Origin of the sequence: Shewanella sp. SG44-2 (genome assembly GCF_014164215.1) — a bacterium.
Lineage (GTDB): Bacteria > Pseudomonadota > Gammaproteobacteria > Enterobacterales > Shewanellaceae > Shewanella > Shewanella frigidimarina.
The window spans coordinates 1-115,343 of the sequence record NZ_JACJEU010000005.1 but is presented as its reverse complement, the minus strand read 5'-3'; the positions used below and the strand labels follow the sequence as shown (position 1 = coordinate 115,343).

Annotated in this window: 92 protein-coding genes and 1 pseudogene (1 of these 93 running past the window's edge); 54 read left to right on the top strand and 39 right to left on the bottom strand. The window is 40.8% G+C overall.

Annotated features, from left to right (window positions below):
- Positions 1–1,023: the 3' portion of a transporter gene (locus H5181_RS05555; RefSeq protein ID WP_219622078.1), read on the top strand. The gene continues 318 nt to the left of window position 1, outside the view; the window shows 1,023 of its 1,341 coding nt (coding positions 319–1,341); its start codon lies beyond the left edge, outside the window; its stop codon occupies positions 1,021–1,023.
- A gap of 191 nt (positions 1,024–1,214) precedes the next feature.
- Here the strand turns inward: H5181_RS05555 and H5181_RS05550 are convergent, their stop codons facing one another.
- The gene (locus H5181_RS05550) at positions 1,215–2,126 is read right to left on the bottom strand and encodes a LysR family transcriptional regulator (RefSeq protein ID WP_011636035.1); all 912 of its coding nucleotides are present in this window, start codon (positions 2,124–2,126) and stop codon (positions 1,215–1,217) included.
- A 129-nt stretch (positions 2,127–2,255) separates the two neighbouring features.
- Between H5181_RS05550 and H5181_RS05545 the strand changes: the two genes are divergently transcribed.
- The 3 genes from H5181_RS05545 to fusA all read left to right on the top strand — a co-directional run bounded on the left by H5181_RS05545 (position 2,256) and on the right by fusA (position 10,915).
- Positions 2,256–6,809, top strand: a complete 4,554-nt coding sequence (locus H5181_RS05545; protein WP_011636036.1) for a biotin carboxylase N-terminal domain-containing protein — start codon at positions 2,256–2,258, stop codon at positions 6,807–6,809.
- A 153-nt stretch (positions 6,810–6,962) separates the two neighbouring features.
- Positions 6,963–8,429 carry a diguanylate cyclase gene (locus tag H5181_RS05540; RefSeq protein WP_102037298.1) on the top strand — a complete coding sequence of 489 codons (1,467 nt, stop codon included), beginning with the start codon at positions 6,963–6,965 and terminating at the stop codon, positions 8,427–8,429.
- A 392-nt stretch (positions 8,430–8,821) separates the two neighbouring features.
- Positions 8,822–10,915, top strand: a complete 2,094-nt coding sequence (gene fusA / locus H5181_RS05535) for an elongation factor G (protein ID WP_011636038.1) — start codon at positions 8,822–8,824, stop codon at positions 10,913–10,915.
- Positions 10,916–11,021: 106 nt separating this feature from the next.
- On the opposite strand, the gene H5181_RS05530 is transcribed toward fusA, so the two are convergent.
- Positions 11,022–11,906, bottom strand: coding sequence for a LysR family transcriptional regulator (locus tag H5181_RS05530; protein WP_123884134.1), 885 nt, complete (start codon positions 11,904–11,906; stop codon positions 11,022–11,024).
- 94 nt (positions 11,907–12,000) lie between these two features.
- Here H5181_RS05530 and H5181_RS05525 point away from each other — a divergent pair, with 94 nt between their 5' ends.
- Entirely contained in the window at positions 12,001–12,153 is a 153-nt protein-coding gene (locus tag H5181_RS05525; RefSeq protein WP_086019735.1) for a hypothetical protein, read from the top strand.
- 148 nt (positions 12,154–12,301) lie between these two features.
- On the opposite strand, the gene H5181_RS05520 is transcribed toward H5181_RS05525, so the two are convergent.
- From H5181_RS05520 to serA, 7 genes are all read right to left on the bottom strand, one after another.
- On the bottom strand, positions 12,302–12,733 hold the full coding sequence (locus tag H5181_RS05520) for a nitrate reductase cytochrome c-type subunit (protein WP_011636040.1): 432 nt from the start codon (positions 12,731–12,733) through the stop codon (positions 12,302–12,304).
- A gap of 101 nt (positions 12,734–12,834) precedes the next feature.
- Entirely contained in the window at positions 12,835–15,318 is a 2,484-nt protein-coding gene (gene napA / locus H5181_RS05515; RefSeq protein ID WP_182750458.1) for a nitrate reductase catalytic subunit NapA, read from the bottom strand.
- A 412-nt stretch (positions 15,319–15,730) separates the two neighbouring features.
- Positions 15,731–16,801: a lipocalin-like domain-containing protein gene (locus tag H5181_RS05510; RefSeq protein WP_374702270.1), complete on the bottom strand. Its 1,071-nt coding sequence runs from the start codon at positions 16,799–16,801 to the stop codon at positions 15,731–15,733.
- Between the two features lie 113 nt (positions 16,802–16,914).
- Positions 16,915–19,512 (bottom strand): FtsX-like permease family protein, encoded by a 2,598-nt coding sequence (locus H5181_RS05505; protein WP_182750456.1) that lies wholly within the window; start codon positions 19,510–19,512, stop codon positions 16,915–16,917.
- A gap of 4 nt (positions 19,513–19,516) precedes the next feature.
- Positions 19,517–20,221, bottom strand: coding sequence for an ABC transporter ATP-binding protein (locus H5181_RS05500; protein WP_059747623.1), 705 nt, complete (start codon positions 20,219–20,221; stop codon positions 19,517–19,519).
- Positions 20,222–20,366: 145 nt separating this feature from the next.
- Positions 20,367–21,329, bottom strand: a complete 963-nt coding sequence (gene ygfZ / locus H5181_RS05495; RefSeq protein ID WP_102036193.1) for a tRNA-modifying protein YgfZ — start codon at positions 21,327–21,329, stop codon at positions 20,367–20,369.
- A gap of 172 nt (positions 21,330–21,501) precedes the next feature.
- The gene (serA, locus tag H5181_RS05490; RefSeq protein WP_011636046.1) at positions 21,502–22,731 is read right to left on the bottom strand and encodes a phosphoglycerate dehydrogenase; all 1,230 of its coding nucleotides are present in this window, start codon (positions 22,729–22,731) and stop codon (positions 21,502–21,504) included.
- 192 nt (positions 22,732–22,923) lie between these two features.
- Here serA and H5181_RS05485 point away from each other — a divergent pair, with 192 nt between their 5' ends.
- The 5 genes from H5181_RS05485 (at position 22,924) to katB (ending at position 27,459) form a co-directional block, all read left to right on the top strand.
- A complete protein-coding gene (locus H5181_RS05485) occupies positions 22,924–23,547 on the top strand; it encodes a DUF2238 domain-containing protein (protein ID WP_123777997.1) in 624 nt (207 codons plus the stop codon).
- A 468-nt stretch (positions 23,548–24,015) separates the two neighbouring features.
- Positions 24,016–24,684: a response regulator transcription factor gene (locus H5181_RS05480; protein WP_011636048.1), complete on the top strand. Its 669-nt coding sequence runs from the start codon at positions 24,016–24,018 to the stop codon at positions 24,682–24,684.
- 145 nt (positions 24,685–24,829) lie between these two features.
- Positions 24,830–25,267, top strand: coding sequence for a PaaI family thioesterase (locus H5181_RS05475; protein WP_011636049.1), 438 nt, complete (start codon positions 24,830–24,832; stop codon positions 25,265–25,267).
- A 225-nt stretch (positions 25,268–25,492) separates the two neighbouring features.
- A complete protein-coding gene (locus H5181_RS05470; RefSeq protein ID WP_011636050.1) occupies positions 25,493–25,735 on the top strand; it encodes a YgjV family protein in 243 nt (80 codons plus the stop codon).
- A 263-nt stretch (positions 25,736–25,998) separates the two neighbouring features.
- Positions 25,999–27,459 (top strand): catalase KatB, encoded by a 1,461-nt coding sequence (katB, locus tag H5181_RS05465; protein ID WP_011636051.1) that lies wholly within the window; start codon positions 25,999–26,001, stop codon positions 27,457–27,459.
- Between the two features lie 154 nt (positions 27,460–27,613).
- Here katB and H5181_RS05460 read toward each other — a convergent pair whose 3' ends face one another.
- Positions 27,614–29,098, bottom strand: a complete 1,485-nt coding sequence (locus H5181_RS05460) for an inorganic triphosphatase (protein WP_011636052.1) — start codon at positions 29,096–29,098, stop codon at positions 27,614–27,616.
- A gap of 236 nt (positions 29,099–29,334) precedes the next feature.
- Here H5181_RS05460 and H5181_RS05455 point away from each other — a divergent pair, with 236 nt between their 5' ends.
- The 4 genes from H5181_RS05455 (at position 29,335) to putA (ending at position 35,628) form a co-directional block, all read left to right on the top strand.
- Positions 29,335–30,015 carry a TIGR00153 family protein gene (locus H5181_RS05455; protein ID WP_011636053.1) on the top strand — a complete coding sequence of 227 codons (681 nt, stop codon included), beginning with the start codon at positions 29,335–29,337 and terminating at the stop codon, positions 30,013–30,015.
- Positions 30,016–30,040: 25 nt separating this feature from the next.
- Positions 30,041–31,309, top strand: coding sequence for an inorganic phosphate transporter (locus H5181_RS05450; RefSeq protein ID WP_182750455.1), 1,269 nt, complete (start codon positions 30,041–30,043; stop codon positions 31,307–31,309).
- Positions 31,310–31,449: 140 nt separating this feature from the next.
- Positions 31,450–32,031 (top strand): TIGR04211 family SH3 domain-containing protein, encoded by a 582-nt coding sequence (locus H5181_RS05445; protein WP_011636055.1) that lies wholly within the window; start codon positions 31,450–31,452, stop codon positions 32,029–32,031.
- Positions 32,032–32,433: 402 nt separating this feature from the next.
- Positions 32,434–35,628 (top strand): bifunctional proline dehydrogenase/L-glutamate gamma-semialdehyde dehydrogenase PutA, encoded by a 3,195-nt coding sequence (putA, locus tag H5181_RS05440; RefSeq protein ID WP_182750454.1) that lies wholly within the window; start codon positions 32,434–32,436, stop codon positions 35,626–35,628.
- 64 nt (positions 35,629–35,692) lie between these two features.
- On the opposite strand, the gene H5181_RS05435 is transcribed toward putA, so the two are convergent.
- Complete coding sequence (locus tag H5181_RS05435; RefSeq protein WP_011636057.1) at positions 35,693–35,977, bottom strand: hypothetical protein; 285 nt, start codon at positions 35,975–35,977, stop codon at positions 35,693–35,695.
- 367 nt (positions 35,978–36,344) lie between these two features.
- Here H5181_RS05435 and H5181_RS05430 point away from each other — a divergent pair, with 367 nt between their 5' ends.
- From H5181_RS05430 to H5181_RS05420, 3 genes are all read left to right on the top strand, one after another.
- Positions 36,345–37,688 (top strand): Na+/H+ antiporter NhaC family protein, encoded by a 1,344-nt coding sequence (locus tag H5181_RS05430; RefSeq protein WP_011636058.1) that lies wholly within the window; start codon positions 36,345–36,347, stop codon positions 37,686–37,688.
- 240 nt (positions 37,689–37,928) lie between these two features.
- Complete coding sequence (locus tag H5181_RS05425) at positions 37,929–38,621, top strand: hypothetical protein (RefSeq protein ID WP_041412747.1); 693 nt, start codon at positions 37,929–37,931, stop codon at positions 38,619–38,621.
- Positions 38,622–38,660: 39 nt separating this feature from the next.
- On the top strand, positions 38,661–39,368 hold the full coding sequence (locus H5181_RS05420) for a 23S rRNA pseudouridine(2604) synthase RluF (protein WP_041412749.1): 708 nt from the start codon (positions 38,661–38,663) through the stop codon (positions 39,366–39,368).
- A gap of 3 nt (positions 39,369–39,371) precedes the next feature.
- Here the strand turns inward: H5181_RS05420 and H5181_RS05415 are convergent, their stop codons facing one another.
- A complete protein-coding gene (locus H5181_RS05415) occupies positions 39,372–41,528 on the bottom strand; it encodes a S46 family peptidase (RefSeq protein ID WP_011636061.1) in 2,157 nt (718 codons plus the stop codon).
- A gap of 215 nt (positions 41,529–41,743) precedes the next feature.
- Positions 41,744–42,946 (bottom strand): aromatic amino acid transport family protein, encoded by a 1,203-nt coding sequence (locus H5181_RS05410; RefSeq protein WP_011636062.1) that lies wholly within the window; start codon positions 42,944–42,946, stop codon positions 41,744–41,746.
- Positions 42,947–43,410: 464 nt separating this feature from the next.
- Here H5181_RS05410 and H5181_RS05405 point away from each other — a divergent pair, with 464 nt between their 5' ends.
- Together H5181_RS05405 and H5181_RS05400 are read left to right on the top strand one after the other, a co-directional pair.
- On the top strand, positions 43,411–43,965 hold the full coding sequence (locus H5181_RS05405) for a TMEM165/GDT1 family protein (protein WP_011636063.1): 555 nt from the start codon (positions 43,411–43,413) through the stop codon (positions 43,963–43,965).
- 204 nt (positions 43,966–44,169) lie between these two features.
- Positions 44,170–44,550 (top strand): STAS/SEC14 domain-containing protein, encoded by a 381-nt coding sequence (locus H5181_RS05400; RefSeq protein ID WP_011636064.1) that lies wholly within the window; start codon positions 44,170–44,172, stop codon positions 44,548–44,550.
- Positions 44,551–44,650: 100 nt separating this feature from the next.
- On the opposite strand, the gene H5181_RS05395 is transcribed toward H5181_RS05400, so the two are convergent.
- The gene (locus H5181_RS05395) at positions 44,651–44,845 is read right to left on the bottom strand and encodes a hypothetical protein (protein ID WP_011636065.1); all 195 of its coding nucleotides are present in this window, start codon (positions 44,843–44,845) and stop codon (positions 44,651–44,653) included.
- Between the two features lie 162 nt (positions 44,846–45,007).
- Between H5181_RS05395 and H5181_RS05390 the strand changes: the two genes are divergently transcribed.
- From H5181_RS05390 to lysS, 6 genes are all read left to right on the top strand, one after another.
- Positions 45,008–45,499 carry a MarR family winged helix-turn-helix transcriptional regulator gene (locus tag H5181_RS05390; RefSeq protein ID WP_011636066.1) on the top strand — a complete coding sequence of 164 codons (492 nt, stop codon included), beginning with the start codon at positions 45,008–45,010 and terminating at the stop codon, positions 45,497–45,499.
- Positions 45,489–46,622 (top strand): 23S rRNA (uracil(747)-C(5))-methyltransferase RlmC, encoded by a 1,134-nt coding sequence (gene rlmC, locus H5181_RS05385; RefSeq protein ID WP_011636067.1) that lies wholly within the window; start codon positions 45,489–45,491, stop codon positions 46,620–46,622. Before H5181_RS05390 ends, rlmC begins: the two co-directional genes overlap by 11 nt.
- Before the next feature lie 179 nt (positions 46,623–46,801).
- Positions 46,802–47,953 (top strand): chromate efflux transporter, encoded by a 1,152-nt coding sequence (gene chrA, locus H5181_RS05380; protein WP_011636068.1) that lies wholly within the window; start codon positions 46,802–46,804, stop codon positions 47,951–47,953.
- Positions 47,954–48,087: 134 nt separating this feature from the next.
- Positions 48,088–49,752, top strand: a complete 1,665-nt coding sequence (locus H5181_RS05375) for a methyl-accepting chemotaxis protein (RefSeq protein WP_011636069.1) — start codon at positions 48,088–48,090, stop codon at positions 49,750–49,752.
- Positions 49,753–50,242: 490 nt separating this feature from the next.
- A protein-coding gene (gene prfB / locus H5181_RS05370) for a peptide chain release factor 2 (protein WP_162022282.1) occupies positions 50,243–51,341 on the top strand; the annotation gives its coding sequence in 2 pieces (ribosomal slippage) (positions 50,243–50,317 and positions 50,319–51,341; 1,098 coding nt in all).
- A gap of 53 nt (positions 51,342–51,394) precedes the next feature.
- A complete protein-coding gene (lysS, locus tag H5181_RS05365; protein ID WP_011636071.1) occupies positions 51,395–52,897 on the top strand; it encodes a lysine--tRNA ligase in 1,503 nt (500 codons plus the stop codon).
- Positions 52,898–53,019: 122 nt separating this feature from the next.
- On the opposite strand, the gene H5181_RS20885 is transcribed toward lysS, so the two are convergent.
- From H5181_RS20885 to H5181_RS05340, 5 genes are all read right to left on the bottom strand, one after another.
- Entirely contained in the window at positions 53,020–53,448 is a 429-nt protein-coding gene (locus H5181_RS20885; protein ID WP_182750453.1) for a PaaI family thioesterase, read from the bottom strand.
- Between the two features lie 42 nt (positions 53,449–53,490).
- A complete protein-coding gene (locus H5181_RS05355; RefSeq protein ID WP_182750452.1) occupies positions 53,491–55,200 on the bottom strand; it encodes an FAD-dependent oxidoreductase in 1,710 nt (569 codons plus the stop codon).
- A 43-nt stretch (positions 55,201–55,243) separates the two neighbouring features.
- Positions 55,244–55,684 carry a transcriptional repressor gene (locus tag H5181_RS05350; RefSeq protein ID WP_123777983.1) on the bottom strand — a complete coding sequence of 147 codons (441 nt, stop codon included), beginning with the start codon at positions 55,682–55,684 and terminating at the stop codon, positions 55,244–55,246.
- Between the two features lie 45 nt (positions 55,685–55,729).
- A complete protein-coding gene (locus H5181_RS05345; protein WP_059747677.1) occupies positions 55,730–56,011 on the bottom strand; it encodes a DUF134 domain-containing protein in 282 nt (93 codons plus the stop codon).
- Positions 56,012–56,361: 350 nt separating this feature from the next.
- Positions 56,362–57,267, bottom strand: coding sequence for a WD40 repeat domain-containing protein (locus H5181_RS05340; RefSeq protein WP_259396949.1), 906 nt, complete (start codon positions 57,265–57,267; stop codon positions 56,362–56,364).
- A 318-nt stretch (positions 57,268–57,585) separates the two neighbouring features.
- On the opposite strand from H5181_RS05340, the gene pyrC reads away from it, so the two are divergent.
- Entirely contained in the window at positions 57,586–58,623 is a 1,038-nt protein-coding gene (gene pyrC, locus H5181_RS05335) for a dihydroorotase (protein ID WP_182750451.1), read from the top strand.
- A 163-nt stretch (positions 58,624–58,786) separates the two neighbouring features.
- Here the strand turns inward: pyrC and H5181_RS05330 are convergent, their stop codons facing one another.
- The gene (locus tag H5181_RS05330; protein ID WP_182750450.1) at positions 58,787–62,221 is read right to left on the bottom strand and encodes a PAS domain S-box protein; all 3,435 of its coding nucleotides are present in this window, start codon (positions 62,219–62,221) and stop codon (positions 58,787–58,789) included.
- 612 nt (positions 62,222–62,833) lie between these two features.
- Between H5181_RS05330 and H5181_RS05325 the strand changes: the two genes are divergently transcribed.
- From H5181_RS05325 to H5181_RS05315, 3 genes are all read left to right on the top strand, one after another.
- The gene (locus tag H5181_RS05325; protein WP_182750449.1) at positions 62,834–63,277 is read left to right on the top strand and encodes a DUF2057 family protein; all 444 of its coding nucleotides are present in this window, start codon (positions 62,834–62,836) and stop codon (positions 63,275–63,277) included.
- Between the two features lie 823 nt (positions 63,278–64,100).
- Positions 64,101–65,690: a S41 family peptidase gene (locus H5181_RS05320; RefSeq protein ID WP_182750448.1), complete on the top strand. Its 1,590-nt coding sequence runs from the start codon at positions 64,101–64,103 to the stop codon at positions 65,688–65,690.
- Positions 65,690–66,082 carry a hypothetical protein gene (locus H5181_RS05315; RefSeq protein ID WP_182750447.1) on the top strand — a complete coding sequence of 131 codons (393 nt, stop codon included), beginning with the start codon at positions 65,690–65,692 and terminating at the stop codon, positions 66,080–66,082. The genes H5181_RS05320 and H5181_RS05315 overlap by 1 nt, the downstream gene beginning before the upstream one ends.
- Before the next feature lie 341 nt (positions 66,083–66,423).
- Here H5181_RS05315 and H5181_RS05310 read toward each other — a convergent pair whose 3' ends face one another.
- Both H5181_RS05310 and H5181_RS20675 read right to left on the bottom strand, forming a co-directional pair.
- Positions 66,424–67,872: an OmpA family protein gene (locus H5181_RS05310; RefSeq protein ID WP_182750446.1), complete on the bottom strand. Its 1,449-nt coding sequence runs from the start codon at positions 67,870–67,872 to the stop codon at positions 66,424–66,426.
- Positions 67,873–68,321: 449 nt separating this feature from the next.
- A pseudogene (locus H5181_RS20675) lies at positions 68,322–68,548 on the bottom strand (IS110 family transposase); the annotation flags it as partial.
- A gap of 303 nt (positions 68,549–68,851) precedes the next feature.
- On the opposite strand from H5181_RS20675, the gene H5181_RS05305 reads away from it, so the two are divergent.
- From H5181_RS05305 to H5181_RS05285, 5 genes are all read left to right on the top strand, one after another.
- A complete protein-coding gene (locus H5181_RS05305) occupies positions 68,852–69,490 on the top strand; it encodes a trimeric intracellular cation channel family protein (RefSeq protein WP_182750445.1) in 639 nt (212 codons plus the stop codon).
- 170 nt (positions 69,491–69,660) lie between these two features.
- The gene (locus tag H5181_RS05300; protein WP_182750444.1) at positions 69,661–70,341 is read left to right on the top strand and encodes a hypothetical protein; all 681 of its coding nucleotides are present in this window, start codon (positions 69,661–69,663) and stop codon (positions 70,339–70,341) included.
- An 85-nt stretch (positions 70,342–70,426) separates the two neighbouring features.
- Positions 70,427–70,933, top strand: coding sequence for a hypothetical protein (locus H5181_RS05295; protein WP_011636085.1), 507 nt, complete (start codon positions 70,427–70,429; stop codon positions 70,931–70,933).
- A 156-nt stretch (positions 70,934–71,089) separates the two neighbouring features.
- Entirely contained in the window at positions 71,090–72,328 is a 1,239-nt protein-coding gene (locus H5181_RS05290; RefSeq protein WP_182750443.1) for a hypothetical protein, read from the top strand.
- A 62-nt stretch (positions 72,329–72,390) separates the two neighbouring features.
- Positions 72,391–72,999, top strand: coding sequence for a hypothetical protein (locus H5181_RS05285; protein ID WP_011636087.1), 609 nt, complete (start codon positions 72,391–72,393; stop codon positions 72,997–72,999).
- A 324-nt stretch (positions 73,000–73,323) separates the two neighbouring features.
- Here the strand turns inward: H5181_RS05285 and H5181_RS05280 are convergent, their stop codons facing one another.
- The 4 genes from H5181_RS05280 to H5181_RS05265 form a co-directional block, all read right to left on the bottom strand.
- Positions 73,324–75,141, bottom strand: a complete 1,818-nt coding sequence (locus H5181_RS05280; protein WP_182750442.1) for a hypothetical protein — start codon at positions 75,139–75,141, stop codon at positions 73,324–73,326.
- Between the two features lie 148 nt (positions 75,142–75,289).
- A complete protein-coding gene (locus H5181_RS05275) occupies positions 75,290–75,922 on the bottom strand; it encodes a response regulator transcription factor (RefSeq protein WP_182750441.1) in 633 nt (210 codons plus the stop codon).
- Between the two features lie 327 nt (positions 75,923–76,249).
- Positions 76,250–77,131: a 23S rRNA pseudouridine(2604) synthase RluF gene (rluF, locus tag H5181_RS05270; RefSeq protein ID WP_011636090.1), complete on the bottom strand. Its 882-nt coding sequence runs from the start codon at positions 77,129–77,131 to the stop codon at positions 76,250–76,252.
- Positions 77,132–77,271: 140 nt separating this feature from the next.
- Positions 77,272–78,177, bottom strand: coding sequence for a DUF72 domain-containing protein (locus H5181_RS05265; protein ID WP_374702277.1), 906 nt, complete (start codon positions 78,175–78,177; stop codon positions 77,272–77,274).
- A 220-nt stretch (positions 78,178–78,397) separates the two neighbouring features.
- Here H5181_RS05265 and H5181_RS05260 point away from each other — a divergent pair, with 220 nt between their 5' ends.
- Entirely contained in the window at positions 78,398–81,445 is a 3,048-nt protein-coding gene (locus H5181_RS05260) for a transglycosylase domain-containing protein (protein WP_182750440.1), read from the top strand.
- Between the two features lie 82 nt (positions 81,446–81,527).
- Here the strand turns inward: H5181_RS05260 and H5181_RS05255 are convergent, their stop codons facing one another.
- A complete protein-coding gene (locus H5181_RS05255; RefSeq protein ID WP_011636093.1) occupies positions 81,528–81,968 on the bottom strand; it encodes a DUF3429 domain-containing protein in 441 nt (146 codons plus the stop codon).
- Between the two features lie 312 nt (positions 81,969–82,280).
- Here H5181_RS05255 and H5181_RS05250 point away from each other — a divergent pair, with 312 nt between their 5' ends.
- Positions 82,281–82,766, top strand: a complete 486-nt coding sequence (locus H5181_RS05250) for a GNAT family N-acetyltransferase (protein WP_049763510.1) — start codon at positions 82,281–82,283, stop codon at positions 82,764–82,766.
- A gap of 12 nt (positions 82,767–82,778) precedes the next feature.
- Here the strand turns inward: H5181_RS05250 and H5181_RS05245 are convergent, their stop codons facing one another.
- A complete protein-coding gene (locus tag H5181_RS05245) occupies positions 82,779–82,979 on the bottom strand; it encodes a hypothetical protein (protein ID WP_182750439.1) in 201 nt (66 codons plus the stop codon).
- A gap of 276 nt (positions 82,980–83,255) precedes the next feature.
- On the opposite strand from H5181_RS05245, the gene H5181_RS05240 reads away from it, so the two are divergent.
- From H5181_RS05240 to H5181_RS05220, 5 genes are all read left to right on the top strand, one after another.
- On the top strand, positions 83,256–84,521 hold the full coding sequence (locus H5181_RS05240; RefSeq protein ID WP_182750438.1) for a DEAD/DEAH box helicase: 1,266 nt from the start codon (positions 83,256–83,258) through the stop codon (positions 84,519–84,521).
- A gap of 173 nt (positions 84,522–84,694) precedes the next feature.
- On the top strand, positions 84,695–86,764 hold the full coding sequence (locus H5181_RS05235) for a PhoX family phosphatase (RefSeq protein WP_182750437.1): 2,070 nt from the start codon (positions 84,695–84,697) through the stop codon (positions 86,762–86,764).
- Positions 86,765–86,944: 180 nt separating this feature from the next.
- Positions 86,945–87,331 (top strand): VOC family protein, encoded by a 387-nt coding sequence (locus tag H5181_RS05230; protein ID WP_059746152.1) that lies wholly within the window; start codon positions 86,945–86,947, stop codon positions 87,329–87,331.
- Between the two features lie 226 nt (positions 87,332–87,557).
- Positions 87,558–89,888, top strand: a complete 2,331-nt coding sequence (locus tag H5181_RS05225) for a TonB-dependent receptor (protein ID WP_404948491.1) — start codon at positions 87,558–87,560, stop codon at positions 89,886–89,888.
- Between the two features lie 14 nt (positions 89,889–89,902).
- Positions 89,903–90,583, top strand: coding sequence for a Fe2+-dependent dioxygenase (locus tag H5181_RS05220; RefSeq protein WP_059746150.1), 681 nt, complete (start codon positions 89,903–89,905; stop codon positions 90,581–90,583).
- Positions 90,584–90,743: 160 nt separating this feature from the next.
- Here H5181_RS05220 and nrfD read toward each other — a convergent pair whose 3' ends face one another.
- The 4 genes from nrfD to H5181_RS05200 all read right to left on the bottom strand — a co-directional run bounded on the left by nrfD (position 90,744) and on the right by H5181_RS05200 (position 93,379).
- Entirely contained in the window at positions 90,744–91,685 is a 942-nt protein-coding gene (gene nrfD, locus H5181_RS05215) for a cytochrome c nitrite reductase subunit NrfD (protein WP_182750435.1), read from the bottom strand.
- Positions 91,682–92,368 carry a 4Fe-4S dicluster domain-containing protein gene (locus H5181_RS05210; protein WP_011636101.1) on the bottom strand — a complete coding sequence of 229 codons (687 nt, stop codon included), beginning with the start codon at positions 92,366–92,368 and terminating at the stop codon, positions 91,682–91,684. The genes nrfD and H5181_RS05210 overlap by 4 nt, the downstream gene beginning before the upstream one ends.
- A gap of 6 nt (positions 92,369–92,374) precedes the next feature.
- Complete coding sequence (locus tag H5181_RS05205; protein WP_182750434.1) at positions 92,375–92,839, bottom strand: cytochrome c3 family protein; 465 nt, start codon at positions 92,837–92,839, stop codon at positions 92,375–92,377.
- Positions 92,840–92,914: 75 nt separating this feature from the next.
- Positions 92,915–93,379 (bottom strand): hypothetical protein, encoded by a 465-nt coding sequence (locus H5181_RS05200; RefSeq protein WP_182750433.1) that lies wholly within the window; start codon positions 93,377–93,379, stop codon positions 92,915–92,917.
- Positions 93,380–93,897: 518 nt separating this feature from the next.
- Here H5181_RS05200 and H5181_RS05195 point away from each other — a divergent pair.
- Positions 93,898–94,857 carry a LysR family transcriptional regulator gene (locus H5181_RS05195; protein WP_182750432.1) on the top strand — a complete coding sequence of 320 codons (960 nt, stop codon included), beginning with the start codon at positions 93,898–93,900 and terminating at the stop codon, positions 94,855–94,857.
- Positions 94,858–95,681: 824 nt separating this feature from the next.
- Here H5181_RS05195 and H5181_RS05190 read toward each other — a convergent pair.
- The gene (locus H5181_RS05190) at positions 95,682–96,647 is read right to left on the bottom strand and encodes a zinc transporter ZntB (protein ID WP_041412754.1); all 966 of its coding nucleotides are present in this window, start codon (positions 96,645–96,647) and stop codon (positions 95,682–95,684) included.
- Positions 96,648–96,847: 200 nt separating this feature from the next.
- On the opposite strand from H5181_RS05190, the gene H5181_RS05185 reads away from it, so the two are divergent.
- Positions 96,848–97,219, top strand: a complete 372-nt coding sequence (locus H5181_RS05185) for a YacL family protein (RefSeq protein ID WP_011636106.1) — start codon at positions 96,848–96,850, stop codon at positions 97,217–97,219.
- A 90-nt stretch (positions 97,220–97,309) separates the two neighbouring features.
- Here the strand turns inward: H5181_RS05185 and H5181_RS05180 are convergent, their stop codons facing one another.
- Together H5181_RS05180 and narQ are read right to left on the bottom strand one after the other, a co-directional pair.
- A complete protein-coding gene (locus H5181_RS05180; protein WP_182750431.1) occupies positions 97,310–97,939 on the bottom strand; it encodes a response regulator in 630 nt (209 codons plus the stop codon).
- Positions 97,932–99,647, bottom strand: coding sequence for a nitrate/nitrite two-component system sensor histidine kinase NarQ (narQ, locus tag H5181_RS05175; RefSeq protein WP_182750430.1), 1,716 nt, complete (start codon positions 99,645–99,647; stop codon positions 97,932–97,934). The genes H5181_RS05180 and narQ overlap by 8 nt, the downstream gene beginning before the upstream one ends.
- A 283-nt stretch (positions 99,648–99,930) precedes the next feature.
- On the opposite strand from narQ, the gene nrfA reads away from it, so the two are divergent.
- The 5 genes from nrfA to H5181_RS05150 all read left to right on the top strand — a co-directional run bounded on the left by nrfA (position 99,931) and on the right by H5181_RS05150 (position 105,056).
- Positions 99,931–101,322, top strand: a complete 1,392-nt coding sequence (nrfA, locus tag H5181_RS05170) for an ammonia-forming nitrite reductase cytochrome c552 subunit (protein WP_182750429.1) — start codon at positions 99,931–99,933, stop codon at positions 101,320–101,322.
- A 335-nt stretch (positions 101,323–101,657) separates the two neighbouring features.
- Positions 101,658–101,996: a P-II family nitrogen regulator gene (glnK, locus tag H5181_RS05165; RefSeq protein WP_011636110.1), complete on the top strand. Its 339-nt coding sequence runs from the start codon at positions 101,658–101,660 to the stop codon at positions 101,994–101,996.
- Between the two features lie 10 nt (positions 101,997–102,006).
- On the top strand, positions 102,007–103,257 hold the full coding sequence (locus H5181_RS05160; protein WP_011636111.1) for an ammonium transporter: 1,251 nt from the start codon (positions 102,007–102,009) through the stop codon (positions 103,255–103,257).
- 151 nt (positions 103,258–103,408) lie between these two features.
- Positions 103,409–103,738, top strand: a complete 330-nt coding sequence (locus H5181_RS05155) for a hypothetical protein (protein ID WP_182750428.1) — start codon at positions 103,409–103,411, stop codon at positions 103,736–103,738.
- A gap of 202 nt (positions 103,739–103,940) precedes the next feature.
- A complete protein-coding gene (locus H5181_RS05150) occupies positions 103,941–105,056 on the top strand; it encodes a tetratricopeptide repeat protein (protein WP_404948490.1) in 1,116 nt (371 codons plus the stop codon).
- A 5-nt stretch (positions 105,057–105,061) separates the two neighbouring features.
- Here H5181_RS05150 and H5181_RS05145 read toward each other — a convergent pair whose 3' ends face one another.
- Positions 105,062–105,904 carry an ABC transporter substrate-binding protein gene (locus tag H5181_RS05145; RefSeq protein WP_182750426.1) on the bottom strand — a complete coding sequence of 281 codons (843 nt, stop codon included), beginning with the start codon at positions 105,902–105,904 and terminating at the stop codon, positions 105,062–105,064.
- 430 nt (positions 105,905–106,334) lie between these two features.
- Here H5181_RS05145 and aroG point away from each other — a divergent pair, with 430 nt between their 5' ends.
- Entirely contained in the window at positions 106,335–107,390 is a 1,056-nt protein-coding gene (gene aroG / locus H5181_RS05140; RefSeq protein WP_182750425.1) for a 3-deoxy-7-phosphoheptulonate synthase AroG, read from the top strand.
- A gap of 44 nt (positions 107,391–107,434) precedes the next feature.
- Here aroG and H5181_RS05135 read toward each other — a convergent pair whose 3' ends face one another.
- The gene (locus tag H5181_RS05135) at positions 107,435–107,611 is read right to left on the bottom strand and encodes a hypothetical protein (protein WP_011636116.1); all 177 of its coding nucleotides are present in this window, start codon (positions 107,609–107,611) and stop codon (positions 107,435–107,437) included.
- Positions 107,612–107,962: 351 nt separating this feature from the next.
- Here H5181_RS05135 and H5181_RS05130 point away from each other — a divergent pair, with 351 nt between their 5' ends.
- Together H5181_RS05130 and H5181_RS05125 are read left to right on the top strand one after the other, a co-directional pair.
- Positions 107,963–109,756 (top strand): ABC transporter ATP-binding protein/permease, encoded by a 1,794-nt coding sequence (locus tag H5181_RS05130; protein ID WP_011636117.1) that lies wholly within the window; start codon positions 107,963–107,965, stop codon positions 109,754–109,756.
- 283 nt (positions 109,757–110,039) lie between these two features.
- Entirely contained in the window at positions 110,040–110,258 is a 219-nt protein-coding gene (locus tag H5181_RS05125) for a hypothetical protein (protein WP_011636118.1), read from the top strand.
- Between the two features lie 234 nt (positions 110,259–110,492).
- On the opposite strand, the gene H5181_RS05120 is transcribed toward H5181_RS05125, so the two are convergent.
- Positions 110,493–110,684: a hypothetical protein gene (locus H5181_RS05120; protein ID WP_011636119.1), complete on the bottom strand. Its 192-nt coding sequence runs from the start codon at positions 110,682–110,684 to the stop codon at positions 110,493–110,495.
- Positions 110,685–110,832: 148 nt separating this feature from the next.
- Positions 110,833–112,320 carry an FMN-binding glutamate synthase family protein gene (locus H5181_RS05115; protein ID WP_182750424.1) on the bottom strand — a complete coding sequence of 496 codons (1,488 nt, stop codon included), beginning with the start codon at positions 112,318–112,320 and terminating at the stop codon, positions 110,833–110,835.
- A gap of 206 nt (positions 112,321–112,526) precedes the next feature.
- Between H5181_RS05115 and H5181_RS05110 the strand changes: the two genes are divergently transcribed.
- The 3 genes from H5181_RS05110 (at position 112,527) to H5181_RS05100 (ending at position 115,260) form a co-directional block, all read left to right on the top strand.
- Positions 112,527–113,144 carry a DUF5610 domain-containing protein gene (locus H5181_RS05110; protein WP_182750423.1) on the top strand — a complete coding sequence of 206 codons (618 nt, stop codon included), beginning with the start codon at positions 112,527–112,529 and terminating at the stop codon, positions 113,142–113,144.
- 143 nt (positions 113,145–113,287) lie between these two features.
- On the top strand, positions 113,288–114,037 hold the full coding sequence (locus H5181_RS05105) for a ferredoxin--NADP reductase (RefSeq protein ID WP_011636122.1): 750 nt from the start codon (positions 113,288–113,290) through the stop codon (positions 114,035–114,037).
- A 215-nt stretch (positions 114,038–114,252) separates the two neighbouring features.
- Positions 114,253–115,260, top strand: a complete 1,008-nt coding sequence (locus tag H5181_RS05100; RefSeq protein ID WP_182750422.1) for a Fe(3+) ABC transporter substrate-binding protein — start codon at positions 114,253–114,255, stop codon at positions 115,258–115,260.
- The last annotated feature ends 83 nt before the right edge of the window (positions 115,261–115,343 follow it).

The window sequence follows — 115,343 nt, the reverse complement described above, 5'->3', positions numbered from 1 at the left end:
GCCGAGCGACAAAATACTCAATCAAGTCGACAAGCCGCAATCGTCAGTAACAAAACCGAGCGAAAAAAAGCGCCAGATAGAGCAAGAAGTACTGATGATGTATTGCAAGAAGCGCATAATGTCTTTTCTCGAAAATTTACCGTAGAACCCTCATTTACCTATAGTTACTACAGCCGAAAAGATCTTATTCTTAGAGGGTTCTTAGCGCTTGATGCTATTTTTTTAGGTAACTTAAACCTAGATCGTATTCGCACTAATACCACACGATTAGATCTCACCACTCGCTATACACTGAATGAAAACTGGCAATTTGAGCTCGGTTTACCGTACCTGTATCGTTGGACTCAGTATGACTCGGTGGGCGAAGGCAACTCTAGTCAGCGATATGAAACAGCCAAAATTAGTGGTGGTCAAATGGGTGATGTGAGTGGCGCGGTTTATTATCGAATAAATGCTGAATCAATTGATTGGCCTGATTGGGTGTGGAATGTCAGAGTTCGCGCGCCAACGGGAAAAGATCCTTTTGGGATCCCGCTAGAAACATCCGATACTGGCAATTTGACTTACCCAACTGAAATGGCAACGGGCTCTGGTGTTTGGGGGGTATCTACTGGGTTTAGCTTAGCAAAAACCTTTGACCCTGCGATTGTGTTTTTTAATTTAAATTATGGCGTTAGCTTTAAAGAGACATTTGATGACTTATCTGGCGCGCCTGGGTTAAGCCCTGGAGAAATTGATTTAGGCAATTATCTGGATTACAGCGTGGGATTGGCTTTTGCTGTTTCCGAGCGAATGAGTTTGAGTATGAGCTTTAATCAGCGATTTTACAGTAAAACTAAACAAAGACCGGAAGGTGGAGAGTGGGAGAAAATCCCTCGTACTGACACCAACACTGCAAGTTTAGGTATTGGTGCTACGTTAGCCCTATCACCTAATCTTTCTATGGTGACATCAATGGGTGCTGGACTGACAGAAGATTCACCAGACTACCAAATCAGTTTGCGATTCCCGTATCGATTTTAGCGCTGTTTAGAAAGCTTCGCGTTATATGTTTCTCAATCGAGATAACCTCAAACGGCTTATTTAGGCCATTTGAGGTTATTATTTGAGATTGCTATTTAAGATTGTTATTTGAGCTAATCACTCTGGTATTGATGCTAAATAATATAAGCAAAAATAAAGAGTCGATCACGAGATGTTTGCCGGTTTATCGCTTAACTCATCATCGAATGTAGTGATTCTTGGCTGGTATATCGTTTGGTAAAGAAGTCTAAAAAAGCACTAATATTACTGGCTAGCTGACGGCGACTTGAATACACCCCGTATACTTTAAAGGGTTCCATTGGCCATTCCTGTAAAATGGGCACCAGGCTTCCGGTTGCAAGTTCTTGCTTGCAACTAGTATTAGAAAGCATGGCAATACCATAATCATCCAACGCTAAGCGCTTCACCATACTGGCGCTATTAACTCGCACTTTACGTTTAAAGGTCGCCATTATTTTACGGTTACCTTTACCTAATGCCCAAATGGGTGCCGACAATGTAGTGCCGAGTAAAATGCCGTTATGCTGAGTTAATTCTTGTGGTGTTGCAGGACTACTGAATTTTTTAATGTAACCAGGGCTTGCGACCAAAATAGGTTGGCGTTCAAATAATAACCTGGCCACAAGATCAGATGACTGTAGAGGACCATATTTGATCGCGATATCGTAACCTTCACCCACAAGCCCGACATCGTTATCGGTAAATTGAATATCGAGTTCTATATTGGGATAAAGGCGCATAAAACTAGAACATAAATGGCCGATAACATCTTGTGAAAAAGACACCGGAATGGCGATGCGCAACGCACCAGAAATATCATTATGGGTGTTTTCTATGGTGGCTTTGGCCGCTTCAATTTCATGACTAATAGAATCACAGTGCTGAAAAAATAATGCGCCTACTTGAGTCAGACTTAAATTTCGGGTGTCTCGTTGCAGTAATCGTACTCCGAGTTGTTCTTCTAATTGAGCAACTTTACGACTAATGGTTGATTTAGGTTGTCCGATCTCTCGTGCTGCTTGAGAGAATCCTTTTGCTCTAACAACGGCTGCAAACAGCATCATACCGTTCAAATCGGGCATTCAAACCTCACTGTCTCAATTATGGAACAAAGCGTCCAAGCTAGTTTATATGGTAATTTACCCATTAACAAAGTTATATTTACGGGCTAAAAAAATTTTTCAGAGGCTATATAAGCAGAGGATCTAAGGATGACCAGCAAAAAGCAGCCCGCTAACAAGACTCAAGCACTATCGGCTGACCCACTTTTCTTACAAGCTGAACACTTGGCTAAAGACTTTTCATTATTTCCTGCTCATAACAAGCAGAGTTTATCTGAAGAAGTGAAAGGATTATTAACAGAAGATTCCATTCAATCAAACTTGAAAAGTTTGGCATCTTTAGACGTTGACGGTTATGTCAATAAAGTTATCCAACCGACCTTGGATAAAAACCGCCCAGGCGCGAAGCGAATGATCGCGGACTTAAAAGGCAAGATTATTGCCGAAAGTCATATCGGACCGTTTTATCGTGCTGAAGTGGAACTTAATTTTGGTACTCGTACTCGCCGTATCGGTTTTATTGCGCAAGAGCGCACGACCGCAAACGGTGCATGGATGCCTGAACACCATCTTGCAGCATGTAAGGCAATCCGTCATTTCGCTGAATTGTCTATGCCTATTGTATATTTAATCGATACTCCTGGTGCAGATGCAGGGGAAATTGCTAATAGCCAAAATCAAGCGCATACCATTTCTAAAGCGATTGCTGAAAGTGCTAATGTTGATGTACCGACAGTCGGTATTGTGATTGGTGCAGGCTATTCTGGTGGTGCAATTCCATTAGCTGCAGCGAACATTCTATTATCTGTACGAGATGGTATTTTTAACACCATTCAACCACAAGGTTTGCAGAGCATTGCGCGTAAGTACAACTTGTCATGGCAGGAATGTGCTAAATCGGTAGGCGTGTCACCAGAAGAGTTGTATACCGCTGGGTGTATTGACGGCATTATCGATTTTACTCCATCAGATAAAGATGAGCGTCAGCATAATTTCCGTCGTGCGATTATCAGTTCTATTGAAGCCGTTGAACGTGCTGCAATGAACTTTGTACGCGAATCTACAGATTTAAGAGAGCATTATGATCGCAGTTTACAGCGTTATTTAGCGCCGTCGGCTAATCTGCTCACGCTTGAAAATAATACCCGCTTATCTGTCGCCAATAACCCAACGATGTACCACAATATTTTTGGTAGTGCATATCGTTATTTACGTTATTTGACCTTGCGTAGCCGCATTCATTCAATCTCACAAGAACAGTACGGTCGCTTATCAAAAGTGAGCGTGCCAGAAGGTGATTTGTTAGCGCGCATTAAGCAAGAACAGGAACGCGTGTTCCAGGCGTGGTTAACCAACCCTGATAAGCTCGTTTACGATGAAGAACTGAATAAACTTTGGGGTACATTCAGCGCTAAACGTAAAGACATCTCTGCAGAACGTAACGTGATTACACGTTTTATTTTGGGTGAACCAAAAGAGAACTATAAAAAAGCACGTAAAGCATTGTTATTTAACATTGGTTGGTCGTTATACCATCGCTGGAAAAGTAACGCCGCTAACAATTTCAATGGCTTAATTAAGCATTTAGAGTCACTGCCTAAGTCTACAACGCAAGCTCCATGGCCTGAGCTAAGCCAGCTTACCGTGTTGGATATTGTGGTTAATGACGAATTACGCGCAGACTTTATTTGGCAGTGTCATAACGTGCTTATTTTCAATGCGCTATATGACAATGTGGTAGGCAGCTTGGCATCAATTTCGAAAGAAGCCATGATGTCAAAAAGTTTGTCTCGTGAATCAGTGGATAAATTACTCCACAAATCAATTGATAACGCATTATCGACAAGCGACAAAGCTAACGACAAGAGCAAGTTCTATAAGTGGCTTAAATACTTTATGGATCAATCGAATCGTGCTGAATTGCTTACTCGTGTAGAGCAATGGAAGAGTGTGGGTTTCCCACAGTTAAACGATTCGTTATTTGTAATCTTAACTTATTTCTTCGAGCGTTTATTACCAGAGTACTTTGATAGCGAAGATGAACACGATAAGTACACCGGTACAATTAACCCTGTACGTATTGGTCGTCGTAAAGATTTTTGGAACCGTTTAACAATGGGTTACCAAGACTTACTGATCCAAAAAATACTTCGCGAAGAGAAAAAGCAAGGCAAGATGGGCTGGGAAAATATTATCAAACAGTTCTTTACTAAGTTTGATGAAATTGATGCCGACAAAATGTCAGCTAACATGCTTAACTTCCCTGGTTTCCGCTTATCGATTGAAGATGCTATTGATAAAAAGATCCGTCCTTGTGGTTTAATTACTGGTCTGGCTGACTTTAATAATAACGGCAGTAAGTTACGTGTTGGTGTTGCTGTTTCAAATACGGCATTCCAAGCGGGTGCATTTGATATGGCCAGTGCTGAGAAATTCAGTTCGCTATTAATTGAATGTGCTAAACGTAAATTGCCGGTTATTTGTTTTATCAGCTCTGGTGGTATGCAAACCAAAGAAGGTGCTGCGGCATTGTTTTCAATGGCGGTCGTGAATGACCGTATTACGCGCTTTATTCGTGATAACGAATTACCTGTATTGATGTTTGGTTTTGGTGACTGTACTGGTGGTGCTCAAGCCAGTTTTGTAACCCATCCTTTAGTGCAGACTTACTATCTTTCTGGTACCAACATGCCGTTTGCTGGTCAAATGGTAGTGCCTGCGTACTTACCATCTACAGCAACATTGTCGAACTACTTATCTAAAGTGCCAGGGGCAATGACTGGGTTAGTTCATAATCCATTTAGCGACACCTTAGACACTCAGTTGTCGGGTATTGATCCACTAATGCCATTACCGACAATTAATATAGAAGAAGTGATCAGCAAAGCGTTGTCGACTCTAGTGCCTGAAGTGATTGAGCTAGAAGACGTTATTGTACAAGACGATCCTCGTGCATTGATGAAGCCAATTAATAAAGTGCTGGTGCATGCTCGTGGTTGTACGGCAGTTAAACTGATTCGTAAAGCACATGACAACAACATTAATGTAGTGTTGGTGGCGTCAGATCCAGACATGACATCTGTTCCTGCAGATATGCTGAAAGACACTGATAAACTTGTGTGTATTGGCGGTAATACTTCAGATGAAAGTTACCTCAATGCTTACTCAGTATTGAAAGTCGCTGAGTATGAAAATGTTGATGCGTTGCACCCAGGTATTGGTTTCTTATCAGAAAGCCCACAGTTTGCGGCATTATGTGTTAACAATGGGGTCAACTTCGTTGGTCCTAGCGTGCATTCAATGACGACCATGGGTAACAAATCTAATGCTATCCATACTTCTCAAAAGCAAAATGTGCCGGTTGTTCCTGGTAGTCATGGTATTTTGACTAACGCAGAACAAGCTGTGAACGTAGCGTCTGAAATTGGTTATCCTGTGCTGTTAAAAGCGGTGCAAGGTGGTGGCGGTAAAGGTATTCAGGTCGTTAAACGCCCTGAGGATATGATTGGTTTCTTCCAGAAAACAGCGACAGAAGCCGCCGCGGCATTTGGTAATGGTGATTTGTATTTAGAAAAATACGTTACATCATTGCGTCATATTGAAGTGCAGTTACTGCGTGATAAGTTTGGCAATACTAAAGTATTGGGTATTCGCGACTGTTCAGTACAACGTAATAACCAGAAAGTGATTGAAGAGTCTGGTTCAACGATGTTGCCTGAAGAGCTCAAACAGCGTGTGATGGAATACACTCGTGCATTAGGTGATGCGACCGATTACATGGGTGCAGGTACCGTTGAGTTTATTTATAACTTAGATGCTAACGAAGTGTACTTCATGGAGATGAACACACGTCTTCAAGTTGAACATCCGGTTACTGAAGCGACATCTGGTATTGATATTGTAAGCGCGCAGTTTGATATTGCTGCGGGTCGTTCAATTGAAAATCTAGAACCCGTAGACCAAGGTTACGCCATGGAAGTGCGTGTGACTGCGGAAAAAGCGGCGCTTGATAGCCACGGTATTCTTCAGCTTATTCCTAATCCTGGTAAAATCACTGAATGTGTATTGCCTCAGCGTGACGATGTCGAAATTATTTCGATTGCAGCAGCAGGTAAGGAAGTATCACCATACTATGACAGCTTGATCGCACAGATCATTATACGTGGTACTGACCGTGCCGACGTTGTGTCTAAAATGTATGCGTATCTCGATAGCGTAGTGATTAAAGGTATTGCGACTAACATTCCATTGTTGAAGCTTATCCTTAAAGACCCAACCTTCAACGAAGGGGTATATGACACTAACTACTTGCCACGCTTAATGGCTGAGTTAGATATACCTGCACTGATTGCTGAAATGGAAGCGGCAGCAGAAGCACTTGAGGTTGATACTGAATCATTACGTGTTGGCGAAAGCAACGAGTTGAAAGTATTGGCTCAAGGCGCAGGTATTTTCTATACCTCTCCAGCACCAGGTGAAGCAGACTTTGTTAAAGAAGGTGACATTGTCACGGTTGAACAAACATTGGCATTGATGGAAGCAATGAAGATGTTCTCTCAATTAACGTTAGCGGGCTTTAATCGTCAAACAGGTGTGTTATATCCTGAAGACCAAAAGTATCGTATTGAACGTATTCTTAATAGCAATGGACAGCAAGTTTCGCAAGGCGACTTACTGTTTGTGATATTACCCATCGAAGCGTAATACCTTCGATTGATTGTTGAATAAAATACCCGCTAAATAGCGGGTATTTTTTTGTCAGACTTTCGTATGTTGTAATACACTTAATAGCATATACACTTTTGGTTCAACTAATCTGTTGGACCATATTGTTGGAGCATACTATTTTGAAAAATAATGCGAACATTGAGTCGGCTTGAGTTCTCTAGCGTATTATTGATTACGCTGTTGATTTTCATTACTTTGATTAACGCTAAGCATGCCAGTGCTTCGGTGGTAGAGACTCAGTCTTTTATCAATTTAAAAAACCGTAATATCATCCGTTACTGTGTTGATCCCGATTGGTTACCTTATGAAGCTATTGTCGATGGCCGCCATACTGGGATTTCATCTGATTATTTAGCATTATTAGCAAATTATACCGATCTGACTTTTGTGTTAGTGCCCACCTCGTCTTGGCGACAGAGTTTAGAATTACTTAAACAAGGTGAGTGCGAGTTAACCCCCATTTTAAATCAAACCCCCAAACGCGACGCATATCTCTCTTTTAGTGATATCTTTTTTAAATCTCCAAATGTATTGGTGTCATTAAAATCTCAACCTTTTTTGCAAGGATTTGAAAATATAGGTGACCGCTTATTGGCAATACCCAAAGATTATCGTCTAGTGGAATATATCCAACAATTTTACCCTGCTATCAATACCGTATTGACTAAGAACGAGCGACAAGGATTGGAAAAGGTTGCTAATGGTGAAGCGGATGTCTTTGTAGGGTCGATGTTTTCTGTTAACGCCTATATTCAACAACATGGGTTAACCTCGTTAAAAATAGCGGGGTGGGGTGGTCCTGAAGATGAGCTACGCATTGGCGTTATTCATGCAAAACAAGATTTGCTGTCACAGATTAATGCTGGATTAGCAAAAATCACTCAGGCAGACCATATTTCAGTTTATAAGAAATGGCATAACATTACAGTTGTTGAGGACATCGATTATAGCTTAGTGGTTCAAGTGGTGACTGCACTGGGGATGTTTATCTTATTTCTGCTTTACCGAACAATGTGTGTTAGCAAATACAATGTTCATTTAGAAACCAGCAACAAGCAGTTGCAAAAATTACAGTTAGAACTGGAGAAGAAAAATTGCGATCTCGATTTTTTGGCTCAACATGATCCGCTGACAAAATTGTATAACCGCCAATATTTTAATCAAACCTTTTTAGATGATGCTAGGCAGCCTCAAAAAAAAATCCGTCAAAACAATATGAGTTTGATTATCATTGATATTGATTTCTTTAAAGCGATTAATGACAAGCATGGGCATACAATTGGTGACAAAATATTAGTTCAAGTCGCGCAAGTGCTACAAGCATCAGTAAGAGAACTTGATGTTGTTGCAAGGTGGGGCGGCGAGGAATTTGTGGTGGTTTGCCAACATGTAGCGTTACACGATGCCACTGAGCTATGCCAACGAATTACTGATGAACTTAGTCATTTTCATTTTTATCACAATATTAAAGTGACTTGTAGTTTCGGAATTGCCTTGCTGAGTGATAATGAACCGATCCAAGCTTGCTTTGAACGAGCCGATGCCGCGTTATACAAAGCTAAGCAGTCTGGGCGTAATCAATATTGTAGTGCGTAGATAAAAACGACAGTTTGCTGGATGTTTGTGCCATTAACAAAAATAGATCTTTATGTGAATAAATGCATATTTGTTGTGGTGTGATGTTGTTTCGCGACATTATGTGGCCCTAAAAATGCCTATTTGGCCATTTCATCTAAAATTTAACATTTTTCAGTGAAATCCACCCAAAGATTAAAAAATAATCTACTATATTTTAGTGCATTGTTTTATATGTAATTTACAGCATTAATTGAGTTTTTTTATGCTAAAAACAAATAAATATTGCAACAGCTATTTGCGCCCAGCAAGGTTCCAATTTACAATATGCGCCTTAATAACCTGATGTGCGGTGTGTCGGTTCTTTTTCGCATGCTCCGTCTACTTCTTAAACTAATCATTAAAGTTGAATCATGACCGAATTATCCAAATACAGAAACATTGGTATCTTCGCTCACGTTGACGCGGGTAAAACCACGACCACCGAGCGTATCCTTAAGCTAACCGGTAAGATCCATAAGATCGGTGAAGTACATGATGGTGAATCAACCACAGACTTCATGGAACAGGAAGCTGAGCGCGGTATTACCATTCAGTCTGCAGCTGTAAGCTGTTTCTGGAAAGATCACCGTTTTAACGTTATTGACACTCCAGGCCACGTTGACTTTACAGTTGAAGTTTATCGTTCGCTAAAAGTGCTTGACGGTGGTATCGGTGTATTCTGTGGTTCTGGCGGCGTAGAGCCTCAGTCAGAAACAAACTGGCGTTATGCTAACGATTCTGAAGTTGCGCGTATCATCTTCGTAAACAAGTTAGACCGTATGGGTGCTGACTTCTTGCGTGTTGTTAAGCAAACTAAAGACGTATTAGCGGCTAACCCATTGGTTATGGTTTTACCAATCGGTATCGAAGACGAATTCTGTGGTGTTGTTGACCTACTAACTCGTGAAGCTCACATTTGGGATGATTCTGGTTTACCAGAAAACTTCGAAATTAAGCCTGTGCCAGCTGACATGGTTGATATCGTTGAAGAATACCGTGAAATGCTAATCGAAACTGCTCTTGAGCAAGACGATGCCTTATTAGAAGCATACATGGAAGGTGTTCAGCCATCTATTGAAGACGTTAAGCGTTGTATCCGTGCGGGTACTCGTACAATGGCTGTGTTCCCAACATACTGTGGTTCAGCATTCAAAAACAAAGGTATGCAGTTATTGCTAGATGCCGTTGTTGATTATTTACCAGATCCAGTTGAAGTTGATCCACAACCTCTAACTGACGAAGAAGGTAACGAAAATGGCGAATTCGCAATCGTTGATGTTGATGCACCTTTTAAAGCATTAGCGTTCAAGATTATGGATGACCGTTTTGGTGCGTTAACTTTCGTACGTATCTATTCTGGCCGTTTGAAGAAGGGTGACACCATCCTTAACTCATTCACTGGTAAAACAGAACGTATTGGCCGTATGGTTGAGATGCAAGCTAACGAACGTAACGAACTTGAATCAGCACAAGCTGGTGACATTATCGCTATCGTTGGTATGAAGAACGTGCAAACTGGTCACACTTTATGTGATCCTAAGCATCCTTGTACACTAGAAGCCATGGTATTCCCTGAGCCAGTTATCTCTATCTCTGTAACGCCAAAAGATAAAGGCGGTTCTGAGAAAATGGGTATCGCTATCGGTAAAATGATTGCAGAAGATCCATCTTTCCGTGTAGAGACTGACATTGATTCTGGTGAAACCATCCTTAAAGGTATGGGTGAACTTCACTTAGATATTAAGGTTGATATTCTTAAGCGTACTTACGGCGTTGACCTAATTGTAGGCGAGCCTCAAGTTGCTTACCGTGAAACTATCACTAAAGAAATTGAAGATAGCTACACGCACAAGAAACAGTCTGGTGGTTCTGGTCAGTTTGGTAAAATTGACTACACTATTCGCCCTGGCGAGCAAAACACTGGCTTCACTTTCACTTCGAAAGTGGTTGGTGGTAACGTACCTAAAGAATTCTGGCCTGCTGTTGAGAAAGGTTTCAAGAGCATGATGAACACAGGTACTATCGCAGGTTTCCCTGTGTTAGACGTTGAACTTGTGCTTCAAGACGGTGCTTTCCACGCAGTTGACTCGTCAGCTATCGCGTTCGAAATTGCTGCTAAAGGTGCTTTCCGTCAATCTATGCCTAAAGCCGGTGCACAACTTCTTGAGCCTATCATGAACGTTGACGTATTCAGCCCAGATGACAACGTTGGTGACGTAATTGGTGACCTTAACCGTCGTCGCGGTATGATCAAAGATCAAAACGCTGGTGTTACAGGTGTTCGTATTAAAGCTGACGTACCGTTATCAGAAATGTTCGGTTATATCGGTTCACTACGTACAATGACTTCAGGCCGTGGTCAATTCTCTATGGAATTTGCTCATTACAGCCCTTGTCCAAACAGCGTTTCTGAGAAAGTTGTTGCTCAAGTTAAAGAACGTAAGGCTGCTGAAGCTAAGAAGTAATTCTAGTTTCGACCTGCCCATAAAAACCGTTGCCTAGGCAGCGGTTTTTTTATGCCTGTTTTATGTGATTTATACGATATCAAATGATTATGACACCGTATTGATATTACTCATGACTGTTTCTGCTGAGCGTTAATAGTGCTTGGGCTGGTGGGGTTAACGGTAGATTCTCTCGCCATATTAATGCCAGATCCCAGGTCATTGCCGGTTGCATCGGTTTAAATACCAGTTTGCTATTGGTTAACCGTTGGCAAATGGGTTCGGGCAAAATCGCGACACCCAAGTTAGCTTCAACCATTGCGGCTAAAAAGTCCCACTGACCTGTTCGAAAGGCGATGTTGAGATGTACGCCAACTTTACGACTTAAATAATTAATTAACTTTGCTAATGAAAAGTCTTCGTTGTAAAGAATGAAAGGATAAGATTCAAAGTCTTGCCAGCGTATGTCAGCATTGTCAGCAAGTGGATGGCCTTCTGGTAAGCAAGCCTGTAAAGGGTATTTAGTCAGAGGTTGGCTTGCTAACTCTGTTTTATGCGTTGTCGGAAGTGCAGTAAAGGCAATATCTAGACTGTTGCTCAATAGTGCTTGCTCACAACCAAATCCGCCATACTCGTACATCTGTAATTCGATTCCGGGATATTTCTGTCGATAATCGGTCAGCAAAGGAGTGATTAAACTACTCATCATAGGGCAAACTCCAAGTCGTAATCGTCCTGATTTTAAGCCACTGAGATTGTTAATACCTTCTTGTAGTCGGTGCCAATGACCTAAAATCTCCCGTGCGCTGTGCTCAAACAATTGTCCTGCTTGGGTTAATTCTACTGTTTGATTATTCCTTATTAACAATTGCTCACCCATATTGTCTTCTAAACGTTGAATGGTTTTTGTCAATGTCGGTTGGGTCATAAAACATTTTTGTGCCGCACGGGTAAAGTTTTTGGTTTCCACTATGGTGAGAAAGATCTGTAAGGTCTTGATTGGGATGTTCATGCTTAAATGGAATCCACTCTATGGTAATTATTCATTTTACCTATGAACCCTAAACGATTACTTTGAACCTGTTAACAAAAACGGAGTAATGGTTATGAAATCAACATCAAGTTTATGGGTCGGTGCGTTATGGCAAGCAGCGATGCCTGTTCAGCATGAGATACAATCATCTAATACATCACAAACAGCTGCAGAACCGAGTTCGCCGGTTACACCGCAGACATCTCAACCAACAAACCCAGCCTAGGCTGGGTTTTGTTTTTAGTTCTTTTGTTGTTCGAGCAAGTACCGTTTTAACACTGACACTAATAACTAATAACTAATAAAAAAATGCCACTTCGATAGAAGTGGCATTGCTCAAATTGAGGAGTGAGGGGGATTTATATCTTTATCAATTACTTTGTCGTAAATGTGTTTTCCACTAGTTCCTGTTTATTATCTGCTTGTGCAACATGACACTGTACACAGAAGTAGTTCATGCCATTCACTGTGCCCTTATCATCCACAACGTGTGACTTCGCCACTGGCGTTGCTTTCATTCTTTTTGCTTTATCCCAGCTATGGCATGTTAGACAGCCATTTTTGTCTGTAGTGATGCTATAGCTATCTTTATGAGGGATCAACGGCGGTTGTTCAGCAAAGCTGCGCGCGATAGCTTTACCTCTAGTCGGATAAGTGGCGATAGCATCAGCAGGTGAGTTGTCGGTTATGGCGACGTTACCTACACGAGATTCTACTTTTACAGGGGTATTATCTGCTACGGCTTGTTGTCCAGAATATGCGCTAAGGCTTAATAGTATGGCCGCGACGCTAAGTAGTTTTTTCATTTTCATCTCCGTTACATCCTAATGAATGTAGAAATCGAGTGTCGCAGCTGTCAAGGTGTAATAACCCCGCGACAGCTGCAGCAATTAATATTAAAGCGGTATTAGGCTTTAAATATTTTCACTGGACACTTTTTGAAATCAGTTTCTTTTGATAATGGGTCCGTGGCATCCAAAAGCAGCTTGTTCACTAATTGCTTAGCGTCGAAGAATGGCATAAATACCACACCTCTAGGCGGCTTGTTTCGGCCTTTAGTTTCCACTCGAGTATTGATTTCGCCGCGTGGTGATGCAACGGTAACCTCATCCCCTTGGACTAACCCACGAGCTTTAGCGTCAGCAGGGTGCATAAAGACTTGAGCACTTGGCATCGCTTTATGCAATTCTGGTACGCGAGCGGTCATTGACCCTGTGTGCCAATGTTCCAGCACTCGTCCTGTTGACATCCATAGATCGAACTCTTCATTAGGTTCTTCTGCTGCCGGTTCATAAGGCAGTGCAAATATGACGGCTTTGCCATCTGGCTTACCGTAAAAATTGAATCCTTCACCTGCTTTGACATAAGGGTCACTGCCTTCAACAAAGCGGCGGGTGGTTTCTTTGCCATTAACGACAGGCCAGCGTAATCCTCGCGTTTGATGGTAAGTGTCAAAGTCTGCTAAATCGTGTGCATGGCCGCGACCAAATTGTGCATATTCTTCGAAAATACCTTTTTGCAGGTAAAAGCCAAAGTGTTCGTTTTCATCGTTATAAGCACCTTTACAATCGCTGGTTGGGAACTTATTGATTACGCCGTTAGCAAATAACACTTCATATAATGTTTTATCGGCTAACTCTGGTTGTTTAGTGATTAGCTCAGCGGGCCAGACTTCACTGACTTTAAAGCGCTTAGAGAACTCAACCAGCTGCCATAAATCTGACTTAGACCCTTCAGGTGTTGGTACGAGCTGATGCCAGAAATGAGTACGTCGTTCTGCGTTACCATATGAGCCTTCTTTTTCAACCCACATTGCAGTTGGAAGAATTAAATCTGCGGCCATTGCCGTGATAGTTGGGTAAGGATCCGAGACCACAATAAAGTTTTCTGGATTACGGAATCCGGGATAAACTTCATCATTGATATTAGGACCAGCCTGCATATTGTTAGTACACATAGTCCAATAACAGTTTAATTTACCATCTTTAAGCATACGGCTTTGCAGCACGGCATGGTATCCAGGTTTAGCTGGAATAGTGCCGGCAGGGACTTGCCAAAGTTTTTCAGTAATCTCACGATGTTTATCATTGTTCACCACCATGTCAGCAGGTAAACGATGTGAGAATGTGCCTACTTCACGAGCAGTACCACAAGCTGAAGGTTGACCGGTTAATGAGAATGGGCTGTTGCCTGGAGTCGCTATTTTACCGGTGAGTAAGTGAATGTTGTAGAGCATGTTATTTGCCCACACACCACGAGTATGCTGGTTTATACCCATGGTCCATAAGCTCATCACTTTGATGTTAGGGTCGGCATAAGCTTTTGCCATAATCTCAAGTTTTTCAGCCGGTACGCCGCTCATTTTTGCCGCGTATTCAACTGTGTAAGTGCTAACAAATTTTGCATACTCGTCAAAGCTAATCGGTTTGGCATCACCGCTACCTGGATTTTTAGCTTTCTTTTCCAATGGATGTTCAGGGCGCAAGCCATAACCAATGTCAGTGGTACCCAGGGCAAATTTAGTGTGCTTGCTAACAAAGTCTTTGTTTACGGCTTTGTTTTGAATAATGTAGTTGGCAATATAATTTAAGATGACCAAGTCAGTTTGTGGCTTAAACACCATGGCATTATCTGCTAAGTCAAAGCTACGGTTCTCGTAAGTAGAGAGTACGTGTACGCGGGCATCTTTATGGCTTAAGCGACGGTCTGTTAAGCGGGCCCACAAGATGGGATGCATTTCTGCCATGTTGGCGCCCCACAATACAAAGTGGTCAGCGGCTTCTAAGTCATCATAACAACCCATGGGTTCATCAATCCCGAAGGTACGCATGAATCCACCAACAGCTGATGCCATACAATGGCGTGCATTCGGGTCGATATTGTTGGTGAGAAAACCAGCTTTATGAAGTTTAGATGCGGCGTAGCCTTCCCAAATAGTCCACTGGCCAGAACCAAACATTCCTACAGAGGTTGGGCCTTTTTTGGCTATGCTGGCTTTCCATTTTTCGGCCATGGTATCAAAGGCAACATCCCAGCTTACTGGCGTAAAATCACCTTCTTTATCATACTTACCATCTTTCATTCTGAGTAATGGCGAGGTTAATCGGTCCTTGCCATACATGATTTTAGATAAGAAATACCCTTTAATACAATTTAAGCCTTTGTTAACAGGGCTTTCTGGGTCGCCTTGAGTAGCAACAATTTTACCATTTTGAGTACCTACTAGGACGCTACAACCTACACCGCAAAAGCGACATGGGGCTTTATCCCATTTTATTTCACTTTTACCTTCTGCAGCTTGAACGATATTAATTGGAATAGCGATACCCACGGCCGACGCTGCTGCGGCAGCGGCGTTGGCTTTTAAAAACTCGCGACGACTGATGCTCATGGTGTTCCTCACTCTTAGAATGTTGTACTTGGTACGTGATAGTCATTGGAGGTGACGTGATAGAGTGAGTCTAGACCTTACTAATAACATGGGTATACCTCAGAATGGGTATAGTGGTTAATAGTTGTGCAAGGTCACATTTTTCAGCGTGATGTAAATCTCATTTTAACAATTAGGTAAATGCTGTTTTAGGGATTGCTTGTAAAGCTTGTAGTGCTTGAGGCACAGCTTTTATTGTCGATTAAAACCTTTCGGTACCCTGTTGCTAGCACGGCTCCCAGGAATGGGGAATTGAGATTGTGAGAGGTATGATCTTTATAGGTAGGCTACGGCTTGCTTCTCTTCGAGAAAGTCTTCGAGAAAACCTTTGAGCGAATCTTGGTGCAACATTCAACTTAAATGACCAGCAGACCTAGTAACCAGTAAGCTCCATGTAACCTTGACCTTGGTGACTGCCTTTAATCGTAATGGGGCCTTCCCAATATGACGTAGATACTGGCATGTCGCTGTTAGGGTTAACAGCTTGGGTCGTGACGTCGATGGCTTCACTATTAATCTTAATTCGCCATGCAATAGGATGATTGCCTAATGCGGTTTGTTGCCACTGAGTGGGTTGCATATCAATATCACCAGGGTTGTCTCGGCTATTAATATTGTGGCCACTACCATCAGTAAACATCCTTCTGGCACTGTAAAAGTGTGCTTGGTCATTTTCGCCGCGCAGTCTAAATGCCATTAGCGTTGAATTGTCGTCTAAACGCAGTGAAAACCAGTCCCAACCTTGCTGGGCTTTGGTTAAAAATTGTGAACTCCATTCGCGGTCAAGCCAAGCTTTACCGCTGACTAGTTCTGTTACGCCATGACGAGTTATTTGACCTGTTACGTCGATAAAAGGCTGGCTGTAATAGTAAGACGCTACGCTTTGGTCTGCACTTTTGCTGCTATAACCTTTATCACCTTGTAATTGCAGCGGTTGCTGACTATTTAGCTGTAATTGATAACTAAACTGATCACTAGCCACATTTAATGTTGCCGGAAAAAGACTGTCAGACTGACCTAACCATTGCCAGTTTTGCAGATGCACTTCAAACGGTTGCGATTTTACACCTGCAAGTTGCGGGTGCCCTCGTGACCATTTCTCAGCTAATAAATGTTCATTTGATGTGGTTACAGCGGCATGAGCCATGTAAAGCTGATTTGTTTCCCAGTCATTGGTGGCAACTGTCGATTTTTGAGGTGGTGTCATTCCAATGCGAAATTGAGTCCATTGCACGCCAACATCTTCACCTGCAGCCGTGGTCAGGTTTGCGGTTAAATACCACCACTCAATTTTAAAGTCATCGTGCGCTAAATGGTCTTGTGGAAAGTGTAAGGTTTTACCTTGAGTGACTTCGCTATAACCTTCAGCTGATGCAGATGACATGCTACTAATTGTTGACTCTTTTGTGACGCTATCTTGCGCAGGTGAGCAGGCTGTTAACATTGCACACAGAGGCAATGCTAAAAGGAGCATCCATTGTGTTTGCCGTATTGTAAACTTGGTATGTAATACAAACTTGAAAGCGATGGAGTATATGCCTTTAAAGGTAACAGAGATCATAGCGCTTCCTGTTGCAAACTTGATATCAAGGGTTTTCTGGTTTGCCAATACAAAGGTAAACACACTGCCAGTAAACAACTGACTACAGCAATGATCACCACTTGAGCATATGCAGCCCAATCCCAGACCATGGCGATGCTCCAGCCAAATGCTTGTAATGTGACTTTATGAATTAATAAATAACCCAGTAACGCGCCTGTCGGTAACGCGAGAAAGCAGGTCAAAAATACGATAAATAGCATTTGTACTAACACCATCATCCGTAATTGATTACGGCTAACACCTAGAGCATACAAGCGGGCTAATGGCGCTTGCCTCGCTTGCGTTAGCATTATACAGGCACTGAATAAGCCGATTGCCGCCACCAGTAAGGTCAAACTGTTGAGTACCACAGTGATCGAAAATGTTTTGTTAAACATATTAATCGCTTCTGTTTTAATCCGCTGTTGACTGTACATATAGGCTGAAGACAAGTTGAGCTGTTGGCTAATACTGTTTTGTAGCGGGGTAATATCGCCTTGATAAGACACTGCCAGGCTAATGGGTTTTGCTGGTAATTGAGATTGCTGCCATAAAGACGGAGTGATAATCGCTTCGCCTTGGGGATTACCATAATCGTAATAAATACCGCCAATCGTCATGATGTGTTGATCAAGTTGCGATAGTTGAACTTTATCGCCTATATCGAGTTGGTATTTTATCGATAATGGCTCACTGATCATCAGGCTTTCACCTGCTGTGAAGGTTGTCCAAAAATCATCGGCAGTGGTTTTAAACACGGTTGTTTCAGTTAACGACAAATGGTCACGACTGACTAAATGAATTGGCACTTGTGTTTGCGGTGTTTCAGCTCGATTAAGATGGCTATCGACAGTCCATTGCTCATAAATAGCCTCAACCTTGGGGTCTTGTTTTAATAATAGCGTTAATGTATCGATTTGGTTTGGGTTGGGTCTAATGTATAAGTCTGCATGCAAACGGGCATCGAGCCACTTTTTTAAGGTGATTTCAAAACTACCCACTAAGGTATTCATGGCAATGTTGGCACACAAAGCTAGCAGCATAGCCATCATCGCCAGAGCGAGTGGGGCAATAATCTCTTTGGTTTCGGCAATCACATAATGCCACAACCCTTTAGGCATAAAAGGACTGAGTAAGTTAACCGCCCAATGCAGACATTGTGGTAACAGTAATGGAATCGCGACCGAGAGTACGCCTAGTAATATTAAGCTATGGCGATATTGTTCAGTAAACGCAAACGCGATAGTGCAAACCAAAAGTAGCAATGCCGCAATAATGAATTGTCGCCAATGAATAATACTGAACTGTCGGCTTTGTGGCTGCTTTTGAGCCCCTTGTGCAAGTGGGGTGTTAATAAGGTTTATTAGCATTGGAATACAAGCAGCAAAGGCTGCAGACAGGGTTAATACGAGCGCTTGTGCAAACCATTGCCACTGCCAGTTTCCCGGTAACAATTTAGCGCCATATAGCTGCTCAAGAGTCATCGCGACCATAGGTTGTAACCATTGCGATAATTGCAGTCCCACTATAAAACCTAATACACAACCTATAAACACTAAACAGACTATTTCAATGCTTAGGGCTAGCATGATGGTGCGTCTATCGAGCCCTTGTTGCATGATTTGCACTAGCAATTTTTGACGCTTCATTAAGCTATAACGAACCCCGTTATAAGCGATAAATAAGCCGACCACAAAGGCCAACATGCTCATGGCATCAAGATTAAGATGAAAGCTGGCAGTGAGGGCGGTAAGTGATTCGCCTTCACTTGTTTGGGTGGTGAAGTTCAGCTTGGTGGGATCAATCCCCGCTTGGGTTAAGGTATGCGTTAATCGAGCGATTAGTTGCGCATCTGTTTCTGATTCGTTTGCGTGAGAGGTATTTGTATCTGCGGAGGGGGAATCAAATACGGCAATGTAGCTTAATTTACCCTGCATATTCAGCATAGGTTGAGCGAGTGATATATCGGCCAAAATAGCAGAACCAAGTCCCCATGAATCGTCAATGGCAACAAATTCAACAGGCATACCATTAAGTATTATGCGGTCAGTGTTGTTAGTCACTTTACTCATGCGTTCGCGCTGGCTTGTCGACATTAGCACTTTAGGTTTGCCTGCCAGTAGTTCTGCTAACGGAATATGCGTCGCTGTTATCGATGAGCTAGTACCCGATTGCTGTAGTTGCATACTGCTGCTCATCGCGGCGACTACATCACTACTATTAACTCGCCATAGCCTGCCTTGTTCATCGGTTGCAATTCCTTCAATGCTGGCGATGGTGTTGAATCCTGCATTGGCTAACGCAAAATAAACCGACTCATCAATGCTGTCCTCAGTGCGGTGACTAATCGATAGTCGAGCTTGTTGGCTCATGAGTTCGGATACATTGCCATAGCTTTGTTTAGCGTTTTCGTTAGTGGCGTATACGCCAATCAATAACGTTACCGCCAGCATGATACCCAATAAAATTGCGCTAGCTTGCAATGGGGCGTGACGATAATGGCTGGCAAACAGCTGCAAGCATAATCTTAAACGCTTAATTGAGGATAAGTATGATGAAGAGTGAGTCATCATGGGCTTAACCTTGCAATGTCATGTCAGCAGGGTTAATCACAATCTGCTGATTTTCGACGTGCCAGCGATGCTGCATAAAAGCGGCGCATTGTTCGCTATGGGTCACCATTAAGATACAGCAGTTGGCTTGTTGAGCGAGTTCGGTTAGCAGTTGCATGACTTGTAATCCGGCATGTTGATCAAGATTACCTGTCGGTTCGTCGGCTAATATGAGTTGTGGTTTATGAGCGAGTGCCCTCGCAATGGCCACCCGCTGTTGTTGCCCACCGGATAGGTTTTCGACGTTACGATCTAGCAGTGGTGTTAAGCCAAGCTGGTGGCAAAGTTCATCACACCAAGGGCTCCACGCTAACTGATTAAGCGCCAGTGAAAACTGAATGTTGTCACGCACATTTAATGGGGTGAGCAAGTTAAACTGTTGAAATATTACCCCGAGTGACTGACGTCGATATTGGCTCCATTGTTTATCTTGCCACTTTGTCACCGAATGCATGTTGCCTGTTTGGCGGATTAACATGTCGCCGCTGTCTATGGTTTCAAAGCCACCAATAATATTCAGTAAGGTACTTTTACCACTGCCACTAGGGCCTGTTAACGCAATCGTTTGGCCTTGTTGCAGTGTTAGGCTGACATTGTTAAGCACCGAATGGAATGACTCGCCATCGCGAAACCCTTTACTCATGTTTTCTAAGGTGACGATAGTGGTCATAGTCGCTCCATAACGTATAGGCTTAATAGAATTACTGCATCAACAGAGTAATATTATCAATAATATACGTGATATGAAGCGCAAATGTTCAAAAATAAAAAAAGCGAGCCAATGGCTCGCTTAGTCAATGTATCACTCAAATTAATTAAGCATCTGCTAAAGAATACGGTAACTCGATAATAGATAATTGTGAGCTTTCATCACCGGCAATACGAAGTTGCGCCGTGTTTTCGGTATCATTTGGCAATACAGCTGTCAGTAATACTTTATCGCCATATTGGACGCATTCAATGATATTGCCACCACGACGGAAACCGTCTTCAAGGGCAATTTCTAATTGAGTATCAGTGCTGATGGTTTGCTTGGTGGTGCCAGATATAATATACAATGCACGTTTATTGCCTCCGCGATATTTCATTCTGGCAATGGTTTCTTGGCCCATGTAACAGCCTTTGGTAAAGCTAATACCATTAATGGCTTGCAGGTTGCACATTTGCGCTACGTACTGGCCGGAATGAGCTGCATCTATGTTTGGATAGCCGGCTTTAATTTCTAATGCTTGCCATGCACTGGCATCAAACATTGTTTGTCCCGATTGGCTGATGATGGTTTCTGCTGCCGCATTATTAATAATGGCAATAAAACGTTCGCCATCACGAATAATTACACCTTGCTCTACAAGATTAAGTGCTTGCGATACATCGCCAAAGTTTTCAGCTGCAAAGGCTTGTGCTTGTGATCCGGCAATACCAATTATTTGATAATTATTACTGACATCTGCGAGTTCGGCTTTACTGAATACAGCGTATTTTTGTAACTGGGGTAAATCTAAGCTTAAAGTACTTTTCGGCAGTAACATAAATAAGCTATCGCCGATTGAAAACGTACGGAAACTGGCGAGCATTTTACCTTTAGGGTCGCAATGAGCACCCCATTTCCACTCGTTTGTGCCAAGGGAGGTAATATCTGTGGTGACTTGGCCATGAATGAAACTGCGCCCTTGCTCACCGGTGATTTCGATTAACCCCATATGCGTCAAACTTGATAACATTAATTCAGGAGACGTGGCGATAAAATCCCAATCTGGCTGGTTTACTGAAATGGTCATAACTATCCCTAACGTGTGAATAAGACGGTATGGTTTGGAGTGTAACGGATTAATAGAATGCTCAACAGGGGGCTATGGTTTTAAAGCTAATAAAAAAGCTACCTTGTGGACAAGGTAGCTTTTTTAGGAAGACAATTAACTCAAGTTAATTGCTTATAAAATATAAGTCAGTTTAAAACAATACCCGCGCACGGATAGTGCCTTCAATAGACTTTAATTCAACTAATGCTTCTTCAGCTTGATCTGAATCGACTTCCATTACCACGTAACCAATTTCAGCGGTAGTTTGTAAGTACTGAGCAGCAATGTTAATGCCTTTTTCAGAAAACGCTTGGTTAATTTTAATCAATACACCAGGACGGTTTTGGTGAATGTGCAATAAGCGTGAGGTGCCACTATGTTGTGCTAAAGACACTTCAGGGAAATTAACCGCAGACAGAGTCGAGCCGTTGTCTGAGTATTTGACCAGCTTACCTGCCACTTCTACGCCGATGTTTTCCTGTGCTTCAGCAGTACTGCCACCAATGTGCGGTGTGAGTAATACATTGTCTAAGCCACGTAGTGGAGAGATGAATTCATCATCATTCGACTTAGGTTCAACAGGGAATACGTCAATCGCTGCACCCGCAAGATGTTCTGACTTCAGTGCATTGGCTAAGTCTTCAATATCAACTACGGTTCCGCGAGAAGCATTGATAAAGAAACTGCCTTGACGCATTTGAGCAAATTCAGCTTTAGCGAACATATCTTTAGTTTGCGGTGTTTCTGGTACATGCAGACTGACAACGTCCGCTTGAGCCAATAACTTGTCCATAGAGTGAACTTGAGAGGCATTGCCTAACGGTAACTTATCTTCAATATCGAAGAAAATTACTCTCATGCCTAAGGTTTCAGCCAAAATACCCAATTGAGTACCAATATGACCATAACCAATCACACCTAAAGTTTTACCACGGACTTCAACACTGCCATTAGCACTCTTCAACCAACCGCCACGATGTGACATGGCATTGCGCTGTGGAATGCCACGCATCAGCATGATGATTTCACCAATCACCAATTCAGCAACACTGCGCGTGTTGGAGAAAGGAGCGTTGAAAACTGGAATGCCCAGTTTCTCAGCCGAGGCTAAATCGACTTGGTTGGTACCAATACAAAAACAACCAATCGCAACCAATTTTTCTGCATGATGCAGTACTTCCGCAGTAAGCTGGGTGCGGGAGCGTAATCCAACAAAGTGAGCATCTTTAATTGATGCAAGCAAAGCCTCTTCGCCTAACGAGGCTTTATGGTATTCAATGTTGGTATAACCTGCACGTTCTAGTACATCGACCGCAGTTTGGTGGACGCCCTCCAACAGCAGGATTTTGATCTTATCCTTGTCAAGCGAGTGTTTCGCCATGATATGGGTACCCTCTTATCATTAAATGGTGCTTAAGCTAATGGTTATACTAATGCTTATACTAATAGTTATGATATAAATGCGGACTTCCGGCGCATTATCAAAGTAGCACTTTTTTAAGCGCTTGTAGAGGGCTAGATGGCTAAAGTTTATATTCTAATTTGAGAACAATATCTCATGGAGAGAATTAAGATGAAGAGTAAGGTTATATGGATAGGGATTTATCTATTAGTACTGTTGTGGTCAGTTAGCGCACCTAAAGATATGTTCACTTGGTGGTTAGAAGCTATACCAGCGTTAATCGCATTACCTATTTTATTTTTTAGTCGTAAAAGCTTTCCGCTGACCACGTTAGCTTATGCACTTATTTTAGTGCATTGCTGTGTATTATTTGTGGGTGCGCGTTATACCTATGCCGAAGTGCCGTTATTTGACTGGTTAGCACAAGTGATGGGCAGCGAACGCAATAACTACGATAAAGTCGGCCATTTTGCTCAGGGATTTATTCCGGTAATATTAGCTCGCGAAATATTTATTCGTAAGCAGGTGATGCAAATTGGTGCCTGGTGTCAGTTTTTAGCAGTATGTTTTGTGTTGGCATTTTCAGCTTTTTATGAATTAGTTGAATGGTGGGTTGCCATTGCTACGGGTGAAAATGCCGAGGCATTTTTAGGTACTCAAGGATATGTTTGGGATACTCAATCTGACATGTTTTTAGCGTTAATTGGTGGGGTATGTGGCTTACTGTTGTTATCGTCTCTTCATAATAAACAAATAGCGACCAAAATGGCGCTTAACCAGCCGTCTGCATCATAGGGCTCACTTAGCTTATTCTTCCATAAAATGTGTAAATTTGGCTGCTAGCATTGATGATAAATTGATGATGTTGAGCGAATTGAAAGTATGAGCTTATCAGTCTTGAGTTAGTGATAAAGTCTACGCAAAGTCAGTCAAATTTACTATTCATACTTTAGACTTACATAATAGTCATAATAACTAGCAAATTTTTACTATGCTTGCTGTATAGGAAGGTTTTCATTATAAAAATCGTGATTGATAGTGACCGACTTACCATGATTATCCATTATTTTGGCGAGTCGATTTATCAAGTAACGCGGTTAACGAATAAATAAAGCACATGCTCTAATATAACGACAAAAAGTAAACTATCTGCTCAACCTAGTTCTGAAGGCTAGTAAACGTATTTCATTTACGTATAGTATATAGCCTCAGGATGTGCTCAAGGTATGTTGAGCAATAATGTACTTTTCAGGGAGAAGAGTGATGAGTTCAAATATTGATGAGTTGGTGTTTTTGCACCAAATCGCAGCACCTTGCCATTTAGCTATTTTGGCAGAATCTATCGGTTTAAAAACTCGAATTGTAAAGCACGCTGCTGAGCTTGAGTTAGAAAAAAAATCCAACAACTTTTATCTTGTTTCACAAAAAGGTGCGGCCTTAGACAGTAAGGGCATTCCGTTGTTGGTATCGCGTTTAGTTGAGCATGTCCCTGTAGCATTATACCAAGTTGAACGTGGATCACTTGATCAAGAGTCTGCATTGCTCCTGGGGGTGCGGGGTTTATTATACAGTGACCAACGCATGGATTTAATGCTGACTGGTTTGCGTAAAATGGTTTCTGACGAATTGTGGTATGACCGTCCATTGATCAGTAAAATTTTTAGACGTTTAGTCCAGCAGTTAGATACCAGTGCTGAAATCCCAGCCGATACTGTTGCCATCCTCCAAAGATTGACCAGCCGAGAGAGAACCATTATTCAGCTTGTCTCTAGCGGCGCGCGTAATAAAGAAATTGCTCAGCGCCTGTGTATTAGTGAACATACTGTTAAAGCACATATCTCATCAATTTTCCGTAAAACGGAGTCTCGTAACCGAGTTGAGTTATTGCGTTGGGCACAAACCTATCAAAGCCATTGTGAATTAGTGAGTTAACGTACATATAAATTTATTTAATAACAATAAAAGGAGCTTAGGCTCCTTTTTAATGGGCTACTGTTATTGATCGCGTTTCTCTTTCAAAAAGGTAAGGTAATCAGTACACTGAATTTTCTAATAATGATAATGATGGATATTAAGAATGAGTATTTGGTTTAACACTGTCACTTTAGAAGATTGTGCTCGCTTAGATGCTGGGATGCACGGAAAGGGCACCTTAATGCAAACATTAGGGATTAAGATTACCGAAATTGGTGATGATTATATGGTTGCCACTATGCCTGCTAATCCAGCTGTACATAATCCATTAGGGATAGTTCACGGCGGTGCAAACGTCGCTTTAGCGGAAACAGTAGCCAGTTATGCCGCCAACTTTGTAGTCGACTTTACCCGTTATTATTGTGTCGGCCAAGAAATCAACGCCAATCATTTAAAAGCGTCACGTAATGGTGAGTTAACGGCAACAGCTAAACCTGTGCATTTAGGTAAACGCAGTTCGGTTTGGGAAGTTCTTATTCGTAACAGTGCGGGTGAGCTTTGTTGTATTTCAAGAATGACGGCAGCAGTTGTAGAGCGATAAGCTATTATAGATACTAGAATTCTAGTAATAAATAGGCCTTATAATCAGCGATAGACCAACGTTTTAATTTTGTTGATTCGGTATTATGCATATAAGGCGTTTTGCTTGTTTGAATGTAAAAACAGATGCGTTAAGCAATAAGGTGATTTCATTCACTGACTCACGCTAGCTTAAGGTTGTTACTCGCTTGCATTAGATGTAGGCATATCAAAATAAGGAAAATCCATGGACAGTATCAACATCTGGGAATGGGTAGGGTATTTAGCCTCTGTCGTTGTGGCTATTTCGCTGATGATGTCAGACATTAAAAAACTACGCTGGTGGAATTTAATTGGTGCTGGGTTATTCGTGGCATATGGTCTCGCGATTGATGCTATTCCTGTGGCACTGGTTAACTTTTTTATTGTGCTCATTGATGCTTATTACTTGGTTAAGTTATATCGAGATCCGCCCCCACCAACAGAGTAATTAATCTGTTTATTGTTAAAGTCAAAATGAAGATTTTGGCTTTTTTATTGCCTGTATTTTAAGCGTAATCTGTTCTATCAATCATTGATAAATTCTCTAATCGCCTTTTACTTTTAACGTTATCTATTTTAATCGTTTTTAATAATTCTATTGTACTCCTATTATGTGTCCATCGAATGATGAGTTGAGTGAGGAAAATCATCATGGCAACAGTTTATGACTTAATAGAGCAGTGGTTAGTAGACCGCGCATAGGAGCAACAAATGAATCAAACTAACTATTTAACTAGCCAAAATGGCGCACCAGTAGCAGACGACCAAAACTCAATGTCAGCTGGTGAGCGTGGACCACTGCTTTTACAAGATTGGCATTTAATTGAGAAGCTTGCTCATTTTAACCGTGAACGTATTCCAGAGCGTGTTGTGCATGCTAAAGGAACCGGTGTATACGGTACATTTACACTAACTAAAGATTTAAGTGAATTTACCATAGCGGATCATTTTAATGGTGTAGGCAAGCAGACTGAAACATTCATGCGATTCTCTACGGTAGGCGGAGAGATGGGCTCAGCTGATGCAGAGCGTGATCCACGCGGTTTTGGGCTACGTTTTTATACTGCTCGTGGTAATCATGATATTGTCGGTAATAACACGCCAACATTCTTTATCCGTGATGGTATTAAGTTTCCTGACTTTATTCATACCCAAAAACGTCACCCACAAACTAATTTGAAAGATCCCCAAGCAATGTGGGACTTCTGGGCACTCAATCCAGAGTCGATGCATCAAGTGACTATTTTGATGTCAGACCGTGGTATTCCGGCTAACTACAGACAAATGCACGGTTACGGTTCGCATACGTTTTCGTTCTGGAATGCTCAGGGGGAACGTTTTTGGGTTAAGTTTCACTTTAAATCACAGCAAGGCGTGGTGAATTTAACCGGCGAACAAGCAGATATATTAAAAGGGATAGATCCTGATTCATCACAACGCGACATGGTGGCAGCAATTAATGATGCTAACTTTCCGCGCTGGACTGTAAATGTACAGATTATGCCAGAAGCTGATGCCAATACTTACGCCATTAATCCTTTTGATTTGACTAAAGTATGGCCGCACAGTGATTATCCGTTGATTGAAGTGGGTGAACTTGAGCTAAACCGCTTACCACAAAACTACTTTGCTGAAGTTGAACAAGTGGCATTAGCACCAAGTAACTTAGTGCCCGGTGTGGGTGCATCGCCAGACAAAATGCTGCAAGCACGTTTGTTTTCATATGCAGATGCTCAGCGTTACCGTATTGGTACTAACTACAATCAGTTACCGGTTAACTGTCCGCATGCCGCTAAAGCCAACCATCATCAACGTGCTGGTGCTATGGCAGGAGCTCAGTGTTCTTATCAAGGTAGCCAAACCGGTGGTGATGCCAGTGTTAATTATGGTCCTAACAGCGTTGCACCACTCACTGAAAATGCAAGTTTTGCAGAACCACCGTTACGTTTAGCAGGAGAGGTTGCACGTTTTAGTCGTTATAACCAAGATGACTTTACCCAAGCTGGTAACCTATATCGTATCTTTAGTGAAGCAGAGAAAAATCGTTTAGTGGAAACGATTGCGGGCACACTCAGTCAAACGACCTTAGATGTGCAACAAAAAATGGTGGATCATTTTACTAAAGCGGATGTTGATTACGGTCGACGTGTTAAGCAGGCTTTGGCAAAGTAACCTGTATTTTGCGAAAGAATAAGCGACTATTAATGCCTTAACGCTAACAGATTAGTTGCTTAGTAAAACAGGAAGATAATCATTATCTTCCTGTTTTACTATTCATCACTAATACATGTGGGCGTGTAACCATTTATATGGGTAATATGCACGCTTACCAGTAAATAGGGACTTTTAAGGCACTTTTTCGTGAGTGCTCCATGGCAAACAATAAACTGGTTTCTTTATTGTCTAACCAAGCTTCAATATTAAGCTGATGCTGTGCACTCAAATGCCTTAATATTTTATATGCAGATAACGTACTAATCCCTAACGCTAAGTCTTGCCATGGTGCCCGAAAAGCCTCGCGCTTTTTAGCCGGATACATTTCTCCATAAGCAAACCCAACTAAGATACTTTCATCCAAAGCATCTGCAACATGTTGGTAATCAATACTGTTCATTTCAGCGGTTATCGGCATTGATTTTCCAATACGCTTCCATGAGGCTTGCTGTAGTTGGTTGGCAAATAAACCTAATTCTGGATAATGACGACCCTGGTTTTTGCCGCTTTCAGCTGTTAATAGTAAATCGACTAATGCCAATTGTAATTGACCATACTCAGGTTGTTGCCATATTGAGGCCAATTGAGTTGAAACAGACATTAAGCTGATATGGTTTTCTAGTTGTTGGCAAACAAGGGTTTTATTGTTGATGTTGGCAAGTGGTTTTGCATCGTCTTGTAATAGTAAACAACAACTTTGCAGTGGGCTAACAAATGCCAGAGCCTGCTCAAGATGATCGAATAATGGACTGGTGCGCTGATCTAATAAACCAAATTGATTTAAGGTGAGCCTGAGTAAGCGCACACAGTGGCGTAATTCGCCCCACAAGGCTGATTGTTGATGAACATCACTCGTTGGCAGCGTTAATATATTTTCAATCAATTGCCAGCGCTCAAGACCTGTTTCTAATAATGTGCTCAAGACTTGCTGCATGTTATTGTTTTTAGGCAATGAGACATAATCAATATGTTCAATAGTGAACGGCTTTGATTTACCTGCAAGTTGATAGCCGCGCTGAGCTTTACTTGCTTTCCCTAAGCGAAATGGAACTGATTTAGCGACTTCGATAGCTAATGTTACTAAGGCAGAAGTATCACCAGCGAGTAATTCAAATTCGAGTTCGCATATAGGGTCAACTTTATCATTAGCGATAATTTCACCGACATCTAATGCGACCTCAACGAGACTATCATTGAGGTATATATGCCAAGTTTGACGCTCAAAATTGGTTTCAAAAATACATGTTAACGATGTTGATACCTTGTCGAGATCATTTCCTATTGGCCAAATTTCTTTGGGGAAACGTGACAAGATCGGTGTTTTTTGATCAATGTTGACATTATATTCGGGACGGGAATGGATCCCCCCTACGACACGTCCTGCCGTTTTTATGGTCTGTTCGAGTTGATTATCAAAACCTCTTACACGTAAGCCCATATCCCATCTACGCAGTTGTAAATCGTCGGTATCGAAATATCCGTTGGTGAGTTTTTTCTGCCCTTGTGGGGTCGAATTAGGGTATTCATTCAATATTTTTTTTAATAAATCATGATGTTGTGGTTGAATGAATAGTTTTAACTCTATTTCTGCGTCCATTGACTTTATGTCTGCCTTGTCATTAAATATTCACTAATGCGTCACATTATCTTCATAATGTCATATTGTTGTAATAAAAATCTCTTAGGATAGCGTTGCTCGCATCATATATACTGAGCAACGATAACAGAGAAACTGTCGTACGAAATTAAAAAACACAGTTTCATTATGCGGACGCTTGGGTTAACATGCGCCCGCTTTTTCCAAACTGGAATTTATTAAATAGGTAAACGGCAATGCCAGTAAACTCTATTTTAGGTGTGTTTGCAAAATCACCTCTTAAGCCTTTAGAACTACATATCGACAAAGTACATGAGTGTGCATCACTTCTTGTTCCTTTCTTTGACGCAACCAATTCAGGCGACTGGGATGAAGCGATAAAGATACGTAAACAAATTAGTTTGCTTGAAAAAGAAGCTGACTCACTCAAACGTGAAATTCGCCTGACTCTTCCTGGTGGATTATTCATGCCTGTTGAGCGAACTGACTTGCTTGAGTTATTAACTCAACAGGACAAAATCGCGAACAAGGCAAAAGATATCTCTGGCCGTATTATTGGCCGTCAGTTAGTCCTTCCTCAGCCTATGCAAGATGCCTTTGGTGCTTATCTCAAACGTTGTTTAGATGCGGTATCACTAGCCAAGCGGGCTATTAACGAACTCGATGATTTACTCGAAACCGGTTTCCGTGGTCGTGAAGTTGAGTTAGTTGCCAAAATGATCACTGAATTAGATCTTATTGAAGAAGATTCTGATGATTTACAGATTCAAGTGCGTCGTCAGTTGTATGCATTAGAATCTGAATTGAATCCGATTGATGTGATGTTCACGTACAAAATTATCGAATGGGTTGGAGGTTTAGCAGATATTGCTGAGCGTGTCGGTTCCCGCCTAGAGCTGATGCTAGCTCGTAACTAATCACAAAGGTTATCAAGGAAACAACATGGTTGATGTATTAGTCACCAACGGCCCTATGCTCATTATGATAGCGGCTGCATTTGGATTTTTGATGGCATGGGGCATTGGTGCAAACGACGTAGCCAATGCAATGGGAACCTCTGTAGGTTCTAATGCCATTACCATTAAACAAGCGATTATTATTGCAATGATCTTTGAATTCGCCGGCGCTTTTTTAGCTGGTGGTGAAGTCACGAGTACAATTCGTAAAGGTATTATCGACGCGAGTTATTTTACTGATGTCCCTGAGTTGTTGGTATACGGCATGATTGCCTCATTACTTGCTGCGGGTATTTGGTTAGTTGTAGCGTCAGCGTTAGGCTGGCCGGTTTCGACAACGCATTCAATTATTGGTGCTATTGTTGGCTTTGCCGCAGTGGGTGTTAGTGCTGACTCTGTTGAATGGGGTAAGGTTGGCGGTATTGTTGGTTCTTGGGTAGTGACACCTGCTATTTCAGGTTTTATTGCTTATATCATTTTCCAAAGTGTGCAAAAGCTGATTTTTAATACCGATGATCCGTTAACAAGTGCTAAGCGTTATGTGCCTTTCTACATGGCATTGGCCGGTTTTGTGATGTCACTTGTGACCATTACTAAAGGCTTATCACATGTAGGCATAAACTTTTCAACAGTTGAAGCATATGCTTTAGCAATTGTGGTTGCAGCCGTCGTCGGTCTAGCAGGTAAAATTGCTATTAGTCGTTTAAAAATGAGCGATAAAGCCGATCTAAAAACCCAATATGGTAATGTTGAAAAAGTATTTGCCATATTAATGGTTGTAACTGCGTGTTGTATGGCATTTGCCCATGGTTCAAACGACGTTGCTAATGCGATTGGTCCTTTGGCTGCTGTGGTTTCAGTGGTTGAAAGTGGTGGCGTTATTGGTGCTAAGGCTGTTTTAGCCTGGTGGATTTTACCACTTGGTGCTGTAGGTATTGTGTTAGGTCTGGCTATTTTTGGTCAGCGTGTAATGCAAACCATTGGTAAAAACATCACACATTTAACCCCAAGCCGTGGTTTTGCAGCTGAATTAGCTGCCGCATCGACCGTGGTTATTGCTTCTGGTACTGGTTTACCTATTTCGACAACGCAAACATTAGTGGGTGCTGTGTTGGGTGTGGGCATGGCGCGTGGTATTGCAGCAATCAATATTGGTGTAGTGCGTAACATTGTTGTGTCTTGGGTTATTACTCTACCAGCCGGTGCAGCATTGTCTATTTTGTTCTTCTTCATTATTAAGAACATCTTTAGTTAATTTGACTAAGACGCAATGAAGTATTAGCAGAAATGTGAACGCTGAATGTATTAAAGAAGGAAGTCATATGACTTCCTTCTTGCATTCAGAGCATTTAATAAATAGCATGACAATAAGTTTTCTGAGTTTGGATAAATACCGTGTTAAGAGTACTTTCAATTCTTATATTTTTACTTGCGCCAAGTGGCGTATTTGCAGCGCAAGCCCCAACGCGTTTTATTTCTGATGATGTGTTTACCTATATTCACGGTGGACCGGGTACAGAGTTTCGTATTATCGGTAGTGTTGAAGCAGGTCAGCCGGTCACTTTATTGGATAATACTGAAGGTGATTTTACTCAAATCATTGATCATAAAGGTCGTGAAGGATGGGTATTAACTAGTTTAGTTTCAGATCAGCCTAGTTTTCGTGAACGTTTTCCTGAGATGGAAGCACAACTAAAACAAGCTAATGAGCAATTAAATAATATTACTCAAAATACTGACAATACCGAAGAGTCTTTAACACTGTCTAATGAAAAAGTGGCAGAGTTAAGAGCTGCATTAACTAAAGCGATTAAAGAGCGAGATGATGCTAAGTCAAAGGTGCAACAAGCCGCTGATAATCAACGCTATGAAATGTGGCAGCAAGGTGGGTTAATTGCAGGTATTGGTGCATTGATTGGTATTGTATTGGTGTATTTACCTCGTCCGCAACGTCGTAAGAAAAGCCGTTGGATGTAACATCTCAATGTAGATGAGATTTTTCGGAATATAATGACACGACTTATGTCACTAATTTGATTGTATAAAGGCCAACTATTCAAACGTTGGCCTTTTTTTTTACCTTGCTAATGATGAGATGTAGTCATATTTATTCTTATTTTTTATTTAGTAATAGTTGTTATTTAACAGGTAGTTAACAGTGTTTTGTTGTTGCAGCGTTAATTGTCTAGCACATTGTTTTGACCTATTTCAGTGAACAAAATCAAACAATTATTAGCAAGTTTTCAACTTGAGTGTCCAAGTTCACATTTTGAATGTATAATCGCCGAAAAACCAGATCGTACATTGTATACAAAATAAAATATTCGTGAATACAATGTCCATTCAACAACGATAATAACCATCCTTAACCTGACCCAGATGGAAGCGAATACTATGTTCAAAGCGAGTGAAGTACTGGACGGCCGCTACGACAATGCCACTCTTGAGGAACTGTTTACTGCAGTGACCAACAATTACATTGTCGATGAAGAGCAATACCTGTCTGAATTAATTAAGCTTGTGCCTTCGTCTGAACAAGACATTGAGCAAGTGACTCGTCGCGCCCATGAGCTCGTGAGCAAAGTTCGTCAGTTTGAGAAAAAAGGCCTGATGGTTGGTATTGATGCATTTTTGCAGCAATACAGCTTAGAAACAAAAGAAGGCATTATCTTAATGTGCTTGGCTGAAGCCTTGTTACGTATTCCTGACGCGGCAACCGCGGATGCGCTTATCCAAGATAAACTGTCTGGTGCCAAGTGGGATGAACACCTTAATAAGAGTGAGTCATTACTGGTTAACGCCTCAACATGGGGCTTAATGCTGACCGGTAAACTGGTTAAGTTAGATCGTAATACTGACGGTTCGCCAAGTCATATACTTAAACGTCTGGTTAATCGTGTTGGTGAGCCAATGATCCGCCAAGCCATGCTTGCAGCAATGAAGATCATGGGTAAGCAATTTGTGTTAGGTGAGGACGTTAAAGAAGCACTTAAAAATAGTGAAGCTAAACGTAAGTTAGGTTATACCCATAGCTATGACATGTTAGGTGAGGCAGCATTAACCGCCAATGATGCGCAAAAGTATTTTGACGATTACAGCAATGCTATTCGCGATTTAGGCGAACAGCAATACGATGAAGCGAACTCACCAAGACCCACTATATCAATCAAATTGTCGGCATTGCACCCTCGTTATGAAGTCGCTAACGAGGAGCGTGTATTAAGTGAATTATACGACACAGTTCTTAAGCTGATAGTACAAGCGCGTGAACTTAACATTGGTATTTCTATTGATGCTGAAGAAGTTGACCGTGTTGAATTGTCATTGAAGTTATTTAAGCAGCTTTATCAGTCAGAAGCCGCTAAAGGCTGGGGCTTATTAGGCATTGTGGTGCAAGCTTATTCTAAGCGTTGTTTACCGGTGTTGTGTTGGTTGACGCGTCTTGCTAAAGATCAAGGCGATGAAATTCCGCTGCGTTTAGTTAAAGGTGCTTATTGGGACAGTGAGCTTAAATGGGCACAACAAGCGGGCGAGGGTGGTTACCCACTGTATACCCGTAAAGCCGGTACTGACGTGTCATATCTTGCTTGCGCACGTTATTTGCTGTCTGACGCCACTCGAGGGGCGATTTACCCACAATTTGCCACCCATAACGCTCAAACCGTTGCCAGCATTGATGCGATGGCAGGTGATCGTATATATGAGTTCCAACGTTTACACGGCATGGGGCAAGAGCTTTACGACACCATGCTTGCAGAAAGCGGAGCTAAAGCGGTACGTATCTATGCCCCCATTGGCGCCCATAAAGACTTACTGCCGTATTTAGTACGCCGTTTACTTGAAAACGGTGCCAATACCTCATTTGTGCATAAACTGGTCGACCCTAATACGCCGATTGAAAGCTTAGTCGTTCATCCATTGGTGACGCTATTAGGTTACAAGTCGTTAGCGAATCAAAAAATTGTTAAACCTGCTGATATTTTCGGTGCAGAACGTAAGAACTCTAAAGGATTAAACATGAACATTATTTCTGAGTCAGAGCCATTTTTTGCTGCACTGGATAAATATAGTGATACTCAATGGACTGCGGGTCCATTGGTAAACGGCCAAACCTTAACGGGTGAAGTCCAAACTGTTGTTAGCCCATATGATACTTCGCTAACCGTCGGTACCGTGGCTTTTGCAGATGCAAATGCAATTGAGCAAGCCATTGCTGGTGCAGATGCTGCTTTTGGTAGTTGGGTTCGTACGCCTGTTGAAACTCGAGCGAATGCACTACAGAAATTAGCTGATTTATTGGAAGAAAATCGTGAAGAGCTGATTGTATTATGTACCCGTGAAGCGGGTAAGAGTATTCAAGACGGCATTGATGAAGTTCGTGAAGCAGTCGATTTTTGTCGTTACTACGCGGTACAAGCTAAGAAGATGATGGCTCAGCCTGAATTACTTCCTGGCCCGACAGGCGAGTTGAACGAACTGTTTTTACAAGGCCGCGGAATTTTTGTGTGTATTAGTCCCTGGAACTTCCCGTTGGCGATCTTCTTAGGCCAAGTATCTGCAGCACTTGCCGCGGGGAATACTGTTATTGCCAAGCCTGCGGAGCAAACCTGTTTAATCGGTTATCGTGCAGTACAACTTGCGCATGAAGCCGGTATTCCTACCGATGTATTACAGTTTTTACCAGGTACTGGCGCTGTTGTTGGTTCTGCAATCACTGCAGATGAACGTATTGGCGGTGTGTGTTTTACCGGCTCTACTGGCACCGCTAAATTGATTAACCGCACTTTGGCAAACCGTGATGGCGCAATTATTCCATTAATTGCTGAAACCGGTGGTCAAAATGCCATGGTTGTGGACTCAACATCACAACCAGAGCAAGTTGTTAATGACGTAGTTTCTTCATCGTTCACCAGTGCTGGTCAGCGTTGTTCGGCATTGCGAGTCTTATTTTTACAAGAAGATATTGCAGATCGCGTGATTGAAGTGATGAAAGGCGCCATGGAGCAATTAGTGATTGGCAACCCAAGTTCAGTTAAAACTGACGTGGGACCAGTGATTGATGCCACTGCCAAAGCAAACTTGAATGCCCACATTGATCATATCAGCCAGGTCGGCAAGTTAATTAATAAACTTGAGTTACCAGCGGGTACTGAAAACGGCCATTTTGTAGCGCCTACAGCCGTTGAAATTAGTTCTATTAAGTTACTCGAAAAAGAACATTTTGGTCCTATTTTGCATGTTATTCGTTATAAAGCGGCTGATTTGGCAAAAGTGGTTGATGAAATCAACAGCACAGGTTTTGGGTTAACCTTAGGTATTCACAGCCGTAATGAAGGCCATGCTTTGTCGCTTGCTGACAAAGTAAACGTAGGTAACGTGTACATTAACCGTAACCAAATTGGCGCCGTTGTTGGCGTGCAACCATTTGGTGGTCAAGGTTTATCGGGCACGGGTCCTAAAGCGGGTGGCCCGCATTATTTAACTCGTTTTGTGACCGAAAAAACGCGTACTAATAACATTACCGCGATTGGTGGTAATGCGACATTATTGTCACTGGGTGATGCTGAAGAATAAGCCTGAAGTACTTGCATTAAGCCCACTTGCTCGTGGGCTTTTTGTTATCTCTAGTTTAGGTTAGTTAATGATGGCCCTGGATATCATTGCGTTGTAAACCACGACTGACATTTCTACACAGTTTTCCAAAGCGACTAATATCGCCAAACGAAGGTATAACGCCTTGAGCAATGGCTGCGTCCCAATAGTTCATTTCTGCATCAACAAGGTCGAGCAACTTTTTAGGGCAGCCCACACAGTTGTTGGTTGGGCCACAACTAAATATACCGGGTTGATCAAGCGGCAAAGAGGTTTTGACTTGATCAAGGAGCTGCTTCATCGCGCTCACTCTGTCTGGTTTACGTTCCATAGCCTCACCTCTATATAAGTTAGAGAATCCTTGTCAGCGTAACAAATTGGCATTAGGTTATGATTAACTTACATCAATTTTTTAGTGAATAAAGAGAGTTAAATAGATAAATTGATTATGGTTATGTAAATTATTTGTAGCAGTTTTCAGGTTTTAGAATAAAAAACACTCCGGAAGCAAAGAAGTCTAGACGTCTAGATTGACAGTGGTGAAGAGTTCTCTTATTCTTGGCACAACTTGTTATGATGTGACTGCAATATTTAGCACCGTTGAACGTGTTGTTAAATAATCACCGATGACCGAGATTGTGTCGTACTCGCTTTTCTCATCCAACAATCCCTATTCGTTAAGATAAAGAGAGATCATTTTGACCAAAGCTACTTCATCAGTTACCACGGCAGGAAACAGCCCGGCATCGTTTGTGGCGTTATTGCCATTATTTTTATTTTTAGGATTATTTATAGGCGCAGGCTTATATTTTCAAAGCCAGGGCGTTGATTATGCGTTCTATCAATTACCCAGTGTGATTGCGATTTTACCTGCCATTGTGTTGGCGGTGCTGTTATCGAAACAGAAAATCAACAGTGCGATAGAAACCTTTATTGAAGGTATTGGCCACAGCAATATTATTGCTATGTGTTTAATTTATTTATTGGCAGGCGCATTTGCTGCAGTGGCTAAAGCCACTGGTGGCGTTGATGCTACCGTTGCACTTGGTCTGTCGTTTATTCCATCAAATTTACTATTGCCTGGTTTCTTTGTTATTGCTGCTTTTATAGCGACTTCAATGGGCACATCTATGGGCACCATAGCAGCAGTAGCACCAGTGGCATTAGGTGTTGCAGACCAAGCACAAATTGATTATGCCTTAATGGCGGGTGCGGTGATGTCTGGTGCATTATTTGGAGACAATTTATCGATTATTTCAGATACCACGATTGCGGCAACACGTACTCAAGGTTGTGAAATGAAAGACAAGTTCCGTGAAAACTTAGTGTTTGCAATTCCAGCGTCGCTCCTCACCTTGATTGCTTTTTCGATTGTCGGTCAAGGGCAAGCGGATATTGCTGCTCAGGACATTGAAATCTTAAAAGTATTACCGTATTTAACCATTCTGGTATTAGCTGTGGTGGGTTTAAACGTTTTTGTGGTGTTGTCGCTAGGGATTGTACTTGCAGGCATGACAGGCGTACTGACTTCAGAATATAGCGTTATTCAATTTGGTAATGATATTTATACTGGTTTTACCAATATGCAGGAAATTTTTATTCTGTCGATGTTAGTCGGTGGTTTAGCGGCGTTAATGCAGCAGCAAGGTGGATTAACCTTTGTCAGTAAACAAATTGAGGGCTTGATCAGCCGTTTTTCAAAAGCTAATGGCGAAGCATCAAGTCGTGCAGCAGAGTTAGGCATGGCAGCGATTGTTGCCGCGACGAATACCTGTGTTGCTAACAATACAGTATCAATAGTGGTCACAGGTGACATTGCGAAAGAGCTTGCTGAAAAACATGGCGTATCGCCAAAACGAGCTGCCAGTATTTTAGATATCTTCGCATGTATTATTCAGGGATTAATTCCGCATGGCGCCCAAGCATTATTAATTGCCTCGGTGTTTACCATTAGTCCATTAACCGCAGTGTCTAATGCTTGGTACTGTATGATTTTGGCCGTTATTGCGGTGATTATTGTGATATTTCGTAAACGTACTTAAATTGGTTACAGGGTAAATCACACTGTCGCTTGGTTTAACGAGATTAAGTTTAAAGTGACTATTTAGTCCGCTATAGCAAATAATGCCTAGTCAGCCATGATTGGGCATTTTTATTTTTGGTTTAAATTTTGGTTTAAGTTAGGGCTTAGGTTTAGTTTTTGGGTTATGTGATTATCGGCTTTTACTTTTTTGCTTTCCGCGTTAACATTCTCATTCCATTTTTGACATAAGTATCGATCAGTGACAGATAGAGTCCGTAATTATGATTTACACCTAGTGATTGTATTTATGTCATTGGCAGCGGCTGCAATCTGCTCTTTTGGCGTAGGAAGTGCGTTGATAGTACAAGCCGATGGTATAAGCTTAGACATGTTGATGATCCGCCCTGATACGCTTGGTAATTATATGCATTCGTCGTTTGCAATCGTGTTTAATTTATCACTATTAGCGGGTGGCTCATGCTTCTTACTCGCCATGGTGGCGGTGTTTAATACCTTTCCTGATTTACTGAGCCGTTACATTGCCATTATTGGTGGTGTAGTTGGTGTTAGTATTGTGCTAATGGGTGTGTTTCCGATTAACTTTTTAGACTTACACCGTAAAGCGTCGACGCTTTATTTATTCAGTACCATTTTTTTGCATTGTATTTGCCTACTTGATTACTTTAAACCTGGCAGCACGATGACCAAGCGAATGCTTAGTTTGAGCATTATTTCAATATGCAGTGGGTTATTATTATTGACGCTGTTCGATTGGAGCCAGTTGGATTTTGCTGAGTGTTCGGCCGATTTACCTCAGTATTGTATCGTGTCCTCAGCCATGTGGACATTAACGCAAGCGAATATTCTATGGTGTATCTGTCTTGGGTTAAGCCTGCTGTCAACCATTAAAACTCAACAACATAACGTGTATCAATTTCTCGAAACCCGTTAACGTCTATTTATTCCTGCTTGAGTATTATCTATGACATCAATGCGATTAAGTCATTATTTGGCTGTATGTGGTGTGGCGTCAAGACGCCAAGCTGCACGACTTATCGACACTGGTCGAGTGAGTATTAATCATCAATTAGCTAAACACACTGACCGAGTTAACTTTTGTGAAATTGAGACAATTCTAGTAGATGATAAACCGATCCTTGCTGTGCAAGATAAACAGTATTGGCTATATCATAAGCCTGTTGGAATTGATTGCCGTTTATTAGTTGATGATCCCCACAGCTTACTGCATGTATTACCTGAGTTACCAAGGTTGTATCCTGCAGGGCGTTTGGATAAAGATTCTCGTGGTTTGCTACTACTCACTAATGACGGTCAATTAACGCAAGCGCTAATGCATCCCGATTATTATCATCCTAAGACATACGTGGTCCAAGTTGATAAGCCAATTAGTACCAGTTTTTTATCGATGATGGCAAATGGGGTTAGTTATGGTGATGTGCAAACTCGATCATGCGATATTCGGCCATTGAGCTTAACGGCTGAAGAAGACAGGTTTGAGATTGTATTAACCCAAGGATTAAATCGACAAATACGCCGTATGTGTCAAACGTTAGGTTACAAAGTGATTGATTTAATGCGAACTCAATTACTCGATATACGTATTGATGAGCTTGCAGAAAAAACAATGCGGCCATTAACGGCCGCAGAGTTATTGAGTCTTAAACGTGCAGTAAACTGAGCGTTATCTAACGATTTCCATTTCAGCTAATAAGTTGTCAGCATTATCTAAATACTGCATTACCCATAGCATGTAGCGGCTGTCTACTTGGATAGAACGGTTACTTTGTGCGTCGTATCCCCAGTCACCAATGATACTTTCGTACACACCATCAAACAGTAAACCCACTAGTTCAGCTCGGCCGTTTAAGGTTGGTGAGCCTGAGTTACCACCCGTTGTGTCTAGGGTAGATAAGAAGTTAACCGGTACAGAGTCAACCGCTTTGACGTAGTAATCGCCGTATTGCTTTTGTTTAATCAGCTCAAGTTGTTTAGCTGGCGCATCGAAAGGATCAACACCAGTGTCTTTGGCTAAAATGCCTTCTAAACGTGTAAAAGGCACCGCCACTAAACCATCCTGTGGAGAATAACCTTTAACGTTACCTACCGTTACACGCAGGCTTGAGTTTGCATCAGCATAAACAGGTTTTCCTAACTCGCGATTGTAAGCAATGATAGCGTCCATATATTGTGGACGTACTTTCATTAAGTCACCTTCTAATTGCTTTTTCTCTTTCTCGCGCGCCATGTCAGCATCAAAGGTCTGTACTGCAAATTGAATGAATGGGTCGTTAGATGCTTTAAAGTCGGCAACCGATTTGTTCATCCATGCTAAGCGAGTTTCTTTGTTATTTAGCTTGGTGTTGGCGTACATTTTATCGAGTGTTTTAGCTAATGCTTTAGCATCGAACTTGCTGCTAATACCAAATGCTTTATCTAAAGCGGCTAAATGCTGCTCTGCAGGTAATGCAGCATAACGTGTCAGTAAATCGGCTAGCAGGGCTTTATCGACACTGGCGGCATAACGGCGATCAATACGTTCCATGCTTGAAGTGAAGTTGGTCATGTCACGTTCTTGGTAGCCTGGTTCTCGTGCCATATCAGCTAAGGTTTTCTCATTAGCTAAGCGATACAAATCACGAGCGGTAGTGACCATAGTGGTGTAACCGATGTAACCTAATAAAATGTCACGTTGCTGATTTTGCTGACTCTTAGCCACTAACTTTTCTAAGCTTGATAGTGTTTCGCCATACTGCTGTTGGCGCTTTTTATCTTTGCCGATCCAGTTGGCTAAATCGCTCTCTATTTTCTCACGATCAGCGAGCATGGTTGATTTTCCATAATACTCAATCATCGAGGTAAAGTTTTTGGCATAATTGGCTAAACCGGCAATCAAGCTTTCGTATTTAATCCGCTCGTCGCTGCCTTCTGAGGCGGTTTCTTTGATGATGCTAATCATGCGCTCTTGCAGGACTTTGCCTTCTGGATAAGCCCAATTAAACTGATTGTTCACTTCATCGGCAGTGCGGTATCGGTTGGTACGGCCAGGATAACCAGCAACCATGACAAAGTCGCCATCGCTAACGCCTTTAGCTGATACTTTTAAAAAGCTTTTTGGCTCGTACGGTACATTGTCTTTGCTAAAATCGGCAGGCTTGCCGTCTTTAGATACGTAAGCACGATAAAATGAGAAGTCACCGGTATGACGAGGCCACATCCAGTTATCGATATCACCGCCGTATTTGCCCACACTAGCGGCTGGGTTATAGGCTAAACGCACATCACGAATTTCTAACTGCTTAACAAGATAATATTCTAGGCCGCCATGGAAACTATACACTTGGCAACGGTAACCATCCTCTTTTTCACATTCAGCAACTAAGGTTTTTTCTTGTAGTTCTATACCTTTATAAAACTCATTGCCCACTTTATCCATCTGGTTTGCTTTAACTTTATCGGTAACATCGGTTACTGCTTCAGTTACAAAAATACGTGAACCAGGTGTCGCCGGTAATTCTTCGGCGTAAGTTTTAGCTAAAAAGCCGTCTTTAAGGAGGTTTTTTTCTGGGGTGGAGTTGTACTGAATTGAGCCATAGGCACAGTGATGGTTGGTAACTACCAAACCTTTTGGTGACACAAATGATGCGGTACAACCACCCAGGCTGATAACGGCATTCATTGGGAATTCAGTTAATTTTGAAATTGAATCAGCGCTTATTTCTAAGCCTTTTGCTTTAAGTTCATCAGCCATTGCGGGAAGTTGATGTGGTTGCCACATGCCTTCATCTGCCGCAGCGCCAAAGCTGGCTGCCATTGCGACAGTTAATAACCATTTTTTCATTATAATAATTCCATTTGGGGTGTTCACGGGTAATCAATATTGCCGTCAGTCGTGTCGATTTCTTGTTTAATCATCTAGGTCAATGTTGGCGGACTATAAAAACGTCGGACCATAAAAACAAAAAAGTCAGGCTAAGCCTGACTTTAACAAAAGTTTTACTATCTTAACAGCGTTTGAAAAACTCGCTTACAAATCCATTTTATCAGTCGTCCGATTTAGGCTAATGCTACCATCAACTGCGCCACAACAATTAATGTGCCGAGCAATCCTGCGGCGATCAGCCCTAATGTGCCGCCAGAAACTTGATAACCGCCTAATTGCTGTGAGCGTTGCTTTAATGCCATCGCAATGGGTAAATAGATAATCATCACCACCAATGGAATGGCAGCAAAACCTAGCACTTTGAAAAATCCGTCTGGGTAGTAAAGCGCACATAACAGTGGTGGTATAAATGTTATTAACCATGTTTTAGCACGACCAACAGCGTCATCTTTAGCTCGGGTCAGTTCGGCGACATAATCAAATAGGCTCATGGTGACACCCAAAAATGAGGTCACCAATGCAAGGTTGGCAAATAGATCAATTGCTTGGCTGATAATGTGTGACTGGGCTAAACCTTGTAAAGCAGCAACCAGTTTAGGCAGTGAACCACCAAAGCTGTGAACTGTTTCGCCACCTAAAGAACCTAGCGTTACGAGCAACCACAGGATGTAACAAACCAGTGGAATGGTCGAGCCTATTAATAACACTTTTCTAAGTGATGCAGCATCACCCTCTAAGTAGCGCACAATGGTGGCAATACACACGTGGAAACCAAATGAAGTGAATACTACCGGGATAGCTGCTAACCATAATTGTTGTAAAGCGGTGCCCGATGCCACATCGGTTGAGTAATTGTTTAATGCACTGATTAAATTAACGTCTGGTAATAGAAATGCCACCACAATGACAAGCAGCACCACCATAGAAGTAAATAAAATACGTGATACTTTATCAATCCATTTAACACCAATGGCAATCAAGCCACCAAAAATAACCGTAAAAAGTATGACGGCGACTTGGTTGCTCATGTTAATGCCGATGGGTTGTAAACGGGTTTCTAATAGCGATGACCCTCCCATTAGATACACCATGGTTAAGGCGAATAATAAGCTAAGGAATGAGCCTCCTTGAATGAGTTGGCCGACTTTGCCCAGTGTTTTACCAGTAATGGCATGGACGTTATCGCCGACACCACTGTGAAGATTAATTTCTAACATCAGTAACGAGGTGTAAGCCGATAAACCCCAAATAACCACTAATAAGATTAATGCGGGGATCATCCCCAAAGCTGCTGTTGCTAATGGTAGCGCTAGCATGCCTCCGCCAATTGCCGTTCCCGCGACAATCGAAATAGAACCTAAAGTTTTAAAATTCACAGAAAACGTCCTGTTTAATTATTATTTTATTTGTGTCGGACATTAGCAGAAGGGTGACAGAGCAGGCAAGGATCTTTGACTGTTAAAGGCTAACAGCTATGTTTATAAACAATTACACAACAATCGACCAAACTTTTTTACACGTGATTTTTGCAATAGTGTAGCATTACGGCGTTACTGTTAAGGCTTAGGTGTTTTTATGCCAAATTTACAATGTAAAATGAGTGCGTTGAATAAAATTATTTAATCGTTATAATGCGACTTGTTTTAGGGGAGTAGCTAATCTTGTTTTGCTGTTATGGCACACAAGATGTCTGTATCAACATAATTGGCCTCATGCCATGGTGCAGACAGTAACACACTGTATATCAGTGATTTACCAAGCGAGACCTAAGCACAGTAACTGCATCAAGGGGTATGCGGTGGCTTGTGCTTAGTTGTCATTTACCCCTAGGAATATCACATTGGAAGCTTTATTCGCCTCAACTCTCACAGTTGCCATCGCTGAAATAGGCGACAAAACTCAATTATTAGCTTTACTGCTCGCGGTGAGATTTAGCAATAAAACCGCTATTATCTCAGGCATTTTGCTTGCCACATTATTAAATCATTTTCTTGCCGCATGGTTAGGTCAATGGGCAATTGCGTGGATTGATCCACAATGGACGACCTATTTGGTGGCCGGGTCATTTTTTGCTATTGCACTATGGGTCCTTATACCCGATAAAATGGATGATGATGATAATCGCTTCTATAAACTCGGTGCTTTTTCTGCAACGTTTATTTTGTTTTTTATTGCTGAAATAGGGGATAAAACTCAAATTGCGACGGTGGTCTTAGCGGCAAAATACCAAGCACTGACATGGGTTGTCATCGGCACGACATTGGGAATGTTAATTGCTAATGTCCCCGTTGTGCTGGCTGGGCATTTTAGTGCTAACAAATTGCCCATGAAACTGATTCATCGCGGTTGTGCTGTGTTGTTTGCGCTACTTGGGGTCGCTACATTGCTGTGGTAAAAGGAGGTTCCATACCGATAACCAAGTTTTTGATGCAGATACTGCCTGTGGGTTGCCCTAGGTTGTTGCCATTGCTTTTTTGTGCAGTCCGGCACACACTTCATTTTATGATTGGTTAAAATGTAAGCATGCATAGCTTTATGGATAGGCGCGTGCATGTAAATGTGTAATCGCATAGTAAACGGATAGTAAAGGAGTCACGATATGGATATGAAGAAACATGGTTTATCGATAGGCATAAACCGAATTGAAAGTGTGTTTTTTGTGACATTAAAAGCCATTGGTACATTAACCCACGAAGACTATCTCGTCATTACCCCTATGCTAGAGGGGGCATTAAGCCAAGTTGATCAGCCTAAAGTGAGTTTATTTCTTGATGCTACCGAGCTTGACGGCTGGGACTTACGCGCCGCTTGGGATGATTTAAAGCTGGGATTAAAGCACAAATCTGAGTTTGAAAGAGTGGCCATTTTGGGCAATAAAGATTGGCAAGAATGGGCGGCCAAAATTGGTAGTTGGTTTATTGCGGGTGAGATAAAATATTTCGAAGATGAAGATGACGCCTTGAAATGGCTTCGATATTAATATGATGTTCAAGCTCAGTTGCTCTCGAACGATGCAAAGGTCTTTAGCGTTGTGATGGCGTCATTAGCCCTAGGAACAGATTTTCTAGGGCTTTAACCATTTATGCCGTGGTATTAACATTATGACCACTGTTGCCAACGGGCTGCGGTGCAGGTGGCTGAGCCGCTTCAATGAGTTGTAATGCCATTTGACCTTCAACTTTTTGCTGTTCTTTAGCCATTACGGCCACTTTTAAGCTGCTGCCAGAATCAATTGTTGTTGGCATTGAAGACGGTGAATTAATACTAATTGACATGGTTAACCTTAATATAAAGTCGGATGGTAATAATATATCGGCTGAAAATCAAAATGCTTGACTCATTTTTGTTAAAAAGCATTCGTTGGAATTTTTTGATTATAGGTTGCGCACAACCAATGTTATAATTAGCTCATATTATTGGTTAGTGGAGTGAAGCCTATGTCTAGTAAAGTGCTTACTGAGTCTCAATTACCTTCAGCGCAAAATCCGCTAGCACTTGAAAACCAAGTGTGTTTTTCATTGTATAGTGCGACTAATGCGATGATCCGTGCATATCGACCATTATTGGATGAGTTATCGCTAACTTATCCGCAGTATCTAGTGATGATGGTACTTTGGAAAGAGCCGGGGATCAGTGTTAAAACCTTAGGTGAGAAATTACATCTTGATTCTGGAACATTAACACCCTTGCTAAAGCGTCTAGAAAGCAAAGGCTTAGTGAGCCGTGGCCGTAGTGAATTAGATGAACGCGTGCGAGTGTTACATGTTACTGAGCAAGGCCAACAATTACATCAGCAAGCGTTGAGTATTCCTGAACAGATGCGTTGTAAAGTGGGTGGCACTATTGAAGACTTACAACAATTAAAGCAACTGTGTGATCAAGCATTTACCATGTTAAATTCCGGAGAGGCGAGCAGCTGTGAAATGTGATTATTTTGAGCGTGGCGATTGTTTGTCATGCCGCAATATTCAACTACCTATGGTTGAGCAAGTGAGTGTAAAGCAACAACAGTTAATCGATTTGTTTCGTGGCATTTCAGTTAAGCAATGGCTAGCGCCGATATTAAGCGCAGAATCAGGTTTTCGTAATAAAGCCAAAATGGTCGTTTTAGGTGCCGCTCACAAACCTATTTTAGGTTTGGTTAATCCTAAAGGGGAGCCGGTCAGTCTATGCGACTGTTCGTTATACCCTAAAGATATGCAATTATTGTTACACCGTTTAGAACGATTTGTGCAGCAAGCTGGTATACCGCCTTATCGGGTCGATAAAAGCAAAGGCGAGCTAAAATTTATTTTACTGACTCGCAGCCAAAGTAGTGGCCAGTTTATGCTGCGTTTTGTATTACGCAGTGATCAAGCCATCGTGAGAATTGAACGAGAATTACCTCAATTATTACAAGAGTTTCCCGAAATTACCTTAGTCTCGGCCAATATTCAGCCAATCCACATGGCGATTCTTGAAGGCGAAAGGGAAATATTTTTAACGGAAACGACACGATTAGAAGAACAACTTAATAATGTACCGTTGTTTATACGGCCAAAAAGCTTTTTTCAAACGAATCCTGAAGTCGCCGCCCAGTTGTATCAAATAGCGAGGGAGTGGGTTACTGAATTCAAACCGAACTATATTTGGGATCTATTTTGTGGCGTCGGTGGATTTGGGCTGCATTGTGCTGACAGCAATATCCGTTTAACTGGGATTGAGATCGAATCTGAAGCAATAGAATGTGCCATCTTGTCAGCAACTAAACTAGGGTTTACCCAAGTGGATTTTAGCGCACTTGATTCAACTCATTTTGCCAAAGGACAATCTGCTCAAGATAAACCAGATCTTATTATTGTAAATCCACCTCGGCGCGGATTAGGAAAATCATTATGCGACTCACTGAGTGAGTTTGCACCTAAAGCAATCGTGTATTCTAGTTGTAATCCACACACCTTAATGAGCGATTTAGAGTACATTACGGGTTATCAAATCACCAAAGTTCAAATGTTTGATATGTTTCCTCATACTGATCATTTTGAAGTATTGGTTATGCTAGAACAGCTGTAATAGTCTTTGCTATCAATTAAGGTATTTTAAAAATCGTAATTAAGTACTCGTTTGGTGTCGCTAAGTTATGGGCTATATCGAGCAAAGGTAGCAGTTAGATAGTGGTGTATATTGTCATCATAAAAATGTCATCTTAATGTCATAACATTGTTTATTCACATAAAAAAGGTACTAGGACGATGTGGCAAATTTTCAGTCGCTTTTTAGCGTTAGGGTTAATCAGTTTCGGTGGCCCTGCGGCTCACATCGGCTATTTTAGAAAAGCATTTGTTGACGACTTACAATGGCTAGATGGTAAACAATATTCAAGTTTTGTTGCTCTGAGTCAGTTTATTCCAGGGCCAGGCTCAAGCCAGATAGGGTTTGCAATTGGTTATCATCGAGGTGGTTTACTGGGCGGATTAGCCGCCTTTTTAGGTTTTACTTTACCGTCTTTTTTACTGATGTTTTTATTTGCTGTGACCAGTGCACAATGGCTGGAGATAACGGCCGTAGAGGGTGCTATTCATGGCCTAAAATTACTAGCAGTAGTGGTTGTAGCTGATGCCACCTTGTCAATGTTTAATCAATTCTGTCAACGAAAAACCGCTAAAATAGTAATGGCTGCCACCGCAGTTGCTATCATATTAATGCCTTCATTATTAATGCAAATTGGCGTACTAGTTGTGGCTGCTATTATTGGCGTCATGTTAATGACTCGAGGTGACAGTATTACGCCAGATACACCTGCAATCGAGCTTAATTATGCTTGGTTAGCATTATTTATTATTGGTATAGCTGCTTCTATATATTTGATCAATCAACCTGATAGTCTTGGACAGATTTTTGCGCAATTCTTCCAAGTGGGCAGTTTAGTGTTTGGCGGTGGACATGTGGTATTGCCTTTGCTTGAAACCAGCGTCGGTGAATACATTACCCCAGATCGATTTTTAACTGGCTATGCACTTGCGCAAGCCATTCCTGGCCCTATGTTTACTTTAGCGACCTTTTTAGGGGCAGATTTATGGTTAGAGTCTCCTATTCTGGGCGCGTTGGTCGCAACGTTAGCTATTTTCCTTCCTGGTTTTTTATTGATGCTGGTGGGCTTAAAAAGTTGGCATTCTATAAGCCAACACCCAGCCATTGCTGGCGCTCTCGCTGGGGTAAATGCTGCCGTTGTTGGTTTATTGCTTTCAGCACTTTATCAGCCGGTGTTTACTAGTGCGGTAATCATGCCACTGGACATGGCGTTAGTGATTATTGGTTTTAGTCTATTAAAGGTCTTTAAGCCTGGTCTTGTATGGTTGGTAATAGGATTTGCTGCAATGGGCAGTGGATTGTCGATGTTGTAAAAAGCTGTTGTATTGTATATTTTTGCGACATGTTTCACTTTATTGGGCTGTAATTGTTCGTTAGTTAGTGTAAACATCTATAATAAATAGACTATTATATTAAATAGACCATTACCCTAAAAAGGCTTGCCACTATGCTGAGATCTTCCCTACGCAATAAACTACTGGGGTTATCGTTAATTCCACTATCGTTGATCCTCATTGTACTACTGAGTATTTTTTATGTTAATGAAGAATCGTCTTTAACCAAGGATATTGATAACTTTCGCAGTGAATTAATTTCAGAGCGTAAAAACCAACTAAAAGAAGCTGTTCAGATTGCACAAGGAGTCGTTGAGTATCAACTTGCTTTGGGGAGCAATGGTAATGTCAATGGAGCCTTACGAGATTTACGCTTTGGCAGTGCAGGCTATTTCTTTATGTATGATGATGCCGGCGTCAATATTTTTCATCCGACTATGCCTGAACTTGAAGGCCAAAACAAAATTGATATGGCCGACCCTAATGGAACCAAAATTATTGTTGGGCTATTAGATGCGGCTAAATCGGGTACTGGTAATTTTTCTTATTATTATAAAAAACCGGGTAGCGAGCAGCTTGTTGAAAAACTCGGCTTCGCAGTAATGATCCCCAATACCAATTGGATGTTAGGCTCGGGCGCTTATATTGATGATATTGAAGAGTCTATTGTTGGTTATGAAACTTATAAAACAGAAGAGATGCATCAAAAAGCATTCATGTTCCTATTAATTGCTTTAGGTCTTACTGGTATTACTGCTTTTGGCGTGGTGCTGATGGCCCATAAAATGGTGGTGCCAATTCAAAATATGGCTACATCGCTTAATGACATCGCTAAAGGTGAAGGTGATTTAACCAAACGTTTAGATATCACTAGCATCGATGAAATTGGGCAGTTAGGCAGCGCATTTAATCTGTTCATCGACAAATTACAGCATATTATGGGTGATGTTGCTGGTGCGACCGACAGGGTTAAGCAAGCAGCTCAGAGTATTAATGGTCAAACAGTGTCAATGACAGAACAACTCTATAATCACAATAATGAAATTGACCAAATTGTCACCGCAATCACAGAAATGTCGGCGACAGCACATGACGTGGCCCATAATACTAATATGGTAGCGGAAGCCACACATGCTGCCTCTGATAATGTTACGAAAGCGCAAGATTGTGTCGATACCTCATTAACGGAAGTGTCTAATTTAATGAGTCAAATTGACAATGCTGCGGCCAATGTGAAGTCATTAAGTGAACAATCTAAGAAAATTAACTCGGTGCTAAGTGTGATTGGTGGGATTGCTGATCAAACCAATTTACTGGCATTAAATGCGGCAATTGAAGCCGCGCGAGCCGGCGAGCAAGGTCGAGGTTTTGCGGTTGTTGCTGATGAAGTGAGAAACTTGGCCAGTCGAACCCAAGCCAGCACGGTTGAAATTAATGAAATGCTGTCTGAACTGCATAAGCTAGTGACCCAAACGGTACAAACTATGGAAGAAAGCCAAGTGAGTTGTTTGAGTTCGGTGGAGTCTTCTAGAGCGATTTCTGAAAGTTTAGGCGCAGTAACATCGTCAGTGACCAGCATTAATGACATGAGTACTCAAATAGCCACCGCTGCAACGGAACAAAGTTCTGTGACCGAAGAAATTAATCGTAATATCAATTCAGTGCAAGAGATTGTTAATACGTTATTGGTGGCCAGTCAAGATGCGTCCGGTATGAGTAAAACCGTTGCGGATGATGGTCAGACGTTAGCGGAGTTAGTGGGTCAATTTAAAATATAATGTTGACTTGGTAGGCAATTAAAAATGAACCCGAAGTGGTTCATTTTTTTTAGTCGCTTTTTTAATCTAACCCAGAGTCAGATCTTGAATTTAAATATTCTTAACTTGGAGTGGGGTGTTAATATAACCATAAATATCAAGGCTTTAGTTATCAACCGCTATCAAGCCTGTCATATGTTTTGCTAACAAAGCGAATGGGCGTGTCAATAGCAGGCCTATTGTAAGTCTTCTTGTGTAAAGAATAACGCAGTGAGCAAGGCAAAGGGCTGTTTGAGAGGCATTTGCTATCCCGAGTTCTGGTTAAATAGTAATAAGCTGTTCATTTCATTTATCCATTCGCGGTTAAGCGTTTTTCTCGATGTTGATTTGATGAAATATATTCGTCATTTGTTTATTAATAATCGCCCTTCTGGTCTAGGTTTAGTGCCTATCATGGGGTAAAATGCGCCGTTGCACCTTTTGTTAACCGCTAAATTTAAGTTGAATATTCATGTTTGAAGTTAATCCAGTAAAATTCAAAATTAAAGAGCTAGCCGAACGTACTGAGTTACTTCGGGGGTATCTTTGACTACGCTGCTAAAAGTGAGCGTTTAGAAGAAGTCAGTCGCGAGCTTGAAAGCCCTGAAGTGTGGAATGAGCCTGAACGTGCTCAAGCATTAGGTAAAGAGCGTGCTGCGTTAGTGGTTGTGGTTAAAACCATTGATGATATGGACACGGGTCTAGAAGACATCCAAGGGTTACTTGAGCTTGCCATTGAAGAAGATGACGAAGAAACCTTTAATGATGCTGCCGCAGAACTTGAGGAGTTAGACACCCGTCTGGCAGATCTCGAATTCCGTCGCATGTTTTCTGGCAAGAGTGATGCTTCAAACTGTTATCTTGATATTCAATCTGGTTCAGGCGGCACCGAAGCACAAGACTGGGCCAACATGGTTCTGCGCATGTATTTACGTTGGGGTGACGCGCATGGTTATAGCCCAGAGTTAATGGAAGTCACCGACGGCGATGTGGCTGGTATTAAAGGTGCTACGATTAAGTTCACTGGTGAGTATGCTTTTGGTTGGATGCGAACTGAAACCGGTGTGCACCGTTTAGTACGTAAATCGCCATTTGATTCATCAGGTAAACGTCATACTTCTTTCTGTTCTGTTTTCGTTTACCCTGAAATTGATGATGATATTGAAATCGATATCAATCCATCAGATTTACGTATCGACACTTATCGTGCTTCGGGTGCGGGTGGTCAGCACGTAAACAAAACCGATTCTGCGATACGTATTACACATTTACCAACAAACACTGTGGTGCAATGTCAAAACGATCGCTCACAACATAAAAACCGTGACTCTGCTTTTAAGCAATTAAAGGCGAAGTTGTACGAGTTAGAAATGCATAAACAAAATGCCGATAAACAAGCTGCTGAAGATGCAAAATCAGATATCGGCTGGGGCAGTCAAATTCGTTCATACGTATTAGATGACGCCCGTATCAAAGATTTACGTACAGGGGTTGAGAACCGCAACACTCAAACTGTGCTGGATGGTGATTTAGATAAGTTTATTGAAGCCAGCCTAAAATCAGGACTTTAATTAAATTAACTTTTCCGCCATGTAAGTGTGGCGAGTAAACGCGAGAATATAATATGACTGAACACGTACAAGATGAAAACAAACTGATTGCTGAACGTCGCGCTAAATTAGAACATATCCGCACCAACTGTCCTGCGAATGCTCATCCAAATACATGGCAGCGTAGTCATAAAGCGGCTGAATTACAGGCACAATATGGCGAGCAAACTAAAGAAGCGCTAGAAGAGTTAGCTTTTCAAACCAGTATTGCTGGCCGTGTTATGGCAAAGCGTGGTCCATTTTTAGTGATTCAAGACGTGTCTGGTCGTATTCAAGCTTATGCTGGTAAGCCAGTACAAGGCGATTTAAAAGAGCGTTATCAAGGTTTAGACATCGGTGACATCATTGGTGTTAAAGGTCAGCTGCATTTATCTGGCAAGGGCGACTTATACGTTAATATGGAAGAATATCAGTTACTGACCAAAGCATTGCGTCCGTTACCTGAAAAATTCCATGGTCTAACCGACCAAGAAACGCGTTATCGTCAGCGTTACGTTGATTTGATCGTTAACGAAGATTCGCGCAATGCCTTTATTATGCGCTCTAAAGTGGTTGCCGCAATCCGTAACTTTATGGTCAAAAAAGAGTTCATGGAAGTTGAAACACCAATGATGCACGTTATTCCTGGTGGTGCTTCAGCACGTCCATTTGTAACGCATCACAATGCATTAGACATGGCTATGTACTTACGTATCGCGCCAGAGCTGTACCTTAAGCGTCTAGTGGTTGGTGGTTTTGAACGTGTATTCGAAATTAACCGTAACTTCCGTAACGAAGGTTTGTCACCACGTCATAACCCAGAATTCACCATGATGGAATTCTATATGGCGTATGCTGATTACAAAGACCTAATGGACTTAACCGAAGAAATGCTGGGGTCAATTGCTCAAGAATTATTAGGCAGTACTAGCATGCCGTATGGTGAAGAAACTGTTGAGTTTGGTGGCGCTTATGCTCGTTTAAGCATGTTAGAAGCGATTCAGAAATACAATCCTGACAATGCGACTATTCAAGCTATGACCTACGAGCAAGTTAAAGACGTAGAGTTTATGCGCGACTTAGCATCGAGCCTAGGCATCAAGTTAGAGAAATTCTGGACTTGTGGTCAATTACTTGAAGAAATCTTCGGTGAAACTGCTGAAACTAAGTTAATGCAACCTACGTTCATTACTGGTTACCCAGCTGATATTTCACCTTTGGCGCGTCGTAATGATAACAATGACTTCATTACCGATCGTTTTGAGTTCTTTATCGGTGGCCGCGAAGTGGCTAACGGCTTTAGTGAGCTCAACGATGCTGAAGATCAAGACAACCGCTTTAAAGCGCAAGTTGATGCGAAAGATGCAGGCGATGACGAAGCAATGTTCTATGACGCTGACTACATCACAGCACTAGAGCACGGTTTACCACCAACAGCAGGTCAAGGTATTGGTATCGACCGTTTAGTGATGCTATTCACTAACACGCATACCATTCGCGACGTGATTTTATTCCCAGCGATGCGCCCACAAGCGTAATGGCGTAGGTCGGCAGTAGCTGACACTCAGGAATAATCAAAACCAGCTTTCGGGCTGGTTTTTTTTGACTAAAATTAACAGGAAGTTTGTCTAGTACTTGTTAATTTACTGTTTGCAAAACGCTAGCCAATGACACCGCTTTTAGGTTGGATAAACTTTGCCGATGCTGTCACGAAAGCTTTATTGTCAACATAGAGCGCCGCTTCTAATTGGTACATCCCTAAGCGTTGGCTCACCAATCGACCGACAATTTTGATGGCATCACCAACCTTTATAGGGGCAACAAAGCGGATGGTCATTTCGGCTGTTAAGGCCTTAATACCTTGCATCAGCAAACAATGAGTCATCGCCGCATCGACTAAGGCACTGGCGACGCCGCCATGCAAGAAGTTGTTGTAGCCTTGAAGCTGCGGACTTACTTTATGATAACCGACAACTTGATTGTCACCGTCAGCAAAAAATTTACACTGTAACGACAATGGATTTTGTTTAGCGTCGCCACAGACAACACATTGACTGTGGCTTTGTTTGCTATCCTGATAACGGTTCACACAAGACCTTATTTATTGATGAGTATACATCCCAGCAATGCTTTAAAAGCGCGCATTAACCATTTGGTAGGTTTTATAACCACCAGTGAGGTTACGCACTTTAAAACCATGCTGTATTAACATGCGATAAGCGACATGACCGCGTAAACCTACTTGACAGAAAACTAGTAACTCTTTGTCTTTAGGGAGTTCGTTTAGTCGGTCTCTAAGCTCTGGCAATGGAATGTTCATTGCGCCTGCAATTGAACCCACGGCCGTGAGTTCCCCTGGGTTTCGAATATCGACAATGATTTGTTTTGCGGTCAAAGCGTGTAAATCTTGACTGTGACAAATGGCTTCATCACCTAATAATACATTGGCTGCGACCATACCTGCTTGATTGACTACATCGCGTGCAGAACCAAACGGAGGCGCGTATGTGAGTTCAAGATCGGCTAAGTCATGCACCGTCATACCAGCGCGTTGCGCCACGGCTAATACGTCCATACGCTTATCAACGCCGTCAATCCCTGCTGCCTGCGCGCCTAAAATACGGCCAGAACTAGGACAGAACAACAGCTTTAAGCTAATAGGGTGAGCCCCAGGATAATAGCTGGCGTGGCTTGCTGTGTGGACATAGATTTTTTCAAATGGGATATTTTGCTCGAGTAAGCTTTTCTCATTTAATCCTGTTGAAGCAATAGCCATATCAAATAACTTACAAATAGCTGTGCCTTGAGTGGCACGATATTTTTTATCACCACCGAGCATGTTATCGGCGGCTAATCGTCCTTGGCGGTTGGCAGGGCCAGCAAGGGGGATGAGTGTCGGATTACCGGTGACAAAATCTGCAGTTTCGATGGCATCGCCCACAGCATAAATATCTGCATTTGAGGTTCGCATGCCTTCGTCAACCCGAATACCACCGAGTGGGCCTAATACTAAACCGCACTCAGACGCCAAGCTAGTCTCAGGTTTAACACCAATGGCGAGGATGACTAAATCGGTTGCTAAGGTGTTGTTATCACTCAATGTTAGTTGCAGATGGTAGTGAGGTAATATTGGCTTATCATAATCACCGGTATTATCGGCTTCAGCCAGTTGTATCGGGTATTCATCAACTGCGGTTAAGCCGGTTTTTAAGCGTAAATCAACGCCATTATCGACGAGCTTTTGATGCAGCATGTTGGCCATTTCAAGATCAACAGGTCCCATCACTTGGTCTGCTAGTTCGAGTAAGGTGACGTCTAACCCAAGATGGCGCAACGCTTCTACCATTTCTAAACCAATAAACCCACCACCTACTACAGTGGCATGTTTAGGTTTATGCAGTAGAAGATTCGACAGGATTTCATCCATATCAGGAATATTACGTAGGCTATGGACGAAATGGTTATTGATGCCGCTAATGGGTGGTTTGATTGGTGATGCACCGGGGCTGAGTAATAGCTTTTCATATGACTCTTGATACATTTCATTGGTCATAAGGTTACGTACGGTTAATTGCTTGGCTTGTCTATCAATCGCCACGACTTCATTATGTACCCGTACATCGACATTAAAACGCGACTTAAAGCTTTCGGGTGTTTGCAGTAATAGTGCGTCTCGGGATTCAATTTCACCACTAATATGGTAAGGCAAACCACAGTTGGCAAATGAAACAAATTCGCCCCTTTCAAGGATGATTATTTCAGCGGTTTCAGATACACGTCTTGCTCTTGCTGCTGCCGATGCACCGCCAGCAACACCACCAATAATGACTATTTTGGTCATGCTATTCTCCAATAAAATTAACGATTAACCTAGCGACTATCAATCAGACTTTTTGTTTGCCTGATTTGCTATTAAGTGCTTTTTGGCAAGCAAAGCAGTGACCGTACATATTGAGGCTGTGGTGGTGAATACTCATGCCGTGATGTTCTGCCGCTAATCCTAAGCGAAGCTCAATCAAGGGGTCGATAAAATCTATTAACTTGCCACAGGTTAAACAAATTAAATGATCATGCCGTGGTTTATTACTGAGCTCATAAACAGTATTTTTAGATTCAAATAATCGACCTACAACGAGGCCTGCTTGTTCAAAATTCGCCATAATTCGGTGTACAGTATGAAGACCAATGGTCTCTCCCTGAGCATTTAACCCCAGATAAATATTTTCTATTGTTAAATGCTGCTCATCAACTTGAGTTAAAAACTCAAGTAGCTTACAGCCTTGAGCTGTTATTTTGAGGCCTGAGTCTTTCAATACTGCTTGCATTAGATTGACCTAAACACGTCGACACGTGTTAACTGTGTTTAATCTTCAGCTGATATTATTTGTCATCAACGCTTTGCCATTAATAAGACTATCAACCACCTTATGCCTAGCTCCTTTAACCAAATTAGCCAACGTTTGACGAGAGATATTCATTGATTTAGCCGCTTCTTGTTGCTGCATACCCAGCAAATCAACTAAGCGTAAAGCCTCCATTTCATCCTCTGCAAGTGGTACCTGCTCTAACTGGGTCATTGGGATACCATTGGGCTTAAAACAGATGTTGGCAGCTTGGCCGCATATGGTTCGGGGGATTTTAGGTCTTGCCATGTAACACCTCGTTTTTAGCATATGCCATATATACTGAATGTAGTTCGCACATGCAAGCTCTATTCTTTATTGAGTATGAGATACAAACAGATCTTTGATCTAGCCCATAAAACTGACAATTCTACGATACTGATTTTATCACAGTGCTAAATCAAGCTGGCTTTGGGATTGTTAGTGACTGTTTAATGATGCTATTGATTCATATGGATACTATCCGAGAGATTATTTTATAATTCGTGATACGCCAAACATTGCAAGCATCTATGAGGCGCCAATTACCAGTTAATCACACGAACAATGCAAATCAAATAACGCGGTAATGATTTTTATTATATCTGGTGGAGATAAACTTATAAGCTCCACGTCTCAAGTGCGCCATCTGAGCTTAAGGTCAATAGCTTACCATTAGGTTTCATTACCATTGAAAATACCGTGGTGCCAGCGTTATAGGCGGTGATATTCCAATGAGAAAGCTCTTTTCCAGATGAGGAATCCCAATAGATAACACTTTGTTTTGACGTTGCGGTAATTAAGTTTTTGCCGTGATTGACGAATAACGCCTGCCGAAAATAGCGATAGCGTTCAAGGTAATCGAGGTGACTTACTGGCTGCGTTGTTTGGGTATCTATAATGACATTGTTATCGAGTGCATCGGCAATAAATAAGCGCCGATTAGCGTCATCAAAACTCACGCTGGTGATTTGTTGAGGACGTGAGAAACTGCTGATCAACTCACCGCTATAAGCCGCCCAAATATGTACATCACCATCAAGCCCTGTCGATAATACCTGCTGCTCAAAGCCCGATAGCTCAACATGATTAACGGCGGCGCTGTGTTGTTTAAACAATGACATTGTCATGCTACTTCGTTGTATCACTGTAATTGAACCATCATTCATTCCCACCAAAATAGTGCTGCCTGTTTGGCTCAAAAAAAGGCTCGAAATACTGGCGTCGGGATTAAATCCCTGGGCGGGCCAACGTATGTCTAATTTGCCTGTCTCAAGGTTAAAAACGGATATTTTTTGTTTGCCAGCAGTCGCAAGGAATTGTTTATTACCTGATAACGCCAGCAGATAATTGGTTTCATCAAAGTCATCGTCAGACCATTGATGTATTAGTTGGCTTGTTGCTACATCCCAAATTGATAATGTACGGCTTCTGCCTAATGTGACAGCCATACTGGCATCGTTAGACAGTACGCCATCAATTAGCGTTTCTTGAACAAGTGGTTGAATATTATCGGGGGTTTTCATCACCTCCGCTTGATTGCAGCCAGAGACAGCCATCATTATCGTGATTACGGTAATAAAGTGCACATTGATTAGTAATCTAGAACCGGCATTAGCTAACAATTTAATTCCCCTATAAAAAAGATGCTTTCAACATAATAACATAGAGCGTTACCGCTAGTTTTAATGGTTTATAGCTACATGAATAGCGCGATTTTTTATTAAAAACGGCATGATTTTTTGATATAGCAAAGTCTGCGTTCAAATTATGCATCTATTAAGAAAAAGCGAATTCAGGCACAATAACGGTTAACAATCTGTTATTTAAGCCAAGGAACCCACATGACGCAAATTACCTTAACCACTCCCGATGATTGGCATCTTCATTTTCGAGATGGGGATATGCTAGGTGAAACGGTTCCTGCAACGGCTCGATTGTTTCAACGCGCGATTGTCATGCCTAATTTAGTTCCACCAGTAACGACAGCGGCAATGGCTTTAGCTTATCGAGATCGTATTTTGGCTGCTCGCCCACAAGGTAGCAATTTTGAACCATTAATGACCTTATTTTTAACAAACAACACCAGCGCCCAAGATATTATCGATGCTAAAGCGGCAGGGGTTGTGGCAGGAAAGTTATACCCAGCAGGTGCGACCACAAATTCAGATGCAGCAGTTAAAGCCTTAGATGAGTTGTTTCCTATATTTGAGGTTATGGCACAACAAGGCATGTTGTTATTAGTGCATGGCGAAGTGACAGAATCGCATATTGATATTTTTGATCGCGAAAAAATGTTTATCGATCGCTATTTATCACGCATTGTCGAAGCCATTCCTAGCCTTAAAGTGGTGTTTGAACATATCACCACTAAAGAAGCGGCTGAGTTTGTCGCAGAGGCTTCAGCTAATGTTGCTGCAACTATTACCCCACAGCATTTATTGTTAAATCGTAATGATTTACTCGTCGGTGGTGTTCGTCCACATAACTTTTGCTTACCCGTATTAAAACGCAATATTCACCAGCATGCATTGCAAGCTGTTGTGGCGACGGGTTCAAGTAAATTCTTTTTAGGTACTGATTCTGCCCCGCATGAAAAACACCGCAAAGAGTCAGCCTGTGGCTGCGCAGGTTGTTACAGTGCCTGGAGTGCATTAGAACTTTATGCGCAAGTTTTTGATAACTTAGGGGCATTGGATAAGTTAGAAGGTTTTGCCAGCTTACATGGCGCAGACTTTTATGGCTTACCACGCAACAGCGGCACTGTGACGCTAGTGAAACAAGAATGGACGGTACCAGAAGAGATTATTCTGCCAAACGGCAATCCTATCGTGCCATTTTTTGCAGGACAAAAAGTGAATTGGAAAGTGAAAACGGCTTAATTCAATCACTAAGCTAACTATATATTTAACTATGTATTTAACTATGTAATTAACTAAGTCATTAACTCAACAAGCTAATTTTTCTCGAGTGTTGCTAAGTTGAAATCGCTTAATGACTAATAGATTTATTAATGTCTGTCAGCTTGCTGATAGGCATTTTTTATCAGCGTCTTATTGAGGATCTCTTATTAGTTTTTTCATTTTTTGCTTGTTTCAGTAAAAGCGCTTCAAATGCCGCTTGGGGTAATGGTTTACTAAATAAGTAACCTTGGCCGTAATCACATTTCAATGCATTAAGCAGATGATACTGTTCTTCTGTTTCAACGCCTTCTGCCACGACAGTTAAATTAAGCCCATGCCCCATAGCTATCGCCGCACCAACAAGTTCTAGATCCCCCGGATCGACTGTTATATCGTTAATAAAACTTTTATCTACTTTTAAGGTATTGAATGGGTAACTGCGCAGGTAACTGAGCGACGAATATCCGGTACCGAAATCGTCCATTGAAATACTGACACCAATATCGTTAATGGATATTAAGTTGCTGTCGATGACAGCATCACTACTGAGTAATACCCCTTCAGTAATTTCAAGCTCTATAGTGCTGGCATGAATTTGGTGTTTATCTAACTGAATGTTAAGCATATCAACAAAGGTATTTTCCCTGAATTGTTTCGGGGAAACGTTAATAGCAATTTTAAAGTTAGGATTATAAGTTTGTTGCCACTTTTTGGCTGTAGCAAATGCAACCTCGATAACATATTGGCCAATTGAGACAATGAGTCCTGTTTGTTCTGCAATAGGGATAAACTCATCAGGAGTCACTTGACCGAGCAAAGCATTATTCCAACGTAAAAGAGCTTCCGCGCCGATGATTTTACGGCTCTTGATGTCCACAAAGGGTTGAAAGTAAACCTCGAATTCTTTTTGCTTCAATGCACTGCGTAATTGCTCTTCAATTTTCAAGCGCCTATCCATATCGTTGTTCATCTGATGTGTATAGAAGTTATAGGTATTTCTACCGCGATCTTTTGAATGGTACATGGCTGAATCTGCTTGTCTTAACAATTCTTTGGGGTCTTCACTGTCAAGCGGATACAGGGCAATACCAATACTGATGGTTGATACTAACTCACGGTTTTCGAGTCTAAAAGGTTGATAAAATTGCTCGAGCAGTTTGTTGGCAATACTATCAACTTCAGTGGGTTCATTGATATTACTCAATATAATAATAAATTCATCACCTCCCAATCTCCCCACTACATCACTTTCTCTAATAGTACTTTTTAAGCGAACAGCTGCTTGGATCAATAGTTCATCACCAACAGAGTGACCCATGGTGTCATTAACCTTTTTAAAATCATCTAAATCTAAAAACAGTACCGCCACGTTATTTTTGGCTCGATGGGCATCCTTGAGCATTTGCGATAATCTATCAAGTGACAACAGTCTATTCGGCAAGCCTGTTAAGCTATCGTAATGGGCTTGGTGAAGAATTTTTTCTTCCTGTTGTTTGTATTGGGTGACATCTTGTTTCAATGCTAGATAGTGTTTCGTGACGCCTGCGTTATCAAAAATGGGTACTATATGGGCATGTTCCCAAAAAATGTCACCGTTTTTCTTTCTATTCTGCAACTCGCCTTGCCACGCATGCCCTGTAGAAATAGCATCCCACAATTGTTTATAAAGGGATTTAGGGGTTAAACCAGACTTTAGCATGCTGGCAGACTGGCCAATGACTTCACTTGCGGTGTAGCCAGAAATTTTTTCAAACGCACTATTCACATATTCAATTTTACTATCGATATTGGTTAATATCATTGATATAGGGCTTTGCTCTATTGCTTGTGACAGTGTAAGCGCTTGTTCCTCAGCCTTTTTTTGGGCGCTCAAATCGATATCAATGCAGTACATTTCTGCTTCATTATCAGTGTTGTTTATTAATGTATGAGACGAATAAACTGCTACATTGCTACCATCTGCCCGTTGCAGGAGTAATTCTTCTGCAAGAATAGGAACCCCTTCATTAATCCATGCATTAACGTTATTGATCACATGTTCTCTGTATGGCGGGGGAATAATGAGATCTTCTAACTTTTTCCCTAATGCTTGTTCTTTTGTATATCCATAAAGCTTTTCACTGGCCTGGTTCCAAAAAATGACCGAACGGTTTTTATCGTAACCTTGGACTGAAATTGAGGGTATATTTTCGAAAATGTGCCTGAATTTAGACTCACTCAGAAGCAGTTTTTGTTCAGCATTTATGCGCTGTGAAATATCTTTAATAAAGCAGAAGAACATTCCATCATCACCATCCCAAAAGCTGATGTTCACCTCAACATGAAATAAATAGCCCAATTTATGTTTGTGTTGAGAAGTATAATGAATCGCCTTTACTTGCTTGGCTGTAATAATATTTTGAGTTGAAAACTGGTGGTTTTCACTGGTTTCGATATCCCCAATAGGTTTATTGAATAGCTCGTCGAGTGTATAACCGGTCATATCAGCGAAACTCTGATTCGACTCAATTATCTTTCCGTCCACCGATACAATAACAAAGCCATCTTGCGCAGTACTGATAATATTACGATAAGTACTTTCACTGCGGCGTAACTGTTCTTCAATGAGTTTTCTGTCGGCCATATCTCTACTTACGCCCACAATTCCCTGAATATCTCCGGACGAATCAACAAAAGGTGTTTTATGAGTTTTAAAAATATGTGCTATACCATCAGGTGTCGTTATCCATTCTTCATCCATCCACGGCTGGTTTTCTTGTAATACAAAACGATCGGCTTTGATAAAACTATCTGCCTGTTGACGGTCAAATAAGTCATAGTCTGTCTTATGTTTAATATCTTCGGGGTTGAGTTTTAGAGCTTCAGAGAATGCTTTGTTACAACCTAAATAAACCCCGTCGGCCGATTTGTAAAAAATGATATCGGGAATACCATCAATAATGCTTTGTAACAGGTTTTTCTCGGTTTCTAGGAGGTTTTTGTGATGATGTAATTCTTGAGATATTTGTTGCCTTTGTTGATGCTGTTTTAGTAATAATCCAATTAACATAGTGCCACATGTATAAACAGTGAATAATGTCGGACTAATGGTGAGAATAATGTCGTATTTATCTGCCACTGGCATGAGTAATAAACACAGCAAAACGCCAATCTCCACGACAAAGCCCATGGCCAATAAGTTTTGCCAATTGGGCTGTTTGTTTGCAGAATTCATCCAGTATCGCCAGCCTAACCCAATGGCAGAGCTGATGAAAATAATTAAAGTACCAACGTATAAACCGGCACCGCCTTGATAAAGACGGAAACAAGCGGCGAGTATCGTGGCAATCAATGTCGGGATAAAACCAAAAAATAGCCCGCTTAAACTTAACAGTACCCAGCGAGTGTCAAAAAAAATCCCCGGCCTTAGCTCCCAAGGATTGTTCATGACACAAATTGCGATCATTCCAATAAAAATCCCACTCAAGACATTTCCATATTTCTTGGGGGCTATTTTTTGTAATTTTATGGCATCATAAATGACGACAAGTGCCAGTAACAATACGGTGTTGCTCATCAAACTGAAAAAACTATCCATTTCTTCCCCACATAAAAAGGGCATTGCCTTCTTTTACTGTAGTTCAAATCTGACAATAATAAAAAATAAATCTATTTTATCATTGTGTTAATAAGACTTTTGCCATTGATGTCAAACTCCTGCGATATTTGGAATCTGCGCAAACTGTTTCTATAAATGGCATGACAAAGTTTAGTCGTTAAACGGTATTTTTGTTTTACTTCATCCTCATCAATTGAAGTGCAATACAATGCATTTCTACATTTTTAGCTGCTGTAACAGTGGCTAAAAGACACTACTTAGTTGTATCGGCGCATGGTTGTACTTACTGAGGATGCACTGGAGTTTGTTGAATGATCCTTTAATCTTTTGGTTTTTGTGATGAGCTGGTGTATTTACATACTCGGCATTAGTGAGTGCTGGTTGAAATTTGGTCTATGAGTTTTGTAGTGGTTTACATATTTAAAATGTTAACCATCATTAATACAATAAGATAAAGGGAAAGAAGTGATATTAATGTATGATAAATATTTTTTAATATAAAAAGTTGAAATTTATTGTTATATGCAGAGGTCCTTTACATTAATACCAACATGCTTAATCGTTAAGTATGAAATATGGATGAATATTATTATGACGACTTCATTTTCTGTAAAGATGTTACTCACCTCAACCACCGTAGGCTTAACGCTATTATTTGGCATGCCAGCTCAAGCATCGAGTATTACAGTACCAGACTCAATGATAGTTGAAACCGTCAATGGTCAGAACGTCAGTATAAAAAATACGATTGGACTTAGCCATGGACAACAATTGGTTGAAATTAATTATAGTGACTTATTCCAAGATAATGCTGATGATTCAGGCTATTGGGTTCGTTCAGAGTCCTTGTACCTCACATTAGAGGTCGCTGAAAATCAACGTTATGAGCTTGCTACACCGGATATTTATAGTGCAGAAGATGCCCGTGAATTTTTAGATAATCCACAAGTCACGTTGAGTGTAAATGGTCAGCAACAAAAGAATGTCGCATTATTGACTCAGTCGCAGTTATTAACTCAATTAGTGTTAAGGTAAGCTTGAGAGTGGTTAGCAAGTCTAATAATACAAACGGCTTGCTAATGAATTGTTTTACGAGAAATCTTTTTATAATACAGCCTCTATAATACGGATTCTATAACGCCAACTACATAATGATATGTTGAGTAAATATTAATTTTAGTAATATTTTTATTCGTTAAATTGTATTTCTGTTATAACTTCAGCTCAGTAATATTATATATTTGATATTATTGATTTAATGTTGTCGATTAATGTTATTTTGATTGTTTTGTTAATGATATCCATAGGTTGATTTATAGTTTGTGTAGTGTTTTTAAAGATTTCTCAAAAATAGTAAATTTAGTTTAATTTTAAATGTGTATTTAGTTTCCTCCATCCCAATTTTTCAACACGTAAACAAGTCTTTATACTGTTTTATAGATCACTTGTCCCAATTTTTGGGTCTATTTAGGTGTAAGCAACCGCTGCCCAACGCTTATTGTTAAACAGTGTGTGATATATGTAATCGCTACAGCCTGAATGATTTCTTATCTATGGGTATTGTCATAAATAATTGATAAGTAATTGTTAGGTAATGTTTATTTATGGTTTCTCGAAGGTTGAGTTGATTTTTTGTGTTCATCCTACGATGAACATTACTTACCAAAACAGTCCTTTAACAATATCGTGGGTAGACAAAGACATGGTTCTCGCAAGATGAACTCACAGCGTGATAATCAATTCATTTATTGATCATTCTCTGTATTTTCGTAAATCATTTGCGTTAATATACTGTTGCATTCTAATGCAGTTATTTGTAATGAAAATGACTAACATAAAGTAAAATAAAGGAATATTAATGCAGTTACTTTTTAGGAAAGCTATCACTCCGTTATTGGTTGCCGCCAGTTTAACTGTTGCAGGTTGCAGTGGTGGGGGAAGCGAGTCAGCCAGTAATAATGTCACACCTCCGGTGACAGACACCAGTAGCACAACTTGGACCAAGGGCCAATTTACTCCATACGCGGATGTCGCATTACAGTGCAAGGCCGATCAAACTGGATCTGAACTCACCGAAAAGCTTTGGCTTCGCTCATGGAGTAACGACACTTACCTTTGGTACGATGAAATTTTCGATCGCGATCCAGCTCCTTATACCGTAGCGCAATACTTTGATTTATTAATCACAGATGAACTGTCTGAAACCGGTAATGTAAAAGATAAGTTTCATTTCTCAATGCCGACTGATGAATGGGAGCAATTAAATCAATCTGGCGCATCATTCGGTTACGGATTTAATCTGTCACTTCGCAATGCATCCGCGGGGGTAACACGTCAGGTCACCATTACTTATAGCGAACCTAATTCACCAGCAGTGGCCGCGGGAATAAATCGCGGCGCTATTATTGTTGCTGTAGATGGCGTCAATGTGGCGAATGCTGACGATAGTGCAAGTTTAGATACATTAAATGCAGGGTTGTTCCCAACTCAAAGTGGCAAACAAACGACATTTACCGTGCGAGATCTCAATGCCAGTGTTGATCGCAATGTCATACTGTTGGCCACCACCGTTATCTCTACCCCGGTGCAAAATACCCAAGTGATCCAAACCGCAAGCGGCAAGATTGGATACTTACAATTTAACTCTCATATTGCGACTGCAGAGCGAGGGTTGTTTGATGCCATTACCACGTTAAGGGAAGCGGATGTTGAAGATTTAGTCCTAGATTTACGTTACAACGGTGGCGGTTTACTCGCCTTAGCGAGTCAGTTGGGTTACATGATAGCAGGTGATACCGCGACCAATAATCGCATATTTGAACGCACCAGTTTTAATGATAAATATCGAACTATTGATCCCGTAACTAGAGCCATACTCGAACCAACGCCGTTTATTCCGGAAACCATAGGCTTTAATACTGGGTTGCTGCGTGCAGGGATTACACTGCCTTCACTAAAACTTAAGCGGCTTTATGTATTAACAACAGCAGATACTTGCTCGGCCAGTGAAGCATTGATGAATAGCTTGCGTGGTATTGATATTGAAGTGATTCAAATTGGTGGCACAACGTGCGGAAAGCCTTATGGGTTTTACCCAACACCAAACTGCGGCACCACTTACTTTAGCATTCAATTTAAAGGCGTGAACGATAAAGGTTTTGGTGATTATTCAGATGGTTTTGTGCCCACGACAAGTCCAACACTCGACAGTGAAATTGAAGGTTGTGCGCTAAGCGATGATTTAAACCATGCGCTTGGTGATACCAATGAGCGACTCTTAAGCGCCGCATTGTATTACCGTGATAATAACCAGTGTCCAGCGCTGACGTCATCAGCGGCTAAAGTGTCAGCGGCCCCAACAATGATGGATAAAGGCTTTATGTTGAAAGATGACCGTCACTCAACATTGCTTAAAAATAATCGGATAATGTCGACAGGAGCCATGTAATGTCCCGTTTATCTTCTGGTTTACTTATCGCTGTAGTGATGTTTTCCACGGCTTTTATGGGATGTGGTACTTCAACTGCCGGAAACGATAGTGCGGTTCCTGCGCTAATCACGTCGCCAAATAGTGCCAGTGTGGATGAACTACAAGCGGCTATTGCCAGTTTGTTGAATACAGACCATGTGATGATTGCTCAAAGCGCGTTTACAGACACCAGTGTCTTGTCTATTGAACCTGCAATGCACAAAGACACCCATGGTCGTTTATTAATGGGGCGCTCTACCGTGATGCCACAGAGTGTGCAATTGCTTATTCAAGGCGATACATGCTTGCTTGAGCACGCCAAAAGCGGCCAACGTAAAATATTGCAAATAACCACCTGCCGAGCCGAGTAACACTGGCTAACTTATGGCGTAGTTACCGGTTAATTCAGGCTTGGACTCATTAGTACCAATGACGAAATATTGTCATTGGTACTACTAGGGTAAGACTGGGTTATTATTGTCAATCTGATGGATATGATAGTGGCTATTTAACGCTTCAACGTTAACCACAATAATAAGTTAAGGGCTGAGTTAAGAGTTGAGTTAAGAACTAAATTCAGGACTAAATACAGACTACGTATTAACCTTGAGTCTGGTAAGTAAAATATTTTTAGTTAATAGAAAGGTAGCCTAGGCTACCTTTCTATTATTACTTCTCCAGTGAGATAATTATTTATTATCCGTAGCAGAGGTTATTTATTATCTGAACGTATCACTAACTCAACGCGGCGGTTCTGTTTCTGGCCCGCTTCATCAAGATTATTGGCAATAGGCGAGTACTCACCAACCCCTTTGGCTTCAACTTGTTGTGCAGCAATAGAGAACTGTTTAATCAAACGGGTTTTAATTGCAGTTGCGCGTTTTTCTGACAAGGTTTGGTTATAAGCTTGCGAACCTTGATCGTCTGAATGCCCTACCACATAAAACAGCTGTTTAGGGTGTGTTTGTAGGTATTGAGCGACAACTTCAACAATCGGATAAGCTTCTGGCAGTAATTCGTCGCTATCATATTTAAACAACAAACCGTCCAGTGCCACATGGCCTGTTTTGGCTATCTCGTCGGTTAAGCCCTGCAAATCAATTCCTACACGATTATTGTTTAACGTGGTTTCTTCAATGATTCGGACTTCTGCTGACAATCGTCTATCATAGCCAATAACATACACCATGACATATACATTTCCCTCGGGCCGATCTAACTTGTACAGACGATAAAACTGGCTGTCGTCCATACCGTTGGACATGAGTAATTTTAAGGCATCATACATTTCTGTTTTTCGGCCACATAGCTCAGCGGTACAAGCATAAACTTCGTTAAAGCCAAGCTTAGTTAACGCGTTTTGATAATTTGCATTTATCTCGTATTCAGAATAAGTGCGAGGTAACACGTAGCCAATATCGGTGATTTTACCGTCTAGCATCTTAGTCTCAAATTTTTTGCCATTTTTGCCTATTAATACGGCGGTTTGTCCAAAACTATGGCTAGTATATTCATCAATATAAGCTCCAGGTATACGAGTCAACATTGGATGATCAGCAGAGTTTTTTTCATCTTTTTTGCTATTGTCAGTTACTGCTATGTCACTCACTTCTTGTGATAAATAGCTCTGGTTAGTGGTCACCAAATCTAATGGTTCATCGAGGACTTCTATAATATCGATCTCTAAGTTGGTGTAACGAGCCCAACTAGCCGCATATATCGATACGTAAATTTGTTTTTTAGGAAGGGTGATATAGGCAGTTATTAACGCTGGCGACTTTTTTGAAGTCGTATTGAGCGGCTTCAAAAAGCGATGTAATCTATCCTCGTTACCACAACTTGTTTGCTCACACTCAAAGAGGATACTGGCATTTAATGTCTTGAACTGGTTTTTATAGTTATTAATTAAATGAGCCGGCGTATAAGACGGCGGTAGCTCATAGTTGGTTCTAGTCAGTTTATCTTTTATTTCTTTTGACTGAATATTTTTATCGTCAATTGAGGTTATCAATTGCACCGGTGTAAAGTGTCTAAGTTCATTTTTTGTTTCTTTTACCTCTTTAGGCTCAGAAAACAACGCTTGTGATGTTGCCGAATAGGCGTTCATTGCTGGTATCGTTGCCATAATGATTGTTAATGACATTAGCGCGGGTTTTAACATATCAACTCCCTGTTGAAATATAGTATTCAATAAGATTGAGAAATAACCTTAAATGCTCATAAGATATTAAAACATCATCAGGGTGTAAATGAATAGCTATTAGAATTACAGAATGATTATTACTTTTGATGTTTTTGTCTGTATGGATACACCTAAAGGCATGTGGTTGTTGGTAGGCAATAGATCTGTATGAATATTTGGGTGTCAGTGGAAAATACATTATGAATGATAACGACGTGATCAAATACTTGTTCAGGTAATAACAATCGTTAATTAGTGATGAATAGGGTTAAGAAAATTGAATTAGATAATAAATCTTGTTTATCTAATCAGTACATAAAAATAGTGCGTGATTTTAACGCTCAAAATGACTGAGTTTATATGCCGTGAATTGAGGTCTCCCTATCTTTAAGTATTTCACTGCCTCACACGAACAGAGTGACCTGCTAGGCAGAAATGGGCTTAACGTCGTATCTCATAGCGATAAACTTACATTCCCTGTAATAAGATAAATAACAGGCCTCGAAGATGACATTATAATGGGATTGTTACAGCATAAACTTGGTCTGTTGAGTGCGATTTTAACGCTTATTGAAGACTTGCTTTACATGGCAATTCATTCCAAGGATGTGAAATACATTTTTATCAAATCAATCCAAATAGTGATAATTTTCATGGTGAACGCTCCTTAAGTAACGGTATGGTTCAACATCAGTTTGGTGCATTGACAGCGTATTAGAGATTGTCCATCTCATCATCAGTTATTTTATAGTCAAGCCGCTATAAAGATGTGTTATTGATTTTATAAATTATTAAAACTATTCATTAATTTTAAAAAAATCCTAAATCAAATGAGTTGCAGTCGAAAAATAACAATATATACATTAGATTAAATAATGCGAAAGATAATATTTGTCGCTGTATTTTATGTTGGAATACGGGCAGAATCAGCTTCCTTTTGGTTAGCTAGAATTATCTTATGTTAGAAGTAAAAGTAATCAGTATTTTGTGGTTCATCGGTGTATTAGCTGAAGCGATGACGGGCGCCCTGGCCGCAGGTAAAAAACAGATGGACCTTTTTGGTGTGGTGATTATCGGTTGTGTCACCGCGATTGGTGGTGGAACTCTGCGTGACATGCTCCTGGGTAACTATCCCCTAATATGGGTTGAAAATGCTCATTATTTGTTAGCTGTTGCGGCGGCCTCACTACTAACAGTCATGATTGCACCGTTAATGCGTTACTTATCACGATTATTTCTGGCTATTGACGCTCTTGGTCTGGCGGTATTTTCTATTGTTGGAGCACAAAAAACCTTAATGTTGGGTTACAGCATTGAGATAGCGATTGCCATGGGGGTCGTGACTGGTGTTTTTGGGGGCGTTATTCGTGATGTTTTATGCAATCAAGTGCCACTTATTTTTAAGAAAGAGCTATATGCGCTAGTTGCTTTGCTAACGTCAGCTTTATATGTGGTGATGAAGCTAAATGGTGTTGTTGAATGGATAAACCTTTCTGTTGCGCTGACCTTTGGTTTTAGCTTTAGAATGCTCGCAATTCGCTACCATTGGTCAATGCCCAAGTTTGACTACCAATGTCAGTCAGACAATATCCATTAACAGCCACTAAATTAGCGATTCATATAAAATTAACATCGCCACTCATCGCAGTTGGATATCAAACTTATAAAATAATGTGTTTTAGAATTTTTATAGTCACAAAAGGCTATCGTAATTCAAGTGAAAAGGCAGTAAGTTATTTCATTATTAAATTGGGTGGCATTATTGTTTTGGCTAAGAAAATTGAGTTAGATGATAAATCGTTATTTTTTAATCTGCATATTAAAGGGATGCGTGACTTTAACGCGCAAAGTGACGTGGGTTTATATGTCGCTAATATAGGTTACCCTCTGTCTTTAGGTGTTTCATTGTTACTGCTTATTTTGATGGTCGGGTTAGCTGTTTTACCTCTTAATTTCCCTAATACTGAGCTTGCTCGTGCATTAGTATTAATCAACATTGGATTATTACCTGTCTACTTAATAGGACGTTATTGGCTGGTTAGGCGACGTTACGGTATTACCGGGACATTACGTTGCTTTGTTAGCCAGCAGCGTATTGCCATTCCTGCGAATGCAATAATTAATAAGCCTGTGGGGCAGTTGGAGTTACAACGTGGTGACATTGAGCGCATCACGGTAAAATATAAATCACAAATGCATCGTTTACATGTGCGCAATCATATTACCGCGTGTGATATTAAGCTAAAAAGCGGTGAAGTCATTATCCTTAATGCGATGTATTTCCCGCTTAAACACATTGTTTACATGCTGTGTTTTTTCGACTATCCATTAACAACGCTGCACGGCAATTGGTCATGGGCTTTTTTGCCTAATATTATAGCCGTAATATTCCCTGTTTTAGTCAATGTGGTTGTCACAGGCATGCTAGTGAAACACTATTTTTTGTAGTGTATATTCAATTGATTGCATACATGATTGATTGTGAGTTTTTAAGCGTTAGTAAAGCAAAAACGTAAATTAAAAGGATGTTTTCATGTACAAATTAATCGCTATTATTTTATTACTATTTATATCGACGCCTTCAATGGGGTCTTCTGATGAAGAAAATCTAACTCAGTGGTTGGCAGCTGCTAAAAAAATTGATCGATCAGAGCCGAATGCACTGTGTAAAGCGTCAGTCGATGTCGTTAGACATCAAGATGTAAACTTATTCAGAAAGGTGTTTGCTGCAATACCAGCAACGGATGAGCAAGTAAAAGTATATCTATCTGAGCTACATGATAAATATTTTAAAACATCATATTTAGGTATCGATAATTATCAAATAGATGAAAATGAGGCGTTAGCGTTTGAAGATGCTAAAAATTCTAGCAGCAGTTTAGTTAGTGACAACGCTAAGCAGCGTGGGCATGACTTAGAGTTGTGGGTTCCATACCGTTTCGACACGATATCACCAAAGACTAATGAAGCGATTCAAGGCTATGGGACTTGCAAGCTGGCCTATTTAGAAAACCAGTGGAAGGTTGTTACGTTATTGTAGGCCATTATATGGTACCTGCTTATCCTTTTTGTTCATTACCGGCATGTTAATGACGTAATAGAATGATATGGCTAAAAATAGTCGATAACGAGGCTCTTTATATAGTTGGTAGACACTGACAACTATCTTAAAAGTGTAAGTCGATTAAGGAGCAGGATGTTTAACAAGTTAACAGGGACGCTGTTGAATACCGCTTCATCATTTTCAATAGTGTCAGCCGTTGAAAAAATAAAGTGGATTTTTATATGCTTTAATTTGGTTTATGTGGTGTTGGAAGTAAGTGTTTTTTCTTTTTTGGCTGAAGCTGTCGGGCGTTTAATGCTCAGTATGTTGTTGATGTTGATAGCGTTTAGTTATCAATGTCGATGGTGTTTTGATGCCTCACGCAATGTGTTAATACAGTTTCATGGTTTCAAGTTAGGGGGGAAATCCATTTATTCCCTTCAACAACAAAATGTAGATTACTCAGTAATAAAAAATATTGAGTTAAAAGAAGTGCATAATACTTATAAAGTGATTTTGCATGTTAAAGAGAGTCAACAAACTCAATTTCCTGAACCGATATCGATATCGTTAAAAGTGAAGCAAAATAAGTTGCCCGCATTGGTGCAACAATGTCGAAAAGAGTTAATGTCGCAGGGGATTAATGTTGTCGGTCAATTTGATAGCGTTAGCCGTAAAGATTGGCCAACCTTTAGTTCAGTTCCGCTCGACCTAGATACCGTAAAAGCCTTTATTGGGATTAAGCTATTTAACGACCCGATAAAATTACAATACCCCGTCACACTGTTTATGCTGCCTTTACCTCGGCAATACTTTCATCAAGTCTGGGCTTCAAGTTATATTAGTTTTATGGCTGCCCTGTTTATCCTTTATTCCAGCCATAATATCGTAGCGGCCATAGTGGTTGCCTTATTTGGGGTAGCAGTGTCTGCTGTAAGGCGAAAGCTCATTTGCGATAAGCATTATACACAGGGGATAACGAATCCTAATGAGATTGTTATCAGCGAGAATTCACTTGTTATTCCAAGAGTGTATTTTGAGGACAAGCAAGTTAGACAGATAGAAAAGTCAGCAATTATATCAATTAATATTGAGTGGAATTGGTATAAAGCTGGCGATGGTGACAGTACCCTTAGGCAATACAGGCGACCTTTTGTATTTAGAGTAAACATTGATGTGAGTCACGGTGAAAGCATTACGTTAGCCGGGCAAACATTTGATAGTAATAAATTTGTTATTGCACTGTCTCAACTCGGCTACAGTGCAACGTTGACGCAAATCCCAAAAATAGCAGCGGTATGGCGTTTTTACATACTCATACCGATGGCTATAGCGCTACTAGGTATGACAGGCTTTGGCTTGTACTCGCTATATATTCGTTATTTGGTTTAAGAATTAACATGGCCATATATGGCTTGATTGTTTTCAAGTGCTCAACTAACAGGATGTTATCGATGAATATTTTTAAAAAAGCCAGCTTGCTGGTGGCCATGACTACTGCCATTACCACAATGAGTTTTGCAGTATTGGCTAGCAACCAAGCTGCTATTGATGCATTTGAAGCTAAAACGAAACCCATAGCACAAGATGCAAAAGTGCTATCCGATAAGCAGCTAGTCTTGATGCAAGAGTTTAATCAGCTCATGGATTCTGGCAATGCGTCGGCTGTATTCCAAAGTGGCAAGGTGCAAGAATTACAAGCACTCGGTGAGCAGACGTTGGTGCAAGCTAGGTTGTTTGTAAAAAAATATGAGCAGTTTTTGTCACAATTACCTGAAACATCTACCTGTTATATGCCTGAAAACGTCACAGAATATAACAATCTCATTGATGAGGTATCAGCTAATAACCAGTCGTTATCTGAATTGAGCGCTACAGTATCACCCGGCGATGAAGCAGGTGTCACTATGGCGTTATTAAATGTACAAATGCACGCGGGGCGGGTTAGCTCTTTTGTGCAAATGTTTCAGCTGGTGAAGATGTGCTATATAACCGAAGCCATGGGTTACACCAAGCAAGATGTTGAGCGTATGGAAGCTGAAGAGGGTGGTGATGAGCTGTAACGCCAGTATCTAATATGTCACTTTACATATTGGCAGTGTTTACTTTGTTGATTGTTAATAAGTAACAGGTTATTGAGTTGGATTGGGAGTATGCTATAGCAGTCATTCTAGCTGGCATATCTAGTGCATTAGGGATTCATCATTTTTATGGTAGCAGAACGGTCCTTTGTCTATGGTGCGTTTGATTTAGTCTTAGCGATTGTTGGTCGTTTTATTGATAAAGAAAACGATATGATTAAAGCAGGCTAATATTTGTGGCTTGATGATAAAAAACCATTAGCTTTTGCTAATGGTTTTTTATATTGCGAGTAAGCTATAAGCCTCTTATGGCGTTGTTTTTAGTGACAATAAATGATTGTATAATATTTGGGTAAAGCGTTCTGAATTGTCATAAGTCATCATTAGTTGATTGTTTGCGTCTTTCGTGTCGAAAGCTTTATTTAAATTGACTTCAATTAACTGTTGATCTGCAACTAAATAATATGTCGGAAGAATGTGCTCAGCAACTTTGTCATTTATAGCGTCCTCAGTTGTAATAATTAATGGCTGATTACTTGGGCTAATGCTGCGTTCTACTGTAAATGTCGTTTCTGGTTGCAGGTTAATATCAAGCAGAGTGATCTTACTTTGTTGCTCATCGACGATGATAAACTCTGGATATAAACTATCAAATTGTGCTCTAGCGATATCATCAACTGTGATCATATCAGCCGTCTCGTAATCAGGAAGGTCGTAGATTTCATAATTATTGACTTCACGACACATGACATCAGCTTCTTGAGATACGTTTATAGAATATAATGTTTGTGGCCAATTTAGCGTGTTGAATTTAAGACTATCAGGAATAATGTTAAGTATTGAGCTCCAGCTATCACTTGGTGTGAGTATTTTTTCTACATTAATAGTGACATTAACATCTGTTGATTCATACACTGTTTTGTAACTATTACCTTCTATAAACGGTTCAGTCGTCGGCAATGGTGCAATGGTATACCAACCGTTATGGGTTGTGTTCCAGCATTCAATTTCTATTTCTTGCTCATCTATATCTTTAGGGAATTCGGTAACATACCCAATTCCGTCAATAGAGGCTGACCCTATAACTGTCTTTCCTGTCTCATCATTGTCTAGTGAGAATGTGCTGAACTGTGACAGCAACGCTAGCGATAAGGTATTAGTGAAACCTTTATCATTAATGATATTACCTAGCACAACATCCCAATCGTTTTGTGACAAAATACGAGAATCGATTGGTAATTCTGTAAATCCTAATGCGATAGCTGAATCACTAAAGAGTATATTTGCGGCTAAAGTAAATATGTCGTCTGAGAAGAACTCTTCGATAGAAAGGCCGCTATCAATTAATATTTGCCAAAGTTGAGCATAAGTAGCTGCAAGAATTTTTTCTGCTGCGATTAAGTTTGGGATTTGAGTCGCGATGACTTGCTGTAAATAAGCAATGGCATAGTCTATGCGCATAAAGTTAGCTGAGGCTGATGTTTCCGCTGAAATAGAATACAAGGTGTCTGCATCTAATTGATACAAAATAGCCAATAGAGTGTCTAACTCAGCCGATAGCTGACTAATATCACTGTTAGACAGACTTTGACTCTTCATCTCAATCACCCGAGAGAGTTTAATATGGGTCAGGTTATTAATCGCGCCATTGTACTGTGGGCTAGCGATTAACGTGCCTTTTCCTGCGTCACTAACGATAGATCTTGGCGCAGAGCGGGTGGTTGGATTTTTAACCTTAAGTGCTAAAGAGCGGGCTTGGATTGCTTGTGTTGCTGTCGCCGCCTGCCAGTTAGCCACTAAATAATAGTCTGGGGTTTCGACTTCGCTCTTCCAATCAATTTGGTAGTTACCGTCAATATCTGTAATAGTAAAAGGTTCATCACTATCACAGGCTAAGTTTTGGTTTAAATCGGCGCAAACAGTCGCACCAGATAATGCACCTTGATATACCGCTAAACCGGTTACCTGGTGAGTATATTCTGATGCTACTGGAGGCGTTGTAATCGGGGGCGGTGTGCCAGAATCTGGTTGCGTGATTTCGGTATTAGAATCGTCGTCAGATGAACCGCAACCGACTAAGAGTGCGCCAGAGATTAATATGGCTAATATGCTTTTATGGTGCATTAATGTGTCCTTACATTATGAGGTGAAATACTTTCACCAGTTATAGACAATGTTAACTAGAGAATATTAAGTCAGCCTAAAAATGTATCGTTTAATGGATACATTACTAAGTTCACTTTTAAGTGTTAACTGGAGTATTTATAAAAAGTTAACCGGCAGCAAAAGCAAATAATTGGCCGCGATTTTTAATTTTGGTTTTTTTATAAATATTCTGTACGTGCATTTTGACGGTATTAACAGAAATGTTGAGCTCTTTGGCCATTTCTTCGTTGGTTAATCCATGCAGTATGAGTGACAAGACTTGTTGTTCTTTTTTTGTGGTGACGGCAAGTATTTTGGCGCGATTACCTGATGATGGAATACGCTTTCTTTGGAGGATGTATTTAGAAACGGCTTTAGGGTTAAAGCTAATGTCGCCATCTTGCACTTGTTTAATGCTTTGTATTTGATGAGCGATAGAGTCATCGACACTGATGGCACCATGAAATCCAGATGAAATAAGAATAACCTCTAGTTCTACATTCAGTGCAGGACAAAATGCAATGTGCTGGTCGCTTTTAAATAACTCTGCAGATAAGTAACCAATTTCTTGTAATGGATTTTCAAGATAATGAACCATAATGGCGCTGCCATTTTCGGAATTTGATGCGGCTGATAATTCTGATAACGCGCAGCTCGCATTGGTTGGAATTAAGTTAAATTCAATCAAATTAGCGAGGTTTTGAAATTGCCCATGAAGATGAACAGGGAAATCTACGATTAAAAGGTTATTGCTGAACATGTCACATTCCTTGTTTAAAAAACCAGCGTCCGATTGCTGTTGTTTTATACTTTTACGATGCTTTTTTGTACTATTTATTGAAAAATTACAACAACTTTAGCATGCATTAGCTCAATAAAAATGCATTATGTGTAATCTTTTAGCGTGAGTGATTATACAATATTTAATGTAAACCGATGTTTTATTTACATTTGTGTAATATTGGCTGTTTGAATAATACTCAGTGCAGTATCCTACAACATAAAAAGACTATTGCATACGGTAAAATGATTATTTTTAATACTCACTCTTATCCTAAGCGGTATATCACTTATGCTGTTTTTTGGATCAACGTTTAGGTTTTCTTGAATGACTTGGCTTACCTTTATTCGCCGCCGGCTTTTTAGGTTTAGCACCTCGACCTTGCATAAAGTGTTCTGGGCCTTCAATTTTATCTCGTAAGCTTTGGGTTGGCTTTTTCTTCGCTTTTTTGGGCGCGTTTTTAACCTCTGAAGATGAATGTTCAATTAACTTCATTAGCGTGCTGAGTTCTTGTTCGTCCAAATCTCGCCACTCTCCTACAGGCAGTCCTTTAAGCGACACATTCATAATTGATTGACGTTCCAGCTTGGTCACTTCAAAGTTGAAATGTTCACACATTCGACGAATTTGACGATTAAGCCCTTGAACTAGAATTATTTTAAATACGAACGTTGAAACTTGTTCCACTTTACATTTTTTAGTGATGACACCTAACATCGGCACGCCGGCGCGCATACCTTGTAAAAAAGCTTCAGTGATCGGCTTATTCACCGTAACCACATATTCTTTGTCGTGATTGTTGCCTGCGCGGAGGATTTTATTGACTAAGTCACCATTGCTGGTAAGAAAGATTAACCCTTGTGAATCTTTGTCTAAACGACCAATTGGAAATACTCGTTCGCTGTGATTAACAAAATCGACAATATTATCGCGTTCGGTATTTTCGGTGGTACTAACAATACCTACCGGTTTATTAAGGGCAATAAAAACCAGATCGGCTTCGTCTCGGGGGGCTATATCATGACCATTCACTTTGACTTTATCGCCAAATTCGACGCTATCACCAATTTTGGCGCGTTTACCATTGATAAAAACATTACCTTGCTCAATATAGCGATCTGCTTCACGACGTGAGCAAATACCACTCTCACTAATGTACTTATTTAGACGGGTTGCAGATTCACTCATGGTGGTTCCTTTATCAACATAAACGCGCTGCGAAGGCAGGCTGGATCGGCGCAGATAATATCATAAAATTGTAGGACCGAGAGCGGTTTGATAAACGTTTATTATCAGTCCTTGAGGTTACCTATGCATATAGGTGGGTATCACAAATCAAAACCCATTTGAGTTGTGGTGTGCTGTTGTTGAGGTAATAGATTAATGTCGGCCAATGCAGATGTACTTTGTGCCAACTGCTGTTGCAGTAAACGATACAAATCGACCGCTAATTGCGGTGCATTGTGATTGTCTGGAGTGTGGATAAATAAATAGGGTTGTTTATTTTGCGCGATCCATAAAGGCAGTTGTTTTAGCCAGTTTTGGAAAAAATGTATATTGGCTTCCGCTTGCGGATGACCAATAAAGCGCACCACAGGATTGTGTGCGGTTGCAATGGCGTGTACTGGCACTTTTGGCTTTTTCTGGTGGGCATCTATCACTGCTGCGGTTGTTGGCGCTGCTGCAAAAACAGGCCTCGTGTCCATAATGATACGATTGCAGTTATTGTCGATTAATAAGCGGTTTAATGCTTGTTCTGCTTCACCTTTAGCAAAAAAGGCACTGTTACGTACTTCGACGCCATAGGTTAGGCCTTGTGGCACTTGAGTTAAAAACTGTGCTAATTGTGGCAAAGATTGTGGCCCAAAACTGGCGGGAAGTTGAATTTTCCACACTCCGGTTCGGTTAATAAGGGGCTCCATTATGCTAAAGAATTGTTGTAGCGCTGGGCCTGCATGTTGGAGCTGTAATTCATGGGTGATGTGTTTGGGCAGTTTAAAGGTAAATTTAAACTCGTCATGCGTTGCAGCGTACCAATTTTGTACATTCTGTAACGACGGCGTGGCATAGAAAGTAGTGTTGCCCTCGACGGTATTAAATATTTCGGCATAACGTGCCAGTCGATGTGCCTGGCTATTGCCATAAACGGTTTGTTGCCATTGGTTTTGTGACCACATGGCTAAACCTAATCTTAATGGCGGATCAATAGTCGCTGTTGAAGTGCTGTTGTCCAAAACAATCCTTAAACTTGGGTAAGTGTTTCATATAAAAATATCGATATTGTGGCAATAAGGTCTTTAATAGGCTAAAAAACAACATTTAGTTATTTTGTCTATATCTAATGGCTTTACCCATCTGATAAAATTATCACAATTAGTTACGCGATGTATTGAACATCTCAACCAAAAGTTAAATGGTGCGTTATTGTGATTTTATGCGTTAGATGGAGAGTTTGTGTCTAGTCCACATACAGACAGTCAGTTTGATAATTATCGACCTAATGCATCTTCCGCCAAACCGGCTCCGGTTCGTCGCAGTAAAGCGGGTTGGTTATTGATCGTATTATTGTTAGCAACAGCTTATCTGATCGAGTTTGAGGTGCGGACATCGTATTATCAATCTTATTTTTTACATCAATATGCCACTAAATTAACCTATAAAGTACGTGATTATCGCAGCGATGCGGTGATTTATCCTAAGTATGGTCCCTTTGATGACCGCCATGGTTATAGCCAATTACCGCAGAAAATAGCGCGTCTTATTGAGCGTAATTATCAAATCACTCAGCAGGTGGCATTTTCACCAATGTTGATGGATTATACCAATATTGGTTTTTTCCCGCCGTATCATGAAAAAGCCCAATCTGGTTTAGCCATTAAAGATTGCCGCGACATGACGGTATTCGATTTCTCCTATCCTAAACGTGTGTATCAAGACCAAGATAAAATCCCAGATCAAATCATCAATACCTTATTATTTATCGAAAATCGTGAAATGTTGAGTCCAGAAGCTAACTACAACCCCGTTGTTGACTGGCCTCGATTTGTGCTGGCTGCCGCCAGTCAGGTAGCGGGTATTTTTGGGGCTGATATGTCTAAAGCGGGTGGCAGTACTTTGGCCACCCAAATTGAAAAATTCAGGCATTCTAACCACGGCTTAACCTTGAGTATTAAAGATAAGTTATTACAAATTGGTTCGGCCATTGTACGAGTGTATCAGCAAGGTGAAAGCACCGTTGGCGCTCGCCAACGCATCGTACAAGATTATCTCAACACAGTGCCATTATCATCTGCTCCGGGTTTTGGTGAAGTCCACGGTATTGGTGATGGTTTATGGGCCTGGTTTAAAACAGATTTTAATCAAGCTAACCAATTGCTTTTGAGTCGTCATACTCAACAAAATGCTGCTGAGCGTGGCAAGGTGTTTCGTCAAATCGTAGCTTTAATGATTGCTCAGCGTCGGCCATCGTATTACTTACGCCAAGGTCATGATGATTTAGAATCGTTAGTAGACAGCTATTTACGTTTACTGGGCGGTGATGGGTTAATTGAAACGCAATTGATGGTGTCGGCACTTGAGCAAACATTACAATTTAACTCCAGTAAGTTAGCGACGACTAACCTCGCTAACAATAAAGGGGTTAATGCGGTACGTATTCGCACTGCGGGTATGTTGGGATTAAGTTTGTTTGATCTTGATCGCTATGATTTATCGATTAACAGTACCTTCCATGGTGACTTGCAACAACAAGTTAGCGATTACTTACGTAGTTTAGCTCAGCCCAGTTCGGCTGAACGTATCGGACTACTGGGTGAGCGTTTACTGTCGGTGCAGCAGTTAGATAAAGTGTTGTACAGCTTTACCTTGTATGAAAGTACCGACAGTGCCAATAGGGTGCGGATTCAAACCGACAGTATTGATCAGCCGTTTGATATTAATGAAGGCAGTAAGCTGGAGTTAGGTTCAACGGCTAAGTTACGTGTATTAGCGACATATTTAGACATTATTGCCGAATTACAACAGCGTTTTTCTGCAATGACGGTGGCTGATTTACGCCAAGTGGATGTGGAACGTAAAGACCATATTACGCGCTGGGTGGTCGATTATTTGATTACCACCCGTGACCGTAATTTAACCCGAATGTTGGATGCTGCACTGCAGCGCGAATATTCGGCTTCACCAGAAGAACGTTTCTTCACCGGTGGTGGTTTGCATGTATTTAACAATTTTAATAAAAAAGAAAACAGTCGCGTACCAACATTATATCAAGCATTGCAAGAGTCGATAAACTTGCCTTTTGTGCGCTTAATGCAAGACATTGTTAATTACAGTAGTAGTTATAACAGTGAAGGCAGTGTGTCGCAGCTATTGCGTAACGACAAAGATCCGCGCCGTGAAGAATACCTAAAAGCATTTGCTAAGCGTGAGGGCAGTTCGTTTGTAAAACGTTTTTATCGCAAGTATCGTCAGCTTGCACCAGAGCAGCGTCTTGAGGTGTTATTTGATGGTATTCAACAACAAGAACACAAGTTAACGGCCGTTTATCGTTATTTAAAACCTTACGATGGCGCCCGTGAGTTAACAGCTTTTTTAACTCAGCGATTACCAGCAAAAACCTTTACCGATAAACAAATTAATGTGCTGTACAACAAATATGGCGAAGAAAAATTTAATTTAGCTGATCAAGGCTATATTGCACGGGTGCATCCGTTAGAGTTGTGGGTATTACGCTATTTAAATGACTATCCGGAAACTGGCCTTACTCAAGTATTAGAAGACGCACAACCGCAGTTGCAAGAGGTGTATCGCTGGCTGTTTAGAACGCGTCATCAAAATGCACGTGATGTGCGTATCCAGGTGATGTTAGAAGTGGAAGCATTTTTAAGTATTCATCAACGTTGGGTGAGAATGGGTTATCCGTTTGAATACATGGTGCCTTCATTAGGCTCTGCTTTAGGCAGCTCGGGCGACAGACCTGCAGCATTGGCTGAGTTAATGGGGATTATTCAAAATGATGGCTATCGTTTCCCTACAGTGAGAATTGATGAGCTGCAGTTTGCCAAAGACACACCTTATGAGGTGACATTGGCCAATAATAAACAAACTGTTATGCGGGTCATGCACCAAGAAGTTGCACGAGCGTTGAAAAAAGCATTGGCAAATGTAGTCGAAAATGGCACAGCAAGAAGGCTCAAAGGCAGCTTGGTGGATAGCAATGGCCAGGCTGTTGTTATGGGGGGTAAAACGGGTACCGGCGATAACCGTATTGCGACTGAAATTCGTAATGGCCGTAAAGTGTCTTCAACTGCTATAAACCGTACTGCCACATTTGTGTTTTACTTAGGCGATCGTCATTTTGGTACCCTAACTGCATTTGTACCAGGGGAGAAAGCCGACGACTTTAGCTTTACTTCAGCACTGCCATTACAAGTACTTAAAGGCATGATGCCGATTTTATCACCGATGATAAATCAGCAAGAACAGTGTCAAACCGGTTTATAGATGATGAAGCCAGTCAGCTTGCTGCAATAAACAAAAAGCCCATGCTGTAAAGCATGGGCTTTTTGTTCGAGTTAACATGTTGTTAAACGCTAAAAAGACTGAGCATGACAATAATGTGGCATACTACAGCAGCACTGGTTAGTATTGTGCGTAATGTGAGGTAGCTGGTGGTGGTTGATAATTGTTTGGCTTTAAACTCAATATACAATAAATACAGATAACCACTGGCGAGTAGGATTAGCGCGGATAATGCAAACGGCGTTAACAGTGCAATCCAACAGGCGAGTGCGATGATATTACTAATGATGAGTAACTTAGCAATATTATCGTCTAAGGTTAATATAACCGCTTTGCCCCACAGAGTACCGGCAATAAAACTTAAAATCACTGCGCTATAGCTAACAAACCCTAACATAGTATGTTCGGGTGCTAATAGGCTATGATTGAAGGCTAATACACTGAGAATAATAAAAGGTAAAAGGCCAGCAAAGCCCAACCATTGCCATGTTTTAATGCTTTTCATCCTGTAGTCCTTTAATGCATGTTGATACGGTTACTCATCGTCAAGCGTGTCGATGAATGAGAGTATATAACCTCAATTATGAATAATAAACGGTCATCAAACAGGCATTTCCGCTATCAGTGTTTAATCGACTTACAATAGGCTAGCTATTGATACGTCCAATATGCCTTGTTAGCAAAACACATGGCAAGTTTGATATTGCAGACTTGAATTAAACCCGTTTTTAACGATTTATCCCATCTCTTATTAGAGCTGAGGTTATCTATAATATAAATGATCTTGGTGACACAACATAGAAAAGGCGAACCCGAAATGAATATTTCTCTTCATCCCATTACTGAAGCAGATTTAGATATATTGTTTGAATTTGAAAACGACCCTATTGCTAATAAAATGGCAGACTTTGTGCCGCGTAAACGTAAAGCTTTTAACCTGCATTGGCAGCAAAAGGTATTAGCAAATGAAAAGGCGATAGCACAAGGGATTTGGATAGATGATGTTTTAGTGGGTAATGTTTTATCGTGGATTAATACCGACGCAGCCGCAAAGTCAGATCCACAAATGCGTTTAGTTGGCTATTGGATTGGACGTGAACATTGGGGCAAAGGCATTGCCACCAAAGCTGTGGAAATGTTTTTAAAGCAATTTATTTCGAGCCCTGTTTTTGCTTATATCAATAAACAGAACGAAGGCTCTGTAGCAGTAGCGTATGCCAATGGATTTTTCGACGTTACAGCGCAGTATCCGCAACTAATCAGTAAAGACAGTTTACGTTTATTCAGACGTGGTAACGTTTAGTATTCTAGTGGACTAATGATTACCGCCACCACATCCACCGCAACAACTGCCGCCATTAGCTTGTTTTTTGGCAGTATTTTCAGCCTGAGATACTTCATTTTCTGTTACAGCTTTCGTTTCTGTTGCAGTAGTGTCTTGGGCTGTAGGTGCCACATTGCTAATCTGTTCAGCTTGCTTGGCTGGCTTGAAAATACCGCTAATTGAAAAACTCATGGTGATACCTCGTTATGGGATCTGATTGTGTAATGTTGTAATGCAATTTAGTGGCCAAATCAAAACATGTTTTTTATTTGCATGTTTGAATTGTATAAGGCTTACTTTTTTAGTCAAGTGTTATCTGTCGCAAAAAACACGACCTGCTTAAGATGTGTTGAGCATCACATTTACCAGCCATTTTAATGAACGATAATTCAAGCAAGCATTACCTAGAGCCTTTGTTTTAATCTGAATGAGCGTGATAAACTGCGCATCCACATGTTTGGAGTTTTTATGTCTTTTGCAGATTTATCGTTACATCCCATATTGATTAATCGCCTAGCTGAATTAAAATATCAGCAACCTACGCCTATCCAATTACAAGCAATTCCGGTTATTTTAAGCGGTAAAGACGTGATGGCGGGGGCGCAAACGGGCACCGGGAAAACGGCTGCATTTGCATTACCGTTACTGCATCAATTATTGACTCATCAAGATAATCTAGCTACTCAGCCAGACACTCAACATATTAATTCGACCCCGATAACGGCGCTTGTATTAGTCCCAACTCGAGAGTTAGCCCAACAAGTGCACAGTAGTATTGAGCAATATGCTTATGGCAGTTCAGTCACTAGCGTGATGGTTTATGGCGGGGTTAGCATTGGCGAACAAATCCGTCAGTTAGCCAATGGCACCCATATTTTGGTGGCGACTCCAGGGCGGTTATTAGACTTGCTGCGTAAGCGTGCGTTGTCATTATCACAATTAACTCATTTGGTATTTGATGAAGCCGATCGCATGCTGGACATGGGCTTTAAAGATGAAATTGTCGAAGTACTTAAGCGCTTGCCAAGTACACGGCAAACGTTATTATTTTCAGCCACCTTAGATGACCGAATGCTCAGTTTTAGTCGACGCTTATTACGCTCACCACAGGTGATTGAAGTGGCTCAGCGAAATACCACCGCCAGCAGTATTGTTGAGCGAGTGTTTAATGTCGACGCTAATCGAAAGTGCGCCATGCTGTGTCATTTAATCAGCCAAGAAGGTTGGCAGCAAAGCTTGATATTTAGCCGCACCAAACAAGGTGCTGATGCACTGGTAAAGCAAATGAAACAAGCTGGCGTGGCAGCTGAAGCATTTCATGCTGACTTATCTCAAGCACTACGTGAACAAGTGTTAGCAGCATTTAAAGCCGGTGAGGTGACCGCGTTAGTCGCAACTGATGTGGCTGCTAGAGGTTTAGATATTAACGAATTAAATTATGTCGTTAATATGGAGTTACCGTTTCAAGTTGAAGACTACGTACACCGAATTGGCCGCACAGGCCGAGCGGGTAAAGCAGGGCAAGCTATCACGTTATTAAGCATCGATGATGAGCCGTTATTAACTAAACTAGAAGCCTTTTTAGACCGACGTTTACCACAACAATGGCTGGCAGGTTTTGAGCCTGATCTGGATTTAATTGCTCCAGTAACCCGTAAAACAACTAAATCGGCATTAAAACAACAAGCACGCAAAAAGGCATTAGCGGTATCTTCACGCGGTAAAAAACGCTAACACGAGTCTTATATCGATTCCACCACATGTGACAGTGTGGTGCGTGTCTTTTTACTGCCACATTAATGTCATCCAGTTTGCCCCGAGTTGTCACATTAGACGCTTATCTTAACTGACAAATAATTATACCAATATTTGATCCGTTATTTTCAGAGCATACCTAAGGACAATTTATGAGCAAGGCGACATTTGATCCAACTCGTTTTAACAACAGTAAAAATACCCCCTTCAATGAAGTGATGGATAATCATCTATCACGTCGTAATTTTGTTAAGCGTGGTTTAGGCCTTAGTGCGATGACAGCGTTTGGTGGCTTCGGATTAAGTGCTTGTGGCTCTGACAATGATACCGTTGCAGATACGCCAACAACGCCAACAACACCTACCACGCCAACAGCACCAACGAAGAGTTCTGCTGTATTAGGTTTTGAGTCTATTGCCGGTTCTAAAACAGATGCCGTGGCGGTAGCTGCTGGTTATTCAGCTTATGTGTTAGCACCTTGGGGTACACCTTTAAATTCGAAAGCTGCAGCGTGGAAAGCCGATGGCAGTAATACTGCTATCGATCAGGAAAACTCAGTCGGTATGCATCATGATGGTATGCATTTCTTCCCATTGAATGATTCGGCAGATGACGGTTTATTGTGTATTAACCACGAATACATTGACCAGGATGCTTTACACCCGACAGGCCCTACATTTGATACTGATGGTAAACGCACTGTAATTGATGAAATCCGCAAAGAAATCAACGCCCATGGCATTTCCGTCGTGCGCATTAAATTAGTTTCTGGAATATGGAAAGTGGTCGAAAACGACAGCCATAATCGTCGCTTTACCGGTGCAACTGTGATGGATATCGCTGGTCCGCTAGCGTACAGATCGTACCTTGAAACGCGTTATTCGCCAGATGGCAGCCAAGCGCGCGGTACGTTAAATAACTGCGGTAATGGTTATACGCCTTGGGGCACTTATTTAACGTGTGAAGAAAACTGGCCGGGTTACTTTGTTAATAAAGGCACTTTAACGCAAGAGCAAACGCGCATTGGTATTTCGACTTCTGACACTCGTTATGGCTGGAGCCATTTAGCCGGTGATGACGATGAACGTTTAGACGAATTTGCTCGTTTTGATGTGACGCCAACGGGCTCAAGTGCGACTAACGATTACCGTAACGAAGCCAATGGCCACGGTTATATTGTTGAAATTGATCCATACAATCCTAACTCGCGCGCCATTAAGCGTACTGCATTAGGTCGCTTCCGCCACGAGGGCTGTGCCTTTGGTAAACTTGAAGAAGGCAAACCAATCACATTCTATTCAGGCCATGATTCTCGTTTTGAATATCTGTATAAGTTTGTTTCTGACGCAGCGTGGGATCCAGCAGATGCTAACAGCACTAACCGCTTAACAGTAGGCGATAAGTACATGAATGCCGGAACCTTATACGCGGCTAAGTTTACCGAAGATGGTGTCGGTGAATGGTTACCGCTGACGTTAGATGGGGTGACTGCCGACGGAAGCACGCTTGCGAGCAGCTTTGACTCACAAGCCGCGATTATATTAAATACCGCTGGCGCCGCTGACTTAGTGGGAGCTACACCAATGGATCGTCCAGAATGGACAACCGTTGATCCATTTACAGGAACGGTATACCTAACGTTAACCAACAACAGTAAGCGTACCGACGGCACCAACCCTGCAAACCCACGTTTAAATAACAACTTTGGTCATATTATCCGTTGGGATGAAGGTGATACAGCAACGGAATTTAGCTGGGATATCTTTATATTCGGTTCACCTGCAGATGGTGATGCTGAGACTAACTTATCCGGCTTAACTGACTTAAACCAGTTTGCTAGTCCAGACGGTTTGGCGTTCGATCAACGTGGTATTTTGTGGGTGCAAACCGACAATGGTGCCTCTGAAGTTACCGAAGAAACCAACGATCAAATGTTAGCAATTGTGCCATCAACGATGGTAGATGCAGACGGTAACCAACAAGTGGTAACGGCTGAAAACCAAACTCAGCTTAAGCGTTTCTTTGTTGGCCCTAACGGCTGTGAAGTGACTGGTTTTGCCATGTCACCAGACTACACCGCAATGTTTGCCAATATTCAGCATCCTGGCAACTGGCCATACTCTGATAGAGCAGATGAAGAAACGCCCGCAGGCACAACGGTTCGTCCACGTGCAGCTACAGTGATGTTTATTAAAGATGACGGCGGTGAAATCGGCGTTTAATGTAAGCCACTTTCTCTGGAAGTCATTAACCTTGCTTTAGTCTTGTTTATGGCTTTAAAAGCGTATATCAACCCTGATAGACTTGTTCTATCAGGGTTTTACTTTTTTTTGTGTACAAAATCTAATTATCAGCTCTAATTATCAGCTTTAATTATTAATAGTCTATTTACAAGGACAGCCATGCTAAATGGAATTCATCACGTCGCTATTATCTGTGCCGATTACTCACGTTCAAAAGTATTTTATACGCAAATATTAGGGCTAAAGGTTGTTACCGAACATTACCGTCAAGCGCGCGATTCTTACAAACTGGATTTAGCTTTGCCAGATGGCAGCCAAATTGAGTTATTTTCATTTAATGATGCACCGCTAAGACCCAGTTATCCCGAAGCCCAAGGTTTGCGACATTTAGCGTTCAAAGTCGATGATATTGATATGGTCGTGGCGCATTTGCAGCTGAGTAATATCTCTGTTGAGCCCGTTCGCATTGACGAATATACCGGTAAACAATATACCTTTTTTAGCGATCCAGATGGTTTACCGTTAGAGCTTTATCAAGTCAGTTAATCTATATCGACCAGGCCGCTGTTTCAGAGCGGTATTCAAATGGTTATCAATTACGTTTGTTATCAATAACGGTTACCTATCTGTTTAATGCCTCTTCTATTAATTAAATATATATTTCATGAATCTTTACATAAATGATAATGATTTGCATTTGCGATCCTTGTTTCATTTATGTAAAGTGCATCACATAAATGAAATTTAGTTAACGCTTATTAATAACAGGATGATGTTAAGCATGAAGTCGAGTAATTACAGTAAGTTATCATTAGGTGCTCAAGCCGTTGCTGCAGCATTGGTATTCAGTAGCCCAGCGCTATATGCCGCAGACACCAAAAATGAAACTTGCGATAAGGATATATTGGCAAAATGTAAACCAGCGCAAACGGACGAATCTATTGAACGAATTCGTGTACATGGTGTACAAAACTCGGTTTACATGTTTAATAACTCAGCCGACAAACGCCGTATGGCTGCACTTGTTGATACGCCGCAAGTGATTACCGTGTTAACTCAAGACCAAATTCAAGAGTCAGGAAATACGGACTTAAAAGACATTCTGTCAGCTCAAGCGGGTGTCACCCTTGGTACTGGTGAAAACGGTAATGCATTCGGTGATCGTTATATTATCCGTGGCCACGAAGCACGTAGTGACGTGTTTGTTGATGGACTTCGCGATCCTGGCATGACCACTCGTGAAAGTTTTGCCACCGAGCGCGTTGAAATTACCAAAGGTCCAAGTTCAACATTTGCTGGCCGTGGTTCATCAGGTGGTGCCATTAATAGTGTGACTAAAAAAGCCTCAGTAGCTTACGATTTTGGCCGTGTCGATCTGGGTATTGGTACTGACGATCACACTCGTTTAACGGTGGACTATAACTTACCGATATCAGACAAAGTGGCAGTACGCCTTAACGGCTTAACGGCTGAAGAAGACAAGCCGGGCCGCGAAGGCATTACGAGTGAACGCCAAGGTGTTCAGTTATCAGGTGTGTATGAAGCCACCGATGCATTGTCGTTTACCGCCGATGGTTACTACCTAGACGCGAAAGATGTGCCAGATTTAGGCAGTTATTTTGATCGGGATACTCGTAAGCCGCTAGAAGATATTCCTGTTTATGCTCAAGATGGTGACTTTCTAAATTCTAAGGTCACCACGTTTACCTTACGTACCGAATATGAGTTAAATGACAGCATTACGTTGTACAACGCGACACGCGTTGGTCATACCGAAAACGGTTATATAACAACAGGTATGGGTGGCACAACGCGGGCAGATACCGACCCAACAGCGCCTGGTGCAAGCACGTTAACGCTTAGTACCCACCAAGGTAACCAAGATGTTGATTACGTCAGCACTCAGTTCAACTTATTTTGGAACACCCAAGTACTTGGTTTTAATAATAAGTTAGTATTTGGCCTTGAATACACAGATGAAAATGTTGATAACGGCGTATATAGCATCACCAACAATAATGATGGTAATTGTTTGACCGAGGGGCGTCGTGGTGTATCAGAGGCTTATTGTATTATTGATGGTAACGGCAATACTGTCGACAATGTCAGCCAGTTAATGAATCGCAGCTATGTTGATGGAGGATCAGATGCGATATACGACATCGAAACCGTGTCGGCATACATGATGGATACGGTTGAGTTAACCGATCAGTTAGCACTATTCTTTGGTTTTAGACAAGACAGCTTTGATTACAGTAACAACACGACAGGTCGCGATGGTGAAGTGGATTATGCCTATTCCGATACCATGTATAACGGTAATATTGGCTTAGTTTATGACTTGTCTGAAGATGCCAATATCTACGCCAATTACAGTACTGCAACCAACATCAACGGCGGAGAGTCTGATTTAGGTGCTAACTGTGGTTACGGTGGTATTTGTGGTACGCAAGAGCAAGCTGCTGAAGCCGATGCCGAAATAGTTGAAAACCTAGAACTCGGTACCAAGTGGAAGTTGTTTGACGACAAAATGATGTTTTCTGCATCGATTTTCCAAATCACTAAAAGTGATGTAATGGAAAGTGTTGGCGACAGTTACTCAACGCTAGGTACACTTAACACTGGTAAAAACCGCGTTAAAGGTATCGAGTTTGGTATGGTCGGCAATATTACTGATAAGCTCAGCATACAATTCTCGGCTGCCAAAATGGATTCAGAAATTTTAGAATCTTACAATCCAGCTAACATTGGCTTAGTACTGAGTAACTTTGCTGACGAAAGCGCTTATTTACAACTGCGTTATGAGCTAACTGAGTCGTTTGTATTTGGTGGTAGTTATACTTATCAAAGTGAAATGTATGGCGGACAACCAGACACTGCAGCAGGTTATGATAGCGACAATAGCCGTTACAGCATTGTAGTGCCTAATTATCAAGTAGTTGATTTGTTTGCCAGTTACAATGCCACTGAGGATTTAACTTTCCGTGTCAACGTAGGTAACATACTGAACGAAGAATACTGGACGGCAGCATATCGTTCTGGCTCATTTATGTACTTAGGTGATGCCCGCAATGCTAAATTGTCGATGACATATGAGTTTTAATTAAAGGTATTTGCATGATTGTTATTGAACAAATTCTCTCGAAACAGGATGTCAGTGCTTATCGTCAGCAATTGGCTGAATGTCCGTGGGGCGACGGTCGTAAAACCGCAATGGGAATGGCGGCGTCGGTTAAAAATAACAATCAAGCAGATGCACAACACGCTAATGTGCGCCAACTAGCTAATCAACTATTGGCGCGTATTGGCGAAACGCCTAAAATTGTATCAGCGGCGTTACCGCATAAAATATTTCCGCCGTGCTTTAATCGTTATAGCGAAACTGAAGAGTATGGTTACCATGTCGATGCAGCCATCATGCGGATCCCTAATACCTCAGAAGTGATCCGTAGTGATGTATCCATGACGGTATTTTTGAGTGAACCCGAAGAGTATGACGGTGGTGAGTTAGTTATTGCCACCGAATTTGGCCAGCAGCAAATTAAGTTACCTGCAGGATACGCCGTAGTATACCCGTCGAGTAGTTTGCATAAAGTGACCGCAGTAACTCGAGGGCAACGCATTGCAGCTATTACGTGGATGCAAAGTATGGTTGCCGATGTGACTTTACGCCAAACCTTGTATCAGCTCGATCAAAGTATTCAAAATTTGATCAAAGCCAACAACACTGACCGCGCTGAGCTAGATAATCTACATAATGTGTATCACAATTTAATTAGACAGTTTACCCAGCTGTAAACGCAATCACTGGCTTTTAATTGCTCGCATGTTGGGAGCATTTAGCATAATTAGCCAGGCGAGGATGTGATTAAATAAGGTGGGAACGCAAACGGAATATTCTTTGTTGAATATACGGTGATAGTGCGGTTGTTAACACATGCTATCACCGTTTATCGCGCTAACTTACCACCATTTGGCCAGTATAAAGTACAAAGTTACGTAGCATGATAACGCCCAATAAGCTCAGGCACGCAGTTCCGGCAACATAGGAAAACTTGCGTTTTGAAGTGGCGTTCATAAATAAATTCATCGCTAATGGGGCAGACAATCCTAATCCCATAATCCCGAACCAAAATATTAAACCCCAAAATCCTTCTCCAATCGCGTTTAATGCCGCGACTTTACTTTGACCACCACTGAGAACTAAACCCATAAAGAAGGTAAAAATAAGGAAAATTTCTCCTAAAATCAATGGGATCTCTACTCTATGGATAAAACGCACTTCCTGACCATTAGGGCTGCCTTTGAGTAACACCCCGCCTAATAACGACGCCGCGGCACCTGAAGATAAACCCGATGCTAAAAACAACAAAGGTAACACAGGGTTATTTAGCATAGGGAAGCGTGGCTGAGCCGATAATAAAAATCCGGTATAGGCACCTAGCGACACAGAAAAGATGATCAACAACCCCGTTATTCCAGCTTCATACTTCGCGAGCATTGTGGTTGTTTTACACACTATCGGGAAGCGAGGTTGGCACCATTCTTCAATAGGTTTACGGAATACAACAGCAATCCAAGCGTACATGAATACTTGATAAATCAACAAGATCAATACACCCATCGACATCACTGAGGTGGGATTGTAGAACACAAGTATTTTCCAAAAATCCCATGGTTTGGTTAAATCTAATACCAAAATCCCCAAACCTGCTAAAACGGAAACTGCTGCAACAATACACGCTGCTTGAACAAAGCCTGAACGGTATGCTTGTTCTTTAAGGCATACATGTTTCAGCAATACGGCAAAGAACATCGCACCGGCAGAAACCCCTGCTAGGAATAGATATATGGCAATGGGCCAATGCCAGACCAAAGAGTCAAAATGCAAAGCGTTCATAATATAATCTCCCCTTGTTTGGCTGTAATACGAAACAGTTTGGGCCGGGTACCTAAATCTAACTTGGTCCGTTGTGTTGGATTAGCTTTTAACAGCATAACCAGTTCAGACTCAGGATCTTTAAGATTACCAAACACCAATGCTTTGGTTGGACAAGCTTCTACACAGGCAGGTTGTTTATCTTGTTTGAGATTAGTTTCCCTGCAAAAGTCACATTTGTCGGCTGCCTTAGTCACAGGATTAATAAAACGTACATCGTAAGGGCAGGCTAAAATACAGTATTGGCAACCAACACATTTATCTGCATTAACCGAGACAATGCCGCTTTCTTTATCGATAAAGGCGGCTCCAGTCGGGCATACATTAACGCAAGGCGCATCTTCACAATGTTGGCAGGAGTGGCGGCTAAAGTGATAATACTGATTTGGATACTTGCCATAAGGGCCCGACTGTTCAATGCTCAGCCTGGTGACACCTTCGGGAACATGATTCACTTCTCGACACGCTTCAACACAGGCGTTACAACCAATACATTTGGTTTCGTCATGTAGCATGGCGTATTTTAAATTGTTTATTCTTATGCCCGTATCGGCATTGGCTTGATCGCGGCTGAGTGGATATACCGACACGCCGGCAACCAATGCACAGGTGCTTTTAAGGAAATGTCTTCTTGAGTTTTCCATGATTAGTTACCTCTGCACAGTGTGGCAATTTCGGCACACATTACTGCGATCTTTTGCTCCTAAGCCCATTATTGGGTCTGATTCAGGATGCAGTTTATGGCAAGATGTACAACTCAATTTTTGTGCGTGTACGTTGTGAGTCCACTCCGCTTGAGCTATCTTTTTAGGCGAATGGCATTTCAAACACACGCCATTTTTAGTATCGATTGTCATGTCGTTTTCCGCAGAGAATACCATCAGGTCATTGGGTTTCTTAGGGTGATTGCCTTGTTCACCATGGCATGAACTACAACTCATTTTTAACTGTTCTTGAGCATGGTGACCTTGCATTGCCCCATTGCGTTTATGGCATTTCATACATGAGTCATTGTTAATTTGCTCAGTAGAGTCAGCGCTATTTGCTCCCTGACTCATAAGGGCAAACGACAATACGCCTACACTTAACATCAGTAGCCAGTTATTCCGGGACATAATCAGTCCTCTCTACAATAATGGATTATCAAAAAATAGCGGGTGAAAACAGATTGCCTTCACCCGACAGGGTCTTCATACCGGTAGGGATAGCTTTAACATTTGCATGTCGTAAGGTTCGCCTCGAACAATTTCAACTAATTTAATGTTGAATTTTTCGAACAAACTTTTTGCGTTAGCATCATCTTGTTGACTGAAATCAGAGATAACCAATTTCACTTCCGACGAGTCATGATCAATTACAACATAATCGAGTCGTGTATGATTTTCTGCTGCGGTTTGGGCATCCATTTCAAACACGGTGTCGATTGGAACGTTGCAACAAACGTCATATTTGACGCCCACCATCGCTTTTAGCGATTTTAAAAAGTTAAAGCTCTGAGTATCAAAAAGCATTTTTTTGAACTTAATTGCGTGCTCTTCAGTATCGGTTTTGAAGAACTTTATACAAGTCATAATGAAAATAACTAATATAAAAGGAACAACAATAAACAATACAGAGTACACAAACGCATAGCTTAAAAAGACTGAAGTAATCATATTATCCTCCAAAGAATCATTTTTAATTTATTGTTTTATGAATTAAAAATACGTCGTTGACGTACGATAAATATTATCCTTATATTTTGGTTTTAAATTGATCGTAATCAATTAATTGAGGTGGTTTTAATTTATTTGATCGTAGTTATGATTCAGGTCTGATTGCTTTTTTTTGCATTTTTAATTGGTTTATATATAGAGTGAATAAAGTGAGAGTGATAATTTAAAGTTGTAATTTGGTTGTTTTTAATGTTGATTTATTAAAATTTAATAAATCAACATGTGAATATCTACTTTATCAAAATTCTAGTTGTTTAATTTGATATTACAATATATGAAATCAGCTTTTACCAAGCTGAGCATCAATCGCTTCAAGCATTCTATGCGAAATATGCAGTGTTAAAAAATTCATTTTTATGATCTGGAATAAGTAATCATTGAATACTTAAAATAACGTTATGAACTCTTTTTAAAAGCGTTAGAATACTAGGCTGTATACCTAAAAGGGAGTATCTAAGATGAAGCCAATTGACTTAGATAAATTAGATTTATTAACATTATCTATATTAGTGAGTCTTTATGAAAATAAATCAGCGACACATGTTTCTAGAATATTAGACGTGCCAGCTTCAAAGATTAGCCGTTGTTTGCACACTGCAAGACTAATATTCGGCAATGAGTTGTTTATTAGACGGAAATACGGATTAGTACCCAATGATTATGCAGGAAAAATTTATCCCATTGCTAAGGAGATAGTAGAGTGCGCTAAGCATTTCAATCGACTTAATAGTGCTGAGCAGTCGCATAATCGATACTTTGAATTGGTTATCCCTGGCATGATTGCTTATGCTTACCCGCGAGCATTGATGAAGGCGATTAAAGAGCACAATAAAAATATTCATATTAATGTGAGCAATTGGAGTAGCCATTCTTTGGAGTGTGTCACTAACGATCCACACTGCATTGTGATGTGTTGTTGTAAAGGTCCTGAAGAAATTCTTTGTTTTGACCAAAAACTACAGGTTGAAGTGCTTGCGACAATGAACCGACAATACTTGCTCAGTTGCAGAAAGCATCCCATATTAAAACAGGACATCTCTCTAGAAACCATTGCTAAATATCCATATATCAATACGTTTATTGGTACCCAAGCTCCCATACTTAATCCATTCCAGGAGTATTGCCAGGCTAAGGGTTTATCTCTTAATACCGAAATGACCATTACCAGCGTGTCTTCTTTATTTGATTACCTTTCAGACTGTCAATCATTAGCTATAACGCCCTACAAGGCGGTGTATGACATGTTAGATGATGACTCAGGTTTACATGCTTGCCAGTTATCTGAGTACGAATGTAATCGTCTTTTTGAGATTGTAGAGCCATTAAAGTTGGTCCTAGTTACTCATCCTAGTGCTGATAATGAAGATACTGCATGGTTAAAACAACAAATTCGTGAGTTAACCCATGAGCTTATTTAATATAAAACTAGCTAATATGAAGATTCGCATTATTGCCTAATGATAAAAAGTTATACTGATTTTTGTATTTTCAATATAAAAGAGGATATTTAGTTTTTTGATATTTAGTTATTGCTTGTTCTTAAAGATGTAAAAGGTGATTTTTGCATCTTGAGGCAAGAATATTGATATCAGGATTATTAAATTACAATGCTGATGATGTAATTTACAAGGTTAACTTTATCATTATCTGTGCCTGTAATTTATTAATATTAAGTCAATGTTACAATCGAATTTGATATATTTCACTGATAGGTTTGCTGACAAACACGTTCAAAGCGAATTACAGGAATACTTACCTACTCGATATTTATAAGATGCATTTTTTTATCACCTTAGTTTATCAACTTAGATTATCAACTTAGTGTAGTGACGTCGTTAGGCTCAAGATATCATTGTATATTATCGGTTCTTAAGAGAGTTACAGTTTCATTAGACCATTACTGATCCACAAAACTCAGCACCGCAATTGATGTATGTACGATAAAGGTCTTCTAGATGTTGCATAAAAATCCGATAACTAAGATTATCGGATTGTTGTAGGTTAAAAAGAACGGTCAAGTTAACGGTTGAGTTTCTTAATTTTAACGGCTAACTTATCGGCATTATGCTTCAGTGTCCTTTTGTCCTTCCTAATGCTAGGTTATTTCTGCACTTGGTTGACCGTGCGAAAAGGTCATTGTCACTCACAGCCTTATTCATTTAGATAATCGCCTAGTTCTAGACTACAAGTATTATATAGCCTAGCAATGACCATCATGCATAGTATTAATTCTAGTGGCGGATTATAGCCATTTCAAACGGTAGAATAAGTACATCTGCAAGCCAATCAGTGCAAACAATCCGCCACAGAATGCGGCAAAAGCCCAGTTGGATTCAGCACCCGGTATCCCGCCAATATTGACGCCCAATAAGCCTGTTAAAAAACCTAATGGTAAAAATACCGCTGAAATTAGCGATAAGAAATACAATCGTTGATTCACTTGTTCTGACTGTTGTGATTGGAGTTCTTCTTGTGTGACGCTGGCACGATCGCGTATCGCATCAAGATCTTCTATCACTCGAATAAGGGTTTCATGTATTTCACGTAAGCGGACTTTATCGTTATCGTCAAACAGTTCGCTGGCTTCTTGTAACATACGAGAAAATGCTTCTCGTTGTGGCGCGAGATAACGGCGTAATACCACGGTTTGTCTGCGCAGTTCGGCAATGTCGGTACGCAAGGTTTTGTTTACTTGAGTGACTACGCGTTCTTCTAACTCATCGAGCTGCTCTTCAAGCTTGCCAATAAACTCCACTTTACGTTGTGTAAGACGCTCACAAATGGCCATGATAAAGGCTGCACTATCAACTGGGCCTTTGCCTTGCTTTATCGCATCAGCAACATCGATCACCGATTGTAGTTGGCGCTCGCAAGTTGAAATGATTTTGTGCTCTTCAGCGTAGATCCGCACTGCGACCATGTCTTCTGGATCTGAATTGGGGTTTAAATTAACCCCTCGTAACGCCAGTAAAATTCCTTTGTCGGAACTTAATACTCGTGGGCGAGTATCGGTGGCCAACAGTGTATCCATCTCAACCCTTTGTAAACCAGAGTTGAGGATCCATTTACGTGCTTTAGGTTCACGATAGCGAAGATGTAGCCATAAAAGTCCATCAGCAGGCTGCCATAGTGCTATTTGTTCAGCGGTAAGTGACTGGCCTGCATTTGGTCCAGTAAGCAACAAGCTGTATATAAAACCATTATTCATTATCAGAAATTCCATGTGATCACTATTGCAATAATTTACGCTACTTTTTAATCTTGCCCAAGTTTAAAACGACCTTATAAAATGAAATTCTTTATTTATCGAGCATTTAACCATCAAGCACAAAATTTGATGAACTAACCAACTGCAGAGTGGCCATTCATCGGTTAAAATAGAAAAAATGCTAAAAAAAGAGTACTAGTATGGAATATCAATTTCGTCGAAACCGCCTCGAAGGCTCAGTCTTTGCTGAATTTAGCATGGGTCATGAAGTATTAGGCAGATGGTTTGCTGAAGAGCTTGGTGACGACAAGAGCAAAGCGAATCATATTCTCACACAGATAGTGTTAATCAAATCTGGGGCGCTTAACCATTTGCGTGATGTTGGTGGAGATTTAACCATCGATATCGACTCTGAGCAAGTGAGAGTGTTTGCCAGCGTGATTGACTCAGAGGAAGAACATTTATTAGAAGACTCTATGAGCCTCTATGATGCGGAATCTGAGTCTTATTGTGGACTAGAAGACTTTGAGTCGGTGCTGCAAAGCTGGTTAGCATTTATTAACGATAAATAGCCATTTCTTATTTTTAGCGGGAGTTACATAACAACAAAACCACGTTTATGTGGCCTTGTTGTTAAGTGTGGTTTGAACTTTGGCGTGGGGCTAATTGTTAAGGTAGCGTACCGCCATTTCAGTGCGAGATTTAGCATTTGCTTTACGCAGTAAGTTCTTCACATGAACTTTAACAGTGCCTTCGCTGATGTGTAAATCTTCGGCGATCATTCGATTACTTTTGCCTTCAGCTAGCTCTTGCAATATTTGCAATTCACGCGGGGTTAAATTCTCTATCCAGCTGTTGTCGTCAATCGTGTTTTTCAACTCATAAAGATAAGCTTCTACTTCATCACTAATCACTCGGTGACCCAACATGGCTTTTTTGAGTTGTTCTAACAATAGATCAGGCTCAGTGTCTTTGAGTAAATAGCCGTCAGCACCAGCCCGCAGTAGTCTAACGACATCTTGTTTAGCGTCTGAAACGGTTAAAATCACAATTCTTGCTGTTACTCCCTCTTGACGCATAGCGTTAAGAGTATCAAGCCCAGACATGCCTTTCATATTCAAATCGAGCAGAATAATATCGGGTTCATCTTCGGCTACCGCGGTAAGAGCTTCTAGTCCCGTGCCCGTTTCACCAAAAAGTAAAAAGTCACCGTCGGAGGTGATTAATTGGCAAATACCACGACGTAATAATGGATGATCATCGACAACAAGTACGGAATACGGCTTACCCATTTAAAGGCTCCTGTTGAGGTGGAAAACTCAGCGTTACCGTAGTGCCGCCGAGGTGATTACTATTGAACGAGACGGTACCATTAAGTTTGTTGGCACGCTCATGCATGATGCCAATGCCGAAATGTTGGTCTCGTTCAGCTATATGTGTCACACCAATGCCATCATCACAAATTGAAATAGTAATCATGCCATTGCCAGTTAACTGACAATTTACCACTATATGGGCAGGGTTAGCGTGTTTAATTGCATTTAATGTCGCTTCACGAATTAATTGTAAAATATGAATGTGCTGTTTAGCTTCCAGTAAATGTGCTGATAGTTTGTAATTTAATTGGATATCGATATTGGTCTGATGACGTAATTGATCCAACATAACTTCGATAGCTTGACTTAAATTAGGCTCTTTTATGGTCAATCTAAATGTAGATAACAGTTCACGTAATTGTACATAAGCAGTACTCACACCTTCATTGATCTCGGTCAATTGACCTTCCACTTCAGGACTACGGCAACTGTGATCAAGGCTTTTACGTAATAAACTGACTTGAATTTTTAGAAAGGATAACAACTGCCCAATTGAATCATGTAATTCTCTAGCGATGACGGCACGCTCTTCCAGTAACGCCAGCTGTTGACGTTGTTCCGAGGCATTATGGATGGTAATAGAACGGGTTAACATCATGGCAAAGTTTTCAAACAATTGTTTATTCAATGGCTTATTGGTAATTACTTCTAAATAACCCATTTGGGTCATTTCTATCAATAGCGGAAACTGTACCGATTTAGTCGATGGTTCGTCTGGCCAACCACCTTCCGCTTTAATAACATCTTTAGAGCCGTCTTCATGTTCAATCACTAAGCGCAAAAAGGTTAAGTCTTCATAATATTTCAGCTGATTGATTGCAGATTGCAGTGCTTTATAGTCGAGTTTATCAGCGTGTAACGTGATTAAGTTGTCATATAAAAATTTTAACTCGTTATTTGCTCGGGTTAATGCCAAGGTTTTTTCGTTTACTTGGTTTTCCAAATCTTCATATAAGTGAGCTAATTCTGCAGCTGTTTTTTGCAATGCATTACCCAGAGCAGTAAGTTCAATATAACCCGTTTTAGGCATTTCAACTTTGAAGTTACCTTTGGAGATTGTTGCGGCACTATCCATCAATAATTGTAATGGTTTAACAACTCGTTTACGTGTGAATACTACGGAAAAGAAGGCGATAACAAGTAAAATTGATAAACCGATAATCTGTCCAATAACCAATAGTTTTAGCTTAAAGGCCGCGAACAATTCCATCTTTAAAACCAAGGTATCAATGGTGTCGACAAAGTCAGTTAGCGAGGCTGAATACAGTCGCGTATTGCCTTCTTCAATATAAACTCTCATGACTTGCCACTTGTCGATAACCAATAAATATTGGTCGCGCAACTCTTTGGGGCTGTACCATTGAAGAGAACGTTTAAGCGCTTCTGAATTAAGTGTATTTTCGAATTCAATAATTTTTTTATCGGTATTGTTACTACCTGCATTGGTATACAGCAACAATCTATAACTTTGCATCCGCAGTGAGCCCGAGGCGTTGATACCTTTGGCATCGCCTAAGCTGAAGGTTAAATTGACGATAGAAAACACCGCTAAGCTTGATGACAACAAAATTAAAATGAGCATTAAACTTAAAATGGTGGAAGTAAGGCTGCCACGAGTAAACATAAGATCCTGCAGTTGATAACGATCAGTGATTAAAAATAAGTCAAAAGTACTGTTTTATATGATGTCCAATAGTGCGTTCTACATTAGGTATGTGTTGATAACATTAACAAGTTTACAGAACTGTGAGATACATCCTGTTTACATGTTGATCTGGCGCAAGCTTTCATCGCTATACCTCATAAGGGGTATAGTTAAAGCGGTGTTAAATCGCTAAATTTGACGATGGAGATGTCGTGATTATTAAATTAAATATAATGTAACACGGAGATAAAGGGTGATGAAGATGAATGTAAAATCAATTGCACTGAGTGCAGTGATTGCAGCCAGTTTTTTAGCCGCTGGCGCAATGGCGAGTGAGAAAACCGAACCTCGTAATGAAGTTTATAAGGATAAATTCTCAAAACAGTACGACAGCTGGCATGCTACTGATGAAAGCAAAGAAGTTGTCGATATGTTAGAAAAAGTACCTAGCTTAGTTGTTTTGTGGGCTGGTTACGGTTTTGCTAAAGATTACAATGCTCCACGTGGTCATATGTATGCGGTCACTGACGTAACGAATTCATTACGTACTGGCGCACCAAAAAATGCTGAAGACGGTCCAATGCCTATGGCATGTTGGAGCTGTAAAAGCCCTGACGTACCTCGCGTGATTGAAGAGCAAGGTGAAGATGGTTACTTTAGCGGTAAGTGGGCTAAAGGCGGACCAGAAATCGTTAATGTTCTGGGTTGTGGCGATTGTCATGAAAAAGGCTCATCTAAGTTACGTATATCACGTCCGTACGTTGACCGTGCAATGGATACGTTAAATACACCATTTGATAAAGCTTCTCGTAAAGATAAGCAATCAATGGTGTGTGCTCAATGTCACGTTGAATACTATTTCGAGAAAACAGCAGAACGCCCTGGTTTTGTTAAATTCCCTTGGGATATGGGTACCACTGTTGAGCAAATGGAAGTGTATTATGACGGCATAGAGTTCTCTGATTGGACTCACGCAGTGTCTAAAACACCTATGTTAAAAGCCCAACACCCTGGTTATGAAACTTGGAAAATGGGTGTTCATGGTCAAAATAACGTGAGCTGTGTTGATTGTCATATGCCTAAAGTGACTAACGACAAAGGCCGCAAATTTACTGACCATAAAGTGGGTAACCCATTTGATCGCTTTGAAGAAACCTGTGCAACGTGTCACAGCCAAAGCAAAGAGTTTATGGTTAAGCAAGTTGAAGAAAGCAAGCATAAAGCAGAAGATTTAAAAGCTCGTGTTGAAACTCAACTGGTTAAAGCTCACTTTGAAGCTAAAGCTGCGTGGGATGCTGGTGCCACTGAAGTTGAAATGAAGCCAATCTTAATGGATATTCGTCATTCACAATGGCGTTGGGATTTTGCGACTGCATCTCATGGTGCATCATCACATGCTCCTGCTGAAGTATTACGTATTCTAGGGACTTCATTGGATAAAGCTGCTGATGCTCGCGTTAAACTCGCTCAGTTATTAGGTACTAAAGGTGTTAAACAACCTATTGCATACCCTGACACTTCTACTAAAGCAAAAGCGCAAGCAGCATTAGGCATGGACATGAAAACCATGAATGCTGAAAAAGCTGAGTTTAAGAAAACACTGGTTCCTCAGTGGGAAGAAGAAGCTAAAAAGCGCGAAGCGACTTACAAATAAGTTGTACTTATTAGCATAAAAACTCTCCTCAGGTGTAAACCTGAAAAATCTAACAAACAGCCCTCATTTGAGGGCTGTTTTTTTATGTGCGTTATGCAGAAATAGCGCACTAGCTTCTGGCAACTAGGTAGCACAAAAGGTAGATGATTTAGTGCACCAAAACGATGCGGTCATGTTTCTCGTGCACTCGATTGGTGCCTTAATGTTAATGAATAAAAGAGTGGGTAAAATAAAACCTATATATAACAGTATATTGAGAAAGTGGCCTAATGATTGAATTAACTCATTAAACAAATTAATAACAACTACACTTTTTCACACTTTTGGAGGTCGGGATGAAACTCGTCAGCGCTATTATTAAGCCATTTAAATTGGATGATGTCCGTGAAGCTATTGCAGGCATGGGCATTGAAGGTATGACTGTTACTGAGGTAAAAGGCTTTGGACGTCAAAAAGGTCACACTGAACTTTATCGTGGGGCTGAGTATCAGGTGGACTTTCTTCCTAAAGTAAAATTAGAAATTGCCACCAAAGATGAAAATTTGGACATGCTTATTGAAGCGATTACCAGTGCGGCACATACCGGCAAAATAGGTGATGGAAAAATTTTTGTGACTGATTTAGAACAAGCTATCCGTATCCGTACGGGTGAACTTGATAACGAAGCATTATAAGGAGGCTGGCATGGAAGAATTAACTCAATTAGGCCTGACGGTAACTGAACTACGCTTTGCATTAGATACGTTCTATTTCCTCATTTCAGGTGCGTTAGTCATGTGGATGGCAGCTGGTTTTGCCATGTTAGAAGCTGGCTTAGTACGCTCAAAAAACACCACTGAAATTTTAACCAAAAACGTGTGTTTATACTCAATTGCATGTGTCATGTTTTTGCTTGTCGGTTACAACATCATGTATGTCGACAATGTTGAAGGTGGTTTCATCCCTTCTTTTGGTTCGTTAATCGGTTCGCAAGCTGATGGTGCAGACCACGCTTTGGAATCAGACTTTTTCTTCCAAGTCGTGTTTGTTGCTACGGCAATGTCGATAGTATCTGGTGCTGTGGCTGAGCGAATGAAGTTATGGTCTTTCTTAGCTTTTTCAGTAGTAATGACCGCTGTCATTTATCCTATTGAAGGTTACTGGACTTGGGGCGGCGGATTCCTCTCTGAAGCTGGTTTTGTTGACTTTGCTGGTAGTGGCATTGTACACATGGCTGGTGCTGCTGCTGCAATATCTGGTGTGCTGCTTCTTGGTGCTCGTAAAGGTAAATATGGTGAAAATGGCCAAGTTCATCCTATTCCTGGCTCTAACTTACCAATGGCTACCTTAGGTATGTTCATTTTATGGATGGGTTGGTTTGGCTTTAACGGTGGTTCACAACTGTTGGTTTCTGATGCTGAAAACGCCAGTGCTGTCGCTAAAATCTTTGTAAACACTAACTCTGCCGCCGCATTTGGGGCAATCTCAGCGCTTATTGTGTGTAAAGTTGTTTGGGGTAAAGCGGATTTAACCATGATTTTAAACGGTGCGTTAGCGGGGTTAGTCGCGATTACTGCTGATCCTTTATCGCCATCAATATTAATGGCTGGTGTGATTGGCTTAGTGGCAGGTGCTGTGGTTATCTTCTCTGTTATTGCATTTGACCGAATTAAAATTGATGACCCAGTAGGTGCCATTTCAGTGCACGGTGTTGCAGGGTTCCTTGGACTAATGTTAGTGCCATTATCAAATGCTGATGCTAGTTTTGGTAGTCAGTTATACGGTGCAGCAGTCATCTTCATTTGGGTATTTACCACATCGTTATTGGTATGGTTTGTATTAAAAATGACTATGGGTATCCGTGTGACCGAAGAAGAAGAGTACAACGGTATGGATGCTTCTGACTGTGGAGTAGATGCTTACCCTGAGTTTGTGAGTGTTAAAACCGCGGGTTAATGAGTTAATTAGCTAACATTGAAAACAGAACCTTTAGGTTCTGTTTTTTTATGGATTAATAACATTATTATCGACTTACTTGAGGTAAATAATGAAGGATGTGCTAGCTTAACGGTATACACTATAAGATGAAATTTGTGACGAGGTAATGATGAAACCAGCACTGATAAATTTATTAATGGGATCTTTGTTATTGAGTGCGACGAGCCATGCTGGCACCGTTGTGGTGCGCCAGTCATCAACGCCTTTTGATGCTTTTGCTGTACGCGATCTTGTATTACAACAGCACCAATGGCAAGAGTTGTTAAGGCAGCAACAGCAGATAACGATTTTACAATCATTGCCTATCGGTTGCTTAGCCGTGACATCACCATTTGATTATTTTAGCTGTGGCCATCAATTTTATCGTCCCTATGAATATCAAGACAGACAAATTTTTATCCAAATAGATCCTCCAGTTAGTGATAATCCACCTCAGTAGCAAATAAGTCGTTACAACCTTACCGTTGTAGTTTTGGCCTAATGGGTAACTATTGACTATGCTTTTAGATAGCGTATTCCTATCTGAGGGCTGAATAATGTTAACTCATCACTCAAAAAAGACAGAGATTAATCCCCTTACTCATGATGACCAATTAAAACCTAAATGGACTCATCTACTGTTTACTGTTTTACTTTTCAGTATGAGTGCTTGTCAATCAACTCAACCCCAAAACAAAGCTGTAAAGATTGCTGACCTATTTCATGATGAAATGTTCATGCCTGTTGAGACTGTGTCTATTGATGATATTTATCGTTTACCTGAAAAGTTTGTCGCACAATTTAGACGACAGTTTCAAGCCGATAGTACTCTTCGTAGTCAAAATGTTATGGCTAATGAATGGTTGGCTCAATATATAGGCGCACAAGATGGTGGTTTTGAATACCGTGATAATGTGACTCGCTCTGCCAGTGAAACCGTGCTTAATCGTCAAGGTAATTGTATGTCTTTGGTTGTGTTGTCGGCAGCACTGGCTGATGCGTTAAATGTGCCCGTGGAGTTTAATGACATCGATGTTGAACCCGTGTGGGATAGACGAGGTGGTTTTTATTTAGTTAATGGTCACGTTAATTTACGTTTATTACCTCCGAGGTCAAATAACACAGTGTTATTTAGAGGTACAGATGTTCTAGTGGACTTTTTACCTGAACGTTCTGTGCGTGCTTATCATAAAAAAACAGTTAATAAGCGCCAGTTAACCTCGATGTTTTATAACAATATTGCAGCAGAAGCGTTGATTAACACCGATTATGATACAGCTTATGCATTGGTTAAAAAAAGCATTCAACTGGATCCGCAACATGTTGCAGCAATCAATACCCTAGCGGTTATTTATCGACATAAGGGCTACGAAGATGAGGCTGAATATGCATATCGTTTAGCGCTACAAATTGACTCTCAAGATTTAACCACATTATACAATTTGGCGTTGATTTTAGGTCAACAAGGGCGTTTAGATGAATGGGCACAAATACATAAGGTGCTTGAGATCGCGAGAATAAATAATCCGTTTTATTATTTTGACATGGCTCAACAAGCGTATTTTGATAAGCAATATCAAAATGCACTCATATGGTATAAACGAGCTGTTGATAAAGCGGATTATCGCCATGAGTTTTATTTTGGTTTGTCTAGGGCTTATTGGGCAACAGGTGAAGAGCGGTTGGCTGAGAAAAGTCTTAAACGTGCGTTGGCCTTAAGTGATAATAGTAATAAGCAACGCTACCAAATTAAGCTGCAAGCGTTGAAACAGAATTAGTACCATTAAGGCATTTGATGCTGTGGTTGATAATTGTTTTGTTCAGCTAGGTCGAGTATCTCTTGGTAGCGATATGACTGTTTGAGTGTAGTAATAGCACTATCTACTCGGTTAGCTATTATTTGATCATGACAAGCAATTTTTCGTTGTGCAGGGTCAAACAATACCACTTCTGTTACTGGGATACTGGTATCGAGTTTTGATTTGAGTAAATGACGATAATATTCAAATATCCGTCTTTCTAAAACAATGACTTCAACATATCCATTAAATAACATCACCACTTGGCTTTTTTGATTGGTTATTTCACTGTAGTGAGGGTTAGCATTCGCGATGTCTTTAAACTCATCACCTAAGTATTGTTTTGAGTTTTGAAATCCTAAAATAGACAATGCGCTAAGATCGTTAAATTGTTCAATTTGAAGATTGTTTCTTGATAAGTAAAACACGCTATTTTGATATTCAAGTAAGCTTTGCGTATAAAACAGTCCTTCCACATGATCAGGGGCATTGATCATGCAGTCTATTTTATTGGTTTTAACTAGACGCTGTGCACGTAAATTAGGCGCATGAACAATTTCTTTTATGTCTATATTTTCACTGTTCAGAGCAGCCTTCAAAAGGTCATATTGCACGCCAGCATTTTCATCGGTAAAGAAATAAGGTGCAATACTGTTACTGGTAGAAAAACTAATACTATCAATGACTGGAATCAATTTTTCATGGTAAGTTTGCGAGTGAAATTCGACTAATTCGTGTACATCATCGATTGGATCAACGGACGTGGCAATGGCGGGATAGCAAAGAGTTAATAATAAACTTAATAAAAAAATTGACCAATATTTCAATGTGTTATCCTCCTCTGGATAGCTTGCCAAGTATTAAGTCGCTCATCTTCCTTGTGTTGAATTAATGATGTTAATCACTAAAGTAAAGCATATTAATATCATTAGAGTGTCTTTTTGATAAGACAGTTTGTTTTAGTGATATTTGGTGCTAAACAATCAATGTATAAGTGTATTCCATACTCGTTTTACGCAGCCGTTAACTGAGCTGAGTTGCTATTGCTTCTTATTACGTATTCCCAATCACTTACGTATAGTCTCTGTTATCGGCACTGATGAATAATACTTGATTGATTTGTCGATAGATACTGGTTAAATTGATGATTCATGTTCATTTTTTCGATGGTTTTTTATCATTTTTAATGAATCGTATCAGCTGATTTATTTTTACTGAATCAGACACATAAGACGTTTTGCCGGAGTTGTAACCACTATGCATTATCAAAATGACGATATTCGTATCGATGAAATAAAAGAATTGCTGCCACCCATTGCGATTCTAGAACGATTTCCGGCAACCGAACATGCATCATCAACTGTTTTTAATGCGCGTAACAGTATTCATCAAATTTTAGCCCGTAAAGATGATCGCTTATTAGTGGTGATTGGCCCTTGTTCAATTCACGATCCTGTTGCCGCCTTAGAGTATGGTCAACGCTTAGTTAAATTGCGGGAACAGTATAAAAATCAGCTTGAAATTGTCATGAGAGTGTATTTTGAAAAGCCGAGAACGACAGTCGGTTGGAAAGGGTTAATTAATGATCCTTATATGGATAACAGTTTTCAATTAAATGATGGTTTACGGACCGCTCGTAAATTACTTGTCGATTTAAATGACTCAGGAATGCCAACAGCAGGTGAGTTTTTAGATATGATCACACCTCAATATGTTGCTGACATGATGTGTTGGGGCGCCATCGGCGCACGTACTACCGAATCTCAAGTACACCGTGAATTATCATCGGGGCTGTCTTGTCCTGTAGGATTTAAAAATGGTACCGACGGAACCATTAAAGTGGCTATTGATGCCATTGGAGCCGCGAGTGCGCCACATCATTTCTTGTCGGTTACTAAGTTTGGTCATTCGGCCATAGTGTCAACTAAAGGGAATCCAGATTGCCATATCATTTTACGTGGCGGTCGAGCACCTAACTATAGTGTCGAACATGTGTCTGATATCGCCAAACAGCTTGCTAAGTCAGGCTTAACTGACAATATTATGATTGATTTTAGCCATGCTAATAGTAGTAAAGATTATAAAAAGCAGATGCTGGTTGCCGATGATGTCGGTGGGCAAATATCTCAAGGTAATCATGCTATTTTTGGTGTGATGGTTGAAAGTCATTTAGTTGAAGGACGCCAAGACCTCATTGAAGGTAGTGAATTGTGCTACGGACAGAGCGTAACGGATGCTTGTATTGGTTGGGATGACACAGAGTCACTTTTAGCAACACTCAATAAGAGTGTACTTGACCGACGTCAAGCCTGATATTTGAGTTAGTCACACCTAAAAAATAAGGCGCTCAATGCGCCTTATTTTTTTATATGTTGTACTAAGTATTCATTGGCCTTAGCTAAACTGCCAAAAGCAGAGATAAGATTATCACGACCTTTATCTTGCAGTTCAGGGTTACCTGATTCAATCATCATCCATACCCATGTTTGTATTAGTTGTAATGGTGGGTATTGAATTTTCGAGCTATCCAACATAAAGCATCCTTTAAACTAGTAAATCGTTATTTGTTTATTATCAAATAGGCGTTTATCTGTACTCGAAGAGTAACAAATTCTGCTTACAGAAATAACTCTATTTAGCTTAAAAAAGCACAAAATGGCTAAAAAAAATTAAAAAGTAGTATTTTAGTCTGTGTAATTTCATTCTTTGGTGGTTCTAAAGTAGTACTTGCGTGACATTAAAATAGCCATTTTATGATAAAAATGAGTGCGGACTTAATCCATCGTAATGTGACCGATGTCTGATTAGAAAATGACATATAATAAGACAATCAATATTAGATCGTGGTGAACTGCCTATAGCAGTAGTCATTAACTGGAGCATAAATGAGACCTTCTGCGTACTTCGAAGGCCCGGTAGGGAAGTTAAATTGGCATGTTTTAAGATTATTATGGCCATATTTATTAGAATTTAAAGCACGAGTCTTGTTAGCCATGATTTGCTTAATCGTTGCTAAAATCGCGAGTGTTGGGCTGCCATTTATTCTGAAAGAATTAGTCGACACGCTGGATAAACAATCCGCAGCCCAGATCATCGCCGTTCCTATCGGATTGGTGCTAGCTTATGGCATGGTCCGTTTGCTCAATGTCATTATTGGCGAGATACGGGATACGTTATTTGGCCGCGTTACTGAACGAGCAATTCGCCGCCTTGGAAGGGCTGTTTTTGAACATTTACATCGGCTCGATCTTGATTTTCATTTAGATCGCCGTACCGGTGGCCTGTCTCGCGATATTGAACGTGGCACCAGTGGCGTCAGTTTTTTAATGCGCTTTATGGTATTTAATATTGTGCCAACACTGCTTGAGATTGCCTTAGTGATTGGTATTTTCTTTTATAACTATGGCGTCAGTTTTGCATTGATCACCTTGTTTTCTGTGGTTGCCTATATTGGTTATTCAATTGTGGCAACAGAGTGGCGCACCGGTTATGTGCGTGATGCTGCAAGAGCTGACTCGCTAGCTAATACTCGTTCAATCGATAGTTTGTTAAATTATGAAACTGTAAAATATTTTAACAATGAAGAATTTGAGTCACAACGATATGATTCTGCACTTGAACAATGGGAAGTGGCAAAGCGGAAAAACCGCTTATCATTGTTTGCTCTTAACGGTGGTCAGGCATTAATTATTGCTGTTGCTATGACGGCGATGATGGGGCTGGCTGCTTATGAAGTGAGCCAAGGCTCGATGACAATTGGTGACTTTGTCCTCATTAATGCTTTTATGATGCAGCTGTTTATTCCATTAAATTTTTTAGGCTTTGTTTACCGCGAAATCCGTGGAGCATTAGCTAACATTGAACGTATGTTTGATATTTTAGCCAAACAACCACAAGTGTTAGACCATGTCGATGCAATTGAAGCCAGTCCCACTGTCGGTGCGATAAAATTCACCGATGTAAGCTTTCATTACGATCAACGCGCTATTTTAAACAGTGTCAGTTTTGATGTGCCAGCAGGGAAAAAAATTGCCGTAGTGGGCGACAGTGGCGCAGGTAAATCAACAATCATTAAATTGTTATTCCGCTTTTATGATGTTGACCGTGGGTCTATCACTATTGATGGTATTGATGTGCGTCAGCTTAGCCAACAGGCCTTAAGAAGATCTATCGCAGTGGTACCGCAAGATACCGTCTTATTTAATGATTCTATTTATGAAAATATTAGGTATGGTCGCTCAGATGCGACTCACGATGAGATTATCGCGGCGATTAAGTTGGCTCATTTGAGCGACTTTATTGAATCATTGCCAGATAAAGGTAATACCAAGGTCGGTGAGCGAGGATTAAAGCTCTCTGGCGGCGAAAAGCAACGTGTTGCTATTGCTAGAGCGGTGTTGAAAGGTGCACCTATTTTAGTGTTTGATGAAGCCACATCGTCATTAGATTCACGCTCTGAGCAAGCCATTTTGAGTGCTTTGCGAGATGCAGCAAAAGGTCATACAAGTTTAGTGGTAGCCCATCGTTTATCGACCATTATTGATGCAGACCAAATAGTCGTATTGAGTAAAGGTAAGATTGTTGAGCATGGAACACATGCCAGTTTGTTAGCTCAACAAGGGCTTTATGCTCGGCTTTGGCATATTCAACATGAACAGAAAGATTTGGCGAATGGGTAAGGGTTAAACAATGAATATTGCTACCTGATGTTGTCGGATAAAATACCGTCATCGGTACAAATAAGAACCTATTTATAGCGTAAAAGTTCAATATCTGACTACTTTAACAGCGCTGAATGGTGTTTAAATCGTCTGGTTATATTTAAGGCTAATGAATTTTTTGACGACAGTGATCAACGCAGTTAATCTATAGCCTAACTTGTGGGTTATTTATTCCGGATAACTATATTTTTCAATCAATTGGATTTTATTAAAGGTGCGAATTCGTGTATGGAGGTGACTTGTGCATAATATTGCGTTAATTGCGGCGCTAGAAGGCACCCGACATCAAGTGACAACTGATTGGTTTGCTATTATGGCAATGCTTAAAACACGTAGCATGTCTGATGATGCTATTAACATTGTTTATAACGACTTGTGTGCTGGCTTAAGGGTAACAACTCGTGGGCTCACTTTAGCTAAGTCTATGAACAACGACCTCGATAAAAATATTATTAAATAAAGTGATGGTCCGCAGAACATTCTTTTCTAGTTTAAATCGGTTTAATTAACTCATGCTGGGTCATAGATTTGCATAATTTGTAGATAAAGTGATATCAACGGATTATTTTGAAATGTTCAATTGATTTTAACCGCTATTATTTGGCTGGTTTATGTTATCAAATACTTGGAAGAAGATAGGAATTATATTGAGTTGATTCAGTGGTGACGAGTGCTGCTACTAATTATCAAAAGCTTACTTTTTCTGCCAACCAATACACACCATTTTTATGAGTGCTGCTGGAGACGGATCTAGTGTTAAGCGCTTAATTCTACCTTGTTCAAAACACACAAATTCACCTTCGATTTCTGTCATTCGATTACAGTTTTTACAGCTTAAACTTAAGCTTTTGACATTTAGATCTACTGCATTCGTTTTTATGTTCAACGCGAAATCCTCTGAATTGGTGCCTCTTTAAAATCACATTAAGGCTACTTACTGTGATCGATATCAAAGTATATTGTACACGTTTTCTTAACTTCGGCAAAGTAATCCGCTAGGGGCCCCTGTTATTTACTGTGATTGATGGTCTACTTTATTGCATGTATCGGTAATGTTTATCGAGAGTTACAGCTACACCTGTGGATTGTACTATTCGGGCATGATGGCGGGTTAAGTATCTCGGGTCGGTTACACCACATGAATGTGCGATCATGGTTAAATCGTAATGTAAGAAATGATTGTAGTTTGCGACTCGTGCAGATTTATCTTTTGGATCTAAGCCTTTTTGCAATCGTATATTATGAGTGGTTATACCGGTTGGGCAGGTGTCTCGGTTGCACTGTAGCGATTGAATACAACCTAAGGCAAACATGTTTCCGCGAGCTGAGGCGATAAAGTCGGCGCCAGTGGCTAATGCCCATGCCACGTATGACGGCATGATCATTTTACCGGTCGCAATAACCTTAATGCGTTGTTTAAAGCCGCGTTCATTCAGTAAATCAACCAGTAACGGTAAACTTTGGCGCAGTGGTAAGCCGACATTATCCATTAAAGCTTGGGGGGCTGCGCCCGTACCACCATCGGAACTGTCTAAGGTAAAAAAGTCTGGCGCATATTCAATACCACGACGTTCAATTTCATCGAGGAATTCAGTAACCCAAGACATATCACCTAATACCGCTTTAATACCGGTTGGTTTTCCGGTGATATCTCTTACTTGATTGATCATATCGATAATGTCAGCAACATTATGTAATTCAATATGGCCATTGGGGCTTATGGAGTCTTGCCCTGCTGGAATACCGCGAATGGTTGCTATTTCTTCGGTGACTTTTATCGCCGGTAAAATGCCTCCTTTTCCAGGCTTCGCACCTTGGCTTAATTTAATTTCAAACATTTTTACTTCAGAATGAGCGGCAATATCGGTCAGTTTTTGTGGATCTAAATGACCATGCTCGTTACGCACTCCGTATTTAGCGGTACCTATCTGAAAAACTAAATCACAATGTCCTTTGAGATGATAAGGGCTTAACCCTCCCTCACCAGTATTGAGCCAACAACCTGCTTTTGCTGCGCCATGGGATAGTGCTGTAACGGCTGGACGAGACAAGGCTCCAAAGCTCATTGCCGAGATATGGCAAATTTTATCAGTTGTGTAAGGGTGTTTACATTCAGGACCAATGGTTACTGCGATGGTTTGGTGAGTGTCATGATCACTGACGGGGAATGCTGAGTTCATGAACATTACCGCACCCGGTTTATCCAGAACTTGTGTCGACCCAAACGCAATTGTTCGGTCAACATTTTTAGCTGCACGATATACCCAACTGCGTTCGGCTCGATTAAACGGCAGTTCTTCGCGATCTTGAGAAAAAAAGTATTGTCTAAAAAACTCACCTTGTTTTTCAAATATATATCGAAAACGACCGATAACAGGATAGTTGTGTCGTATGGCTTGTTTTGTTTGCAGTTTGTCAGCGATAAACATGTAAATTACAGCGATCAATAATAACCAAAATAACACTAAGAAAAGACCGGAAAAAATATCTATTCCCCACATAAACCAATGTTGTTGCGGCATGTTGTTATTCCTATCTGGCTATCAATCTGATTACCATATTAGCAGATGTTCATTTGGGCAAGTTAAATTGGTGATGTTAATCAACAAGCTATTTTTTAGTAAACGTAATATAAATAAATTTTTCTTAATTGTTTTAATGTATGGCTTTAGAAATGTGTATTTTGGTCGATAATTAAGCTATCGGTCATTGTATGTGAGCTAATATCATGGAAATTAAACAATCAAATAGCAGTAATGCGAGTCCACTGCGTGACAATAAAATAGTCAATACACCGCAAACTTCATCAACCCACCAAGCTGAAAAAAATACGCCGGTTGAGCCTAAGTTAACCAGCAATCAGCTAAGTCGACAAATGATGAATAATTCGATTTTAGCGGCGCAAGAAGAGGTCAGTATTGCTGCGGGTGATAAGTCTATGGCATTACTTTATCGTGCCGCGATTGAAGCCATTAATGAAGAGCTTGCGCCAACGCTAGGGGAGAACTCAGTCCAAAAGAGTATTGAAAGTGGAGTGGATTACTCTCCTGAAGCGACTGCCGATCGTATTGTCAGCTTTGCCACAAATTTTTTCTCGACACATCAGCAACAAAATAAATCCATGGGATTTGATGAGCAAGTTAGCAGTTTTATGGTGAAAATTGGCGATGCTATTGATCAAGGTTTTAAAGAGGCTAGCGATATCTTATCTGGGCTAAAAGTCTTAGACGGTGATATTGCTGCTGGTGTTGATCAAACCTATGAACTCATACAACAAAAACTTGCTCAGTTTCAGCAAGACCGCTTAGATGCTAATTCAGCAAAGCAAGATTCATCAACTACGTAAACTTAGCTCTGTTCTTTTTAAGCGAATTAATAGCGTTAGATTATTCGCTATAGATATAAATCTGGAAGGCTTTTAATTAAGCAAATATCTGTATAGATTGGTATTATAGTAGATACATAGGCCAGTCTAAAAGGAACAAAGTCATGTGGATTACCGGTACCGTGCTAAAACGCATTGATTGGAATGATAAATTATTCTCGTTGCGTATCAAAGCCGATGTCGAACCTTTTATCGCAGGTCAGTTTATTAAGCTCAGCCAAATGCGTGATGATAAACGTGTCGCGCGGGCGTATTCGCTTGTCAATCCACCAGGGACTGATTATGTCGAAGTGCTGGCTGTTGCGGTAGAGGATGGTCAGTTATCTCCAGATCTAAAAGCATTAAGCCCTGGTGATACCATTCAAGTCACGCCTAAAGCGACCGGTTTTATGACTTTAGATGAAGTGCCTAAAGGGGCATTGCAAGGCAAGCACTTATGGCTGTTAGCGACAGGCACTGCAGTGGGTCCATTTATCTCTATGCTTGCAACCGATGAGCCATGGCAACGCTTTGAAAAAGTCGTGTTAGTTTATGGTGTAAGGCTTGGTGAAGATTTAGCTTATTTAGAAACGATTAAACAGTTTATTAGCCAACATCCTCTTCAGTTTGTGTTTATTCCAATTGTGACCCGTGAAGATTATCCCGAAGGCTTATCATGTCGCATTCCTGATGGTATTAGCAGCGGATTAATTGAACAGAAAGCAGGCTTAGGGATTAATGCAGAACATTCTCAAGTGATGATTTGTGGTAACCCTGGAATGATAAGTGATGCGCAAACCGCTTTGGTTGAAAAAGGCTTAGCAAAAAATCTTCGACGAGCGCCAGGGCAAATTACGGTCGAAAAATACTGGTAACACTTTGGTCAATCATAGTTCCATGATAGTGGCTTAAGCTTGCCATATTGCCATACAGCATGACGATTTGATGTTTTAGCTTTGGCAACTTAACTGTTGAGAGTGAAACAGCGCTTGCTCCTTTTGGTATGATCACTTACTCTATTGCAATTGATAACCATTATCAATTACGCCGGTTGTGGCGGAATATTGATTCAGTTAGGGAGAGTTGATTAATGAAATTGTTAAAAAGTGTCGCATTATTAGGGTTGGCTTGTGTTGCTTCTTCTGTGAGTGCCGCAGAGGCATTAACGGTTTATTCTTACCGCCAAGCTTTCCTGATTGAGCCTATTCTAGAAAAGTTTACCGAACAAAGTGGTGTCGACGTAAATGTTGTTTTTGCTAAAGATGGTATCGCAGAACGTATGGTGCGCGAAGGCCGCCTATCTCCCGCAGACGTGGTATTAACATCTGATTTCTCTCGCTTAATGGAATTAGTGGAAAAGGATCTTATTTCTCCCGTCGACAGTGCGGTGATTGATAGTAATATTCCAGCTCAATATCGGTCACAACAGAACAATTGGTATGCGCTGACAATGCGCGTTCGTAACCTGTATTCTTCTAAAGATCGTAGCGGTAAAATTGACATCGATTACGAAGACTTAGCCTCAGCAGAATACAAAGGTAAAATTTGTACTCGCAGTGGCAAACACCCTTATAACGTCGCATTAGTGGCGTCGATGATTGCTCATGACGGTGAGGCGAAAACTAAAACCTGGTTAGAAGGGGTAAAAGCCAATCTAGCCCGTAAGCCTCAAGGTAATGATCGTGATCAAGTGTTAGCAGTTAAAGAGGGCATGTGTGACATTGCTATCGGTAACAGCTACTACTATGGCAACATGCTGATGGATAAAAATCAGAAAAGCTGGGCAGAAGCGGTTGAAATTAACTTCCCTAATCAACATAACCGTGGTGCTCATGTAAACGTATCAGGTATGGCATTAGCCAAACATTCACCGCATAAAGATAACGCGATTAAGCTCATGGAATTTCTTACTTCAAACGTTGCGCAGAAAATGTATGCTGAAGTTAATATGGAATATCCGGTAAAAGCTGATGTAGCACCGTCTGAATTAGTGGCGTCATGGGGTGATTTTAAAGCCGATAGTTTGCCTATCTATAAGTTGGCTGAATACCATCAAGCTGCTGTAAAATTGCTTGATGAAGTGAAATTTGATCTTTAACTGAAGCTCGTTTAAATATTATCAGCGCATTATCGATATGATTTACAGATTTACAGATTTACAGATTTACAGATTTACAGATT

What these genes read in the sequence shown, in the direction of transcription:
- H5181_RS05550 (WP_011636035.1), bottom strand. Translation starts at nt 2,126, where the DNA reads ATGCCCGATTTGAACGGTATGATGCTGTTTGCAGCCGTTGTTAGAGCA.
- H5181_RS05545 (WP_011636036.1), top strand. Translation starts at nt 2,256, where the DNA reads ATGACCAGCAAAAAGCAGCCCGCTAACAAGACTCAAGCACTATCGGCT.
- H5181_RS05540 (WP_102037298.1), top strand. Translation starts at nt 6,963, where the DNA reads ATGCGAACATTGAGTCGGCTTGAGTTCTCTAGCGTATTATTGATTACG.
- fusA (WP_011636038.1), top strand. Translation starts at nt 8,822, where the DNA reads ATGACCGAATTATCCAAATACAGAAACATTGGTATCTTCGCTCACGTT.
- H5181_RS05530 (WP_123884134.1), bottom strand. Translation starts at nt 11,906, where the DNA reads ATGAACATCCCAATCAAGACCTTACAGATCTTTCTCACCATAGTGGAA.
- H5181_RS05525 (WP_086019735.1), top strand. Translation starts at nt 12,001, where the DNA reads ATGAAATCAACATCAAGTTTATGGGTCGGTGCGTTATGGCAAGCAGCG.
- H5181_RS05520 (WP_011636040.1), bottom strand. Translation starts at nt 12,733, where the DNA reads ATGAAAAAACTACTTAGCGTCGCGGCCATACTATTAAGCCTTAGCGCA.
- napA (WP_182750458.1), bottom strand. Translation starts at nt 15,318, where the DNA reads ATGAGCATCAGTCGTCGCGAGTTTTTAAAAGCCAACGCCGCTGCCGCA.
- H5181_RS05510 (WP_374702270.1), bottom strand. Translation starts at nt 16,801, where the DNA reads ATGTTAACAGCCTGCTCACCTGCGCAAGATAGCGTCACAAAAGAGTCA.
- H5181_RS05505 (WP_182750456.1), bottom strand. Translation starts at nt 19,512, where the DNA reads ATGATGACTCACTCTTCATCATACTTATCCTCAATTAAGCGTTTAAGA.
- H5181_RS05500 (WP_059747623.1), bottom strand. Translation starts at nt 20,221, where the DNA reads ATGACCACTATCGTCACCTTAGAAAACATGAGTAAAGGGTTTCGCGAT.
- ygfZ (WP_102036193.1), bottom strand. Translation starts at nt 21,329, where the DNA reads ATGACCATTTCAGTAAACCAGCCAGATTGGGATTTTATCGCCACGTCT.
- serA (WP_011636046.1), bottom strand. Translation starts at nt 22,731, where the DNA reads ATGGCGAAACACTCGCTTGACAAGGATAAGATCAAAATCCTGCTGTTG.
- H5181_RS05485 (WP_123777997.1), top strand. Translation starts at nt 22,924, where the DNA reads ATGAAGAGTAAGGTTATATGGATAGGGATTTATCTATTAGTACTGTTG.
- H5181_RS05480 (WP_011636048.1), top strand. Translation starts at nt 24,016, where the DNA reads ATGAGTTCAAATATTGATGAGTTGGTGTTTTTGCACCAAATCGCAGCA.
- H5181_RS05475 (WP_011636049.1), top strand. Translation starts at nt 24,830, where the DNA reads ATGAGTATTTGGTTTAACACTGTCACTTTAGAAGATTGTGCTCGCTTA.
- H5181_RS05470 (WP_011636050.1), top strand. Translation starts at nt 25,493, where the DNA reads ATGGACAGTATCAACATCTGGGAATGGGTAGGGTATTTAGCCTCTGTC.
- katB (WP_011636051.1), top strand. Translation starts at nt 25,999, where the DNA reads ATGAATCAAACTAACTATTTAACTAGCCAAAATGGCGCACCAGTAGCA.
- H5181_RS05460 (WP_011636052.1), bottom strand. Translation starts at nt 29,098, where the DNA reads ATGGACGCAGAAATAGAGTTAAAACTATTCATTCAACCACAACATCAT.
- H5181_RS05455 (WP_011636053.1), top strand. Translation starts at nt 29,335, where the DNA reads ATGCCAGTAAACTCTATTTTAGGTGTGTTTGCAAAATCACCTCTTAAG.
- H5181_RS05450 (WP_182750455.1), top strand. Translation starts at nt 30,041, where the DNA reads ATGGTTGATGTATTAGTCACCAACGGCCCTATGCTCATTATGATAGCG.
- putA (WP_182750454.1), top strand. Translation starts at nt 32,434, where the DNA reads ATGGAAGCGAATACTATGTTCAAAGCGAGTGAAGTACTGGACGGCCGC.
- H5181_RS05435 (WP_011636057.1), bottom strand. Translation starts at nt 35,977, where the DNA reads ATGGAACGTAAACCAGACAGAGTGAGCGCGATGAAGCAGCTCCTTGAT.
- H5181_RS05420 (WP_041412749.1), top strand. Translation starts at nt 38,661, where the DNA reads ATGCGATTAAGTCATTATTTGGCTGTATGTGGTGTGGCGTCAAGACGC.
- H5181_RS05415 (WP_011636061.1), bottom strand. Translation starts at nt 41,528, where the DNA reads ATGAAAAAATGGTTATTAACTGTCGCAATGGCAGCCAGCTTTGGCGCT.
- H5181_RS05400 (WP_011636064.1), top strand. Translation starts at nt 44,170, where the DNA reads ATGGATATGAAGAAACATGGTTTATCGATAGGCATAAACCGAATTGAA.
- H5181_RS05395 (WP_011636065.1), bottom strand. Translation starts at nt 44,845, where the DNA reads ATGTCAATTAGTATTAATTCACCGTCTTCAATGCCAACAACAATTGAT.
- H5181_RS05390 (WP_011636066.1), top strand. Translation starts at nt 45,008, where the DNA reads ATGTCTAGTAAAGTGCTTACTGAGTCTCAATTACCTTCAGCGCAAAAT.
- chrA (WP_011636068.1), top strand. Translation starts at nt 46,802, where the DNA reads ATGTGGCAAATTTTCAGTCGCTTTTTAGCGTTAGGGTTAATCAGTTTC.
- H5181_RS05375 (WP_011636069.1), top strand. Translation starts at nt 48,088, where the DNA reads ATGCTGAGATCTTCCCTACGCAATAAACTACTGGGGTTATCGTTAATT.
- lysS (WP_011636071.1), top strand. Translation starts at nt 51,395, where the DNA reads ATGACTGAACACGTACAAGATGAAAACAAACTGATTGCTGAACGTCGC.
- H5181_RS05355 (WP_182750452.1), bottom strand. Translation starts at nt 55,200, where the DNA reads ATGACCAAAATAGTCATTATTGGTGGTGTTGCTGGCGGTGCATCGGCA.
- H5181_RS05350 (WP_123777983.1), bottom strand. Translation starts at nt 55,684, where the DNA reads ATGCAAGCAGTATTGAAAGACTCAGGCCTCAAAATAACAGCTCAAGGC.
- H5181_RS05345 (WP_059747677.1), bottom strand. Translation starts at nt 56,011, where the DNA reads ATGGCAAGACCTAAAATCCCCCGAACCATATGCGGCCAAGCTGCCAAC.
- H5181_RS05340 (WP_259396949.1), bottom strand. Translation starts at nt 57,267, where the DNA reads ATGAAAACCCCCGATAATATTCAACCACTTGTTCAAGAAACGCTAATT.
- pyrC (WP_182750451.1), top strand. Translation starts at nt 57,586, where the DNA reads ATGACGCAAATTACCTTAACCACTCCCGATGATTGGCATCTTCATTTT.
- H5181_RS05330 (WP_182750450.1), bottom strand. Translation starts at nt 62,221, where the DNA reads ATGGATAGTTTTTTCAGTTTGATGAGCAACACCGTATTGTTACTGGCA.
- H5181_RS05325 (WP_182750449.1), top strand. Translation starts at nt 62,834, where the DNA reads ATGACGACTTCATTTTCTGTAAAGATGTTACTCACCTCAACCACCGTA.
- H5181_RS05320 (WP_182750448.1), top strand. Translation starts at nt 64,101, where the DNA reads ATGCAGTTACTTTTTAGGAAAGCTATCACTCCGTTATTGGTTGCCGCC.
- H5181_RS05315 (WP_182750447.1), top strand. Translation starts at nt 65,690, where the DNA reads ATGTCCCGTTTATCTTCTGGTTTACTTATCGCTGTAGTGATGTTTTCC.
- H5181_RS05310 (WP_182750446.1), bottom strand. Translation starts at nt 67,872, where the DNA reads ATGTTAAAACCCGCGCTAATGTCATTAACAATCATTATGGCAACGATA.
- H5181_RS05305 (WP_182750445.1), top strand. Translation starts at nt 68,852, where the DNA reads ATGTTAGAAGTAAAAGTAATCAGTATTTTGTGGTTCATCGGTGTATTA.
- H5181_RS05295 (WP_011636085.1), top strand. Translation starts at nt 70,427, where the DNA reads ATGTACAAATTAATCGCTATTATTTTATTACTATTTATATCGACGCCT.
- H5181_RS05290 (WP_182750443.1), top strand. Translation starts at nt 71,090, where the DNA reads ATGTTTAACAAGTTAACAGGGACGCTGTTGAATACCGCTTCATCATTT.
- H5181_RS05285 (WP_011636087.1), top strand. Translation starts at nt 72,391, where the DNA reads ATGAATATTTTTAAAAAAGCCAGCTTGCTGGTGGCCATGACTACTGCC.
- H5181_RS05280 (WP_182750442.1), bottom strand. Translation starts at nt 75,141, where the DNA reads ATGCACCATAAAAGCATATTAGCCATATTAATCTCTGGCGCACTCTTA.
- H5181_RS05275 (WP_182750441.1), bottom strand. Translation starts at nt 75,922, where the DNA reads ATGTTCAGCAATAACCTTTTAATCGTAGATTTCCCTGTTCATCTTCAT.
- rluF (WP_011636090.1), bottom strand. Translation starts at nt 77,131, where the DNA reads ATGAGTGAATCTGCAACCCGTCTAAATAAGTACATTAGTGAGAGTGGT.
- H5181_RS05255 (WP_011636093.1), bottom strand. Translation starts at nt 81,968, where the DNA reads ATGAAAAGCATTAAAACATGGCAATGGTTGGGCTTTGCTGGCCTTTTA.
- H5181_RS05250 (WP_049763510.1), top strand. Translation starts at nt 82,281, where the DNA reads ATGAATATTTCTCTTCATCCCATTACTGAAGCAGATTTAGATATATTG.
- H5181_RS05245 (WP_182750439.1), bottom strand. Translation starts at nt 82,979, where the DNA reads ATGAGTTTTTCAATTAGCGGTATTTTCAAGCCAGCCAAGCAAGCTGAA.
- H5181_RS05240 (WP_182750438.1), top strand. Translation starts at nt 83,256, where the DNA reads ATGTCTTTTGCAGATTTATCGTTACATCCCATATTGATTAATCGCCTA.
- H5181_RS05235 (WP_182750437.1), top strand. Translation starts at nt 84,695, where the DNA reads ATGAGCAAGGCGACATTTGATCCAACTCGTTTTAACAACAGTAAAAAT.
- H5181_RS05230 (WP_059746152.1), top strand. Translation starts at nt 86,945, where the DNA reads ATGCTAAATGGAATTCATCACGTCGCTATTATCTGTGCCGATTACTCA.
- H5181_RS05225 (WP_404948491.1), top strand. Translation starts at nt 87,558, where the DNA reads ATGTTAAGCATGAAGTCGAGTAATTACAGTAAGTTATCATTAGGTGCT.
- H5181_RS05220 (WP_059746150.1), top strand. Translation starts at nt 89,903, where the DNA reads ATGATTGTTATTGAACAAATTCTCTCGAAACAGGATGTCAGTGCTTAT.
- nrfD (WP_182750435.1), bottom strand. Translation starts at nt 91,685, where the DNA reads ATGAACGCTTTGCATTTTGACTCTTTGGTCTGGCATTGGCCCATTGCC.
- H5181_RS05210 (WP_011636101.1), bottom strand. Translation starts at nt 92,368, where the DNA reads ATGGAAAACTCAAGAAGACATTTCCTTAAAAGCACCTGTGCATTGGTT.
- H5181_RS05205 (WP_182750434.1), bottom strand. Translation starts at nt 92,839, where the DNA reads ATGTCCCGGAATAACTGGCTACTGATGTTAAGTGTAGGCGTATTGTCG.
- H5181_RS05200 (WP_182750433.1), bottom strand. Translation starts at nt 93,379, where the DNA reads ATGATTACTTCAGTCTTTTTAAGCTATGCGTTTGTGTACTCTGTATTG.
- H5181_RS05195 (WP_182750432.1), top strand. Translation starts at nt 93,898, where the DNA reads ATGAAGCCAATTGACTTAGATAAATTAGATTTATTAACATTATCTATA.
- H5181_RS05190 (WP_041412754.1), bottom strand. Translation starts at nt 96,647, where the DNA reads ATGAATAATGGTTTTATATACAGCTTGTTGCTTACTGGACCAAATGCA.
- H5181_RS05185 (WP_011636106.1), top strand. Translation starts at nt 96,848, where the DNA reads ATGGAATATCAATTTCGTCGAAACCGCCTCGAAGGCTCAGTCTTTGCT.
- H5181_RS05180 (WP_182750431.1), bottom strand. Translation starts at nt 97,939, where the DNA reads ATGGGTAAGCCGTATTCCGTACTTGTTGTCGATGATCATCCATTATTA.
- narQ (WP_182750430.1), bottom strand. Translation starts at nt 99,647, where the DNA reads ATGTTTACTCGTGGCAGCCTTACTTCCACCATTTTAAGTTTAATGCTC.
- nrfA (WP_182750429.1), top strand. Translation starts at nt 99,931, where the DNA reads ATGAATGTAAAATCAATTGCACTGAGTGCAGTGATTGCAGCCAGTTTT.
- glnK (WP_011636110.1), top strand. Translation starts at nt 101,658, where the DNA reads ATGAAACTCGTCAGCGCTATTATTAAGCCATTTAAATTGGATGATGTC.
- H5181_RS05160 (WP_011636111.1), top strand. Translation starts at nt 102,007, where the DNA reads ATGGAAGAATTAACTCAATTAGGCCTGACGGTAACTGAACTACGCTTT.
- H5181_RS05155 (WP_182750428.1), top strand. Translation starts at nt 103,409, where the DNA reads ATGAAACCAGCACTGATAAATTTATTAATGGGATCTTTGTTATTGAGT.
- H5181_RS05150 (WP_404948490.1), top strand. Translation starts at nt 103,941, where the DNA reads ATGAGTGCTTGTCAATCAACTCAACCCCAAAACAAAGCTGTAAAGATT.
- aroG (WP_182750425.1), top strand. Translation starts at nt 106,335, where the DNA reads ATGCATTATCAAAATGACGATATTCGTATCGATGAAATAAAAGAATTG.
- H5181_RS05135 (WP_011636116.1), bottom strand. Translation starts at nt 107,611, where the DNA reads ATGTTGGATAGCTCGAAAATTCAATACCCACCATTACAACTAATACAA.
- H5181_RS05130 (WP_011636117.1), top strand. Translation starts at nt 107,963, where the DNA reads ATGAGACCTTCTGCGTACTTCGAAGGCCCGGTAGGGAAGTTAAATTGG.
- H5181_RS05115 (WP_182750424.1), bottom strand. Translation starts at nt 112,320, where the DNA reads ATGCCGCAACAACATTGGTTTATGTGGGGAATAGATATTTTTTCCGGT.
- H5181_RS05110 (WP_182750423.1), top strand. Translation starts at nt 112,527, where the DNA reads ATGGAAATTAAACAATCAAATAGCAGTAATGCGAGTCCACTGCGTGAC.
- H5181_RS05105 (WP_011636122.1), top strand. Translation starts at nt 113,288, where the DNA reads ATGTGGATTACCGGTACCGTGCTAAAACGCATTGATTGGAATGATAAA.
- H5181_RS05100 (WP_182750422.1), top strand. Translation starts at nt 114,253, where the DNA reads ATGAAATTGTTAAAAAGTGTCGCATTATTAGGGTTGGCTTGTGTTGCT.